Below are 114,532 nucleotides of genomic sequence, written 5' to 3' on the forward strand. Positions count from 1 at the left end.
AATGCTGGGCTACGATGTGACCTACAAAATCGGCGAGCAGCGAGGAAAAATCCGCATGGAACACGATCCCGGCACGCAAATTCCGCTGGACAGTAACGGCCAGCTGGTCCTCAACAACAAAGCGTAAAAAAGACATTGACTGTGATTTGCCCCTCCTGCGCTCAGGCTGAGGGGCTTTTTTATCAGAAACTGACGGCGTAGTTCAGGCCAAAGGTACGGCCACGACCTTTGTATTGATACAGTGAACTGCTACCGTAGGTCGGGCTATACAGCAGCGGGGCGCGCTGTCCCCAGATGGTGACATAGTCTTCGTTCAGCAGGTTTTCGATGCTGAAGGTTAGTTTACCTACCGGGAGCGCATAGCTGCCGATAAAGTCTACGGTATTATAGCCGTCGAGTTTTTTACCGCTGGCATCGCTCAGGTCGAACACCTGCTGGGTTTGCACGCGCAGCGACCACGGATCCGGCGCCCAGCCGACCCAGGCGGTGGCTTTTGATGGCGAAGCGAGAGTCACATCCCATTTCTGCCAGCTACCGGCACTCTTCACCTGAGATTTCAGCACGTTGAAGTTCGCACCGGTGCTCCAGTCGCTATCCGGGAAGAAGTAATCGACGGCCCCTTCCACACCGTAAATACGCCGCTTGTCGGATTGTACGTCGATAGTCATATCGCTGCGGTTAACGACAATGGTTTTGTCCGAGGTGGAGTAGTATGCCGCCAGCTGGGTGCGCAGGTTATCACCGGTGTAACGCCAGCCCAGTTCGTAGGAGTTGACTTTGATCCCCTGCAGCGGCGAATCACCGACGTTGACGCTCGACAGCAGGGGATAGTTGCCGTTGACCGCCGCGCCGTATTTGCCGATACCATAGTATTTACCCGGGTCCGGCAGCTCAACGCCCTGTGAGAAGTTAAACCAGGTCTGCTGACGGTTGGTGAGGTGGGCGACAATGCCGGCGTTAAACAGGAAGTTATCATAATCCGTTTTACCACCCGGGATGGCATCGGCCGATTTCACTTTGCCGCTGGCGACATCCTGCTGCTGAGCGTAGCCGACAAAATCATCAACCTGGTTTTCCGTCCACTGATAGCGCACGCCGCCGCTCAGGGTGAAAATGTCATTCAGGTCATAGCTGCTTTGCAGGAACGGCGCCAGGTTAGTGATGCTGTAGCCCGGGTAGCGTCCCGTCGTGTAGATAGCCTCGTTGTGCAGCCCGCCTGACGCCATCGAACGCGGCAGATCGAAGAACATCTGATTAGCGTTGAAGGTCTCGTGATCGGCATCCAGTCCCCAGGTCAGATCCCAGCCGTCAAGCGGTTGGCTGTTGAGGGTAATTTTCGCGCCGTACTGATCGGTATCCTGCTTTGACGAGGAGAAACTGCTGACCTTGCCTTTGCTGAGGGCCGGGAAGGGATAAAAGGTCAGCGACTCGTCGCGATAATAGATCTGGCTGACCAGGTTCTGGCCATAGAAGTCGGCATCGGAGTATTGCAGGCTAATCAGATGCCTTTCGGTACCAGGAAGGCGGTCGGAATTGAGTCCGTCGGTGGTATAGGCTTTGCCCTCACCGGTGACGGCTGACATGTTCTTGCCGAGATACAGGCCGTAATCATCGCCCTGGCTTTTATAATACTGCGTCACCAGCTGCAGTTGACGGTTATCGTCAATGTTGATGGTGCCTGTCCCCATCACGTCCAGGCGATCCGAGTGCTGCAGGCCGGTCTGGGTATTATCAAGGATCAGCGCATCGTTGTTGCCATCGTACCAGCCGCCAAAACGCTGATATGCCACCGATAACCGCCCGGATGCATGGTCTGTGCCGCCGCTGACCGCCGCCGCTACGCGTTCATCGCGATCGTTGCTGTTGGCAAATCCGCTTTTACCGCCCACTTCCAGATCGACCTGCCGTTCCTGCTGCCCTTTTTTAGTCACAATATTGATCAGGCCGCCGGTACTGCCACCGCCGTACAGCGAGGTCGCGCCGGAGATGACTTCAATATGCTCAATGTTGAACGGGTCGATAGCGTCGAGCTGACGACTGTCGGTACGGGAGGAGTTGAGGCGTACGCCGTCGATCAACACCACGATGGCCCGCCCACGCATGTTCATTCCGTAGTTGGTTCGTCCCTGGCTGCTGACATCAATGCCGGGAATCAACTGGGCCAGAACGTCTTTGAACTCTTTTCCGCCCTGCACCTGCTGTTCTATCTCCTGGCCTTCGATAACCCAGGTCGTTTGGGCCATTTCGGCGACGGTGCGGTGAGTCCGGTTGGCACTGACGATAATGTTTTCTTCATCCGCCTGCGCGGCAAAAGCGGGCAGGGCGGTGGCCAGCAGCAGTGGGTTCAGCACCCAGAGACGCTTGTTCATACGCATTCCTTTTATGAGTTAACTGGATTCATGTTGTTTTTAGTTTTCGATGCGGGCGCATCGATTGTTACAGATGGAAATAAGCAGAAAAACTTAAGAGCGGATTTTGCACGTAGTGATTATTGTTATCAATATCATTTACAACAAAAATGGCGCGTAACGATGTGAAAACATTAATAAAACAGGGGATAAATCAGAGCGGGGGGTGAAAACCCGGTGGCGAACGTCACCGGGGGAACGCAGATTAGTGCTGGAGGATTTGCGGCCACAGCCGCAGGGTGGTATCGGCGATTTGCATCAGCCTGGTGAAATCAGCCCCTTCGCGCGCGCTGATAGACATCCCTTGCAATACGCAGTTTAAGAACTGCGCCAGCTGTCGCACATCGCCATTTTCCGGCAGCTCGCCGCGCAGCTGCCGCTGCTGGAGGAACTGCGTCAGCGTTTGTTCCTGCATCGCGTGCCGCGACTTAATGGTATTGGCGATCGCAGTAGATGATGCCGCCAGCGCCGCGGAAGTATTGATCATAAAGCAGCCTGCCGGCGTGTCTTTGCTGGTAAAACAGGTGGCGATGGCGGTGAAATAGTCCCGCAGCGCCTGATCGACTGTTTTTTCTTCGGCAAACAACAGCGCTTCGTGTCTGGCGGCAAAACGTGAAATATAGCGATCCAGCACCGCGCGAAATAACCCTTCCTTGTTGACGAACTCGGCGTACAGCGTCGGTGCTTTTGCCCCGGTCGCCTCCACCAGATCGGCAAGAGAAGTTGCCTCGTAGCCGTGCTGCCAGAACAGTGCCATAGCCTTATCCAGCGCCGCTTCCTTGTCGAACACTTTGGGTCGGCCACGGCTTTTTTTTGTGCAACTTTGAACGTCAGTTGTCATGATGCCGCTGTACCTATGTTGGTTTGTTGAAGCGGGCATTATAAAAATAAATGTTACAACGTTCCAGCACTGAACCCACAAAAATAAATAATTCATATATGTATGAATTTTAAGTCGTTTATAAATAAATGAACGATCGTTATAAAAATAAATTGACGTGTGATTCAGGTCACATTATTATTTACCTATCGATCGTTAAGTTAATTATTGCGACCCGACTAAAAAACATCTGCATAGGTATAATAATCATGAAAAACATCAAAACGCTGACGCTTGCCGCCGTACTGAGTTCTCTTTCTTTCGCCAGCTTCGCGGCTGTTGAAGTGCAATCCACACCTGCTGGCCAACACAAAATCGGTACCGTTTCAGCCTCCGCCGGGACCAACCTGGGTTCGCTGGAAGACCAGCTGGCGCAGAAAGCGCAGGAAATGGGCGCGACTTCTTTCCGCATCACCTCAGTAACGGGTCCAAACACCCTGCACGGCACTGCGGTTATCTACAAATAAGTTTCGTTTTACCCCTGTCATGCCACTGACAAAACGCGGCCCCTGACCCCTTTATCAGGCCGCGAGCAGTAAGTTGTTCTCCGTTATGCCACTTACGTTTCGCGGTTTTCACCCCTTTATGAAACCGCGAAGCGTCGTCCTGGCGTTTTACCCTGCTTTTACCTCATAAAAAAACCGCCTTCAGCGGTTTTTTTATCTCTGTCATTAAGCACTTACAATGACTGTTCGCCAGCGGTGTGGTGGCGGGTCACGTCAACCGGCATACCTGAACGCAGCGTCATCGCGCGCTCCATCACCGTCTGGTCGGTCTGCGCGGCCTGCTTAAATGCTGTCATTTCACCATTCAGGACGATCGGTAGCGTCTGCGGATCGTCATCTAAGTGTTTGGACAGCGGCTGATGGATTTCCGCCAGACGCCTGCCGTCAGGCTCCACGGAGACTTTAACTGGCGTGTTGATGATATTGACTTTTGTCCCTGGGGTAACGAGGTTATACAGGGTTTTGATGTCATCATCGCGCAGGCGGATACAGCCGGAGCTCACGCGCATGCCGATGCCAAAATCGGCATTCGTGCCATGCAGCAGATAGACGCCGCCGTAGGCCGCAAGGCGGATAGCATGATGGCCCATCGGGTTATCCGGCCCGGCAGGTACCACGCCCGGCAGCTCTATTCCCATCGCTTTATACCGCGCGCGAATATTGGCCGTCGGCGTCCAGGTTGGATTGGCGCGCTTGTCGGAGACGGTGGTGACCATCGTCGGGGTAAGGGTATCGCCTCCCAACTGACCGATACCGATAGGGTAGACGGTGACCTCATTTTTCCCCGGCGGGTAATAGTAGAGGCGAAGCTCGGCGAGGTTAATCACCAGCCCTTCGCGCGGCGCTTCCGGCAGCAGCGTCTGGAGCGGAATGGTCAGTACGCTGCCGGCACGCGGAACGTAAGGATCGACGCCGGGATTTGCCTGAAGCAATGCCAGAAAGCCGACGTTGTATTTTTTGGCGATAGCCTCCAGAGAACCGCCGTTATTCTGGACGACGTGAAACTGATTTTGCCCGACGAGGCGGCTGCCGGAAGGCGGCAACGGCCAGGTATTGGCGCGGGCGGGGAGGGTCAGTACGGCCGCTACGGCCGCCAAGGCCAGCCACAGAGAGAAACGCGATATAAAAGTAGTCATAATAAATAAATGGTTATTTTTTTATGAGGAAACGGACGGGAATTATCACGCGGTTGTCTGTGGGGAAACCCAGGTGAATTGCAAAACATTTGTAAAGTTTACCGGGTGTCACTGCGAGGGAAGAAAACAGGCGCGAAGACGGCGACGGGCGCCGCCTCCGCGCTGCGATTATGCGGTCGCGTTCTCTTCTAACTGCCGCATAAACTGGCGAACCCACTCCATACGCGTTTTACGTTCGCCAAGTTCCTGCATGAACTTCAGCCGCGTCGGGCCATCCAGGCGGAAGTGCTGAGGCTGTTTTTGCAGCAGGCCAATCAGCCACACCGGGTTGACGTTGTTCTTTTCATTGAACTCAATCACGCCGCCTTTGTCATTGCTCTCCAGCTTACGGATCCCCAGCTTCTGCGCCTGTTGACGCAGACGGGCGATATCCAGCAGGTTTCTCGCCGCATCCGGTAGCGTGCCGAAGCGGTCGATCAGTTCGACTTTAATCTCTTCCAGACTGTGCTCATTCCTGGCGCTGGCAACCCGCTTGTAGAACGAGAGTCGGGTATTCACATCAGGAATAAAGTCGTCCGGCAACAGTGAAGGCATCCGCAGTTCAACCTCAGTCTGCTGGCTGGTCAGATCCTCAAGTGAAGGCTCACGTCCGGCTTTCAGCGCATCGACAGCGTTCTCCAGAAGCTCCATATACAGCGAAAAACCGATGGTGGTCATCTGCCCGCTCTGATCTTCGCCCAGCAGCTCGCCAGCGCCGCGGATCTCCAGGTCGTGCGTGGCCAGCGCGAAACCGGCGCCGAGATCCTCCAGCGAGGCGATGGCTTCCAGACGCTTTTGCGCATCGCTGGTCATCGCTTTCGGGTGCGGCGTCAGCAGCCAGGCATAGGCCTGATGATGCGAACGGCCGACGCGTCCGCGCAGCTGGTGCAATTGAGCCAGGCCGAAATGGTCCGCGCGTTCGATGATAATGGTATTGGCGGTCGGGATATCGATCCCGGTCTCAATAATAGTGGTGCAGACCAGCACGTTAAAACGCTGGTGGTGGAAATCATTCATCACCCGTTCCAGCTCGCGCTCGCGCATCTGCCCGTGACCGATGGCGATTCGCGCCTCCGGCACCAGCTCCGCGAGCCGATCCGCCGCTTTCTGGATATTCTCCACGTCGTTATAGAGGTAGTAGACCTGGCCGCCGCGCAGCACTTCACGCAGAATCGCCTCGCGAACCACCAGCGAGTCATATTCCCGGACGAAGGTTTTCACCGCCAGACGGCGGGCGGGCGGCGTGGCAATAATGGACAGATCCCGCATACCGCTCATGGCCATGTTCAGCGTTCGCGGAATCGGTGTGGCGGTCAGCGTCAGAATATCGACATCGGCACGCATCGCTTTGATTCGCTCTTTGTGGCGAACCCCGAAGCGGTGCTCTTCATCGACGATCAGCAGCCCAAGGTCGCGCAGCTTAACTTCGCTTTGCAGCAGCTTGTGCGTGCCGATAAGAATATCGATTTTACCTTCGGCAGCCTGTTCAAGAATCTGCGCCTGCTCTTTCGCGCTGCGAAAGCGCGACAGCATTTCAATGCGCACCGGCCAGTTGGCGAAGCGGTCGCAGAAGTTATCGAAGTGCTGCTGCGCGAGCAGAGTGGTCGGCACCAGCACCGCGACCTGCTTGTGGTTCTCCACCGCCAGGAAGGCGGCTCGCATCGCCACTTCAGTTTTACCGAAGCCGACGTCGCCACAGACCAGGCGGTCCATAGCCAGCGGTTGACACATGTCGCTGAGAACGGCGTTAATCGCCTGCGCCTGATCCGGGGTGGTTTCAAACGGGAAACCATCGCAGAACAGCTGATACTGCTCGCGGTCGTACTTAAAGGCGAAGCCCGCTTTCGCCGCGCGCTGGGCGTAAATATCGAGCAGTTCCGCCGCCACATCGCGCACTTTTTCCGCCGCTTTCTGCCGCGCGCGCGCCCAGGCATCGCCACCGAGTTTATGCAGCGGTGCGCTCTCTTCTGCCCCGCCGGCGTAGCGGCTGATCAGGTGCAATGATGACACCGGCACATACAGTCTGGCGTCATTGGCGTAGGTCAGCATCAGGTATTCCCCTTTGATGCCGCCTGCCTCCAGCGTGGTCATGCCGGCATAACGGCCAACGCCATGCTCCAGATGTACCACCGGCTGGCCGATATGCAGTTCCGCCAGGTTGCGGATTAAGGTATCGGGGTTAATGGTGCGTCGCGAATCCTGGCGACGACGCGCCACGCGCTCGCCCAACAGGTCGCTTTCGCAAATCAGCGCCAGATTCCGCGGGCTATCGATAAACCCGTGTTCGGCGGCGCCTATCATTAAATAGCGGCCGCTGCCGGTGGCCTCTTCCAGCCGCAGAATATGTTTCGGCGCGATTTTGATCCGCGCCAGCACTTCGCCCAGCGCTTCGCGACGACCTTCGCTCTCCACTGAGAAAATCACCGGGCCGCTAAAGGCTTCGAGGAAGCGGCGCAGATTATCCAGCGGCGCTTTGTTTTGCGCCTGAACAGAGAGGTCCGGCAGCTTCTGATAGCCGAGGTTAGTATTGGCGGCTTTATCGGCCAGACGCTCCGTTTTTAACTGGATACGCGGCCATTTTTTCAGCTCGCTGAACAGTTCGTCGCTCCGCAGCCAGAGCTGTTCCGGCGGCAGCAGGGGACGCATCGGGTCGACGCCGCGGCTTTCGAAGCGGGCGCGGGTTTCGTTTTGAAAACGCCCGGCGCTGGCTTCCAGATCGCCGGTATTGACGATCAGGGCGTTCGCCGGGAAGTAGCTGAACAGCGGCGGCAGAGGCTCATTGAAAAACAGCGGCTGCCAGTATTCGATGCCGGTCGGTAATGTCCCTTTGCTGACCTGCTGATAGATATGTTCGGCGTCGCGTTTGACTTCAAAGCGATCGCGCCACTGGCTACGGAACAGCTCAATCGCCGCCTGATCGGTCGGGAACTCATGAGCGGGCAGTAGATTAATGGCGGCCACCTCTTCCAGCGTACGCTGGCTGTCGACGTCGAACAGGCGCAGGCTGTCGATTTCATCATCGAAGAAGTCGAGGCGATAGGGTTGCTCGCTCCCCATCGGGAACAGGTCAAGCAGGGCGCCGCGGGTAGCATACTCCCCGTGCTCCATTACCTGATCCACATGGCGATAGCCGGCGCTATCTAACTGAGTGCGCAGGCCGTCGCGCGACAGACGCTGGCCTTTTTTCATCACCAGCGCGTGTCCGTGGAGGAAATTATGCGGACAGACGCGCTGCATTAACGTGCTGACCGGCACGATCAGCACGCCGCGCTGCATGGTGGGTAATTGATAAAGCGTGGCGAGACGGGAAGAGATAATGTCCTGATGCGGCGAGAAGCTATCGTAAGGTAGCGTTTCCCAGTCAGCCAGTCCTGTCACCATGCTGTCGGTAAACTGGCGAACTTCATCATTCAGACGCAGGGCATTTTGCATATCGGGGGCGACGAGTATGACCGGCCCGCCGTGGCGCTCGGCCATTTCCGCAACCAACGTGGCACAAGCCGCGCCGGTTAATTCACCGAGATGCCGCTGTTCGCCGGGCTTGACCGGCAGTGTGTATCGGTATTGTTGAGGCATAGCTGTTATCAGGATCCCTTCTTGATTCGCTCTATATGTGTACCCTAAATATTTCGAGTTGCGGCTCAAAAACACCTCAGGCGTTGTTGAACCGCGCTTGCACTGACCCCGAAGGGGCAAGGCCACAGGCCAGGTTACGCAGCAAGTGAGCGACAAATTCGTCAGGAGCGAACCTGAACAGTCGACGCTGCCTCAGGCGAGAGAGCAGGACATCTCTCAAATTTTCCGATTGCTTCCCGATGAGCTTATGCAGGTAAGCGATTCCGGTAAACCAGCGTCGTCAATGCACATGCAGCGTGCGGTATGACGGCTATATAAGGGCAAACCGCGCATATTCAATGTTGATGATTATCCGCGATTGACCCGTATTCGCCAACCTGATTGACGACATGCGGGCCCGCTACGGTGAAAGATTCTGATAGATAAGCGCTGACTAATCAAATATCCATTTGATTTATCTTTATTTTTTTCTTATTGCGCGACAAAAACTTACCGTTTCAGTGATTTACGCGTTGTGCTATGCCATATATACTCGTGCATCGGCTATCAGCAACCAGATGGATTACATGTACCAACCTGCCGCACTTTTTATCGGCCTTCGCTACATGCGCGGGCGCGCAGCCGACCGCTTCGGTCGTTTCGTCTCCTGGCTATCCACCATCGGCATTACGCTTGGCGTGATGGCGCTGGTGACCGTGCTTTCGGTCATGAACGGCTTCGAGCGAGAGCTGCAGAACAACATCCTGGGGCTGATGCCACAGGCCATAATTAGCGCGCAGCAGGGCTCGGTGAACCCTCAGCAGCTGCCGGAAAGCGCCATCAAATTACAGGGCGTCACGCGCATTGCGCCATTAACTACCGGCGATGTGGTGCTGCAAAGCGCCCGCAGCGTCGCGGTTGGCGTGATGCTGGGTATCGACCCGACGCAAAACGATCCGCTCACGCCGTATCTTGTCAACGTGAAGCAAAGCGATCTTCAGGCCGGGAAATATAACGTCATTCTTGGCGAACAGCTGGCCAGTCAGCTAGGGGTTAACCGCGGCGATCAGATTCGCGTCATGGTGCCCTCAGCCAGTCAGTTCACGCCTATGGGGCGGGTGCCGAGCCAACGACTGTTTAACGTTATCGGCACCTTTGCCGCCAACAGTGAAGTGGACGGCTATCAGATGTTGACCAATATCGACGATGCCTCGCGCCTGATGCGCTATCCGCTGGGTAACATCACCGGCTGGCGTCTGTGGCTGAGTCATCCTTTACAGGTGGATACCCTCAGTCAACAGGCGCTGCCGCAGGGGACGAAGTGGCAGGACTGGCGCGAGCGCAAAGGCGAGCTGTTCCAGGCCGTGCGCATGGAAAAAAATATGATGGGCCTGCTGCTGAGCCTGATCGTGGCCGTCGCGGCGTTTAATATTATTACTTCGCTGGGGATGATGGTCATGGAAAAACAGGGCGAAGTGGCGATTTTGCAAACCCTGGGGCTGACCCCGCGACAGATTATGCTGGTCTTTATGGTCCAGGGGGCCAGCGCCGGGATCGTCGGTGCGCTGCTTGGCGCCGCGCTTGGCGTGCTGCTCGCCAGCCAGTTGAACAATTTAATGCCGATTATCGGCGCATTCCTTGACGGCGCGGCGCTGCCGGTCGCAATCGAGCCGTTACAGGTGACGATTATCGTCCTGGTGGCCATGGTGCTGGCACTGTTATCGACGTTGTATCCTTCCTGGCGCGCTGCCGCCACTCAACCCGCTGAGGCTTTACGTTATGAATAAGATCCTGCTGCAATGCGACAATCTGTGCAAACGCTATCAGGAAGGCAGTGTGCAAACCGATGTGTTGCACAATGTCAGCTTCAGTATTGAGGAAGGGGAGATGATGGCGATTGTCGGTACCTCGGGTTCCGGGAAAAGTACACTGCTCCATCTGCTCGGCGGGCTGGATACGCCGACCTCCGGCGATGTGATTTTCTCCGGACAGTCGATGAACCGGCTCTCTGCCGCCGCACGCGCCGACCTGCGTAACCGTGAACTCGGCTTTATCTACCAGTTCCACCACCTGTTGCCGGATTTCACCGCCCTCGAAAACGTGGCAATGCCGCTGCTGATTGGCAAACAGAAAGCCGCGGATATTGAACGTCAGGCTAAGGCAATGCTGCATGCCGTGGGGCTGGAGCACCGTAGTAACCACCGCCCGTCAGAGCTTTCCGGCGGTGAACGCCAGCGGGTGGCGATTGCCCGCGCGCTGGTTAACAAGCCACGTCTGGTGCTGGCGGATGAACCGACCGGTAACCTCGATGCCCGCAATGCCGACAGCATTTTTCAGCTGCTGGGGGAACTGAATGTTGCCCAGCGCACCGCGTTTCTGGTGGTGACCCACGACCTGCAACTGGCCAAACGGATGGGCCGCCAGCTGGAAATGCGTGATGGTCATCTGGACGCGAAACTGACCCTGATGGGGGCCAGGTAATGACTTCTCCGTTATCGTTATTGATTGCCCTGCGTTTTAGCCGCGGGCGGCGGCGCGGCGGCATGGTGTCGCTGATTTCGGTGATTTCGACGATCGGGATTGCGCTCGGGGTGGCGGTCTTAATCGTCGGCCTCAGCGCGATGAACGGCTTTGAACGTGAGCTGAACAACCGCATTCTGGCGGTGGTTCCACATGGCGAAATCGAGCCGGTGAAGCAGCCGTGGACCAACTGGAGCGATGCGCTGGCGAAGGTGGAAAAGGTCAAAGGTATCGTTGCCGCGGCGCCCTACATTAACTTTACCGGGCTGGTGGAGAGTGGCAGCAACATGCGCGCCATTCAGGTAAAAGGGGTCGATCCGCAGCAGGAGAGCCGCCTGAGTTCGCTGCCTCAGTTTGTCCAGAATAACGCGTGGGCTAATTTTAAAGCTGGCGAACAGCAGGTTATTCTCGGTAAAGGGGTGGCGGATGCACTGCACGTGAAGCAGGGCGACTGGGTTTCCATCATGATCCCCAACTCTGACGCCGAACATCAGCTCCTGCAGCCGAAACGCGTCAGGCTGCATGTGACCGGGATTTTGCAGCTCAGCGGCCAGCTCGATCACAGTTTTGCCATGATCCCGATGGACGATGCCCAACAGTATCTGGATATGGCTGGCAGCGTGACCGGGATTGCGATTAAAGTCACCGATGTCTTCCACGCCAATACGCTGGTGCGCGATGCCGGCGAAGTGACGAACAGCTACGTTTACATCAAGAGCTGGATCGGGACTTACGGTTATATGTATCGCGATATCCAGATGATCCGCGCCATTATGTACCTCGCGATGGTGCTGGTGATAGGCGTAGCCTGCTTTAACATCGTTTCCACCCTGGTGATGGCGGTGAAAGATAAAAGCAGCGATATTGCGGTACTGCGCACGCTCGGGGCGAAAGATGGCCTGATCCGCGCCATTTTTGTCTGGTATGGTTTGCTTGCCGGTTCGGTCGGGAGCCTGATTGGCGTAGCGATCGGCGTCGTTTGCGCGCTGAATCTGACGTCCATTATTAACGGCCTCGAATACCTGATCGGGCATAAATTCTTGTCCGGCGACATCTATTTTATTGACTTCCTGCCGTCTGAACTGCACTGGCTGGATGTTATTTATGTGCTGGCGACGGCACTGTTGCTGAGTTTGCTGGCCAGCTGGTATCCCGCCCGCCGCGCCAGCCGCATTGACCCGGCGAGGGTGCTGAGTGGCCAGTAATTCAGTGGATTGCGGGGTATACACTCTGGTCGGATAAGGCGAAGCCGCCACCCGACCTTGCGCCCGGCGGCGCTCGCTACGCGGGCCGACAAGGTCCCCGGTAATCCACTCTTTACGTCGTCCTGACCTTTGCGGTCAGTAAAGAGGAATGGCTATGTACTACGGATTTGACATTGGCGGTAGCAAGATAGCGCTGGGCGTGTTTGATAAAACGCGGCGATTGCAGTGGGAAAAACGCGTTGCCACGCCGAAGGCGAGTTATGCCGACTTTTTGCAGGCGGTTGAGGCGCTGGTAGATGAAGCCGACAGCCGCTTTGACTGTCAGGGGAGTGTCGGGATCGGGATTCCGGGGATGCCGGAAACCGCAGACGGCACGCTGTATGCCGCCAACGTTCCCGCGGCCAGCGGTCAGCCGCTGCGCAGCGATCTGAGCGCCCGGCTCGGGCGTGAAGTTCGTCTGGATAACGATGCCAACTGTTTTGCGCTCTCTGAAGCCTGGGACGATGAGTTTACGCAATATCCGCTGGTCATGGGGCTGATTCTCGGTACCGGCGTCGGCGGTGGCCTGGTCCTCAACGGCAAATCGATTACCGGACATAGCTATATTACCGGTGAATTTGGCCATATCCGGCTGCCGGTGGATGCGCTGGCGGTGGTGGGGCGTGACTTCCCGCTCACCCGCTGCGGCTGCGGCCAGTTGGGCTGCATTGAAAACTATCTCTCCGGCCGCGGTTTTGCCTGGCTCTATGAACATTATTATCAACACGCCATAACCGCACCCGACATCGTGACGCTGTGGCAGCAAGGCGATGCGCGGGCGCGCGAGCACGTCGAACGCTATCTTGACCTGCTGGCGGTCTGTCTGGGTAATATTCTGACTATTGTTGATCCGGATCTGCTGGTGCTTGGCGGAGGATTGTCTAACTTTACTGCCATAAGCGAAGGGCTGGCGCAGCGCCTGCCGCGACATTTACTTCCCGTTGCCCGGGTGCCGCGTATCGAACGCGCGCGCCATGGCGATGCCGGAGGTATGCGCGGTGCGGCCTTCCTTCATTTGACTCATTAACCACAGGGGGAGCTATGTTGTCGCGCCGCTTACACCGATTGAGCCGTTTTCGACGCAATAAACGTCGCTTGCGTGAACGCCTGCGCCAGCGGATTTTTTTTAAAGAGGATAAGTCGGCTGTGGAAACAATAGCTAAGCCCAAAGTCGTGGTGCTGACCGGCGCGGGTATTTCGGCGGAGTCCGGGATTAAAACGTTTCGCGCTGCCGATGGTTTGTGGGAAGAGCACCGGGTGGAAGATGTGGCGACGCCGGAAGGCTTCGCCCGCGATCCGGCGCTGGTACAGGCGTTTTATAACGCCCGCCGTCGGCAACTGCAAAGCCCGGAGATAGTGCCGAATGCGGCGCATCAGGCACTGGCGCGACTGGAAGCGGAGCTGGGCGACCGCTTTGTGCTGGTCACTCAGAACATTGATAACCTGCACGAACGCGCGGGAAACCGCCGGGTGATTCATATGCACGGCGAACTGTTGAAGGTGCGCTGTTCGTGGAGCGGTCAGGTGCTGGAGTGGACTGGAGACGTCACGACGGAAGATAAGTGCCACTGCTGCCAGTTCCCGGCGCCGCTGCGCCCGCATGTGGTCTGGTTTGGCGAGATGCCGCTGGGGATGGATGATATTTACAGCGCGCTGGCCGATGCCGATATCTTTATCGCCATTGGCACTTCCGGGCACGTTTATCCGGCGGCAGGCTTCGTGCACGAAGCCCGTCTGCAGGGGGCGCATACCGTGGAACTCAATCTGGAACCCAGCCAGGTCGGCAGTGAGTTTGCCGAAAAACACTACGGTCTGGCGAGCGAGGTTGTACCGGCGTTCGTCGACCGGCTGTTGAAAGATCTCTGATTCCGTCGTGCGATGGCGTTGATTGCCGGGCGCGAAAGACACCAGGCCGCTCTATGTTTTTCATAGACGGCCTGTTTCATATCGGCCCGATCGTTCCCGCCGGGTATGACAGCAGAGCAGGCGGCAAACCGGAGCAACGGCCAGCGCTCCCCGGTTATGCAGGCCGCGCCACGCGCCACGTTTTATAACGCTTTGTGCATATTGATGACCGCGCGGGCGTTGGACGCGCTGGTGGCGAGGACATCGATGACGCCAGTGCGCAGGGCGCCGAGTATCGCCGTTGCTTTGGTACTTTCCGAGGCGATGGCAATGACGCAGGGGATGGACCGCAGTTGTTCAAGACTCAGGCCGATAACCCGATCGTTCATAACGGTATCGACCGGTTTCCCCTGGATATTGAAAAAACTGTATCCGGCGATATCTCCCACCACTCCCTGATCCTGCCGGGCTGTCGCAATCTCTTTGGGGGAAAACCAGCCGAGCTGAACCATAAAGCTGTTCTCATTCATATCGCCGAGACCAATTATCGCAACGTCAGCTTTGCTGGCCTGCTCAAGGGTCGCTTTGATGAGGCGGTTTTGCATAAATGCCGCTCGCAACTCCGGAGTTTCAACATATGCAGGAGCGTAGAGCGTTTCACTGAAGCCGTTAAACTTACGTGCCAGGTTACGGCTGATGTGATCGGCATCTATGAGCTGGTTGTCGCGTTTGGTTCCGCCGATTCCACAGATAAAACGGCAGTGCCGCTCCGGGAAGATCCCAACGTGGTTGGCGACGGCAGCCACATTGCGCCCTTGTCCGACGGTCACCGTCATATCATTCTTTAAGATGCCGGCAAGGTAGTTACTGACCAACGCCGCCACCTGCTGACGCTGTTCGTCTTCATCATGGTGGTCCAGGGCGATTAAGGCGCGTTTGATGCCGAAATGGGAAATAAACTGCTGCTCTATCTGCGAGCTAAAGACCGGGTGATATTTCACGCTGATCTCCACAATCCCTTCCTGTCGGGCTTTTTTCAGCAGCCGACCGACTTTAATCCGTGAAATGCCGAATCGCTGGGCAATCTCTTCCTGAGTTTGTTCCTGGTCATAATAGGCCACGGCAATTTCGGTCAGCAGTGCATAATCTGGGTCTTGTTCAGTCATCGTTTGGTGTTTCCATCTCTGATGTCCGCCTAATATTACTGCGACTTAAGAATAAATTCCTGTGTAACGCGTTGAACGATTTCACAATAGCCAGTGGCGTCCCAGGCCGCCCGGCCAATGAAGAGACCGTCGACATCCTGTTGTTGCAGTAATTCCACCGCATTTTGCTTGTTAACGCTGCCGCCGTAGAGCAGGGGGATTTGCAACCCGGTTTCCTGACCAAAAAGTTCACATAGCCCCTGGCGTAGCGCCCGATGGATCTCTCCTACTTGCTCCGGACGGGCCGGCGTACCCTGTTCGCCAATCGCCCAGATTGGTTCATAGGCAACAAGCGTGTCTACAACCTGCTGCCGGCTTAAGCCATGAAGGGCGATTTTCATCTGACGGACGACCGTTTCGCGCGAGACCTGCCAGCTTTTCTCTTCGGCGCTGTCGCCAATACATATCAGCGGACGCAAGCCATGACGCAACGCGCTATGGACCTTTCTGTTAATGGCGGCGTCGGTTTCGTTGAAGGCACCGCGTCGTTCGGAATGACCGAGCTCAACAAGCGTCGCCCCCGCTTCCAGCAGCATGTCTGCGGATATTTCACCTGTCCATGGACCGCTGTCGGCTTCATGCATATTTTGCGCGCCGGTCAGACAGCGAATATGTCGCTCCTGCAAATAGCGGCTGACCGGATGAATGGCCGTAAAAGGAGGGATGACAAAAGGCTGAATATCCGGATGAACAACCTGCCCCAGACGCTGCGCCAAAATCTCGCACCATTGCATCGCTTCGGAAAGCGGCTTGTTCATCTTCCAACTGGTGCCTAACCAAATTGTCTTCATCTTTCGTTCTCCATCGTAAGTAAATCAATGCGTTGTGAACATGGTTTATTCACCGCTGTGAAAGATTGAACTTTTTATCACTGTGTGAACATATGTTAGATCACATTTTTTTATTAAATAATTCGGTTGATTTTTTTATGTGACAAAGATCACCAATATCTTCTTAATCCTCAGGTAATGTTTTGCTCATATGATTAGAAGGTGAACATATGAACAAAATGACGTTCAACTACGAGAGGCCCACGATGTCACAAGAAAAAAAACCTGTTGTCGCAATCACTATCGGCGATCCTGCTGGGATCGGCCCGGAGATCACCGTTGCCACCATGATGGATAAAAGCGTGTATGACGAGTGCCAACCTTTTCTGATTGGATCGATCCCCATTGTCGCCCGGGCGATGAAGATCATGGGATGTGATTTTGCGTTGAACAAAATCACACACCCGGAGGAAGCGCTGTATCGCTGGGGAACCATCGATGTGATGGAAACCGGCGATTACGATTGCGACAGCATTGAATGGGGAAAAGTGCAGCAGTTGGCGGGAAAAATGTCGCTAGATTATGTGATGAAATCCATCGAATTAGGTAAAGCAGGCCTGATTGATGTGGTCTCGACGGCGCCGATTCATAAAGAAGCGATTAAGCTGGCAGGCTGTAAATTACCGGGTCATACCGAGATCTATCAGGTTGAAACGCAGTCAGATTATGGCCTGACGATGTTTCATGTTCAAAAATTGCGGGTGTTTTTCGTCAGTCGCCATATGGCGTTGAAAGCGGCGTGTGATTATGCCAACAAAGAACGCGTGCTGGCCTGCGTACAGCAAATTCACCATGAGTTCACCGCCCTCAAAATTGCCAATCCGCGTATCGCGGTTGCGGCGCTTAACCCGCACGCTTCTGATAACGGCCTGTTTGGTCACGAGGAAGCGGACAACCTGATTCCGGCGGTGAAGGCGGCGCAGGAGATGGGAATCAATGCGATTGGCCCGGTTCCGGCGGATTCGGTATTCCATCTTGGCAAGCAGGGACGTTATGACGCGATCCTTTCCCTGTACCACGACCAGGGGCATATCGCCTGCAAAACCCTCGACTTTGAACGCTCCATTACTATCACCTTCGGCCTGCCGTTTATGCGCAGCTCCGTTGACCACGGGACCGCTTTCGATATTGCCGGTACTGGCAAAGCAGGAACCGTCAGCATGCTGGAATCGACGCTGGTCGCGGCGCGTTACTGGAAAATGAAACATCAATAATCGCGGGTGTTAATGCGAATCAATGAGGACAAAGAGATGGAAAAGCATCTGTTGATTAGCAAAGGCAGTAAAGGCTGGGGTGGGCCGCTGACGATTGATATCCATCAGAGCAAAAAGATTGCTTATATCACCGGGGGATTGGTTCCCCCGGTTGTTGAACGACTGAGTGAGCTGACCGGCTGGCCTTCCGTTGACGTCTTTAAGAACGGCGAGCCACCGGAAGACGAAATTGGTTTGATGGTTATTGATTGCGGCGGTACGTTGCGCTGTGGGCTCTATCCGAAACGGGGTATTCCGACTATCAACCTGCATCCAACCGGTAAAAGCGGTCCGCTGGCGGAGTTTATTCATGAAGGCATCTATGTTTCCGGCGTGACGCCGGCCTGCATCGAAATGGTCTGGCCGCAAGGGGAAGGCGGTAAGCTGGGGATCGTCGCCGACGATCTGACCGGTGCGACCACCGTTGGGGTATTACTGGCGCGCAGCGGTTTAAAAACCGCCGCGTTCTTCGATACCGAATCCTTCGCTCGCAATGAGGTGGAGTATCCGGCGATGGTGGTCAGCAGCGACAGCCGTCCTCTGCCGAAAGCGGAAGCCCAGCAGCAGGTCAGCGCCGCGGTGAAACAGCTGCAGACCCGCGGCGCGCACTACTTTACCAAGCGTATCGATACCACCCTGCGCGGCGGCATAGGTTTTGAAATCGACGCCATGCTGGAGCAACTGCCGCTGGAAACGGTTGCCGTTGTGGTGCCGGCTATGCCGCAGTCGCGGCGTATTCTGGTTGGCGGCTACTCGGTGATTGACTCCGTCGCGCTTTCACGCACAGATGTGGCACGCGATGTACGCACTCCGGTTACCGAGTCCTGGGTGCCGGGGCTGCTGGCGGCGCAGACTCATCATCAGGTTGGACATATCGCGCTGGCCTCGGTGATGAAAGGCGAGGGGCAGTTGCAGGAGGATCTCCAGGAACAGCAGCAGCGCGGCATGCGGGTGATTGTGGTCGATGCCATTACCGTGGAAGATGTCGATGCGATTGCCGGGGCGGTGGTTGCGCTGAACTGGAACGTACTGGCGGTCGACCCGGGCCCCTTTACCGAACGACTGGCGGTGCGTCGTGGCCTGATGCGGGAGACGCGAAGTAGCGTATCAGCGACGACGGCAGCGGAAAGCCAGCGCGGATCGATTCTTGTGGTTGCCGGTAGCGCAACGCCGGTGACGAAAAAGCAGCTCCAGCATCTGATCGCCAATGATGAAAGGGTTTGCCACATCCCCGTTGACGCCGAACTGTTGGTCGACAGGAAAAACGCCGCTGAAATCGAAGTTAATCGCGTGGTACAGCATGCCCGGCAGTGCGTACCGGCGCAGCAGAACGCCATATTCGTTTTTGAATCAGCGTTAACCGGACGACTGCTGGATCTACAGGAAGAAGAACAGCGCTTTGGTCTGGCGCACGGTCAGGCTGCGAAAAATATTAACCAGGGATTGGGGAATATTGTCCGTGAAGTGCTTAGCTGCGCGTCGGGAGAAATTAAAGGTCTGTATATGACCGGTGGCGACACGATGGTGAATGTTCTTAAAGAACTCGGCGCCACGGGAATTGAAATGATTGACTATGTGATACCGCAAACCGATATGGTGCGTATTATCGGCGGCGATTATGCCGGCCTGATTTGCATTGGCAAAGGCGGTTTAACCGGGCCGGAGGATATTATTAGCACCATTGTCGAAAGAATTTATAAAGAAGCGCAGCAATAATTAATAATTCATATAAATAAAAATCGGCGTAATGGTCGTCTGGGTAGTATTGCGTCGTTATCTCTGTCAAATCATAATTTATGAGTTACCCTATGAACATAAATATACTTGAAAAGATGAACAAGGTGCCAGGCGGTTTAATTATTATCCCACTGCTTGCGGCGATTTTTATTAATACCCTGGCCCCCGAAGTGCTGGGCATCGGCGGCCCGACAACCGCATTATTCAAAGTCGGTTCCAGCGCGATGATGGGGATTTTCCTACTCATTTGCGGCACCTCGATTAATATCCGTCAGGCCGGGCTGCCGCTTTATAAAGGTGCGGTACTGCTATTCCTTAAATGTCTCGCCGGCGCGCTGGCAGTGTGGGCTGCGGGGGCGCTGTTCGGCCCTAACGGTTTCCTCGGGATTTCCACGCTGGCGCTGATTGCCTGTTTAACCAGCTCCAACAGCTCGCTGTATATCGCGCTGTGCAGCAACTACGGCGATGCCAGCGACGCCGGGGCGATCTCCGTCTTCTGCGTCAAGGACGGCCCGTTTGTTACTATGATGGTGCTGGGGGTCAGCGGCCTGGCCAATATTCCTTTCGCCGCGCTGCTGTCGATGCTGATCCCGCTGCTGATTGGGATGCTGTGGGGCAACCTTGATAAGCGTTTTAAACAGCTGTGCGCCGCCGCTCAGCCGCTAATCATTATTATTATGTCGTTTGCTATCGGCGCCAATTCCAGTATCAACACGGTATTTACCGCCGGTCTGTCGGGGATCCTGCTCGGCATTATCTCTGCGGTAACCGGCATTGTGTTCTATTTTATCTACAACCTGTTCCTGAAGAAGAAAACCGCGCTGGGAGCCGCGCTGGGTACGACGGCAGCCAGCTCGGCGCTGACGCCAGCAATGGTCGCTCAAGCCGACCCCTCGCTGGCGATGTACGTTGATGCCGCCACCGCACAGCTGGCGACGGCGAGCATCATCACGATGATTACCGCGCCGGTACTGGTGGCCTGGTTTGATAAACGTCTGAAAAAGCGCGCGCCGGCGGTTGAACCGGTGAAAGAAAAGAGCAGTGAAGAGAAGGTGGCATTATCTTCTCATGCCGCAAAAGGAAACAAATAATATGACTGTGCCGTTGTATTCATTACTTATCACGGCTGTCGGGGAGTATGTTGAAAACTATCTGCAGGAACAGAAGCTAATCTTATTCTCTGAGCCCGTTCCTGACGATATTGCGATGTATTGCGCGGTACACCGGGGCAGTGAGCTAACGGCTGAATTATCACCCGGGCAGATAATGAAAATAAATCAGGCTATTTATCGGGTGACGGCGGTAGGTAGTGTTGCAACGGCAAATTTAAAACAGCTTGGCCATATCACTTTAAATTTTGATGGTGCTGCAACGGCTGAATTACCGGGGATGGTACATCTGTGTGGTCAATCACCACATGATATCCAGCGTGGTGACCGAATATCTTTCTATCAGGATCTAAATTAAGACCTGGAGCTAAATTAAGGAAATTATCATGAAAACAATCGCTATTGGTGCGGATGATGCCGCCTATGCTTTCCGCGACGCTATCGTCGCTTATCTGAATGGGCTCGGGATGAAGGTCGCGGATTACAGCAGCGATAAACGCCAGGGCAGTACGGTCTATCCGGATGTTGCTCATGCGGTGGCGATGTCGATAAAGCAGGGCGAGCACGATCGCGGCATCCTGATTTGCGGCACCGGTATTGGGATGAGCATTGTGGCGAATAAAGTACCGGGAGTACGTGCCGCCCAATGCCACGATACTTTCTCCGCCGAGCGGGCGCGCAAAAGTAATAACGCGCAGATTATTACCCTTGGCGCGCGCGTGATTGGCCCGGAGCTGGGCAAAAAAATTATTCAGGCCTGGCTTGAATCCGAATATGAAGGCGGCGGCTCCGCGTCAAAAGTGGAGCGTATCGACTATTACGAACACCAGCACGCCAGAGATTAATATCCGCAGTCGTAATATAAGGAACAGACTATGAGCCAGTTAGACGAGCTGAAAAAATATACCACCGTGGTGGCCGATACCGGTGATATCGAATCGATTAAAAAGTTTGCCCCGCAGGATGCCACCACCAACCCTTCGCTGGTGCTGAAGGCCGCGCAGCTCCCGCAATATCAGGCGTTGATTGCCGACGCAATCGGCAAGGCGCGTCAGCAGGGCGGCAGCGCAGAAACCCAGCTGATTAACGCCAGTGATCAGGTCGCGGTGGATATCGGCACTGAGGTGCTACGTCACGTGCCGGGGCGTATTTCTACCGAAGTCGATGCCCGTTTTGCCTGGGATCGCGGGATGTGCGTGTCGAAAGCGCGCAAGCTTATCCAGATGTATGCAAAGAACGGCATTGGGCCGGAGCGCATCCTCATCAAACTCGCCGCCACCTGGGAGGGCATTCGCGCCGCAGAGGAGCTGGAGCAGAGCGGCATCAACTGTAATCTGACCCTGCTGTTCTCCTTCGCACAGGCGCGGGCCTGCGCCGAAGCGGGCGTCTTTTTAATCTCGCCGTTCGTCGGGCGTATTTATGACTGGTATCAGAAAAACCAGCCGCAGGCTGAGTATCAGGTCGACAGCGATCCGGGCGTGGTTTCCGTGCGCCAGATTTATCAGTACTACAAATCTCACGGCTACGACACCGTGGTGATGGGGGCTAGCTTCCGCCGCATTGAGCAGATCCAGGCGCTGGCGGGCTGTGACCGTCTGACCATCTCCCCGGCGCTGCTCGATGAGCTGGCCGCCAGTGCAGGGACGCTGAGTCGCCAGCTGGCGCCAGGCTGCGTCACGGAAACTCGCCCCAGCCCGATGACGCAGGCGGCGTTCCTCTGGCAGCATCATCAGGATCCGATGGCGGTGGAAAAACTGGCGGAAGGTATCCGGCTGTTCGCCGTCGATCAGGTCAAACTGGAAAACCAGATTCAGCAGATGCTGTAAGGGCAGGGAAAGAAGCTCATGAACACCACGAAAACCCCCCGCCGTCTGTGCGCCAACGCGCTGCGTGCGCTGAGCATGGATGCGGTACAGAAAGCCAAATCCGGCCACCCCGGTGCCCCGATGGGGATGGCTGACATTGCGGAGGTCCTGTGGCGGGACTTCCTGCGACATAACCCGAACAACCCGGCCTGGGCCGACCGCGACCGCTTTGTGCTGTCCAACGGCCACGGCTCCATGCTGATTTACAGCCTGCTGCACCTCACCGGTTATGATCTGCCGATCGAAGAGCTGAAAAACTTCCGTCAGCTGCACTCTAAGACGCCGGGCCACCCGGAAGTGGGCTACACCGCTGGCGTTGAAACCACCACCGGCCCGTTGGGCCAGGGGATTGCTAACGCCGTGGGCATGGCTATCGCGGAAAAAACGCTGGCTGCGCAGTTCAACCGTCCGGGCCACGATATCGTCGACCACTTCACCTACGCCTTTATGGGCGACGGCTGCATGATGGAAGGGATCTCTCACGAGGTCTGCTCCCTGGCCGGTACCCTGAAACTGGGTAAACTGGTGGCGTTCTATGATGATAACGGGATCTCCATCGACGGTCATGTAGAAGGCTGGTTCACCGATGACACCGCGAAGCGTTTCGAAGCCTACGGCTGGCACGTGGTGCGCGGCGTTGACGGTCACGACGCTGACGCCATCAAACGCGCGGTAGAAGAAGCGCGTGCGGTTACCGACAAACCGTCCCTGCTGATGTGCAAAACCATCATCGGTTTCGGTTCGCCGAACAAAGCCGGTACTCACGACTCTCACGGCGCCCCGCTGGGTGATGCAGAAATCGCGCTGACCCGCGAAGCGCTGGGCTGGAAACATCCGGCCTTCGACATCCCGTCTGACATCTATGCGCAGTGGGATGCCAAAGAAGCCGGTCAGGCGAAAGAGTCTGCCTGGAACGAAAAATTCGCGGCCTACGCCAAAGCCTTCCCGCAGGAAGCGGCTGAATTCACCCGTCGTATGAAGGGCGAAATGCCGGCTGACTTCGACGCCAAAGCCAGTGAATTTATCGCTAAGCTGCAGGCTAACCCGGCGAAAATCGCCAGCCGTAAAGCGTCGCAGAATGCGATTGAAGCGTTTGGTCCGCTGCTGCCGGAATTCCTCGGCGGTTCCGCTGACCTGGCACCGTCCAACCTGACTCTCTGGTCTGGTTCGAAAGCGATTAACGAAGACACCGCCGGTAACTATATCCATTACGGCGTGCGTGAATTCGGCATGACCGCGATCGCCAACGGGATCTCTCTGCACGGTGGTTTCCTGCCGTACACCTCCACCTTCCTGATGTTCGTGGAATATGCCCGTAACGCGGTGCGTATGGCGGCGCTGATGAAACAGCGTCAGGTGATGGTCTACACCCACGACTCCATCGGCCTGGGCGAAGATGGCCCGACTCACCAGCCGGTAGAGCAGGTGGCTTCCCTGCGCGTGACTCCGAACATGTCCACATGGCGTCCGTGTGACCAGGTGGAATCGGCGGTGGCGTGGAAATATGGCGTTGAGCGTCACGACGGCCCGACCGCGCTGATTCTCTCTCGTCAGAACCTGGCGCAGCAGGATCGTAGCGAACAGCAGTTGAAAGACATCGCTCGCGGTGGCTACGTGCTGAAAGAGTGCGCCGGTCAGCCGGAGCTGATCTTCATTGCCACCGGCTCTGAAGTGGAGCTGGCGGTTGCCGCGTGGGACAAACTGACTGCCGAAGGGGTGAAGGCGCGCGTGGTCTCCATGCCGTCTACCGACGCGTTCGACAAGCAGGATGCGGCGTACCGTGAATCCGTACTGCCGAAAGCGGTCTCTGCTCGCGTGGCCATCGAAGCCGGAATTGCTGACTACTGGTTCAAATACGTCGGCCTGAACGGCGCTATCGTTGGCATGACCACCTTCGGTGAGTCTGCGCCGGCAGAGCTGCTGTTCGAAGAGTTCGGCTTCACCGTTGACAACGTGGTCGCTAAAGCGAAAGCGCTGCTGTAGTCATAGCGTCGCAGAACGCGCGGGCTTTGGCTCCATGAAATGAAAAGGGGGTTACCTGACCAACCGGCAGGCACCCCCTTTGACCTCGTCGCCGGGCGGCGCGGTTATTGTTTACCCATCGCGTCTTTGCCCATTTTGTCTTTCGACATTGGATCTTTGGCCATACCGTCTTTGCTCATGGCGTCCTTGCCCATGCTATCCTTCGACATCCCATCTTTCGACATACACTCTTTTTTCATGCTATCTTTCGTGCAGTTGTAAGACATCTTACCCATATTATCTTTGGCCATGTTATTTTTCGCCATATTATCGGCAGCGTAGACGCTGGATATACCGAAAAATAAAGCAGAGCACATCAGTAAGGTATTCATTTTTTTCATTTGGTAATTCCTTCATGTTGTATAAATAATGGATGATGACGGCTATAAATTAACTACCCGCGAACCAGTTATAACCCTGGTCTTCCCAGTAGCCGCCGGGGTAACGATTGGTCACTTCAATCGCCATAATATGTTTCGGGTTTTTATAGCCGAGCTTGGTTGGAATTCTTAACTTCATCGGAAAACCATATTTACGCGGCAATAGCTGGCCATCGTAGGTTAATGCAATAATCGTCTGGGGATGGAGCGCAGTGGCCATGTCGATACTGGTATAATAATTATCAGCACAGCGAAAACTGACGTAGCTGGCGCGCAGATCGGCACCGATCCTTTTGAGGAAGAGGGCAAAAGGAACCCCGCCCCATTTACCAATGGCGCTCCATCCTTCCACGCAAATATGCCGTGTGACCTGGCTGACCTGCGCCATTGTATGGAGTTCGGCCAGTGTCCAGGGGCGTTTGTCCGTTACTAATCCCGTAATTTCAAGGCGATAATCGCTGGCATCGATCGTAGGCGCCTGATCCTCGCTATAAAATGCATTAAACGGGAAAGGGCGAGCGATCCTATTTTCGGGATAAACCGGCGCAAGGTTATCAGGATTGAATAACCAGTGTTGAATACGATCGTTAAATCGGGAGAGCTGGCTTAAGGTTTTTTCGACCTCGCTGTTATTGCTGATATCGCAACCGGTTAACAGCATCAGGCCGCCAAAGGTTAATCCCTGCCTGATAAAGCGGCGGCGGCCTTCCGATGAGAGCTGCTTGTTAATTTCCCGGCTCGCCTCCTGAACGACGATTGTCTTGTCGGCTGCGGAGAGTAAATTTTTATGATTGTTCACTGTATTTTCCTTATCGTCCGCGGAGCATCGCCAGTAACGTTTTCGGGACCAGCAGCACCATCAGCAGATGAATAACGACAAACCCCATCAGCGCGGACATCGCCAGGAAATGAATCACCCGTGCGTTGTCATATCCCCCGAGTAAGGTTCGTAGCAGCGGAAACTGCACAGACTTCCAGATAACCAGACCGGATAGCGCCAGAATAATGCTATCGAGCATGACGAAGAGATAGGCCAGTTTCTGGATGTAGTTATAATGGCCGGGATTGTCATGTGTCAGCCTGCCGCGTAATGCGGAAATAAAATCGTGAATGACCCCTCGTGGCGACAGCGGCCAGAATTGTTTTTTTAAGCGTCCGCTGACAACATTCATCAGCAGGTAAAATACACCGTTAAGAGCAAATAACCACATTGCTGAAAAATGCCATTGCAATGCGCCGGCCAGCCAACCGCCAAGAGTCAGTGCATCCGGAATATCAAAATTAAACAACGGTGATGCGTTATAAATACGCCAGCCGCTGGTCACCATAATTAATATCGAAAGCGCATTGACCCAGTGGCAAATTCTTAACCACAAAGGATGAACGATAGCGGGTTTCACCTGACCTGAGGGGCTGTTCATCATGATATTCCCGGTTATTGCGTTAATCACAGTGTGGCCTGAATCTGTTCGCCGATGTATCACGAAAAGTTAAATTAAATGTGATAACTCGCGATGCAAATGTCGTATAGACTTTCTCTGAAAGCGATCAATAAGGCGGCAGCGATGAAGCCCAAAAAAGTGTTAATTATTGAAGATGATGAAAATATCGCGGAGCTTCTGCAGCTACATTTATGCGAAGAGGGCTATGAAATCAGCCATGCTGCTGAAGGCGTCGGTGGGCTGGCGATGGTCAGGCAGGGCGGCTGGGACGCGCTGATCCTCGATCTGATGTTACCGGGCATCGACGGTCTGGAGATCTGCCGGCATGCCCGCACTATGGCAAGCTACATGCCGATAGTGATAATCAGCGCGCGCTCAAGTGAAGTCCATCGTGTCCTGGGGCTGGAGCTCGGGGCAGATGACTACCTCGCGAAACCCTTTTCAATGCTTGAACTGGTGGCGCGAGTGAAGGCGCTCTTCCGCCGTCAGGAGGCCATGACCCAGAATCTGATGCAGGACGCCGGCATGTTGCATATTGACCGGCTGGCCATCGACCCGCTTGCGCGCGAAGCGCGTCTGCGCGATCTCCCGCTTGACCTGACGCCGCGCGAGTTCGACCTGCTGTGGTTCTTTGCCAGGCATCCCGATAAGGTCTTTTCCCGCATCAGCTTGCTCAATCAGGTCTGGGGCTATCAGCATGAAGGGTATGAGCATACGGTCAACACGCACATTAATCGGCTGAGGATGAAAATAGAAGATAATCCGGCGGAGCCGGAGTTTATCCTGACGGTTTGGGGAAAAGGCTATAAATTTACGGCCCCGCACCCCGAGCCTGGCCGCTGAAACATTCCGCCGGCGCGAGTCGAATGCGGCGCGAGTACCACTCGTACTTTCTTCGCTGCGCGCCGCTGTCTCGCTCGCCGTTCACCGGCCTCTCTTCTGCCGATAGCGCGCGCTGTCGCGGCGGGTGAAAAGCCATCTCCCATCACATTCCCCGCCGCCAGACGAGAATTGTTGTGCGTGAACGCTAAATTTTGCTCATCTGTTTTGGTTGGCTGCCCGGGTTGTTGCCAGATTTAGTGAGAGTTCGCGTGCACACCGGACCGCATCACTTACACAACATATCAGCCAGTCGCGGAGTATCAGTCATGCATCCACCGATGATGTATCAGGATTTAACGACCCGGGCGCTCATTGAACATGCCGCGCGATATCATAGCGATACGGAAATTGTCTCGGTCGGGACGTTGGGGGGAAGGGAGTACAGTACCTGGGGAGAGGTGGCGGATAACGCCCGGCATCTGGCCTCCGCCATGCATCGGCTGGATCTCCCGGCAGGCGCCCGCTGCGGCACGCTGGCGTGGAATAATCGCCGTCATCTGGAAATCTATTTTGGCATCAGTTCTGGGGGATGGGTGACGCATACCATCAATCCACGCCTGTCCGCGGAACATCTCGCCTTTATCATCAGTGAAGCCGCGGACGAGATTCTGTTTTTCGACTACACCTTTCTGCCGCTTATCTGCGCGCTGCGGCCCCAATTGCCAACGGTAAAGCATTTTGTTCTGCTGGCGCCGCGGAATGACGAAGCGCTCGCCGCGCTGGATGCGCTGCTGTTTTTTGATGAGCTGGTCGCTGAAGCGGATCCGGCGTATCGCTGGCCCGAGGTGAGCGAAGATTCTCCAGCCTCGCTGTGCTATACCTCCGGGACCACGGGGAAGCCGAAAGGGGTGCTGAATACCCACCGCTCGCTGGTACTGCATACGCTGAGCGGCAATCAGCCGGATGCGGCCGGTATATCGGCACAGGACACGCTGCTGCCGGTGGTGCCGATGTTCCACGTCAATGCCTGGGGCACGCCTTTTATTGCCGCGATGGCGGGCGCTCGCCTGGTTCTGCCGGGGCCGAATCTGGACGGCGACAGCCTGCTGCGGCTGCTGAGCGAAGAGCAGGTCAGTGTCGCCTTCGGCGTTCCGGTCATCTGGGCCGGTTTGCTTGCCGCGCTGCGTAAATCGGATATTCGCCTGCCGCATTTTAAACGATCTTTTGTCGGCGGGTCGGCGCTGCCGCCGTCGATGATTGAAGTCTTCCGCCGCGATTATGATATTGCGCTGATTCATGCCTGGGGGATGACCGAGACTTCGCCCATCGGCACCATCAACACGCCGCTGAGCAAACATAAGGCCCTGACCCAGGAGACACAGGAAAAACGGGGGCACGGTCAGGGACGCGTCATTTTTGGCATCGATCTGCGGGTGGTGGATGCGCAGGGCCAGACGCTGGCCAACGATGGCGAAAGTCAGGGCTATCTGCAGGTGCGCGGCCATTGGGTGGCGGCAAATTACTATGGTCGTCCCGATACGGCGTTGACCGATGACGGCTGGTTCGATACCGGCGATATTGGCACTCTTGATGAGAATGGCTACCTGGTGATTCACGATCGGGCGAAAGATATCATTAAGTCCGGCGGAGAGTGGATCTCGACGGTGGAGCTGGAGAATATTGCGCTTGCCCATCCGGCGATTCGCAGCGCGGCGGCGATTGCGGCGCAGCATCCGCGCTGGGATGAGCGTCCGGTGCTGCTGTGCGTCAGGGCGGAAGGGGGCGAAATTGAAGAGCCGGAGCTGCTGGCCTGGTACCAGGCACGGGTGCCGAAATGGCAGCTGCCGGACCGGATTCTGTTCATCGATGCGCTCCCCGTCAGCGCCACCGGTAAAGTCCTGAAAAACCGACTGCGCGCCGAGTTCGGTCAGATTCTGATGGCGGATGGGCGCGAGGCGGGCTAAATCGGTTTCTGGCCGCCCTAAGGTTTATGCCCCGTGAGCCAGGGGCATAAGCATTTTGCTTTCTCTGTAAGCGGCGAACAGTAAAAAAATGATGATATAAAGACAACAGATCAACGCCATCGCGCTGATGTAAGCCGGCAGGTGGGTGACGTAAATCATGCTGCACGAGAGAATGACCAGAACGATGCCGGTATACATAGGGTGGGGAAGCCATCTAAAAATGCCGGTTCTGATAGCCGACACGCCGGGCAGATAGTAACCCGCCCAGGTATGGCACCGGCCTAAATCAAGTTTGCCTTTTATCATCAGGATATTACCGATCACGGCAATCGCCAGACATCCCCATTCAATCAGGCTAATGGTTGCCACCAGAGACAGGCTATAGCCAAAAATAAGGATCGGAACCAGCCACATGAACCTTAAGAGTTTGATCGCGGCGACAGGAAACAGAGGAGAGGCCTCGGCCGGCTGCTTGCGCGGAATGATAAAGGCGGTAAATACGACCAGATTGAGCAGTGCCAGAAACAGCCATACCGTCGCCATCATGATTAACCTCGAGCCGGATATTCAGCGGTGTCATGAGGAAAAGTGTAGCTGAGCCATGCAGAGAGAGGACAAAAAAACGGCGGAGCCGGGGCTCCGCCAGACGGGATTAACGGCCCGCTTTTAGCTTCTGATAATACTCTTCATACAGCGTGCTGGCGCTGCCGACATCGTTTTGCCATTCGCCTTTGGCGATGATGTCGGCGTCCGGGTAGAGCGACTTATCATTGGCGACGTCCGGGCTGAGCATCTTACGCGCGGCGAGGTTTGGCGTCGGGTAGCCGATGGTTTCCGCCACCTGTTTTGCCACTTCCGGGCGCAGCAGGAAGTTAATCAGCTTCAGCGCGCCGTCGACGTTTTTCGCATTCGCCGGAATCGCCAGGCTATCCATCCAGAAGATCCCGCCTTCTTTCGGCCACACGACCTCAAGCGGCGTGCCTGACTGGCGGGCAACCCACGCTGAACCGTTCCATACCATGCCGAGATTCACTTCGCCTTCCATATACGGGTTAGCCGGGTTATCGGAGTTAAACGCCGCCACGTTAGGCATCAGTTTTTTCAGCTCGTTGTAGGCGGTTTCAATCTCTTTCGGGTCGGTGGTATTGCCGGAATAGCCCAGCTTACGTAAGGCAATCTGGAATACTTCACGCGCATCGTCGGTCAGCAGCAGGCTGCTTTTGTATTCCGGCTTCCACAGGTCGGCCCAACTGGTGACGGTTTTCGGATCGATAGCATCGCTATTGACGCCAATGGCCGTCGCGCCCCAGATGTACGGAATGGAATAATCGTTGCCCGGATCGAACGGTTTATTCAGCATCTGCGGATCGAGGTTGCTGAAGTTAGTCAGCTTGCTCTTGTCTATCTTCTGCAGCATCCCCTCTTTACGCATCTTATCGACGAAATAGGTGGAGGGTACCACCAGGTCGTAAGCGCCGCTTTTGTAGGTTTTGAGCTTGGCGTACATGGTTTCATTCGACTCATACGTCGAATAGATAACCTTGATGCCGGTCTCTTTGGTGAACTGTTCCAGCAGACCCGGCGGCACATACTCGGTCCAGTTATAGAAATAGAGCGTTTTGCTGTCGTCCGCATGCGCGGCGCTGATACCCATGACCAGAGCGCTGGCAGCGAGCAGGTGGCGTGACCATTTTTTCATTTTAACGTCCCCTGAGTTTTATCACGTGCAATCAATTGGCTGGCGATGACCATCACCAGAGAGAGAACTAACAGAATCGTCGCCAGGGCGTTCACTTCCGGCGAGACGCCCACTTTGACCATCGAATAGATCTTCAGCGGCAGGATCTCGTAACCTGGACCGGTCACGAATGACGACACCACCACATCATCCATCGACAGCGTAAAGCTCAACAGCCATCCGGCGGCCACGGCAGGCAGCGCCAGCGGCAGAAGAATTTTACGCAGAATGGTCAACTCACTGGCGCCCAGATCTTTCGCCGCTTCCAGCATCCGCACATCAAAACCTTTGAGGCGCGAATAGACCGTCACCACCACGAAAGGCAGACAGAAGGTGATGTGGGAAAACAGCAGCGACCAGAACCCCAGCTGAATGCCGAGCAGCATAAACAGCACCAGCAGGGAGATGGCCATGACGATATCCGGTGACATCATCACCACGAACAGCATCCCGCTGACGAACGGTTTACCGCGAAAACGATAGCGATACAGGGCGACGGCGGTCAGCGACCCGATAAGCGTCGCAAAGGTGGCCGACAGCACCGCCATGGTCAGCGAGTGCCGCGCCGCCTGCAGCAGGCTATCGTTATTCATCAACAGGCTATACCACTGGGTGGTGAAGCCTTGCCAGTTGATACCAAAACGCGAACTGTTAAACGAGTTGACGATCAGAATAATGATCGGAATATAAAGGTAAGCATAAATGGCGGTCATAAAGCCGCCGCGCAGCAGGCGACCGATCATTCGAGTTCCACCTTCTTGTTCAACAGACGCGCCGCGCGCCAGTAAATCAACAGCATCAGGCCCATGACCAGCGTCAGAGTAATGCTGGTTGCGGCACCAAACGGCCAGTCACGGATATTCAGGAACTGACTCTTGATAACGTTACCGATCAGCAGGTTTTTGGCGCCGCCCATCAGATCCGAGACGTAGAACAGTCCCATCGCCGGGAGCATCACCAGCAGACAGCCGGCAATAATACCCGGCATCGTCAGTGGAATAATGATGCGGATAAAGGTTTGCAGCTTGCTGGCGCCCAGATCCCTTGCCGCTTCCAGCAGAGGACGATCCAGCTTCTCAATACTGGAGTAAAGCGGCATCACCATAAACGGCAGCAGAATATAGACCAGTCCGATGATGACCGCAGAGGGGGTGTACATGATGCGCAGCGGCGTATCAATCATCCCCAGCCACAGCAGAAACTCATTGAGATACCCTTTGGTGCTAAGGAAGATCTTCAGCCCGTAGATACGGATCAATGAGTTGGTCCAGAACGGCACGATCAGCAGAAACAGCAGCAGCGGGCGCACTTTTTCCGGCAGCCTGGCCAGAAACCAGGCGAAAGGGTAGCCGAGCGCCAGGCAGGCGAAGGTCGCCAGCAGCGCCATATTGAGCGAGTGCAGCAGCACGTCGTAATAGAGCGGATCCAGCAGGCGCGCGTAGTTATCCAGCGTGAAGACCATTTTGACGAAGCTGGCGTCGTCGCGGGTCAAAAAGCTGGTACCGATGATCATCAGGTTGGGCAGGAACACAAACAGCACAAGCCAACCGACGATAGTGGCGATCACCACATTCTGCAATTTACTGGTATTCTTCATCAGCCAGCACAACCTCCCAGCTTTCTACCCAGTTAATGGCCATTTTCTGGTCAAGCGGGTGGTCAAAGTCCGGATCGTCTTCGTTAAAGAATTCACTGACCATGACCATTTTGCCATTTTCCAGTTCGACGACCGACTCCAGCGTCATGCCTTTGTAGTTGCGCTCGCGGATGTAGCCGATCAGTCCGTCGGCGTCGCTGCCGGGGTGGACTTCATCGACGCGCAGATCTTCCGGGCGCAGCAGAACGTTTAGCCGCTGGCCCCGCTCGACGGGGAAATTGACGTAGATATTGCATTCGCGGCCTTCAACACTGGCGCGGACGCGCTGCTCGTCAAGGCGTTCAATGACCGTCGCATTAAAGAGGTTGATCTCGCCGATAAAACTGGCGACGAACAGGTTTTTCGGCTCTTCGTAGATTTCACGCGGCGTGCCGTCCTGCTCGATTTTCCCGTCGCGCATAACCACGATGCGGTCGGACATGGTCAGGGCCTCTTCCTGATCGTGGGTGACGAAGACGAAGGTGATGCCAAGCTTACGCTGCAGTGCCTTCAGCTCGTTTTGCATCTGCTTGCGCAGCTTATAATCCAGCGCCGACAGGGATTCATCGAGCAGCAGCAGGCGCGGTTTATTGACCACCGCCCTGGCGATAGCCACCCGCTGCTGCTGACCGCCGGAGAGCTGATGTGGTTTGCGTTGGGCAAACTCCTCCAGCTGGACCATGCGCAGCGCATCGAGGACGCGAGGGGTGATTTCCGCCGCCGGCGTTTTCTGCATCCGCAGACCGAAGGCGACGTTTTCGAATACGCTCATATGGGGAAACAGAGCATAGCTTTGAAAGACGGTGTTGACGTGGCGGTTTTCCGCCGGAACATGGGTGATGTCCTGACCTTCGAGATGAATCCGCCCGCTGTCGACGTTTTCAAGCCCGGCAATAAGACGAAGAACGGTGGTTTTACCGCAGCCAGAGGGGCCAAGCAGGGTGAGAAACTCACCGTTGTTGATGGTCAGATTCAGATCTGAGATAACCGTTTTGCCATCAAAGCCTTTGCGAATTCCCGCCAGTTGCACCAGCGGCGAAAGCGAACGCGGTTGTATATTCAATTTTTAACTCTGTCCCATGTAGACGCAGCGGACGATTGACCGTTGCGGGGTTTGTGGTTAACCACCTTTGCGGTTGCGCATAATAAACGAGGGCAGGCATTTTACGGCAAACGCTTACGAACGCCAATGCTTGTCTCATCCGGATGCACGACCTTTACATCAATACGCGGGTTCAGGTATTAAATTCTTATTTGCCGGGCTAAAAATGACCTGACGCAATATTTGTATATTCGCGCTTATGAATAATGTTGTCACAAAAGATGAGGGTGGCTACATGGATAAATTGCTTGAGCGTTTTTTACAGTACGTTTCTCTGGATACACAGTCGAAGCCTGGCGTGCGTCAGGTTCCAAGCACGGAAGGTCAGTGGAAACTGTTACGCCTGCTGCAAGCACAGCTGGAAGAAATGGGACTGGTTAATGTGACGCTAAGTGAGAAAGGGACGGTGACGGGAACCCTGCCGGCCAATGTTGCCGGCACTATTCCTCCCATTGGCTTTATTTCCCACGTCGACACGGCGCCGGATTTCAGCGGCAAAAACGTCAACCCGCAAATCGTTGAAAACTACCGTGGCGGTGATATCGCTCTCGGGATTGGTGACGAAGTGCTCTCGCCGGTGATGTTCCCGGTCCTGCACCAGCTGCTGGGGCAAACGCTGATTACCACCGATGGCAAAACGCTGCTTGGTGCCGATGATAAAGCCGGTATCGCCGAGATAATGACCGCACTGGCGACGCTGAAGGCGAAAAATATTCCCCATGGCGATATCCGCGTGGCCTTCACGCCGGACGAAGAGGTCGGGAAAGGGGCGAAGCATTTTGATGTCGCCGCGTTTGACGCCCGCTGGGCCTATACCGTCGACGGTGGCGGCGTGGGTGAGCTGGAGTTTGAAAACTTCAACGCCGCGTCGGTGACCATTAAGATCGTGGGCAACAATGTCCATCCGGGCACCGCAAAAGGGGTGATGGTGAATGCGCTGTCGCTGGCGGCACGGATTCATGCCGAAGTCCCTGCCGATGAGGCGCCGGAGACGACCGAAGGCTATGAAGGCTTTTATCATCTGGCGAGCATGAAAGGCAGCGTTGATCGGGCAGAAATGCACTATATCATTCGCGATTTTGACCGTAAGCAGTTCGAGGCCCGCAAGCGCAAAATGATGGAAATTGCCAAAAAGGTTGGCAAGGGGCTGCATCCGGATTGCTATATCGAGCTGGTGATTGAAGACAGCTATTACAATATGCATGAAAAAGTGATGTCGCACCCGCATGTCGTTGAGATTGCCCGCCAGGCGATGGTGGATTGTGATATTGAACCGCAAATGAAACCGATTCGCGGCGGCACCGACGGCGCGCAGCTCTCTTTCATGGGCTTACCCTGTCCGAATCTGTTTACCGGCGGCTACAACTACCACGGTAAGCATGAGTTTGTGACGCTGGAAGGGATGGAGAAGGCGGTGCAGGTGATTGTGCGCATCGCGGAGCTGACGGCAAAACGCAGCGCCTGATCCCGCTCCCGTCGCTCCCACAGGCCCGGTAAGGCGCGAGCCGTCACCGGGCAACCTCGGGGCTCAGTCCTCGAAGAACCAGTAGCCGCAGTTGACCAGCGCGGCAAGCATCGCGAGGAACGACGGGTCTTCCAGCGCATCGCCAAAATGTGCCGCGTTAAGCGACAGATGCGTTGCCAGCGCGTCCAGCGCCGGGCGGTGCGGCGAATTAATTTTCTCGCCGTTGACGAACACCTCGCCGTCAATACGCAATACGCGCAGCCCGCCCAGCCGCACCAGGCGATCGCCCTGTTGCAGCGCGTCGTAAATCTCATCAGGCTGATACGGTGGCTCAGCAGGAGCCACGTCCAGCTCGTGGCGGGACTGGGTAATAAACTCGCCAAACCACTGCTTAAAATGCTCGGGCTGGTTAATCAACCCCAGCATCATATCGCGCAGACGATCCAGTTCAGCCGGCAGAATATCCGCCGGATGATCGCGGGAAGGCACGTCCGGGTCGGCATAGCGCTGGCTGCCCAGTTCACGCTGCAGAATATAGTCGGCAAAACCGCTGAACAGCTCGCGGGCGTTCGGCGCGCGATAGCCCACCGAATAGTTCAGCGAGTTTTCCAGGGAGTAACCTTCATGCGGGAATCCCGGCGGAATATAGAGAATATCGCCGGGCTCCATCTCTTCATCAATGATGGCGTCGAAGGGATCCACCTGCAGCAGGTCCGGATGTGGACAGTGCTGCTTCATCGGGACTTTATCGCCCACGCGCCAACGACGTCGGCCGGTTCCCTGGATGATAAACACGTCATATTGATCGAGATGGGGGCCTACGCCGCCGCCGGGTACGGAGAAAGAGATCATCAGATCATCAATACGCCAGTCGGGGAGGGCGCGGAAGGGTTGCATCAGCGCGGCCGTCGGCTCATGCCAGTTATTCACCGCCTGCACCAGCAGTGACCAGTTGTTTTCGCTCAGGTGATCGTAGCTTTCGAAAGGACCATGGCTGACCTGCCACTTCCCGTCCTGATGGCTGACCAGGCGGCTATCGACTTCGCTTTCCATCGCCAGCCCGGCCAGTTCATCCGGGCTAATCGGGTCGACGAAATTAGCGAAGCCGCGCTTGAGGACTACCGGGCGTTTTTGCCAGTAGCGTTCGATAAAGTCAGGCCAGTTAAGCGTTAATTGATAATCCATTTTTTTATTCCACAGCAGGTGTCTGTCTGGGATTATACACGCCATGCTTCAAACTGCCTCTTTGTTGACGGCGATTGTGCTGCGCAGTCACAGAGTTTGCCCAACCGCGGCAAGCGGGGAGGTTCAGCTTTCCGTATCGTCGGGTAACTGGCGGCCAAAAACCACCTCCATGCAGGCTCCGCCGAGCAGGCTTTCACCGGTGAGGATGTCACCATCGTATTGCTCAACGATATCCCGGGCGACGGAAAGTCCCACGCCCTGGCCCGGCCGCAGCGTATCGGCGCGTTGCCCGCGATCGAATACCGCGGCCCGCTGGTTTAACGGGATGCCGGGGCCATCATCTTCCACCAGAATATGCAGGTGGTTGTCGTTGGTCTGACGCACGGAGACTTCGACAAATTCCAGACAATATTTACAGGCGTTATCCAGCACGTTGCCCATCACTTCCATAAAATCATTCTGTTCGCCGACGAAGCTTGTCTCCGGAGAGATATCGAGACTGATGTTGACCCCTTTACGCTGATAAACCTTGTTCAGCGCCGAGGTCAGCTTGTCGAGCAGCGGCGCAATCGGATGCAGTTCGCGGCTGAGCAACGTACCGCCGCTGCGCATGCTGGCGCGATGCAGATAGTAGCCGATTTGCTGTGAGATACGGCTGATCTGCTCCAGCATGATAGGCTCTGCTTCATTGAGGTCGATTTTTTCGCCGCGCAAAGAACGTAAAGTGCTTTGCAGCACGGCCAGCGGGGTTTTCAGACTGTGGGTCAGATCGGTCAGCGTGGTGCGATATTTGTCGTAACGCTCGCGCTCGCTTTTAAGTAGCCGATTAAGGTTGCTGACCAGCCGGGTCAGTTCGCGGGTGGTATTCGGGTTGAGCATCTCGCGGTGATGCTCTTCTAGCTCACGGACCTCTTTTGCCAGCGACTCGATAGGGCGCAGGCTCCACCAGGCCGCCACCCAAAGCAGCGGGATCACCAGCAGCAGATTGGCAACCAGCACGTAAACGAACCAGCTCCAGACCATATAGGAGCGTTTCAACTCGACGGGAATGGTGTCAATCACCACGATGCTCAGCTGCGGCATCTTATCGGTTGCCGGATAGATATTGATCGCCACCGAGTGGGTCATTTCTGAACCATCATCCTGCTGGCGAAGGGCGTCCAGCTCCTCCTGGAACTGATGATTGTCGCGCAGCAGCATGCTGCTGCTGTCAACGTCGGACTCGATTTCGTGGAAGCCGTTGCTTTTCAGCCATTCGGGCTGAATGCGTTTTGCCAGCCAGGCGACATCGCGCTGCATCCACAGCAGTTTGCCGTTGGCATCGTATATCAACGTAACCGTCGGGCTCTGCATGTTCAGCCTTTCGGGGATATCCACATCGATGCGATTATTTTCCCACCTTGCCAGCATGTAGAACAGGTTACTTTCGCCGCGCAGCAGGCGGAAGGTGGTTTTATCAAAGCTGACGCTGTAGCCCACTAGCGCAACCATGCCGTAGGCCAGCGACAGCACCAGCACCACAGCCGCCGTCGCCAGCAGAAAACGCACGCGTAATGAAAGCGGCAAAATATGCCTTAGCGGATTTTTCATTCGCGCAGTTCAAATAAATAGCCCTGGCCGCGCACGGTTGTAATGACGTCATGCGGGTGCTGAGTCTGAATTTTTTTCCGCAGCCGCCCCATCAGAACGTCGATGGTGTGGCTTTCGCGCAGTTCAGCATCGGGGTAGAGCTGGAGCATTAATGAATCTTTGCTGACGACTTTGCCACGGTTGCGAATCAGCGTTTCCATAATGGTGTATTCAAAGGCGGTCAGCTTGATGGGCTGTTCGTTAATCGACAGCTCGCGGCGTGACAGGTCGACCTGGAAAGGCGGAATGGAAATAACCTGTGACGCCAGGCCGCTATTACGACGCAAAAGCGCCTGCATCCGGGCTGCGACTTCTTCAATATGGAACGGCTTGGTGACGTAGTCGTCCGCCCCGGCGCTCAGCACCTCGACTTTGTCCTGCCAGCCTTCGCGGGCGGTCAATACCAGCACCGGAACCGACACGTCATGACTGCGCCAGCGGCGAATCAGCGAAAGACCGTCTTCATCGGGCAGGCCCAGATCGACAATGGCGATATCCGGCACGTGTTCACCCAGATAGTAATCGGCTTCCTTCGCATCTTCTGCTGCGTCCACCTGGTGGCCTAATTCCTGGAGCTGGACTTTCAGGTGATGGCGCAGTAAAGCGTTATCCTCAACGACGAGCACGCGCATGCCTTTTCTCCCGTTTATTTTGATTTTAAGTAGTGTAGCGCTGATTAGATATACTGAATTTAAACGGCTGTAAATGAAAGGCTTTTGTTGCAACCAGACCTGCCGTCCCATTTGCTGGCCTGCCACGTCGGTGGAGAGAGGGAGGTAGCGCCAGCGTCCGATATGTGTCCGGCAAGAGAAGGGGCATATCGTGGACATATATTGGCAAGTTTATCCTCATGTTTCCAGCCTGGCGAACACGGCGCGGATAAAACGACGCTTCAATGGGTGATGTGAGGAAAAAAGCGAACTCAGGCGTGTGGAGGGGGCATTTATCGCCCTGACGACGTTCTGGCGAATGAATGGCCGGAATGATTCCCGGCCATCTGTTTATCGGTATTCATGCACTCCTCGCTGATTCCGGCTGGAAGGCGAGGCCAGGCGCTTACTTCAGTTCATCAACCATGGTGGTGGCGCGGCCGATGTAGTTAGCCGGGGTCATGGCTTTCAGACGAACCTTCTCGTCTTCCGGCAGCGGCAGACTGTCGATAAACTGCTGCATCCCTTGCGCGTCCACGCGCTTGCCGCGGGTCAGCTCTTTGAGCTTCTCGTACGGTTTTTCGATGCCGTAGCGGCGCATCACGGTCTGGATCGGCTCAGCCAGCACTTCCCAGTTATGATCCAGCTCGTCCAGCAGGCGATCGCCGTTCAGCTCCAGCTTGCTGACGCCTTTAAGGGTCGACTGGTAAGCAATCAGCGCATAGCCGACGCCTACGCCGAGGTTACGCAGGACGGTGGAGTCCGTCAGGTCGCGCTGCCAGCGGGAAACCGGCAGTTTGCTCGCCAGATGCTGCATCATGGCGTTGGCCAGGCCGAGGTTACCTTCGGAGTTCTCAAAATCGATCGGGTTCACTTTATGCGGCATGGTGGAGGAACCGATTTCGCCGGCGATCGTTTTCTGCTTGAAATGGTTGAGGGCGATATAGCCCCACACGTCGCGATCGAAGTCGATCAGGATGGTGTTGAAGCGCGCGATGCAGTCGAACAGCTCGGCAATATAGTCATGCGGCTCAATCTGCGTGGTGTACGGGTTCCACTGGATGCCCAGCGAGGTGACGAACTCTTCGCTGAACTGGTGCCAGTCCACTTCCGGATAGGCTGCGATGTGGGCGTTATAGTTACCCACCGCGCCGTTGATTTTGCCCAGAATTTCCACCTGGTTCAGCTGACGATACTGACGCTCCATACGGTAAGCGACGTTAGCCATCTCTTTACCCATGGTGGACGGCGTGGCCGGCTGACCGTGAGTTCGGGACAGCAGCGGCACATCGCGATACTGAACCGCCAGGTCTTTCACCGCGTCGATAAGCTTGCGCCAGTACGGCAGAACCACCTCATCGCGCGCGGTTTTCAGCATCAGCGCGTGGGAGAGGTTATTAATATCTTCGGAGGTGCAGGCGAAGTGGATGAATTCGGATACCGCGTGCAGTTCAGCGATATTGGCCACTTTTTCCTTGAGGAAATACTCTACCGCTTTGACATCGTGGTTAGTGGTACGCTCGATGGTTTTGATGCGCTGCGCATCTTCAACGCTGAAGTCGGCAACGATTTTATCAAGGAAACCGTTTGCGTCGGCAGCAAAAGCAGGAACTTCCTTGATCGCTGCGTGCGCGGCTAACTTTTGCAGCCAACGTACTTCAACTTGTACACGGAATTTCAGCAAACCGAATTCGCTGAAGATACCGCGCAGCGCGCTGACTTTATCGCCGTAGCGTCCATCGACAGGGGAAACGGCGGTCAGTGAGGATAATTCCATAGATCACAACTCCGGGGTTAAATGAGCAAGAATTTGTTTGGCCTGGTTAACCAGACGATTACGAGAAAACATGAGCTGCATGCGCCCGCCGCCCACCTGGTGCCAGAGCACGGCGGCGCGAATGCCTGCCAGCAGGGAGGCGCGAACTTTGGCCTGAACCTGCGGGCTCTGCAACACGGCCGGTGAGCCGGTTACCTGAATACGCGGGCCCAGTGGGCTGATGACGTCAACATAGATGCCCGCCATGGCGCTGAGCAGGGTTTCCGATTGCAAATCGAAATGTTCCAGCTGACGGCGCAGGCCGGCAATACGGTTGCCGAGGGTATCCATCGCCCCTTTGCTCCCGTCAAGCTTACGCTCAAGCACCATCAGGCTTAACGTGTAGCGGGTCAGCTCGGCATTGAGGCCCTGACGACTGCCGCTGTTGAGTACGCCGAGCAGGGTTTCCAGCCCGAGGCGAAGATTGGCTTCACTGCCACCGAACACCGCCAGCGTTGAATCCGGGTTGAGATCGATGATGCTGTTCAGTGAAACGTGCAGGGCATCGCCGTCGCAATGGCCCTGGTGCGCCAGTTGCTGAACCAGACGGGCGGCCTGGCAGATACCCGCCAGCGCCAACGTGATGTCATAATAATTCTTCGCCACACCTACTCCTTGTAAACCGTCGGGGAGGATTTTGCCTCACCGGCGGTAAAAAACTGTCTGTCAGGACTGCAGCGGCAGACGCTGCTCGATCACGCCGCCGCCGAGGCACACTTCGCCAAGATAGAAGACCGCCGACTGGCCCGGCGTCACTGCCGCAACCGGTTCATCAAAAAGCACTTCGATGCGTTCGTCATCCAGCGCGTTTACGGTGCACGGAATATCGGTCTGGCGATAGCGGGTCTTCACCGTGCAGCGCAGAGTACCTTTGACCGGCTCGCGATCGACCCAGTGCAGCTGTTGGGCAATCAGCCCTCTGGACATCAGACGCGGGTGGTCGTGCCCTTGAGCCACAACCAGAATATTGCTTTCGACGTCTTTATCAACAACGTACCACGGGTCTTCGCTGCCTTCTTTGGTGCCGCCGATGCCGAGGCCTTTACGCTGGCCAAGGGTATGATACATCAGACCCTGATGTTCGCCGATTTCGTCGCCGTCAACGGTGACAATTTTGCCCGGCTGAGCAGGAAGGTAACGGCCAAGGAACTCGCGGAATTTACGTTCGCCGATAAAGCAGATCCCGGTAGAGTCTTTTTTCTTCGCGGTGATCAGGTCGAGATCTTCCGCTATCTTGCGCACCTGCGGCTTTTCCAGCTCGCCAACCGGGAACAGGCTCTGGGCGATCTGCTCATGGCCGAGGGTGTACAGGAAGTAGCTTTGATCTTTGTTGCCGTCGAGGCCGCGCAGCAGCTGGCTTTTACCATTGACATCGGCACGGCGCACGTAGTGGCCGGTGGCAATATAGTCGGCGCCCAGATCTTCTGCCGCGAACTCAAGGAAGGCTTTAAATTTGATCTCTTTGTTGCACAGAATGTCCGGGTTCGGCGTGCGCCCGGCTTTGTATTCGGCCAGGAACAGTTCAAACACGTTGTCCCAGTATTCTGCGGCAAAGTTAACGGTATGAAGCTCAATCCCGAGCTTATCGCAGACGGCTTGCGCGTCGGCGAGGTCGGCAGCGGCGGTGCAGTATTCCTCACCATCGTCTTCCTCCCAGTTCTTCATGAACAGGCCTTCTACCTTATAACCTTGCTGAAGCAGCAACCAGGCAGAAACAGAGGAGTCGACGCCGCCGGACATGCCGACGATCACTTTTTTTTGGCTTTCTGACATTGGAATATTCACCACATTGAACTTCAAGGCGGCATATTCTAGCACGCACGAGCGGCTCAGGCACCCCCCAGGAGCGGCCAGTTAAACGCGCCAATTAATGACAGCGGATAGCGCGGGTCCTGTTGATAGCTGCGGATGCTTTCGGCAACCAGTTGAGAGCGCAGATTTGGCGCCGTCAGGATCTGTTGCGCACTCAGCCACAGACAGCGGTCGATATCGCTGTCATGCGGTTGCGTGGCGCACGTATCGTTAAGTTCGATGGCGAACAGAAAGCGTAAAAACGGCGTATTGTCTGGCGCAATCCACTGGTGCATGCGAATAAAATGCTGGGGCGTGGCGCGAATGCCGGTCTCTTCCCACAGCTCTCGCTCGGCGGCCTGCGCCAGCGTTTCATCTGCTTCGAGGTGTCCTGCCGGCTGATTCCACAGCGCTTTGCCGTTGATGGTTTCCTCAACGATCAGAAATTTGTCTTTCGCGTGTACGACGCAGGCGACGGTGACGTGCGGTTTAAACATACTTCCCGTTCCTTGTGTGATTAGCCGACCTGGCGCCACTCGCCGTTGGCCAGTCCGTCGAGAGTATAGCCGCCCATGGCGTAACGAATAAGCCGCAGCGTGGGATAACCGACGTGGGCGGTCATGCGTCGCACCTGACGGTTGCGCCCTTCATAAAGGGTGATTTTTAGCCAGCTGGTGGGAATGGATTTGCGTTCGCGGATAGGCGGATTGCGCGGCCACAGCCAGGCAGGTTCTGCCACCCGTTCAATGCCGGCGGGCAGAGTAGGGCCATCGTTGAGCGTGACGCCAGTGCGTAGCGCGGTTAATGCGTCTTCTGTTGGCTGGCCTTCGACCTGAACATAGTAAATTTTACCGGTGCGCTTGCCGGGCTGGGTCAGCGTGGCCTGTAGTGCGCCATCGTTGGTCAGCACCAGTAATCCTTCGCTATCGCGGTCAAGACGACCCGCCGCGTAGACCCCGGAGATGGAAATAAAATCTTTCAGCGTGCTGCGTCCGGCTTCGTCCGTAAACTGCGGCAACACATCATAGGGTTTATTAAACAAGATCACGCGTTTTGGCGCGTGTTCTTTGCGTTGTCTGGCGTCTTGTTGTGAGCTGAATCGCTCAACGCGATGTTTTCTAAATGAAGTTTTCTGCATGGTATTTTCAGATCCTGACAATTGCCGCATTATAGCCTAATTACGAATGCCTTTCATGGACGCAAACATTCAGGTAGTATTGACATGCTCATCACAATTTTTTAACAAAAATATTGCTCAAACTGATTCGCGCTACAAGAAGGCGGCACGGACGCGAATCTCCGGTTAGCGGGATGACCCGGTGGCGGAGTGGGCGGATAAAGCCAACGCTCGGTTAGTGTGAAAAGGAAGAGCAGAACCAGAAGCGCTCGAAGGAGAGGTTAATGGAAAGCAAAGTAGTAGTTCCGGCGGAAGGTCAAAAAATCACCCTGCAAGATGGCAAACTGAATGTCCCTGACAACCCGATCATCCCGTTCATCGAGGGTGATGGTATCGGTGTTGACGTGACTCCGGCGATGCTGAAAGTGGTCGATGCCGCCGTTGAGAAAGCCTATAACGGCGAGCGTAAAATTTCCTGGATGGAAATTTACACCGGCGAAAAATCGACCCAGGTGTATGGCCAGGACGTCTGGCTGCCTGCCGAAACTCTTGATCTGATTCGTGACTATCGTGTTGCTATCAAAGGCCCTCTGACGACGCCAGTTGGCGGCGGTATTCGTTCCCTGAACGTTGCGCTGCGCCAGGAGCTGGACCTCTACGTCTGCCTGCGCCCGGTTCGTTATTACCAGGGTACTCCGAGCCCGGTTAAACACCCGGAGCTGACCGACATGGTTATCTTCCGTGAAAACTCCGAAGACATCTATGCGGGCATCGAGTGGAAAGCGGACTCTGCTGAAGCAGAAAAAGTGATCAAATTCCTGCGTGATGAGATGGGCGTGAAAAAAATTCGCTTCCCGGAACATTGCGGTATCGGTATCAAGCCGTGCTCTGAAGAAGGCACCAAGCGCCTGGTTCGCGCGGCTATGGAATACGTTATCACCAACGATCGCGATTCGCTGACCCTGGTACACAAAGGCAACATCATGAAGTTCACCGAAGGCGCGTTTAAAGACTGGGGCTACCAGCTGATCCGCGAAGAGTTCGGTGGCGAGCTGATTGACGGCGGCCCGTGGCAGAAAGTTAAAAACCCGAACACCGGTAAAGAAATCATCATTAAAGACGTGATCGCCGATGCCTTCCTGCAGCAGATCCTGCTGCGTCCGGCGGAGTATGACGTCATTGCCTGTATGAACCTGAACGGCGACTACATCTCTGATGCGCTGGCAGCCCAGGTTGGCGGTATCGGTATCGCGCCGGGTGCGAACATCGGTGACGAATGCGCGTTGTTCGAAGCGACCCACGGTACAGCGCCGAAATATGCTGGTCAGGATAAGGTGAACCCGGGTTCTATTATTCTGTCCGCTGAGATGATGCTGCGCCACATGCAGTGGTTCGAAGCCGCAGACCTGATCGTTAAAGGCACCGAAGGCGCCATCGCCGCCAAGACCGTGACCTATGACTTTGAACGTCTGATGGAAGGCGCTAAACTGCTGAAATGTAGCGAGTTTGGCGACGCAATTATCGCGAACATGTAATCCAGTCTCTGGGTTAAACAATAACGGGAGCTTAACAGTTCCCGTTTTTTATTAGTTTTTGAATGGTTATCAATATTTTATCAACTCAGGTTCTCAAAACCTCATTCCGAAAATCCTCATAAAGCCTCTCTTGTCCATCCCTTGCCGCGGGCATCAGGGCATGTAATGTCAGTGGGGGACGCCGGGGCTGTCGGCTTCTCTCGCCAGGGAAACCGACGTCGCTGGCGAATGGCTGACGCGATCGGAAGGCTCAATCCGCCGCAGACCGGTTCACTGAACATACCAGGGTGGCATGATCCCACCATGGGTTGCTGTTCACGCGGGTCGCAAGCACATCGAATTGCGCCTCCCTGAGCTCATTGATTAGGGCCGGGAGTGGTCTCAGCGTTCGCCAGGGCTGACCATTTTTGAGTAAATGCTGCTTCGCGGCATGATATGCCGCTCTGTCTTCCGCGTAACGAGGGGTTCCACACATCGAGCCGACGACAAATCGTCCTCCGGGTTTGAGCAATCTTCTCACCTCCGCAAAGCAGCGGCTGCGGGCATCATCAATCAGGCAATGCAAACAACTGCCATCAATAATGAGCTCAAACGCGGCATCCTGACATTGGTGGATATCACCGACATGACCGACAAGAAAGTGTGCTGAAAGACCGATGCGCTGAAAACGCTCTTCTGCCCATCTGATGGCGGTTTCTGATAAATCTATCCCCCACACAGCAAATCCCTGTTCGGCAAGATACTGCGCGGCCATGGCTCCGTTCCCACACCCCAATTCAAGTACCGGCGCGCCGGGACGAGGCAGGTGGTGATGTAAGTTGAGCCAGTGAAAGATCTGCTCCTGCTGTTTTTTAGCCCTGAGATAACCTTCTCCAGCCCAGGCGGTAGCGCCATTAGCCCGCAGTTGCCGATACGCTTGTTCATAGGGATTCATAGTGAAAATGCCTTTTTGCCAGCGACCATAGGCGCCAGTTTATACGCCATAGGGCTATGGGATGAAGCGTTTGTGTAGCGAAAATAGCCTGCGCAGCATGCAATAACAGGGCTGCATCCGGCACACCTGTATCATTTTCCGCTCGTAGCGTCCGCATGTTCCTTGCGCAAAAAACTGACCGGTATTCAATGATGGCGCAGAGGTAACATCCGGCCGGAGTGCGCGGGGTTAAGAACCGTCTTCAGCAGCAGGTGAGGCGATAGCGCCATCTTTCCTCAGAGCATGACCATACTGCCAGGTGGATACCAGGCAGATCAGTAAAACAGGTAACATCATCAGGCCCAGCGCCTTCCAGCCCACAACTGCCAGCATCACGCCGGCCCCTGAGGTAGCGATCGCGGAGAAAATAAAGCGGCTGGTTTCGGCCAGACCTTGTGCTTTTTTTCGCTCATGATCCCGATAAGAGAGACTGAGCAGCGTAGAGCCACCGACAAACATAAAGTTCCATCCGATCCCCACCAGCAGCAGACTTAAGCTGTATGCCAGCATCGTTTCCCCGCTCAGGTTAACCGCGATGGCTGATATGTTGAGTGCGATCCCGGTATATAACAGAGCGGTGATACCCACTTTTCGTATCAGCAGACCGGTAAACAGTGAAGGGACATACATCCCCAGCAGATGCAGCTGAATAACCAGCGCGCCCTCATTCATTGAATGGTGGTGCGTCACGGAGAGAGGGGCCGCCGTCATAAGAAAAAGCATCACGAAGGAGCCCACGACCAGGTGAAGCCAGGCCGTACGGTAATCCGCACGTTTCATTAACTGCCGACTGGTCGGTGACCCTGGCGGAGGCGCGGCGCTGTCCGGGGCAGGGGGATCTTTTTTTTCTCGATCGAGGAACAGGGCCAGATTAAGCGCAGACAGAATACCCAGTATTGCCACAACGAGATAAACACCGGCAAAGCGAGGTAGTCCGGGGACATCCCGCGCAATAATCGTCAACAGCGGCCCGAGGATTGCCGCCACAACGCCGCCAATCATGACCAGAGAGATAGACTGCCCCTTCACTTCCGGCGGAGAGTGATCGGCGGCAACCAGACGATAGTACTGGCTGAAAGCCTGATAGACGCCGACAAGAAAGCAGCCGGTGCAAAAAAGTAAAAAACTGCCCTTCAGCACGGCGAGAAAAGACAATAATCCGCCCGCTGTACCGCATACCGATCCCAGGATAAACGCGAGTTTTTCGTTTCCCCGGCCAATCATGCTGGCCGCAAACAGACTCGAGAACGCGCCGGCGACAGTGATGAGCGCAAATGGCACTGTCGCCAGTTCATCAGACGGCGCCAGCTGATAGCCCACCAGAGTGGCGATGGTCAGATCAACAGAGACAGCGCAGGTAAAAAACAGATTACTGACCGCAAGGATGACGGGGATGCGGCCCGGAATGTATCGCATGATGCCCCTCCTACAGGGATGAACTGAACGGAAGTAAAGCGCAAGGCGCAGCCGTTAAACGCTACTCTGACTATTCCTGGCTGATGCCGGGGCACCGGGTATTGTTTTTATCAACTGACAGTAAAACCCGCCGTAAGCAAGCGGCTGTTCCTGAGCAGAAGTCTCAGGGGATGGGCAGGGTAGAGCAAAGCGAAGCGGTTCAAATAACGGTTTTCGGCGGGCCGCTTTCTCATCGTGAAAGATTTTTGTGGTCATGATTTAAGCTTGCGTCCGTTATTCGCGTCGTCAGAACGCTGTATTTATGGCTTCTCGATTACCTGAGCAATAAATAAAGCAAGAAGGATGCCATAAAAAAAGCGGATTTAACCCGCTATTCATGGCGCGCCTGCACCGTCCGGGAGCAAATTTTCCCTGCCCTGGTGCAACAGATTTAATTATCTATTTTATTATTAATAATAAAATAGATAAATTATTCACTGACAGGGGTTTTAAATTAAACGGTTATTGAGAGCTTACGGTGGCCATAGCATAAAGTTCAACAGGAATAACATGAATCTGAAGCCAGCTCGTTTCCCGGTTATTCTCTTTCCCATGTCATCCAGCCTCCGTGCCTGCCTGCTCAGTATCAACCAGTATAGCCACACCGCTGGACGTCATCCGGACTCCAGCCCATTCAGCACCCAATATGGCGGATATTAACGGTCATCCTGACCTCATCGATGGCACGATCGCGAGCGTACAGGCTGAAGAGAGTAATTCAGAGTGTTTTTCTACTATGTTGCCATTTAAGGATTAAATTTAGTGATTTTTTCTTAATGTGTTAATTTTTATGGCATAAAATGCGATAGCAAAACTCCGGGTATATATCATTTCTGGTGTTAAAATAGACTTCATCGTCACTTTTGGTGATTAAAACTCCTGCAATTAGTTCAATGTGTGAATTAAATTTTATTTAATTCATTGATGTATAAGGTTTTGTTAAAACCTGGTGACAAGAATAAAACGTTACTATAAAGTAAATTTAAGTTTATTCATTGCCGTGTTTTTATCATGAATAGTTCTGAAAAAGATGACCTGGCGCCTGTGGGCCAGTTATTACGCGAATGAACGCCTGTCAGACCGTATCTTATTTGCCGACCAACGAGATCGCGATAATTTCCGCAGATCTTACCGGGGTGCAGCTGCGCCCCCTGTTCCTGACAGGATGTATTTTTATGCAGCAGATCGCTTTTTATATGCTTATCGCCAGCCTGACCATCGCCACCCCCGGGCCGGGCGTGTTGTTTACCCTGACGAACACACTGAACTATAGCTTGCGTCATGCCATGGCCGGGATCATCGGTGTGGCCGCCGGAATGGGGGTGATAGCGATCGTTGCGGCCAGCAGTGTCGGAGCGATCATCACCACCTCCCAGCTGGCGCTGCTGGCGGTGAAAGTTACCGGGGCCGCTTACCTGATCTACCTGGGGAGCAAATTATTCCGCTCGGTCCCCCCTGTGCTGAACAATCGCGCGGTCACCGCGGGAACCGATGTCGTACCGCCGGCGAGTCAACGTTTCCGCCAGGGACTGCTGGTTTCTCTGCTCAATCCCAAACCTATTGTCTTCTTTATGGCGCTGTTCCCGCAATTTATTCACCCGCAGCAGCCATTTGTTGCTCAGTTTTCGATACTGGCGGGTATTTTCTGTCTTTTAGTGATCGCCATCCACTCGCTTTACGGGCTTTTCGCCCACGCCGTAAAGATGAAGATGTCTGCCGGTAATCTCTTCAGTAAACTCAATAAAACCGGCGGGATAGTGTTCATGTGTTTTGCAGCTGGCCTTATCATTTCCGCCCTGCATCCTTATATCTGAACCTCTGCTGCCTTATTCCTTATGGCGTCGTTAACATGGACATTTTCGCTGATAACCCAGGGCGTAAATCCTTTTGACCACCACGAGGGGATATCCCGGCAGTGTGGGGCGGCGTATTGGACCATTTACCTGGAGAAATGACGGGCGATAGCGTTCCCGGCCCCATTCCCTGGAGTATGCCGTGACGCTGGAATTTATTAAAGCGGGTAAACCAACGTATAATGTAGCGCCGGAGGAGCGACGGTTGATGACCAGGAAAACGGCAATATCAAAAGCACGAAGAAAACAGGTGCGCTGACAATACCTGCTCAGGTATTTGCTATCATCCCCACATCCCCACATGGACACGTGAATGTTGTATATGACGTCAAAACAGCAGAAATGAAAATCCTGTCAAAAGGGAAATCCATTGAGAGTTGCGCTGGCTACGCAAGATAACTTTCCTGACGGAAAAGTGAAGGCAAGTTGCCAGGATCTTCTGTAATACAGGTGAAAAATGTTTCAAAAAAAACCGTTTCTCCTCCCCCTGCTTATTGCTCTCTCGTCAGGGGGGGTTATCCTGACAACTTTTCTGCTTCTTGGAGGGATCTATTTATTTCAAAAGAAAGAAATAGAAAACTCGCTCCTTGAGAGTAACCTGGCTTACGCGATGAAAATTGCTGATACGACAGACCGATATCTGGCCATGGCGCAACGTGAATTAGCCTGGACCGCGTCAGAGCTACATAGCACCGATACATCCCTGGCCAGGCATGAGATAGAGCGTCTGCAGCTGAGGTCAGAAGTCTTTAACTCTGTCGGAGTGGTTGACACTAAGGCTGTTATTATTGCCACTTCACCTTACTTGCCTGCGCTGACAGGCCTCAAAGTGCATTCTGACGCCAGCCAAAATGCTCTGGCCGTTCAACAACCGCTGATTTCTGGTCCATTCACGTCGGTTGCCGGGAATGAGATAATCATGCTCTCGCACCCACTCCGTTCGTCAGATGGTCACTATCTGGGGTATCTCGGTGGAAGCATTTATCTGAAAAAGCAAAGTATGCTAAGTGATATTATTAGTCTTCACTTTTATAAAGATAATGTCTCGGTAACTATTGTCGATCGCGATGGCATGGTGATATTCGCGACGACTCCCTCGAAGACAACCCCGCGTCTCAATCTATCTCCACAATTGAAAGCGTATATGAGCAACAACTTAAGCGGTTCTTTTGTCGGGCGAGATCGTTTGGTTGGCTATGCGGGTCTGAAGAAATCTGACTGGAATATTATTGTGTCAACGCCGTCAGAGGTTGTAACCAGTATGTTGTTGAATACTGCGAAGAAAATTTCCGGGCTGGTGCTGGCTATACTGTTCTTTATTGCTACGGGGGTGGCTTTCCTTTCATTACGGATAGCAAAACCACTGGCGCAGCTTGCCCGGCTGGTTCAGGCCACTGACAGTCTTACCTCCCCGGAGAAAATATCATCCATCAGGGCCTGGTATCAGGAAGCTTATCTACTCAGAGATGCGATGGAAAAACGCTTTCGTTTAGTCTCTGCACAATTTGCCGCACTCAGTGATGAGGCGATGACAGATCCTTTGACGGGTTTGTATAACCGACGGGGTTTCTATGAGCAATTAACGTATATCAAGAACCTCAAAAATCAGTGTGCGATTGCCGTCGATATCGATCATTTTAAAACGATTAACGATCGTTTCGGGCACAGTGCTGGCGATGCCGTGCTGGTTCATACCGCGGATCTATTAAAACTGACATGCCGCAAAGGGGACGTCATCAGCCGCTTTGGTGGCGAGGAGTTCGTGGTCCTGTTGTCGGAAACCACGCTCGCAGAGTCCGCTGCGATCGCTGAGCGGATCCGTCAGGTCATATCGGCTACAGAGTTCGCTGAGGCCGGACATCTTACGGTCTCGATCGGTGTTGCGGGGCTAAAAGATTATGCCAGCGACTACGAACGACTCCTTATGGAAGCGGATTCAGCGTTATACCAGGCCAAACGACAAGGACGAAACCGGGTCGTGGTCAGCGAGCATCGCCAATAGTCATTTGCCTGACGTTGCTGCGCTAAAGTTGCGAATATTTTTTTGCTTTATTAACGGTGGGGGACTGGTCAGGATTTTTACCGCCGCGGTTTTCAGACAGGAACAGGAGCCGGTTTGCGCAACGGCAGATGACTCTCGCCACCGGGTCGCCTGGGGAACGAAAACCAGATATCGGCATTCTCAATTTTCAGCGGCTCTGTCGACCGGGAGAGCCGCAGGGAAAGGCCGAACGGCGTGCTGAAAATAGTGAAGCTGTGGCTGCAACCATCTGGCGGCAAGACAATACATCAGGAAAGGGAACCCAGAATTAATTACCCCTAAAATAAGCGATGATTTGAACTTCCCTTCAAAATTAAATGAGGATTTAAGAACAAACAAAATAACGGTAAGCCCGCTAAAGCCAAAGAAGACGCGTAAAAAAGCAGTGTTAATCGCACCGAATTCAGGTGCGGCAATTCGCATGAACAAAAAACTTGCGCCCCAAATGGCGGCCTTCAGTATTTCGCGCATAGCCGGCATGGTGTCCTCTACCTGTAAGAGTGGCCGCTAATCTTGCGGTGATGCAATCCTGGTACAGCCGCCGACATTCCCGCTATAATCGCAGAAATTTCTCAACGGGGTTAGAGACGAAATGACAAAACTCACCTTACAAGAGCAGCTGCTGAAAGCCGGGTTAGTGACCAGCAAAAAGGTCGCTAAAGTGCAAAGAACGGCGAAAAAATCACGGGTTCAGGCGCGTGAAGCGCGAGAGGCGGTGGAAGAAAACAAAAAGGCGCAGCTCGAACGTGATAAGCAGCTCGGTGAACAGCAAAAGCAGGCTGTTTTAGCCAAAGAATATAAAGCTCAGGTGAAACAGCTTATTGAAATGAACCGAATTGTGCCGGCAAAAGGGGACATTGGCTTTAACTTTACCGACAACAACCTCATCAAAAAGATTTTTGTCGATAAGCTGGTTCAGTCCCAACTGATTAGCGGCCGTCTGGCGATCGCGCGTTTGGTGGCAGACAGCAGCGGCGAGAGCGTATACGCGATTATTCCGGCTAACGTCGCGGATAAAATTGCGCAGCGCGATGCGGACAGCATTGTGTTACACAGCGCGCTCAGCCAGGAAGAGCAGGACGAAGACGACCCGTATGCTGATTTTAAAGTGCCTGATGATTTAATGTGGTAGTTGATCTCGCCGTTGATCTTGTATTGCGTCGAATGGCCGCCTCAGTGAAGGGGATGAGCGCCTGGCCTCACGGCAAAAAATGCCGCCCCCTCAAAGGATGAATCAGTAAGGATGAATCAATGATGATGTTTCGCCCCATGCGCGAAGAAGAATATCCGGCCTATCTGCAATATTTTATTGCGGATTATGCGCGTGAAATCGCCGCCAACTATCGACTTAGCGCAGAGGATTCACTGGCAAAAGCGAAGCGCGAAATCGCCGGGGATCTTCCGGAGGGGGTGAATACGCCCGGGCAGGTTCTGCTGTGTCTCTTTATCCAGGCAGACAATCATGACAGACACGTCGGTTATCTCTGGTACAAACCCGATGCCGCCACGCGAAGCGTGTTCATCTATGATTTTTATATCTTCAGCGCCTGCCAGGGGCAGGGGCTGGGCACGCAGGCGCTACGCGCTTTTGAGCAGGAGATGCGTGAGCAGGGGGTTGAACAGATTCGACTTCGCGTTGCCGGGGATAATGAACGAGCCCGCCATGTCTACCAGTCCACCGGTTTTTGGGTGACGGGAATCAATATGAGTAAAACGTTGATCGGTTAACGCGCGACCGGCGCTACGCGGACGTCGACTAAAAGCCGTTTATAGCGCCGGGCTGCGGTCAACGGCTCCTCAGGGTCTCGCCGCTGTGCTTACCCTGAGTCTGGTTACCTTGCGCGCCGTTCGGTCCGGCGAGGATTCTGGATAGTGATTCCGAACGCCTGAGCCGGACCATTCCTTCAGCGCGCTTACTCCGCAGCTTATTTCGCCAGCAGCTCCCGACGAACAATCTCCGCGCCGGCACTTAACGCATTGAGCTTGCCTCTGGCGACCTGACGAGACAGAGGTGCCATACCGCAATTGGTCGAAGGATAAAGCTTATCGGCATCGACAAACTCAAGCGCTTTGCGTAGCGTACCGGCGACCTCTTCCGGGGTCTCAATGGTATTGGTGGCGACATCAATGGCTCCCACCATCACCTTTTTGCCGCGAATCAGCTCAAGCAGATCCATAGGGACATGCGAGTTATGGCACTCCAGCGAGATGATATCGATATTTGACGTTTGCAGCCTCGGGAACGCCTCTTCATACTGACGCCACTCTGACCCCAGCGTCTTTTTCCAGTCGGTATTGGCTTTGATGCCATATCCATAGCAGATATGCACGGCCGTTTCACATTTTAGTCCTTCAATGGCTCGTTCTAATGCGGCGATCCCCCAGTCATTCACCTCATCAAAAAAGACATTAAATGCCGGTTCATCAAACTGGATAATATCGACACCCGCCGCCTCTAATTCTTTAGCCTCTTGGTTGAGAATTTTGGCAAATTCCCAGGCCAGCTTTTCGCGGCTTTTATAGTGATTATCATAGAGGGTATCGATCATCGTCATCGGTCCTGGCAGGGCCCATTTAATCGGTTGTCTGGTCAACTGACGTAAAAACCGGGCATCTTCAACGAAAACAGGCTTCTGACGCGCCACTTCACCCACGACCGTCGGCACGCTTGCCTCATAGCGATTGCGAATTTTCACCACTTCGCGTTTCTCAAAATCCACGCCGCTGAGGTGCTCAATAAAGGTGGTGACAAAGTGTTGGCGCGTTTGTTCGCCATCGCTGACAATGTCAATTCCCGCACGCAGCTGATCGTACAGGGACAAACTCAGCGCATCTTTTTTCCCTTCAATTAATTCCTGGTCGTGTAATTTCCACGGGGACCACAGTTTCTCAGGCTCTGCCAGCCAGGAAGGTTTAGGTAAGCTGCCAGCCGTCGATGTGGGTAATAATTTCTTCATAATAGGGAGCCTTGTATGTTCGGTGAATTAAAGTGCGTAGCCAGCAGACCATTGCTCAAGAATATTCTGGTAAGGCTTAATGAAATGCTCTTCAGTAAATTTTCCTTGCTCAATCGCCAGCTGGCTTCGTTCTTCCCGATCATAAACAATTTTGGTTAATGAATGATCCTGGTGATTCAGGCTCGGTTGATAATATTGCCCTGCGGCAGCATTGGCATTGTAAATTTCAGGCCGGTAAATCTTCTGGAACGTCTCCATCGTACTGATGGTGCTGATAAGCTCAAGATTAGTGTAATCACTAAGCACATCACCAGCAAAATAAAATGCTAACGGCGCAACGCTATTCTGCGGCATAAAATAGCGAACCTTTAATCCCATTTTGGCGAAATATTGTTCGGTCAGCGACGAGCCATTTTGCTGATATTCAATACCCAATACCGGATGCTGATTTCCGGTCCGCTGATAGGTGTCTTTGCTTGATACGCTCAGGCAAATTACCGGCGGTTTGTTAAAGTTCTGCTGATACTCGTGTGAATTGACGAAATGTTTAAAAATATTCCCATGCAGATCGCCAAAACCATCCGGGATGCTAAATTGGGATTGCTGTTTGTTATGCTCTAACAGCCGCACGCTAAAATCATAATCACGTACATAAGAAGAAAAATTATTCCCGACGATGCCGTCAATACGTTCTTGCGTTTTTTTATCAAGAATATTCGTTTTTAATATCTCAATCACCGGGAAGCTGCCGCGGCGATCCTGGTCATGGAGTGTCATCTCAACTGAAATAATTTCCAGTTCGACAGAATAACGATCGCCTTTCGGGTTATCCCAGTACGCCAGCGAGTTAAAACGGTTGTCAATCATCGTCAGCGTGTTACGCAAGTTTTCCTCACGGTTGTCCCCTCTGGCCAGATTCGCGAAGTTGGTTGTAATTCGCGTATTTTCAGCGGGGTTATAATGCGTGTCAAAACAACTACGTTTAATAGCAAATGTAAAATTTTTATTCATCGCGATGCTGCACCCTAAGTTCTGATATGAAGACTGAATTTATTCCCTGAATCCCAGAATATCCTTTCTTTTTATCTGGTTTTATCGTTCAGTAATCATCATATTGTCTCTGATTAATAAACACATTTTATGCCAGAGTCCCCGGATGAGTGAAAGCGACATAATTTCATTACAACATGAGGTATCTTCATGGTCGCCGATCGGGCCACTTAAAAACCGCGACCGCTGCTCTCTGCCGTCTCTGCGCATGGCCGATGGTCGGCGCGCGACTCTCAGGCTAAGCGGATGAGTGGCAAGAGCGGGGCGACCCGCAGTGTAGAGTCTCAATCACAAATGTGTTTAGATATTTGCTTCTGAAATCCGGTGACCAACATGATGAATCCACAAGAAAATATTGTCAGTCAGTTCAGTACGCTTTCACCTGAGTTACAGCGGGCCGCAGAGTTTTGTCTGCAAAACGTGAATATACTGGTTGTGCAATCCATGCGCGCTTTCGCCGCGCAAGCCGGGGTGAAACCCGCTACGCTGCTGCGTCTGGCGCAGCGTCTCGGATTTAGCGGCTGGGGAGAGCTGAAGGATGCCTTTATTGACGATCTCGGCTTACGTAATGATACATATGTATCTAAAGCAAAAAAACTCGTTGCCAAAGATACGCAGTCGAAGCTGTATGAGGAAGTTTTTCAGGCGCATCAGGCCAATCTGGCCTTCACCGGGCGTGAAAATCAGCAGGCGATGCCGCGAGCCGTCACGCTGCTGGATGAGGCGGACAACGTCTATATCTGCGGGTTTCGCGCCAGCTTCCCGATTGCCTGGTCGTTGTATTATGTCTACCGTTTATTCAACCGTCAGGTGTCATTGATTGATGGTCTGGCAAGCAACATTGAACTGTTTACCCGCGAACTCACCGCTGGCGATTGTGTGCTGCTTACCAGTTTCGCCCCCTATTCACGAGAGTCGTTGGATGTCCTGCATGCGGCGCAGCGGGCCGGCGCCCGTATTATCGCCATCACCGACTCACCGGTCTCCCCGTTAGCTCAGGCGGCGGAGTGCACATTGCTGTTTTCAATCGACAGCCCCTCGTTTTTCCCGTCTGTCGTCTCCGGTATGGGGCTGGCGGAATGTCTGCTGGCGATGCTGGTGGCGCGTCACGGCAACGAGGCGGTCAGCAAAATCGAGAGCGCTGAGCGCTATCTGATCGACTCCGGCGCCTATGTGGTTCCCGGCAAATCCGGGTAAATGAAGCACTTCTCCCTGTAATAAGAAAATTAAATACATATGCATCATAATTGCGTTGACGTGATTCAAATGAATCCTGCAAGATAATCCTCATAGTACGCAATAGCGTTTTCAGGAGCAGGAACAGAGCATGAGTCAGATCATTCATCGCAGCTTACGCCACACCCCCGCCGTCGCGGCGAGCGCGCAAGGTGTTTACATCACCGATGCCAGCGGCAAACGTTATCTTGATGCCTGCGGCGGCGCCGCCGTCTCATGCCTTGGGCATGGGCATCCCGACGTGCTGGCAGCCCTGCATCGTCAAATCGACCAGCTGGCCTACGCGCATACCAGTTTCTTTACCAGCGATACCGTTGAGCAGTTGGCGGAGCAGTTGACTCGCCAGGCACCGGGCGACCTTAACTACGCCTATTTTGTCTCCGGGGGCTCCGAAGCGGTAGAAACCGCATTGAAACTGGCGCGCCAGTATTTTGTCGAAATCGGTCAGCCGGAGCGCACCAAATTTATGGCCCGCAAGCAGAGCTACCATGGCAATACGTTGGGGGCATTGGCCGTGGGAGGCAATGAGTGGCGTCGTCGTCAATTCGCGCCGCTGCTAATCGACGTGATTCGCGTCGCCGCCTGCAATGAATACCGCGACCGTCGCGAGAATGAGAGCCAGCAGCAGTATACCGATCGTCTGCTGCTGGAACTGGAGCAGGCAATGATCGAGGCCGGCCCGGAAACCATTATCGGTTTCTGCGCAGAAACGGTGGTCGGCGCGACAACCGGCGCGACCCCGCCGACCCCGGGTTACCTGCGCGGCGTGCGTCAACTGTGCGATAAATACGGCATTTTGTATATTGCCGATGAAGTGATGTGCGGCATGGGGCGTACCGGCACGCTGCACGCCTTCGAGCAGGATGAGGTTGTCCCGGATCTGGTGACCATCGCTAAAGGCCTGGGGGGCGGATATCAGCCGATCGGCGCGGTGCTGGCCAGCGAGAAGATTGTCGCCGCGCTTCAGGCCGGCAGCGGTCTGTTCCAGCATGGACATACCTACATCTGTCATGCCACTGCCGCCGCCGCCGCATTGGCGGTCCAGCAGGTTATCGAGCGCGATAACCTGCTGGATGCGGTGAAACAACAGGGTCATTACCTACAAAACGCGCTGCGTGATGTGCTGGGTGAGCTACCGCATGTCGGGGACACTCGTGGACGTGGCCTGTTTGCCGGCGTGGAGTTGGTTTATGACAAAGGGGACAAAACCCCGTTCGATCCCGCATTAAAGCTGCATGCGGCAATCAAGGCCAACTGTCTGTCCCGTGGCCTGATGGTCTACCCGATGGGAGGAACCATCGATGGACAATATGGCGATCATATTCTGATAGCCCCGCCGTTTATCATTACGCAACCGCAGCTTGATTTCGTGGTTGATACGCTGCATCAGGTCATTCGTGAAGAAACGCACAAGTTAGCGAGGCCAGTATGATGAATCGTTTACCGCCGCTGGCCGAACAGGAGTGGGATGAACATCAGCGCCCGCTGGCGGAGGAGATCATTAACGGCCCCCGCGGCGCACTGTTGCCGCCCTTTGAACCGCTGCTGCGCAGCCCCGAATTGATGGCCCATGCACAGCGCATGGGGGAGTACCTGCGCTATCGCAGCGCGCTCGGACAACGGTTGTCTGAACTGGCTATTCTCATGACCGCGCGCCATTGGTCCCAGCCGGTGGAATGGGCGATTCATGCGCCTATTGCCCGTGAGAAGGGCATTTCAGCCGCGGCGGTACAGGCGATTAATGAATGCCGTCTGCCGGTGGATTTGCAAGCGGATGAGTGGGTGGTTTATCACTTCTGCCAACAGCTGCACCGAGAGAAAAGAATCAGCGATGATACCTGGCAACACGCCATCGCGCTTTGGGGAGAAAAGGGCGTGGTCGATTTGATGGGCATTAATGGTTATTACAGTTTACTTTCTATGATTATGAACGGCGCGCAGACGCCAGTGCCCGATACCGGGGATGAGATTATTCCCGCTTAAATAATTGACCGGCAAACTGGAGGGTCTTTTTTCTTCACTCCAGGTTGCTTGCTTAATTTGTCATGGAATACACACACCGGTTGTTAGCCCTTCAGTGGGCGCAACATCTGTTCTGTTATATACTTTCTCATCGACGTTGAGGGTTATTATGTCTACTTTTATTAGCAAATTAAAAATTACACTGGCACTGGTCGCATGCTCCACCAGTTTTTTAGCCGCGGCGCAGGATAAAATAACGGTGGGTGTTGATACGGCATTTGTCCCCTTTGAATTTAAACAAGGTGATAAATACGTAGGCTTTGATATCGACCTGTGGGATGCTATTGCTAAAAAAATGAATATAAGCTACGAGTTACGCCCCATGGATTTTAGTGGGTTAATTCCTGGCTTGCAATCGCGTAATTTAGATGTGGCAATGGCGGGTATTACCATTACCGATGCACGAAAACAGGTTGTCGATTTTAGCGACGGATATTATAACGCTGATTTGTTAATAGCGGTGAAGAAAGGGGATAATAGCATCACCCGCTTCAGCGATCTGGCAGGCAAAAAAGTGGGGCTTAAACAAGGCACCGCCGCCGCGACCTTTATGAAATCGAAATACAAAGCTAACTATATTGAATTTCCGAATATCGACAATGCCTATCTCGATCTGCAGGCAGGGAACCTCGACGCCGTGGTACATGACTCGCCGAACGTGCTCTATTACGTGAAGACGGCCGGCGGTGGTAAAGTCAAATCCACCGGGGAAACCGATAGCATTTTGCCACAGCAGTATGGCTTCGCGATGCAGAAAAACAGCAGCCTGACGCCAAAGATTAACGCCGCGCTTGAGGCATTACGCGCAGATGGAACTTACGGCAAAATTTATGTGAAGTGGTTTGACAAACAGCCTAAATAACGTCTTCTGGCCGGAGCAATTCGGCCCATATTCCATCTGAGCCGGTTTTATTATGAATTTTGATAGTCATTATATATGGCAATCCCTGCCGCTGCTGCTGCAGGGATTGCAACTGACATTGATTATTTCGCTGTCAGGTCTGTTGGGTGGGTTTATTATTGGTTTGTGCGCCGGAACCTGCCGGGCGTTTGGCGGCCGGATCGCGAAAACGCTGTCGTTAGTGTTTGTTGAGTTAATTCGCGGCACGCCGATCATGGTACAGGTGATGTTTATTTATTTCGCTCTGCCGATGATATTGCCTGTGCGTATCGACCCGGTTACCGCCGCGATTGCGACGATTATGATTAACTCCGGTGCCTATATCGCCGAAATAACGCGTGGCGCAATCTTATCAATCAATAAAGGCTTTAAAGAAGCCAGTCTGGCAATGGGATTATCGCAACGTAGCACCATCTGGCATGTGATTATGCCTCTGGCATTGCGGCGTATGATCCCAGCGCTGGGTAACCAATGGATTATCAGCATTAAAGATACTTCGTTGTTCATTGTTATCGGTGTGGCTGAGTTAACGCGGCAAGGACAGGAAATTATTGCCGGAAACTTTCGCGCCCTGGAAGTGTGGACGGCAGTGGCGTTGATTTATCTGATGGTGACGTTATGCCTGAGTTTTCTGCTGAAGCAACTAGAGAAAAGGATCCACATTTTATGAGCATGGTTGAATTTAGCGCAGTATCTAAAAGCTTCGGCACGACGCCCGTGCTGCATGATATCAATTTGAAAATTGAAGCCGGAGAAGTGGTGGTGATTATCGGGCCATCGGGGTCGGGTAAATCGACGCTGCTGCGCTGTATCAATAAGCTGGAGGAGATTAGCTCTGGCACGCTGCTGGTGGCGGGGATGCATATTACCGATCCGCACGCCAACGAATGCGATATCCGCCGTGAAGCGGGCATGGTGTTCCAGCAGTTCCATCTCTTTCCGCATTTAACCGCGCTGGAGAATGTGATGTTTGGCCCCATTCGGGTGCGTAAACAGAGTAAAGCGGCGGCACGCGAACAGGCGCTGGCGTTGCTGGATCGCGTCGGTCTGAAGGAACGCGCTAACCACTATCCAGCGGAGTTATCCGGCGGCCAACAGCAGCGCGTGGCGATTGCGCGCGCGCTGGCGGTGAAGCCGAAAATGATGCTGTTCGATGAGCCCACTTCCGCGCTTGACCCTGAACTGCGCCATGAAGTGCTAAAGGTCATGCGCTCGCTGGCCGATGAAGGGATGACCATGGTCATTGTCACGCACGAAATTGGCTTTGCGCGTGACGTGGCATCGCGCTTGATCTTTATTGATGGCGGAACCATTGCCGAAGATGGCGCACCTGATATGCTGCTAAACGCGAGCACCAATCCGCGCCTGAAAGAATTCCTGCAACACGTATCCTGAACAGAAGTGGATAATAACCCTATGCAAAAAATAACAATTAGTGGCTCTCCGTTTGCCGTTGGTCAACGTTTGGGCGAGTTCGGCCGCCACGCCTGGCATCAAAAACTGGTACATATTCCGCTGTGGCAAACGGTCATCGCGATGAAAGACAGCGCTCAAACCCAGGCGATGCGAGCCCTGGTTGAAGAGCAGTTTCCGCTGATTTGGCAAGAGCTGGCCGGTATGGCGGCGGGGTTACAGGCGCCGGTTGACGAAGTTTTCGCCTGGAACTGCCGGGGCGATTTAGTGCGATCCACGTCGGATGGCTGTACCACGGTGGCGGGGGAGAGCCCCGAGGCGGAGAGCGTTATCGCCCACAACGAAGACGGTTTCCCGCAGTTACGCGACGATTGCGCGTGGGTCAGTATTTCCCCCACCGAGGGGATGGCCTTTTCCAGCTTTGCATATCCAGGTTCGCTTTGCGGTCATACCTTCGCAGTCAATGCCCGGGGGATCGTGAATACCGTAAACAACATTCGCGCGCTGCACCGGCCCGTCGGTATACCGCGGCAAATCCTCGCGCGCGCTGCGCTGAATGCCGGGACGCTGGATGAGGCCATTGCCGTTTTAACCTCAGCGCCGCGTTCAGGCGCGTTCCATCACACCCTGGGACAGTGCGGGGATAGTCGTCTGTTCAGCATTGAAGCGACCGGCTCCGGTTATTCCGTGCGTTTGCTGGATGGCGTATTTGGCCATGCTAACCATTTGATCCACGAATCGCTCGGGGATGTGCAGCAGGTGATCACCGACAGTTCCGCCTCGCGCCAGGCTCGCCTTATCGACGAGTTAACAACGTCATCGCAACTGGATGCCGCTGGCGCCCTGGCAATACTATCCGACAGGCAGGATGCGGAACTGCCGATATACCGTCTATCGCCGCAGGATCCGGATGAGGAGAATACCCTGGCTACGGCCCTGTTTGTGCTGAATGCCCGGCAGGTGGAGTGGCGCATTTTCACCCTGGATCGTCAGCAGGCCATCTTGCAAGGTGTGGTGAATGCATGACCTGCATGAAGTGAATGACGCGAATGCGCCGGGGTGATTCTGGCTCTCCGGCGCAGGCGGAGGGAGTCTGGTGAAGACGGGCACCGCACGCAGGGCCGCTATAGCGCCATACAATCGCGGGTTCGGGAGAGAGAAGGCGTATTGCGCGCGGTGTGCAGGGGCCGACAGGCTGCGCCACAAGGGGGCAGAATGTCGGCCCAGGGTCAGAGGCCATGCGCTCAGACTTTAAGCAGTTTCACCGTGGTATCGATGTCAATCTCATCTTCCGAGAAGATCAATGTCGTCCCCTGAAAAGTGGTGATCGCCAGTTTTTTCAGCGAGCGCATATCACCGGGCTTAACGTCGGATTTCGGCTTGATGCTGCTCATCAGGATCCCCACGGACAGCACCGCATTTTCTTTATCAATGCGGGTATCGGCAGGCACTTCTTCGCTGTAGACCAGGTAGGATTTGATCGACGTGAGCTTCAGACGCTCGCCGGCGATATAGATGTATTTGCTTTCCGGCACCACTTTCACCGCATAAGCTGACAAACCCTTGTTATTGGTGGTGGGTTCGAAGGTCACCGCCGCATCTTTCTTAATCAGATCAGGATTGGCGACCTTAATCACATGAAAATAGCGGTTATCGCCGTTTTCATCTTTGATAAATCCAAAACCTTTATCTTTAAACCAGGTTGTGATCGTTCCGTTCATCGCCATTACCACCTACTTAATCATGTATTAACTCAATTTTTGCAGCGCGCAGTGTAATGCACAATGCCTGCGCAGACCACGCCTTTGGTTTCAGTCTGGACGATAAATTTGGACTACGCGAGAGAATGGCGTGCAGCAGCATAACCACACGCCGGTTTACCCTGGTCAGAGAGCCAGGGGAGCTACTCATTGCCCCATTGATTGAGGAACATCGCAATCTCATCGATCCGATCCGGATGAAGACCGGCTTCACGCGCCATTTCGCCCTGGGCCTCTTCGCTGATCTCCTCGTTGTTCATGAGACGCGTGAGCAGCAGCTGAAAATAGCGCGCCAGAGGATCGCGTTCTGATTCACTGACCGGCTTTGCGCATTCCGTCGCGTACTCATCGGCGATGTCATAATATTTTAGCGGTATTTCATTATTCATTCAGTAGCCCCTCAGGTTAATGCCGGCATCATTTGCCGGCGATCATAGCATCCTTATTTCATTTTTTCTGCCACCCGCGCGGCAGCGGTCAGAAAGCGAGAAACGCCCGTGAGCAAGCACGGTCTCTTTGCGTTTTGCCGGGCGCTCTGAGCGTTAACGGGAAGCGTGTCAGGGGAGCGCTTTCTTTTTATTCTCTGCGGATGATAATGTTGCCCGATAACTTGTAACCCGATGCCGTCAATGAAGATATTGCTCGTAAGACATGGTGAAACCGAATGGAATGGCGTTAACCGCCTGCAGGGGCACCTTGATAGCCCGGTGACCGCGCGCGGGCATCGACAAATTGCGGCGCTGATCCGCGCGCTTGATGGCGAGAAGATCGATCGGGTGGTCTCTTCTCCAGCAGGTCGCGCCGTCGCGGCGGCCATGCCGATCGCGGCCCATTTTGCCTGTCCGATCCGCTTTGATTCGCGGCTTATGGAACGGGGGTTGGGGCCATTAGAGGGCACGGTCTACCCACAACTTGATGACGAGAGGCGCAGGCTGTTCGAGTCAATCTACTCCGGCGATCCGAATGTGAAACCGCCGCACGGCGAGTCGCTGACCGAGGCCGTCGACAGAACGACAGCGGCGCTGCTTGACGCCGCTGAGGCCGCGGATCGGTGCGTGTGCGTGGTTTCTCATGGTCAGGTGATTCAGGCGGTTGTCTCCAGACTTGACGGCCACGGCCTGGAGAACTTTCCCCGCTATGCGCATCCGAATGGCAGCTACTCGATCCTGGAGCGTGCTGAAGGCCGCTTATCGCTGGTGACATGGGGGATAGCCACCCATCTGCTGGTGCGGGGATAAGCGGCCAGCTTATCCCCTTATGGTCTTAGTCGGTTTTCAGCATGCCGAAACTGACGATTCTGGAGCGACCCTGCTCTTTGGCCCGGTAAAGCGCGGCATCCGCGGCGCGCAGCAGGCTGTCGCTCTGGGTATGCTGCGGGAAACTGGCAATGCCTATCGAGACATCCACCTGGCCAATATCGTTGAGGCCATCGCGCAGGGTCAGGCTGCGGACATTGTCGTAAATCTCCTGGGCGCAGGTCCGGGCCGACTCTTCACTGGCACCGGCAAGCAGCGCCAGAAACTCCTCGCCACCGTAGCGAAAAGCCATCCCTCTGTCATGTACCGCGCGTTGCACAATCGCCGCTACGCTCTTGATCACCAGATCGCCGGCTTCATGACCATACCGATCGTTAATCATTTTGAAGTGATCGATATCGATCATCAGGCAACTCAGCGGCGTATGGTTTTGCACCGCGAGATTGATTTGCGTATTCAGGGCATCATCCAGATGATGACGATTACGCAGCCCGGTGAGCGAATCGAACAGCGCTTTCTCCAGCAGCGCGCTGCGCAGACGCTGGTTTGCCAGCGCCAGGCCCAGCGCTTCGGCCATCAGTTCCAGATAGGCGCGAGAAGGGGCGGTGGCGGAGGTGACGTTCCTGAAGGAGAGCAGGCCGATCGCTTCCCCTTGCGCAACCAGCGGCACGCAAAGCGATTGGTGAATGCAGGCCTCGGGCAGGTGCGAACAGGCGATGTCTGGCTCACCATTGACCGGCGGATGGCTTAACCCCCGGCGCACGGCCCAGCAGTTGTCAGGATAGAAGACCTCGGGTTCATCCGGCGGCGAGAGCCATTGCGCCACGCAGCGCAACTGCCAGGGGTTGGTTTCGAGAACATACAGGCGTCCGGGAATCGCGGGGGCGATATTCGGAGCGAAGAGTTCGGCGACCTTGATGACATCCTCAAAAGATTCGCAGCCTTGCAGACGCTGGGTCATGCGCGCCAGCAGTTCGCGAATCGCCCAGTCAGCATCCCGCTCTTGCTCAAGACGCTGACGCGCGAGGCCATTTTCGCGGAAAATACGGATCGCCTGGGCCATATCGCCAATCTCATCGATCTGCGTGAAGCGGGGGGCTTCGACGGCATAATCCTGTGAGGCAAGGCGTTGTACCACATCGCTTAAACGGACAACCGGGTACAATACCCGCCGTTGAAGGATAAACCCGAGGACAAACAGGAACATCAGCGCCGTCAGGGCGACCATGATTTCTGATAAGGTACGCCAGGTGTGCGATTTTGCCGTGGCTTGCGCAATGGCGCTGGCGGCCCGGCCTTCCAGCATCAGGCGGAAGTGATCGATCTGCGTCTGTACCCGGTCCAGATCCTGTTCATAAGGCTTGCCGTAGAGCAGGGCGATCGCCTCGTTGTCTGCGCCACGTTCAATACTGGCAAGCGCGGTCTGCTGTTCATCCTGTAGCTCATCCGCTATCTGCAGCCCCTCGCGCAGCAACAGCAGCTCCTGGGAGGTCGCTCCCTGATCTTTCAGCTTTTCCAGCCGCTGCTCTATCGTCTTCAGCGAACGGGCCTGCTGGCGGTATTCCTGTAAGAGATCCGGATTTTTGTTAATGACGTAAGCGCGAGCGAGGTCGGATAATTCCCAGCTCTCGGTTTCAACCGATTCAGTTAATTGGTCGAAGATCTGCCGCTGCTGTACGGCCCGGCGTTCGGCCGTCTCCGCGCTGGACGCCATCAGCATGGCAATACCGGAAGTGATGGTCAGGCAAACGGTGATCCCGTAGGCCCAGTTGGTCATGGTGGCGATTCTCACCCGAATTTTCCTTGCATGCAGATGAACAAATGAGGTCAGGTCTAATTATAGAACCCGCTTCGGCCCATTTCCGGGCAGAGGGTTAGCGGCGTTTTTTGCAAATAATCGTGCTATGCAGCGTATCGGCATGCTGGCATAACGTACAAAAAACATCTTTATCCAGGGCGCCATTTATAACATCGTTCTCTATCAGCTGTAAGGCATCCTGATAACGCATGGCGACGCGATAGGGGCGATCTTCGGTCAGGGCGGTAAAGATATCGGCAATGGCGATGATCCGGTCAGGCAGCTGCAGATAATCCTGATTCAGATGCAGCGGATAGCCGCTGCCATCGAGTTTTTCATGATGGTTCGCCGCCCAGTTAATGATTTCCCCCAGTTCGCTAAAGGCGCTGAGAATTTCACCGGTCATATAACTATGTTCTCGCACATGACGTAGTTCATCAGGGGTGAGTTCACCCTGCTTTTCCAGGATATCCAGCGGGATATTAATTTTACCAATATCGTGCAAATAACCGGCAATCTCGATTTTTTTACACTCTTCTTCCGGCAGATGCATATAGGTTGCCAGCAGGCAGGATATTTCGCCGACCATAATACTGTGGCTGGCGGTAAAACTGCTGTAGGTATCGACAATTTTGGCGATTAACAAACAAATATCTTTTAGCCCGTCGATATCGATGGACAGTTCGTTTATCGGGCCGATGATTTCCAGCATCCTCTGGATATGTCCGGGGTGAAGATGCAGCCAGAAATGCTCTTTTTGCGCGAGCTGGCAGACGGTGTCACAGAGCATCGGATCGATCGCTTGATGCAAGGTGCGAAAGGTGTCGATGATCATGTCGGGGTAATGATCGGTGGTGATATTTCCGCCAGAGAGCAGACGTTCAAAAGCATCGGCAAAAAAAACGATATGCTCTTCGAGGTTGCCTTTACGCGCCGGGTTAAAATGGTGATGGCGAATAAGAGGCAAAACAGGCGCGAAGGTGGGTAAGCCGTCGAGCATCTCGGCGCCCCGCTGCTGGTGGGGGTCTTCGATATTATCGATGTCATTCAGCGACGTAACGATTCGTTTATCGCCGAGTACGCCAATATCGTGAAGCAGCGCGGCGCAAAATATAGTCTGCTGTTGCGCTCGCGGCAGCTTCAGGGCCAGCGAGAGTTCGAGGGCAATTAACGCCGTGCGCTGCATATGCAACTGAAGTTCCGGGTTGATTATCTGTATAACGCGCGTGGTTAGCATCAATGCTGATTTTAAGGTGAGACGCATCGTTTTTCTCCATCCGCGTGATCGGGATAATATCGGCTCATTCTGGTCATCTGTGTCCAGATAACGCCAGCAGGGGGAAAGAGACGCCAGTACGCAGCGAAATGATCGGTAAGTAAATTCCGGGATAATTTCATTTATAGCAATACTCAAGCCCATAATGCGTGGCGACAAAGGCACATAAAGCGTGAAAAAAGTCTTTAACAGTCGTCAGTTAATCATTTTGCTCATAAAAAGAAAATACATTGTCGTGAGCCGGTTGCGTTATTTCGCCACCGGGATGATAGCTGGCTATTTTGACCATTGGCAAAACGAATTTTAGAACCGGATAGATGATGGAGTGATGAACGCTTGCCGCCGCTAAAGGACGCGCGGTTTCTCGAAAGGCGTTGGCGGCGTGAAACCAGTACAGGGACTCAAGGCGCAAAGCCGCGCGCAAACGCCACCGTCACCGCCCATGCCGGGACGGTGACGGAACAGCAGCAGAAGGTGTTCCGTCACCGCTGCATCATCAGAAAGTCATGGCGCCTTGCAGATACAAGGTACGCGGCTGACCGGCATAAATACCTTTGTTGTTATCATCATAGGAGCGGGTGTAGTACGCGTGGTCGAAAATGTTTTTCACGCCGAATGCCAGGTTGAGGTTGGCCATTTGCGGGCCAAAATCATAGGCGACGCGGGCGCCCCACAGCATATAGCCCGGAATGCGGCCGGTGCTGCCGTCAGCGCTCTCTTCCACGGTGTTGGCGTTGTCAGCGAACTGGCTGGACTGAAAATCGCTGTTGAGGTTGAACGTCCAGTTGCCCGGTTTGTAGTCCACTCCGATCGTGCCTTTATGCCTGGGCGAGAAAGGCACCTGGTTGCCGTAGGTGTCGCCTTTCTCACGAATGATGGCGTTGACATAGGCATAGCTGGCATAGACCGACAGGTTGTCCAGCTGCGAATTGAGATCGCCAAGGTCGTAACGCGTCCGGGTCTCCAGCCCGCTGTGCCGCGTTTTGCCGCGAGCGGTCACGGTATCGTTGGTCTGGTTGGCGTCGTACTGATTGTTAAAGTTAATCAGGAACAGCCCCATCTCCGCGCTCAGCGCGCCGTTGTCGTAGCGGCTGCCGACTTCCCAGGTACGGGCTTTTTCCGGTTCCACATGGCCGCTTTGCACAGCCTTGCCAATTTGGCTGTACTGTACGGTACCGAACGATCCTTCTGTATTGGCATAAAGATTCCAGCTGTCTGTGAGGTGGTAAAGTACGTTAAGCGCCGGCAGCGGGGCGTTATAGCTCACCTGCTGGCGGGTATCTTTCAGGTTGTTGTCCTGGTAAGACTCAATATGTTCGAAACGCATGCCCGGCGTGACCGTCCAGTTGCCGATATCGATGCGATCGTCGATATACCAGGCGTGAGCCTCGGTCCCTGAGCGGGTATCGCGGTCGTACGGACTGTTGGTGTCGGGTAACTTGCCGCTGACGGTGGGGGTGGTGTAGCGCATCTCGTGCGTGGATTCATTCACGTAGCGATAGCCGACGCCGACTTCGTGAGCGGAGGCGCCGAGCATAAAGCTCTGGCTGTAACGCGGTTCGATGCCGCGAACCCAGTATTCACGCGGGGAAAGGGTTGTACGTTTTCCCTGCTCCAGATAGCCGCTGCGCAATGTCTGAGTATAGAAGCCCTGGATATTGAACTTGCGCTGCGCATCAGGCTGGAACTGGTAGCCGAGGCTGGCGAGCTGACGTCGTCCCCAGAAGCTATCTTTTAAGCGGGTGGACTGCCAGCGATCGGCAGCATAATCGGCGCGGGACAGACCGCCGGGCATATCGGCTTCGCCGTCATAGTACTGCAGCAAACTGTTGAACGTGTGCGTCGCGTTTGGCGCATATTTGCCTTTCAGCATCACGTCATCGATGCGCGTGGCGCTATGTTCACGCCAGTCGCTGCCGCGGGTGCCGGAATAGAGCAGGGCCGCCCCCAGTCCGTTATCGGCGCTACCGCCCAGTATCAGGTTGTGGGTCTCTTTGGGATTGTTCTGCGAGGAGTTCGGGCTGAGCTGTCCTTCCACCCCGCCCGCGATGGCGAAATCCTGCGGGATGGCGCGAGTGACAAAGTTCACGACCCCACCCACGTTTTGCGGCCCGTAACGCACGGCGCCCGCGCCGCGAACGACATCCACCGCCTCCATGTTGCCGAGCGATACCGGCGCCAGCGAGAGCTGAGGCTGACCGTAGGGGGCGAAGGGGACCGGGATACCGTCCATCAGCACCGTCGAACGGCTGGCGAGGCGTGGGTTCAGGCCCCGGATACCAAAGTTCATCGCCAGATCGTGGCTGCCGGTACCGGTATTTTCCGGCGCATTGACCCCGGGAATGCGATTCAGGACTTCGCGCATGGTGCTGGCGCCGGTTTTGGCGAAATCGTCGCGGCGGATAACATCGCGGGCGCCGGCGTGTTCAAAAACGTCGTTTTCTCGCGCCTCGCCAAGCCAGTCGCCGACCACCGTCAGCGTTGATTCCGTATCAACCGGCGCCGGTTCCAGCGTCCAGGCATGATTGCCCAGCGATTTCAGCCGCAGGCCGCTGCCGGTGAGCAGCGTTTGCAGACCGTCTTCCACCTCATAGCTGCCGCGCAGGCCAGCGCTGTGTTTGCCGCGGGTCAGGCTGGCATCCGCCGAGAGCGTGATCCCGCTACGGGCGGCATATTGGTGCAGAGCGCTGTCCAGATCCCCGGCGGCAATGTCAAACTGCGTGGCGGCATAAGCGGACGCTGCGGTCAGCCCCGCGAGCGGCAGCATACTTAAACGGATTGCCATCACCAGAGGCATAGGTTTGCGTAATACGCGTAAAGGCGTCATGTGTTCTCCACGATCGTTTTTGGTTGTCATCACCTGTTAAGTCGAACGAGCAGGTGAAAAGGGACAATCGAGAAGGCGAATTTTTTGTTTTTTTCTCAGGCCGCGACAACAGTGACCCAGTAGCGGGTGGCAAACTGCAGTTTTACCGGCAGCGTCTGCGCGATGATGTGCAAAATCGCATCGCTATCGCCCAGCGCAAAGGTGCCGCTCAGGCGTAAACCGGCGACGGCGGGATCGCAGCGTAAGACCCCGGGGCGATAGCGGGACAGGGTGGCGATCACCTCGCGCAGAGGCCGATCGCGGAAGCTGAGAACGCCCTGTGTCCAGCTGGCATCGCTGCTGTTCAGCGGCTGAAGGCGGGAGAAGGCATCGCGGGTAAACCACAGGCTCTCGCCCGCGTGGATAATCGTCCGCTGGCCGTCTGGCAGCGCCACCTCCACGGCGTGCTGTTGTACCGCCAGGCGCGTCTCACGGGCCAACTGACGGACGGTAAATTCGGTGCCCAGCGCGGTGAGTAAACCGTCGCGGGTCTGGACGCGAAACGGTCGCCGCTGGCGGTCACGGGCAGTGGTAATGGCAATTTCGCCGTAGCGCAGGCGTATCAGGCGCTGGCGGTCATCAAAACGCACATCGGCGGCGCTGTCGGTATTGAGCGTCAGCAGAGTACCGTCGTTGAGCGTTTGCCGCAGCGGCAGGCCTTTTGCCGTCCGGTAATCGGCGCGCAATCCTTCCGCCAGTTCACTGTTCCACATCTGCCAGCCGCCGCCAGCGGCGAGCAGCAGCAGCACGCCTTTGAGCACCTGGCGGCGGGTCAGGCGGCTGTCATTGAGCGTCCGGCTGGCAAGAGGGCCGGGAAGTTGTCCCATCTGCCGGCGCAGGTTTTCGACCTGCTGCCACGCCCATTGGTGATCGCGGTGTTGTTGATACCACTGTTGCCAGCGGGCCTCCTGCTGCGGGTTGGCGCGACCATCGCTTAATACCGCGTACCAGTGCGAGGCGGAACGCAGGGCCTGCCGACGGGATTCGGATAACGCTGAACTCACAGGCCATTCTCGAGGCGAAAGAGCAGGCAGTGCTCGGTTGCCCTGGCGACATATTTTTTCACCGAGCTTACCGAGACCGTCAGACGTTCGGCTATCTCGGCATAGGTCAGCCCCTCCAGCTGCGAAAGTAAAAAGGCCGCGCGGGTTTTCCGGCTCAGACCATCAAGCATGGTATCGACCTGCTGCAGCGTCTCCAGTTGAAGGTGCAGTTGTTCCGGCGAAGGGACCTGGGTTTGCGGGAGGCGGGCAAGCATCTCCAGCCACGCACGTTCCAGCGCATGACGACGAAACCTGTCGATCATCACCCGTTTGGCGATGACGCACAGGAAGGATTTAGGATCGCGGATAGCGCTGAGGGATTCGCTGCCCATGATGCGCAGAAAGGTATCCTGAGTCACATCATCGGCGTCAAAGGCGGATTGCAGCTTAACGGTTAACCAGTGTGTCAGCCAGCCGTGATGGGCTTGATACAGCGAGGCGAGCGTGGGCGGTGCGACGGCGGAAAGCTGAGACATGATCGGCTTCAAAACAGGTTATCAATAGCGACATGTTAATATGAGAATGGTTATCATTACAATTAAAAGGGGCGCAAAAATGCGCAGCGGCAAGACTAATTTCAATAAGTGATTGTTGCGATTATAAAATGTTGTCGATTTTACGCTATCAGGTCTTAGACCTGTTTCACCGACGGGTTAGCGCTGAAGAGTGGGGATAAAAAATGATAATTGTTCGTTATATACGAATAATATGCGATTTATTTGCCGCAAGCGCCAGACATTCAGCAGATTTATAAAATAAGGTGATTCTTATTTTATATATAGAGAATGAATGAAAAGATACGTTACATGCTATTTATAGATCCTGGTTCTGAAGTATGGAAAATAGTTATATTGACTCGCGTGGATTCTTTAGCAACGTTTATACTTTTACCCCTGCGCCGTCGTCAGCGGGTTGGCCGGTTGGCAAGGTGTCGCCGACCAGTGATGACAGGGGTTGCGCAGCGATATGCGGTGGATGAGTACAAACTGATTTAATTATGTGCAATCAGCAAATCGAAATAATTAGCGAGAAAAGGGTTGCCTCAGTAAATATTTGTCATCAGATCTGCTATTTTATTTTACATTCTGTTACAATTGTGAGGGTATTATGCTTTTTTCTGCTCAGGGATGTTTTTTACTTGCCGGAGTGAATTTAGCCGGATTACTATTGTCACAGTTGCCATACGTACCGCCTAACGACTGATGAATGGACTTCGTTTTTTCCTTAAGCGCTACTCATTTATTGATGTTTACAGGAAAAATCATGTCTTGCGCTTTTAATAAAAGTCTTCTGCACCCTCGCAACTGGGGGACCTGGTTTGGCCTGGCCATCCTCTGGTTAATCGTGCAACTACCCTATCCTCTGTTACACATCATCGGCACCAGCGCAGGGAAGGCGTCACGCCGTTTCCTTAAGCGTCGTGAACATATTGCCCGACGCAATCTCGAACTCTGTTTTCCGGACATGTCGCTGCAAGCGCGGGACAAGATGATTGAGCAGAATTTTATGTCGCTGGGCATGGGGCTTATCGAAACCGGGATGGCCTGGTTCTGGAGCGATGAGCGGGTGAAAAAATGGTTCGCCGTTGAAGGCTTTGAAAATCTGAACAAAGCGTTAGGCGCCGGGCAGGGCGTGATGGTCGTTGGCGTGCACTTTATGTCGCTGGAACTCGGCGGTCGTACCATGGGCCTGTGTCGGCCAATGATGGCGACCTATCGCCCGCATAACAGCCCGCTGATGGAGTGGGTGCAAACCCGCGGACGTCTGCGTTCGAATAAAGCGATGATCGATCGGCGTAATTTATCGGGTCTGGTGCACGCGCTGAAAGCCGGCGAAGCGGTATGGTTCGCCCCGGATCAGGACTACGGCCCGAAAGGCAGCGTGTTTGCGCCGTTCTTCTCCGTCCCTCAGGCGGCGACGACAAACGGTACCTATGTCCTGTCGCGTCTCTCCGGTGCGAAGATGCTGAGCATCAGCATGGTACGTAAGATGGACCGTAAAGGTTACACCTTGCACATCAGCGATGTGCTCAATGACTATCCTGGCGAAGATAAACAGGATGCGGCCAGCTACATCAACCGGGTGATTGAAAAAGAGATTCTGCGCGCGCCGGAGCAATACCTGTGGGTCCATCGGCGCTTTAAAACCCGCCCGCTGGGCGAAGGCTCGTTGTACTAAGCTAACCCGCACCGTAAGCGCTTTCAAAATCGCGGCAGTTGCGTTAACGTGAGCGCGATCGTGTTTTTATGTTGAAAGCGAAGGAGTGCAGCGTGTTCGCTGAGTTTGGTGTGTTGAATTATCTGACCTATCTGGTTGGGGCCATTTTTATCATCCTGGTGCCCGGCCCTAATACCTTTTTTGTACTGAAAACCGGTATCGCACACGGCGTTAAGAAGGGCTACCTGGCGGCAGCTGGCGTGTTTATCGGTGACGCGGTGCTGATGCTGTTGGCCTTTGCCGGTGTCGCGACCCTGATTAAGACCACGCCGGTGCTGTTTAATATCGTGCGCTATCTGGGGGCGATTTACCTGCTGTGGCTGGGAGGCAAAATGCTCTATTCCGTGCTGACTCATCGGGAAGGGCACGCGGATGCCGGGGCTGAACCGGGAAGCGCAATTCTGAAACGCTCGCTGACGCTGAGCCTGACGAATCCCAAAGCTATTCTTTTCTATGTCTCTTTTTTCGTGCAGTTCATCGACGTCAATGCCAGCACGCCCGGGCTGGCGTTCTTTATCCTTGCGCTGACGCTGGAGGTGATTAGCTTTATGTATATGAGCTTCCTGATCCTGTCCGGTTCGTTCGTGACGCGCTACGTCAAGACCAGAAAGAAACTGGCAAAAATTGGCAACAGTCTGATTGGTCTGGTGTTTGTCGGTTTTGCCGCCCGTCTGGCAACCCTGCAATCGTAAACCGCTGGCCGGTAGTGATCCCGGCCAGATCGCCATATCCTCTGGCTTGTAACAAAAACCTTTCAATTTTTATTGCATTAATGTTACATATACCGCCGATTATCGGTCGGAGAAAAGGGAACCCGGATGCTTGTGCAAAAACTCATCAGCAACAAAAACAGCAAGAAATTTTTCTTGTCGATAGGGATTGTGTTTGTCATCGCGCTCACCGTGGTGGGGCGAGCAACGTTTGGTGGGGTCGTTAGCGAATACAACATGCCGTACTCCGAATGGAGCACATCGATGTTTTTCCTGCAGGGGGCGATGGTGACCGTCTACAGCATCGTGTTCACGCTGCTGTTTTCGATTCCGCTGGGCTTCATCTTTTTAGGTTCTGACCGCCAGGACTAAAGCGACGGGGCGAACGGACGTTCGCCCTGCTTCATTTCTGCTACCAGCCGCGGCCATCATAATGATGATGGTGGTGCCTGTGGTGATAACCGTCGTCAACAATACATCCCGATAACAGCGTGCATAGCGCAAGAATCAACGGTAACACGATCGGTTTTTTCATTTCTCACTTCTCCGTTGTCCACCGTCCGTGGGCAAAGAGCTTGCGGGATCGGCTGATGAAGTGAGTGTATAGCGTTAACTTATTGAGTGGATAGGATAACTCCGCAATAACACGCTGACCAATGATCTCTTGTCGCAAACACTACCACCAGCCGAACTGAACGCCGGCCAGGGCAACGATGGCGATGATAATCATCAGAATGGTGCTTTTTTTCATTACGCGCCGCCCGGAGCCGCGTAGCCGCCGACAAAAAACCAACTGAGAAAAATAACGGCGACGATAAAAATGGCCACCGGGAAAAGAATACCCAATCTCATGATGTTACCCCTGAAGCTAAAAATACGACCTGTCCTGCCACAAAATCATTAAGCCGTTGCCTGCTATGCGAACAGCTTACCGGAAAACCTCGCTATCATACTGGATATCGCCAGCAGATTTTAATCAATATTCAGGAAGGCATTCCGCCGACGGGACTTTTTATCCTGATACATGGCGTCATCCGCAGCACGCAGCGCACTTTCGACATCCTGAACCTGCGGATTGACCTCAGCGACGCCAAAGCTGGCGCCGGGATAGTTAATCCGCTGTTCGCCAACACAGTAAATCCCACGCAGGGCCTCTCGCAGGGTCGCAATAAAGGTCTGTTGCTGCCCCCTGTCCAGCCCGTGGCCGACGACCAAAAACTCATCGCCGCCGAGACGTCCCACCAGGTCTCCCGGGCGAATATGCGCATTCAGGCGTTCGCCGATTTGAATCAAAAAGTGATCACCGCATTGATGACCGAAGCGATCGTTTATCGTTTTAAAATCGTCAAGGTCGATAAAGATCAGCAGAATATTACGCTGCTGTTCGCGCTCGCGGGGAAACATGGCCGACAGATGCTTAAACAGCGCCCGGCGATTGGCTAAACCGGTCAGTTCGTCGGTACAGGAGTGCATTTCCAGCGCCACGTTGGCGGCGCGAAGCCGGGCAACCAGCGTCTCTTTCTCGACGTAGTGAGAAATTAAGTTGGCGAACAGCTCCATGACCTGCGTAGCTTCAAGGTTATAGGGCTGCTTATGGCGGCTGGTTGCACACAGCGTGCCGTACAGCGAGCCATCGGCGAGGCGCACGGGAATGCTGAAGAAGGTGATGATACCAAGCTCCTGAGCGGCAATGCACGACTGCCAGCGGCTGTTGACATCGTTACTGAACCGGCAGTTTTCGTCGATTGCACGCTTACACAGCGACTCATTCCACGGCACCGAAAACCCTTCCGGGATCTGCATTTCGCTGCTGTTATGCGCATACAGAACCTGCTGGTGCTGCGCGGCTAAATCAATACGAGTCAGGTAGGTCGACTCCATTCTGGTCACCAGCTCCAGCATCTCAAGCAGCTGCCTGACTAACATTTCGAGGGAATGTTCAGTGGCGAGCGTTTGCGAGACGCGAGCAAGAATAAAATCTGACATGAATGTACGGCTCCCGATCGCGGGTGGGGCCGTCCGTCATTTATGCTGGAAAACGGCTACCAACGAAGAGTAAACATAGATACAGGAAATTTAACACATTTGTTAAGGGAATACCTGCGATCGCAGCAGGAAAAAAGCCCCGTCGGGGGCGACGGGGAAAACTCATTGATTATGGAATGATCTGTTCTCTGGTTCGTTCGAGAACAAGCGCTACTCTAAGAAGCAAAAGTGCAGTTAAAATGGAGAAACCATGAAGAATCAGGGCAAATACGTGCTCTGTGCAAAGAAGGAGCAGAAATGAAGTGGATGATAATGATGCTGCCGCTGGCCCTCGCCGGCTGCGTGAAGCAACAGGATGCCCCGCCGCCGCCGCAGTCTATCGGCATGGCCAACCCGGCTTCCGTCTACTGTACTCAGAAAGGCGGTAGCCTGATTCCGGTTCAGACGCCGCAAGGCGTACGTACGGACTGCAAACTTCCCGGCGGAGAGACCGTGGATGAATGGACGCTATGGCGCCGGGACCATCCTGCTAAGCCTTAACCGGCAGGTTTTCCAGCCACTCAGCCAGTACCCGCGCATGGTTTTGCCGGGTATCTTTGGCGGCATACAGCAGGGTTAATGGCTGTTGATGAGCCAGCGTGGCGAGGCGTAATCCTTCGTCATGCCGGGCATCCAGCTCTTCGCGATACTGTTGACTGAAGCTGGCGAAATCGATCGCCTCGCCGTGCAGCGCTTTACGTAGCGCCGAAGAGGGCGAGAGCGATTTGCACCACTCATCGTAGCGCAACGCCTCTTTTTTCATACCGCGCGGCCAGAGCCGGTCAACCAGGACGCGGTAACCGTCGCCGGGCTGTGGCTGGTCATAAACGCGTTTACAGTGAATCATCGCTATTCTCTCTCTGTTGCATCCAGGCGAGGAGCTGGGGAAGCTGTCGCTCGGAAAAAACCGTGATTCCGTGTTCACGCAGCAGCGCTGCCGCCACGCCTGAACCCGGCTTTCGCTGCCCGCTAAACGTCCCGTCGTAAATGAACTGACTGCCGCAGGTTGGGCTGCCGTCGGTTAACAAGGCGGCCTCGCAACCGGCTTCCTGCGCCGCGCGCAGGGCCAGCCAGGCGGCCAGCTGATAGTGCGGAGTGACGTCCTGACCGTCGCTCTCAACGATACGCGCGCGGTCCTGCATAACATCCGTACCCTGGGCGTGAAGGATTTCGGCCGGGAGTCGGGGGACCGGCAGCCCGGCGGCGAGCTCCGGGCAATGAATCACCAGCCGACCGTCGCGCTGCCAGCGTGCCAGTACGTCGGCGAGCCGCGCTTTTTCGCTGCCATTATAGCGAACCTGAAAACCCATCAGACAGGCGCTGACCAAAATTTTGCTTTTCATAGGCGGTCCATTATGATTTCTCTGCGCTATACAATAGCGCCTGCGCGTGGAAATTACCCGCGCGTAAAGCAAGCAGAAAGCGCGAAAGGCTCTGTGTTGCGATGAAAACAGGGGTTGTGTTCCGCGAAGGAGATCGCTAATCTGAGCTTCCTTGTGTTGCCCGAAAATCGCTCTGACATAAGGATCCTGCTATGAACACCCCCCTGCGTATTGCCCTGGTTGGCGACTACAATCCTGACGTGATTGCCCATAAAGCTATCCCCCTCGCTATCGATGACGCTGCCGCCGTGCTGGAACTGCCCGTGCGCTATGACTGGCTGGCAACTCGCGATATTCACCATGCCGACGCGCTGGTGGATTACGATGCTATCTGGGTGGTGCCCGCCAGCCCGTACGAAAATGCCGAGGGCGCGTTTACCGCCATTCGCTATGCGCGCGAAAACAGCGTGCCTTTCCTCGGAACCTGCGGTGGTTTTCAGCACGCAATAATCGAATATGCGCGTAACGTGATGGGCTGGCAGGATGCGGCCCATGCTGAAACCGATAGCGCAGGACGGATGGTGATAGCGCCGCTAAGCTGTTCGCTGGTTGAAAAGTCGGACACTATTGAACTGCGTGCTCATACCCTGATTGCCCGTGCGTATGGTCGCGATACTATCGCAGAGGGCTACCACTGTAACTACGGTATTGCCGACAGCTTTGCCCGTGAACTGGAACAGGGGGAGCTGCGGGTAACCGGGTGGGATGAGGAGGGCGAGATTCGCGCGGTGGAGCTGATCACGCACCCGTTTTTTGTGGCGACCTTGTTCCAGCATGAACGTCATGCCCTGGAAGGGCGTCCTTCACCGCTGGTGCAGGCGTTTTTACATGCCGCGAGTCAATAATCTCACCGCCGGTTAATTTCACAGGATTCAGGTCGCATCGCCGCCATCGCCATGGCGGCTTAGCGGACGGTTATCCGTTTATCTCCCGGTCGCGTCCGGCCAGCGCGCCGAACAGCGCCATCACGACTGAAATCAGCGCCACGGCGATAAGCGGGATCTGCCAGTCGCCGTTGGCATCATGAATTTTCCCCATGAGCGGTGGTCCACAGGCGGCCAGCAGATATCCGATGGTCTGCGCCATCCCTGACAATGCCGCCGCCTGGTGCGCGGAGTTCGCGCGCAGGCCGATAAACGTCAACCCCAGAATCATGGTCGCCCCCGAACCGAAACCAAAGATAAGCGTCCAGACTACCGCCTGTCCCGGCCAGAACCACAGCCCACAGGCGCTGATGGCGCACATCAGCGCCACACTGACCGCGATGGCGCGCTGGTCTTTTAGACGATGAAGAATCAGCGGAATCGCCAGACCAGGGGCGGCGGTGGCCAGCTGGAGCAAACCATGCAGGGAGCCCGCCTGCGCTTCGCTGTAGCCAAGGCTCTGTAAAATGGCCGGCAGCCAGCCGATAATCACGTAATAGACCAGCGAGTTGATGCCAAGGAACAGCGTGACCTGCCAGGCGAGCGCGGAGCGCCAGATGCCGCGATTATGCATGGCGCCGGAACCGGTGAGCGGCGCGGTCGCGCTCTTGCGCGTTTGCGGTAACCACACCAGCAGCGCCAGCAGCGGAAAGACCATTAACATCAAGAGGGCGCCGTGCCAGGCGAAACCCGCCAGCGCCAGCGGTACCACCATGGCTGAACCCAGCGCGGCCGCTCCGCCCATGGTTATCGAGTAGGCCCCGGTCATCCTGGCAACGTGCTGTGAGAAGTCGCGTTTGATCAGACCCGGCAGCAGAACGTTACCGAGCGCAATTCCGCAGCCGATGATCGCCGTGCCGCTAAAGAGCAGGGCGGTGGACGGGAGCGAACGCAATCCGATGCCCAGACAAATCAGGATTAACGCCGCCAGCAGGCTACGTTCAATGCCCAGCCAGCGCCCGACGCCTGCCGCCAGCGGGGAGACCAGGCCAAAGGCCAGCAGCGGCAATGTGGTGAGCATCCCGGTTTGCGCGGTGGAGAGACCATAGTCAGCGCGAATGGCGTCCAGCAGCGGGGCTGCGCCGGTAAACGTCACGCGTAGCGTAGAGGCAATCAATAAAATCCCGATAATCAGCAGCAGATGACGGCGGCCGGTAGAAGGAAAAACAGAACTCATGGCAATCTCTGACGAGTAAACAGGGCGGCTACAATAGCGCGTTTGCCGGTGCTTTAAATCAAGCTAAAATGACAGATTATCGCTAATATCGGACAAAATCATGACAGGACTTGGCCTTGATGGCTACGATCCGGACAGCGGTCATCAATCGGCGCTCGCTTTTCGCATTCAGGTGGTGGAGAACGAGCAGTTTATCCCTCGCCATCAACACCGCAAAGGCCAGTTGATCCTCGCTTTGCATGGGGCGCTCACCTGCGAAGTGGAGAACGCCATGTGGATGGTGCCGCCGCAGTACGCGGTGTGGGTCCCGGGCCAGATGCCGCACAGCAACCGCGCTACGTCGGGGGCGCAAATCTGTTTTTTGTTTATTGAACCGGATGCCGCGCCAATGCCATCGCACTGCTGCACCTTAAAAATTTCCCCCCTCGTTCGCGAGCTTATCCTGACCCTCGCCGGACGTCACGGCGAGGCGTTTGCCCATCCGACAACGCAACGGCTGGTACTGGTGCTGTTCGATGAGCTCCCGCGGCAGCCGCAGGAACATCTGCAACTGCCGGTTTCCCCGCATCCGAAGATTCGTCAGATGGCGGATTTGATGGCGGTTGATCCGGCCCGCTGGCAGACGCTGGGGCAGTGGGCGACCGAATTCGCGATGAGCGAACGGAATCTGGCGCGGCTGGTGGTGCGCGAGACCGGGCTGAGTTTTCGCCGCTGGCGTCATCAGCTGCAGTTGATTCTTGCCCTGCGGCTGTTGATTGGCGGGAAAACGGTTCAGCAGACCGCGCAAACGCTGGGATATGACTCGACGACCGCGTTTATTACGATGTTTAAAAAGGGGCTGGGCCAGACGCCAGGGCGCTACCTGGCGAGTCTGGTTACGACTTCCCGATAAACAGGGAAATGATGCCGGCGGCGATCAGCGGGCCAACCGGTACGCCGCGGAACAGCGCCACGCCGAGGACCGTGCCGACCAGCAGTCCAGCCACCAGGTGCGGTTGCGAGCCCATCAGCGCCACGCCGCGCCCGCCCAGCCATGAGACGAAGACGCCCACGGCAATCGCCAGCAGCGACTTCCAGTTGACGAACGAGTGCAGCAGCGTCGATGGCGGCAACGTGCCGCTGGCAATGGGGGCCATGACGCCAATCGTCAGAATAATAATGCCGATCGTCAGCCCCTGCTTTTCAATCCATGGGAAAAAGACGTTAAGCGGTGTGACGCGAACGATGATTAAAACGAGGATAGAAATGGCCACGGTGGTGTTATGGCTGATAAAACCCAGCGCGGCCAGCCCCAGCAGAATAAACAGGGTTGTATCGAACATGAACGGGGATCCTTGCCCAAATTATAAGCCTGTCTACTTTACGCGTAATAGCGTGAACAGACAGGCATTTTTTGACGAACGACCTCGTTTTCAGGCATCTGCACAATGTTGCCTGACGGCAGACTATCGCGCTCTCAGCTTTCGCGGCGAAAGGCGACCAGCTCCGGGCGGGCAATGCGCAGATAATCCTCGCTGTTGAGGACGATCGATTTATCCAGCCGCCCGGCGTTAAAAGCAATTTCGGGGTAGCGATCGAACAGCAGCGGATCGGCAATCAGCCGCAAATCCGCATGAAAGCTGAACGGAGGAATGGCGCCGAAAACGCAGGCGGTGAGCGTATCGACTTCCGCCGGGCTGGCCAGCGATGCTTTGCTGCCGCCGATATGCTGCGCCAGGCGTGACAGGTCCGCCTGTTGGTCGGCGGCGAGGATCGCCAGCACATGCTGGCTAACACCGTTGCCTTTGACTTTACAGACCAGCGCTTTTGCGCCCTGACCCAACGCGGTACCGCGGATTTCCGACACGGCCTCGCATTTCCCCACGGCCTCATGGTCGACGACGCGATAGCGCGCCTGGTGCTGTTCAAGCAGTTCGAGCAACTGACGGTGAGTGTTTCGTTTTTCCGGCATGTTCATCGCAATCTTTCCATCATGACAAAGCCGTCAGCATAATCTTCTTCCTGCCAGATGAGAACCGCTGCTGCCCGAAGGGGCATATCCTGTCGCGCTTTCATCATGCCTGCTGTTCCATTGCGCCCCAGATTGGGGGTACTATCTAACCCATTATCTCTTTGCAACAGGTAACATCCCCGATGGCTCTGATCCCCAAAAACTACGCCCGGCTGGAAAGCGGCTACCGTGAAAAAGCATTAAAAATCTATCCGTGGATATGCGGGCGCTGCTCGCGGGAGTTTGTGTACTCCAACTTACGCGAATTAACGGTTCACCATATCGATCACGACCATACCAATAATCCAGAAGATGGCAGCAACTGGGAGCTATTGTGTCTGTACTGCCACGATCATGAGCACTCCAAATACACGGAGGCTGACCAGTACGGCACGCGGGTCGTGGCGGGGGAGGATGCGCAAAAAGAGGTGGCCGCCGCAACCTACAACCCCTTTGCGGATTTAAAATCGATGCTCAATAAGAAGTCCTGAGACCGGCGGTCTTGTCGCCGATCAGGTCTGCCTGGCAGCCCTGATCGGCTTATCTTCCCGGAGAGTGCGGTCTCGTGTCTCCACGACTTTGCTACTGTAGCGTTCATTCAGACGCAATCCTTCACCGCGTTGCCCGCTGCGGGCGGCTTACGCCAGTGGTTCCCGGTGGACCGTCCCGTTAGCTCAGCAGACCTGCGCCGATGTTCACCGACAGACCCAGTATCGCGAGATTGAACACGAAGGAGATAACCGATTGTAGCAGCGTGATTCTACGGATCCCGGTTGTCCCTGTGGCCACATCGGCGGTTTGCGAGGCCACCGCAATCGTAAACGCGTAGTACAGAAAGTCCCAATATCCCGGGTCCTCCGGCTTTTCCGGAAACATCATCGGGGTAACGTCTTGCGTCCGATGCAGATAGTGCTGATGGGCATAGTGCATAGCGAAGGAGCTGGGCAGCAGGGCCCAGGAGACAATGAGCGTTGCCACCGTCAGCAGGAGATGCACCGCGCGCGGCGTGCCGGAGAGCGCTTTCAACGCAGGGAGTTCGCTTAAAATGGTGACGATGCTGGCCGCACAGGCCACAATCACTATCGTTAGCACGAGCATCGCGCTCTGGTCCTGTAAGCGGGCAATGCGCTGAATGCCCGATACGTCAGTCATCAACATGCGGATCCAGATAAAAACCAGATACGGCCACGCCAGCGCATTCCAGCCGATCAACAGTCTTTGCAGCGTCCCCAGGTTTGTCGGAAGCAAGAAAAAACAGACCACGCCCAGCGCGATTGAAATCAACAGGGGCAGACGAATGTAGAGGTGGTCGGTAAGACGCATAGTGGCAGTCGCATCCAGTCAGGCACTGATTCAGGCGGATAAAAAATCATTATTTGAATTGAAGCGTGAAATTCAACAGCCAGAGCGCAAAAAACAGTCAGGATCTTAATGTAACTGACTGTTTTTATTAGTTAGCTTCTGGCCTCGGAACCCTGCTTGTGGAACAGTTCGCGGAACACCGGATAGATATCTTCCTGGTCGCGAATGTGCTGCATCGCAAAGTTCTCAAAGGTTTCCTGCAGATGTTCATATTCGCGCCACAGCGTCTGGTGCGCGCGACGGGTTATCTCTATGTAGCTGTAGTAACGTACCACCGGCAGGATATTTTTTGCCAGCAGCTCATGGCACAGCGGCGAATCATCCGCCCAGTTATCGCCGTCCGAGGCCTGCGCGGCATAGATATTCCACTGCGACGGATCGTATCGGGCTTTAACAACTTCATCCATGAGCTTCAGGGCGCTTGAGACGATAGTGCCGCCGGTTTCCTGAGAATAGAAAAACTCGTGCTCGTCCACCTCTTTGGCCTGCGTATGGTGACGAATATAGACCACCTCAACGTTCTTATAGGTCCGGCTGAGGAACAGATACAGCAGGATATAAAAACGCTTCGCCATATCCTTGGTGACCTGATCCATCGAGCCCGAGACATCCATAAGACAGAACATCACCGCCTGACTGGACGGCTCCGGGCGTTTTTCGTAATTTTTGTAGCGCAGGTCAAAGGTATCGATAAAGGGCACGCGTTCAATTTTTGCCCGCAGCTCGGCTATCTCCCGACGTAACCGCTCCTCTTCCAGCAGTTGCGCCGGTTCACTTTTGCCTATGGTGTCCAGATCCTCCTCAAGCGCCCGCAGCTCGCGACGCTTACCCGCCGTCATCGCGGTACGTCGCGCCAGCGAGTTTTGCAGGGATCGCACCACGCTGATATTGGCCGGCACGCCGTTAGCGGTGAAGCCTGCCCGATGCGTTTTAAATTCGGTGAGCTGGCGCTGCTGGTTTTTCTTCAGATTCGGCAGGGCGAGATCCTCAAACAGCAGATCCAGATACTCATCTTTCGATATTTGAAAGACAAAACCATCCTGACCTTCGCCGTCGGCGCTGGCTTGCCCCTGACCGCTCCCGCCACCGCCGCCGCCTCCCTGAGGGCGCTCGATGCGGTCATTTTGCACAAAGTGGTCGTTTCCCGGATGGACGCGGTTACGCAACCCACCGCGCCCCTGATGAAACATCGGTTCGTTGATATCGTCCGTCGGGATCGAAACGGATTCTCCGCTGTCAATATCCGTCACTGAGCGCTTATTGATAGCCTCGGAGATGGACTGTTTAATCTGCGCCTTATAACGGCGCAAAAAGCGCTGGCGATTCACCGCACTTTTATTCTTTCCGTTCAGGCGCCGGTCTATGAACCAGGTCATATGCCCTCCTGTGCTGCAATTGCCAACCTTATGCTGCGACGGAAATGCCGGATGGCGCTAAGCTTACCCGGCCTACAGGTCGCTGTTATTGTAGGCCCGGCCGCCGGGCAATTTCCGCTATCAGGATGATTTACGTACGCGCAGGTACCATTCGCACAGCAGACGCACCTGCTTACGGGTATAGCCTTTCTCCATCATACGATCGACAAAATCGTCGTGTTTTTTCTGCTCGTCGGTTGAGGTTTTGGCGTTAAACGAAATCACCGGCAGCAGCTCTTCGGTATTGGAGAACATTTTCTTTTCGATAACCGTGCGCAGTTTTTCGTAGCTGGTCCAGTTCGGGTTCCGTCCGTTGATATTAGCCCTGGCGCGCAGGACGAAGTTGACTATCTCGTTACGGAAGTCTTTCGGGTTGCTGATCCCGGCTGGCTTCTCAATTTTCTCCAGCTCGGCATTCAACGACTCGCGATCAAACAGTTGGCCGGTGTCCGGATCGCGGTATTCCTGATCCTGAATCCAGAAATCCGCATAGGTGACATAACGGTCAAAGATGTTCTGCCCGTATTCGGAGTAGGACTCAAGATAGGCGGTCTGAATCTCTTTACCGATAAACTCGGCGTATTTCGGGATCAGATAGCCTTTGAGAAACTCCAGATAACGTTCCGACTGCTCTTGCGGGAACTGCTCGCGCTCGATTTGCTGTTCCAGAACGTAGAACAGATGGACCGGGTTCGCGGCGACCTCGGCGTGGTCAAAGTTAAACACCCGCGACAATATTTTGAAGGCGAAGCGGGTGGAGAGGCCGTTCATCCCTTCGTCGACGCCAGCGTAATCGCGATACTCCTGATAGGATTTCGCTTTCGGGTCGGTGTCTTTCAGACTTTCGCCATCGTAGACGCGCATTTTGGAGTAAATGCTTGAGTTTTCCGGCTCTTTCAGTCGCGACAGGATTGAGAAGCGCGACAGCGTCTCCAGGGTCCCCGGGGCGCACGGCGCGTGGGTCAGCTCACTGTTGTTAAGCAGTTTTTCGTAGATACGCATCTCTTCGGAAATGCGCAGGCAATAAGGCACCTTGACGATATACACGCGGTCGAGGAAGGCCTCATTGTTTTTGTTATTACGGAAGGTCACCCATTCGGATTCGTTGGAGTGGGCGAGAATAATGCCGTTGAACGGCAGGGCCGAAATTCCCTCGGTCCCGTTGTAGTTGCCTTCCTGGGTCGCGGTCAGCAGCGGATGCAGCACCTTAATTGGCGCTTTAAACATCTCGACGAACTCCATAATCCCCTGGTTGGCGCGGCACAGGGCGCCGGAATAGCCGTAGGCGTCCGGATCGTTCTGGGCATAATGCTCCAGTTTACGAATATCCACTTTACCGACCAGCGCGGAGATATCCTGGTTATTCTCATCCCCCGGTTCCGTCTTGGCGATCGCAATTTGTTCAAGGATGGAGGGCCACACTTTGATCACGCGGAATTTGGTGATATCGCCGCCGAACTCGTGCAGGCGTTTTGCCGCCCACGGCGACATAATGGTGCCAAGATAACGGGTAGGCACGCCATACTCTTTATCCAGAATCTGCGCGTCTTCCTGCGGGTTAAACAGGCACAGCGGATGATCGTTAACCGGGCTACGCTCGCCGTTGGCGCTCAGGATATAGATAGGTACACGCTGCATTAAGGATTTCAGACGTTCAGCCAGCGACGATTTCCCCCCGCCTACCGGGCCCAGCAGATACAGAATCTGTTTCTTCTCTTCCAGACCTTGTGCGGCGTGTTTCAGGTAAGAGACGATCTGCTCGATAGCATCCTCCATACCGTAAAACTCTTCAAATGCCGGGTAGCGCGCGACAACCCGGTTTGAAAAGAGACGGGACAGCCGGGGCTCCAGGGCCGTGTCGACCATAACTGGCTCACCAATGGCCATCAGCAGCCGTTCCGCCGCGTTGGCATAAGCACTGCGATCTTGCCGGCAGATGGTAAGAAACTCCTGCAGTGTGAACTCTTCGTCCTTGGCAGCTTCATAGCGCTGGCGATAGTGATCGAATATATTCATGGCATGCCGTCCTTTCGTTTTAAGCACAAGTTGAGAGCCGTTCATATGAATAGTGGGAGCTCCCGGAAGAGGTAAACTGCGCGACGTTCATCGATTCTCCAGCAACCCTTATGCCAGGTTGTCGAAGCGATAAAGACAACGTGCGCTAAAATCACTTCTTCTAAATTAAAGCGTAGATGCATTTAGAAAACTTGCATGCCGTCAAAAATCAATTTCAATGACATATCAATAACTCATCCGGAAAAAAGCGCCTTTTTCGCACGTCTTGCCAGCTCGCGTCATGGTGCTGTCATTCCGCTGCAAGTTTATGGTCATCTGTAGATGAGAAATTGAATGATTTATGTAATGACGGGTAAAGAATTTGAGGCATGGGGTCTACGACGTTAAACTGCCCCGGTGTATTAATTGACAAACGGGAAGATGGATTGTGAATAAGATCAAACCTCTGGCACTCAGCGTGTGCCTTGCGGCCTCTGTTTCGGCTGCCCACGCGGAAGGGAAATTTACGTTAGGGGCCGGCGTGGGTATCGTCGAGAACCCTTATAAACAATACGATGCCGATGTTTACCCGGTCCCGGCAATAAGTTATGAGAGCGACAGCTTTTGGTTTCACGGCCTCGGCGGCGGCTACTATTTGTGGAATGACGACACCGATAAGCTGTCCGTAACCGCCTACTGGTCACCGATGTACTTCAAGCCGGGCAACAGCGATAGTGAGCAAATGCGCAAACTGGATCGCCGTAAATCAACCATGATGGCCGGGCTCTCTTATATCCACAACACGCCGTACGGCTTCTTGCGTACGACGCTGGCAGGCGACACGCTGGATAACAGCAACGGTATCACCTGGGATACCGCCTGGCTCTATCGCTATACCAACGGCAACCTGACCTTGACGCCGGGGATCGGGGTAGAGTGGAACAGCGATAACCAGAACGAATACTACTATGGCGTTTCTCAGCATGAGTCGAATCGCAGCGGCATGCGTAGCTACGACCCGGATAGCAGCTGGAACCCCTATCTTGAGCTGTCGGCCAACTATCGTTTCCTCGGCGACTGGAGCGTGTATGGCGTGGCGCGTTACACCCGCCTGTCAAATGAAATCACCGACAGCCCGATGGTGGACAAATCCTGGAGCGGCCTGATCTCCACCGGGATTACCTACACCTTCTGATCGAACACGATAACGATCGTAGCGCAGACGGCTGTGCGTCATGTTGTGCGTCATGCTGTGCACCATAACGAAGAAATTTGTGCAGCAAAACAGGGCACCAGGCCCTATTTTGCACTGTAGTGGTGCGGTGGCATTAGCGGAGGAGTCGATGATGGAAAAAACGCTATCTTTTGGCGATCGCGCGGCGGTTCCTGCTATCGGGCAGGGCACCTGGTTCATGGGTGAAAACCGCTCCCGACGTGCGCAGGAGATTACTGCACTACGAGCGGGCGTGGAACAAGGGCTGACGGTCATCGACACCGCTGAAATGTACGCTCATGGTGGGGCGGAAGAGGTAGTCGGAGAGGCGATTCGTGGCCTGCGGGACCGCGTCGTGCTGGTCTCCAAAGTCTATCCGTGGCATGCGGGTGGACAGAAGCTCATGGATGCCTGTGAGGCCAGCCTGCGCCGTCTGGGCACCGATTACCTCGATATGTACCTGCTGCACTGGGCTGGCGAGTTTTCTTTTGCCGAGACCGTGGCGGGTATGGAGACGCTGGTGGCGCAGGGAAAAATTCGCCGCTGGGGGGTATCGAATCTCGATACTGCCGCGATGCAGGCGCTGTGGCAGGTTGCCGGTGGCGATCAGTGCGCGACCAATCAGGTACTTTACCACCTGGCGTCGCGGGGAATTGAACATGACCTGCTGAAGTGGTGTCAGCAACGGGCGCTACCGGTGATGGCCTACAGCCCGTTGGCCCAGGCCGGACGTCTGCGCGATGGACTTTTAAATCATCGCGTTGTGACCCATATTGCTAAAGAGCGAGGGGTTAGCGCGGCACAAATTCTGCTGGCCTGGGTCATCAGTCATCCGGGCGTCATGGCTATCCCGAAAGCCGCAAGTGTAGAACATGTGGCCCAGAATGCCGCAGCGCTGACGCTGATTCTCACGGCTCAGGAGCGGTCGCAGCTCGATAATGCGTTTCCCGCGCCGGGCAACAAAGTCCCGCTCGATATGGTGTAAAGCGCGACGCGTCAGAAAACATTAGTGATTCGTTGATGAAAATCAAGGTTCACTGGTGAGTATCTCCTTAAAGATAAAAGAAAAAGGAGATTAACATGACTGAACTTAACAAACCTCTGGATGTGAAGCTGGCTTTCCCGTTGTGGAAAGCGGTGCTCACGATACTCTTCGGCGTTATTATCTGGTTTATCCCACCGCCGGAGGGGCTCACCCTCCACGCGTGGCAAATGTTCGCTATTTTTGCCGCCACTATCTTCGCCATCATTCTTAAGGTGCTCCCGATGGGGGCGGTAACGATGATTGCGCTGATTGTCTCCGCATTTTTGGGCGTGACGCCTCTCTCTCCGGGTAAAAGCGACAAAGTTGCGGCGTTATCCGGGTTTGCCAACGGTACTATCTGGCTGATTGGTATCGCCATGTTTATCTCCCGGGCGGTGATCAAGACCGGTCTGGGCAAGCGGGTGGCGCTGTGGTTTATTTCTAAATGCGGTTCCAGCATGTTGGGGGTTGCCTATGGTCTGGCGCTGTCGGATGTTGTCCTTGGACCGGGGATCCCTTCGGCATCAGCGAGGGGCGGCGGAATTATGTACCCGATTACCCAGTCCATTGCCACTGCCTACCAGTCAGAACCTGGCGTGACGGCGAGAAAAGCCGGCGCCTTTTTAATGATTTGCGTTTCGCAGATCGATGCCATCGTCTGTACGATGTTTTTAACGGCAATGGCGGGTAACCCGCTGGTGGCCGAACTGGCGAGAAGCCAGGGAATAGAGATAACCTGGACGACCTGGTTTGTCGGGGCTATCGTACCGGGGATTGCCTCTCTGATCCTGCTGCCGCTGGTGATTTACGCGATTTACCCGCCGCAGCTGAAAAAAACGCCGGAGATTCCAGCGATCGCCCGAGAAGAACTGCGCAAAATGGGGCCGATGTCGCTGGCAGAAAAAATTCTGGCCCTCGATTTTGTCCTGCTGATATTGCTATGGACTATCGGTGATATTTTCTTTTCGATTCCGGCTACGCTTTCGGCGTTTATTGGGCTGATGGTGCTGCTGATCAGCAACATCATGTCGTGGAAGAATATTATTGAAGAAAAAACGGCCTGGGACACCATGTTCTGGTTTGCCGTGTTGGTGATGATGGCAAATGCGCTTAATAAGTACGGCATGATTAGCTGGATATCTGAGCGAATTGTCGGCTATGTCGGTCACTTCGAATGGATAACGGTTTTTTTACTGCTGGTCATGGTTTATTTCTATACCCGCTACTTTTTCGCGTCGGCGATGGCGCATATTTCCGCGATGTATCTGGCGTTTCTTGCCGTAGCCGTTTCAGTCGGCGTACCGCCGCTTTTTGCCGCGCTGGTGCTGGGTTATACCTCTAACTTGTCGATGGGGCTTACGCAATACTCGGGGGGCCCGGGGCCCGCACTGTTTGGTTCGGGATATAACACGACGGGGCAGTGGTGGGGCGTCAGTTTCGTGGTTTCGCTGGCGTCTATTGCTATCTGGCTGGTACTGGGCGGCGCGTGGATGAAGCTGGTGGGATTCTGGTAACGGAAAAACGTCACGAGTGCCGGTCAATAAAACAGGGCGTTTCGCCCTGTTTTTAATTATCTCCCGTTTATCGGCAGCAGAAGGCGTTAGCCGCGTTTCGCGATGCGGATAGTTTGCGCCAGCCGAGAGGGGTTCTCTTCGCTGGTTTTCTGCGCTTCGGTAACGCAACAGGTCTCGACGCAAACAAAGGTTTTATAACCGTCATCCGGCATATCGCCCATGCTGATGGACAGCGCCGGGCCTGGGTTCCAGCCAACTACGTTGCTGTGGTGATGGTGGACGACGTCGATGTTGCGATTCAGCGCAGCGTCGTGAATCACGCTACAGGCTTCGGCATTCAGATAGACACGGTCGGTACGATCCGGGAAGGTCTGTACGCCGTTGCTCAACACGCCTTCTTCGGCGTTGTTCACTTTATCGATATAGCGGTCGCCGAGGCCACTGACTTTTACCGCGGCGATGTCGCCGACGTTGAAGTAGGTATGCAGCGCGGAGGTGGTTTCAAATTCGCCGTGCGCTTCCAGCTCGATCTCGCAGGTTTTACCCAGTCTGAAACGCGCATACAGCGTAAATTCGTGCGGCCAGTACCTGCGGGTTTCATCGCTACTTTTTAGTTCGAAGGTCAGCATCACGCCGCTTTCATCTTCGTCATGGCCTTTCAGCGCCCACGACAGGTTACGGGCGAAGCCGTGAGACGGGAAGCCCTGCTGCGCCGCCGGGCCAAACCACGGCCAGCAAACCGGCACGCCGCCGCGCAGCGCCACGCCGTTTTTGAACGGCGTATTGTTGCTGAGCCACAGTACTTCTTGTTCGCCAGCCGGTTGCCAGGAGAGCAGGTGCGCGCCCTGGAAAGCAACGGAGGCTTTAACCTGCGGATGGTCGACAACGATCAGCTCCAGCTCATCAAGCTGGCGGCGCGAGAGGACAGGGGTAAGTTGTTCAACTACCGGGAGAGCAAAAATTTTGTTAATCATGGTGCAATCCTAAAGGTTAGCCGTAAACATGAAGCCATAAAAAAAGGCGACCGAAGTCGCCTTTTTGGATCAATGTCTCATCTCAACTTATTTGGAGATGTGAGCGATCAGGTCCAGAACTTTGTTGGAGTAACCTGTTTCGTTGTCGTACCAGGAAACCAGTTTCACGAAGTTGTCGTTGAGTGCGATACCCGCTTTAGCATCGAACACGGAAGTGCAAACTTCGCCGTTGAAATCGGTAGAAACAACGTCGTCTTCGGTGTAACCCAGAACGCCTTTCATTGCGCCTTCAGAAGCCGCTTTGATTGCTTTCTTGATTTCTTCGTAAGACGCTGCTTTTTCCAGACGAACGGTCAGGTCAACAACGGATACGTTCGGAGTCGGAACGCGGAACGCCATACCGGTCAGTTTGCCGTTCAGTTCTGGCAGTACTTTACCGACTGCTTTAGCAGCACCGGTAGAGGACGGGATGATGTTCTGTGCTGCGCCGCGGCCGCCGCGCCAGTCTTTGTGAGACGGGCCGTCAACGGTTTTCTGCGTTGCGGTGGTCGCGTGAACGGTGGTCATCAGGCCTTCGATGATACCGAAGTTGTCGTTGATGACTTTAGCCAGCGGAGCCAGGCAGTTGGTGGTGCAGGATGCGTTAGAAACGATGTCCTGGCCTTCGTATTTGTCAAAGTTAGCGCCTTTAACAAACATCGGAGTGTTGTCTTTGGACGGGCCAGTCAGAACGACTTTTTTCGCGCCAGCGGTGATGTGTTTACGAGCGGTTTCGTCAGTCAGGAACAGACCGGTTGCTTCAGCAACAATGTCAACGCCTGCTTCGTTCCACTTCAGGTTAGCCGGATCACGTTCAGCGGTAACACGGATTTTTTTACCGTTAACGATCAGATGACCGTCTTTCACTTCAACGGTACCGTTAAAACGGCCGTGAGTGGAGTCATACTTCAGCATGTATGCCATGTAGTCAGCGTCTAACAGGTCGTTGATTGCAACGATCTCGATGTCAGAACGTTCCTGAGCAGCACGGAAAACAATGCGACCGATACGGCCAAAACCGTTGATACCTACTTTGATAGTCATATATTCCACCAGCTATTTGTTAGTGAATAAAAGGTTGCCTGTAAAATTACAAAAACCTTACGCAGCGTCAAGCGGAATCGTGTCAATCATTGCGACAAATCAATCCTGAGCACACCTTTTGCACGATTGATTTGCCTCACTCTCCCTTTGAGCCCAATTCCATATTGGGGCTGCGCCTGGAATTTTAAAGGCCATTAAAGATAAAAATGAGATGTCTGTCACAATTATCTGGCTGTCTTTTGGCTCCGGATAAGTTTAGAACAAAAGTCCACGCTTCATTGTTAATGTTTTGTTAGAATCGGGGCGTAAAGTTGTCCTTTCACAGTGAGAAGCAAGCACATGGCGAATAAACCCTCCTCGGACGAGCTCAAAAAAAATTTGAGCGAGATGCAGTTTTACGTGACGCAGAATCACGGTACTGAGCCGCCGTTCACCGGGCGACTGCTCCACAACAAACGGGACGGCGTCTACCACTGCCTGGTGTGCGATGCGCCGCTGTTTCACTCGCAAACGAAGTATGATTCAGGCTGCGGCTGGCCGAGCTTTTACGAGCCGGTGAGCGAGGAGGCGATTCGCTATCTGAACGATGACTCCCACGGGATGCAACGCACTGAAATTCGCTGCGGAAATTGCGATGCGCATCTGGGGCATGTGTTTCCGGATGGACCGCAGCCGACCGGGGAGCGTTTTTGCGTCAATTCGGCCTCATTAAGCTTCAATGACGACGATAATGGCGAGCAGATTAAAGGCTAAAGAAACGATTCAGCAAATTATTCCAGTGCGGAGTTGAACGGATCATGGAAATCGAGCAAATAATAGACAGTATGACGCCGGAAGTGTACCAGCGACTGGCAACGGCGGTGGAGCTGGGAAAATGGCCGGATGGCGTGGCCTTAACGCCCGAGCAAAAAGAGAACAGCCTGCAGCTGGTGATGCTTTACCAGGCGCGGCATAACAGCGACGCGCAGCATATGACCATCGATACGAACGGCCAGATGGTGATGAAGAGCAAGCAGCAGTTGAAAGAGGATTTTGGCATCGCCCCCCGACCGATTGCGACGCTGAAAATGCACTAGCCAGCGGCCTGATGCCCGGCGCAGGGCCTGGGGCAGGATTGCGCAGGCCCGTTAAGACCCCGCTCCGTCGGGCCTGAGCCAGGATTGCGCAGGCCCGTTAAGCCCCCACTGCCGGGCCTGAGGCAGGATTACGTAGGCCCGGTAAGGCAACGCCGCCACCGGGCAAGGTTGTGACAACTGACAACTCGGGTAAAACGCCGCTCACACCACCCAGCGGCCGATCGCCGCATAAGGTTTAATCCCAGGCGACGCCGCGAGCTGCTTCGCCTGCTGATTATGGTCATCGGCGCCATACTCCCAGAACATGACCCCCGCCAGACCTTTTCGCTGAATGTAATCAGCCTTTATCGCCACCGAGCGACAGGGCGTTGAATCTGCGAGTCAGCTCAATTTGTAGTCAAAGCGATGCGGGGAAATGGCCCGAAGCGGACGCTTCGGGCACAAGGATTACGCCTGCGTTTCCAGCCAGTCGTCGAGGATGTACAGCGTAGCGCCGGCGGCGGCCATCGCCATAAAGGCGTGCGCGCTATCCTGCGCCTGGAGGTTGACCCCGCGGCAGCCGTCGGTAATGACGTTGACGGTATAGCCGAGATCCAGCGCATCCAGCACGGTAAATTTGACGCAGTAATCGGTCGCCAGCCCAACAATGATCAGATCGGTGATGCCGCGTTGGCGCAGCCACTCGTCAAGCGCGGTTTTTTGCCGGTGACCGTTGTCAAAAAAAGCGCTGTAGCTGTCGATAGCCGGGTTTTCCCCTTTATGAAACACCGCGGTAATCGCCTGTTGCTGCAGCAGCGGATGCAGCGCCGCGCCTTCGCTGTTCTGCACGCAGTGATCGGGCCAGAACGTTTGCGCCAGGCCATCGAGATGGCCCTGAGTGTACGGTTCGACCTCGTGCTGGCTGGCGAAGCTGCCATGGTTCGCCGGGTGCCAGTCCTGGCTGGCGACGACGGTTTCGCCGCGGGCAAGGCAATGGTCGATAAGTCGGTTGGCGACATCTATGGTGCTATCGCCATCCGGAACGGCCAGTGCGCCGCCGGCGCAAAAATCGTTTTGTAAATCGACCAGCAGTAGTGCGCGGTTCGTCATCGGTTCTCCTTACTCATCGGGGGTCAGTTCGCCACGCAGGTTTTTCTGCATCAGGTTGCGAATCTCATCGACGCTCAGGTTCTGGCTCAGCAGATAATGTAGTTTGGTCAGCGTGGCCTCAACGGTCATATCAAAACCGCTAATGACGCCCGCCTGGGCGAGGGCGTTACCGGTGGCATACCCGCCCATATTGACCTTCCCGGACATGCACTGGGTCAGGTTGATGACCACGATCCCGCGCTGGCTGGCTTCTGCCAGAACCTGGATAAACTCGCCGTTTTGCGGGGCGTTGCCGACGCCATAGGAGCGCAGGATCAACGCTTTCACCGGCTGGCGCAGGAAATTACGCACCACGTCGGCGGAAATGCCCGGATAGATAGTGACGACGCCAATCGGCTGCGGCGTGATGGGATGGACAATCAGCTCGCCGGTACCCTGTGGCGCAGGTGGCGTGCCGAGGCGACGAATGTGGATCCCGGCTTCCAGTAAAGGCGCCAGATTGGGGGAGGCGAAGGCGTCGAAACCATCGGCATGGGCTTTGGTTGTGCGGTTGCCGCGATACAGACGATTATTGAAGAACAGCGCCACTTCATTAATCGGGTAATTCGCGGCAACGTACAGGGCATTGAGCAAATTGATCTGCCCGTCGGAGCGCAGCTCGGCCAACGGGATTTGTGACCCTGTCACAATAACCGGTTTGCCCAGATGCTCCAGCATGAACGACAGCGCTGAGGCGGTAAAGGCCATGGTGTCCGTCCCGTGCAGGATAACAAAGCCGTCGTACTCGTCGTAATGCGCGCGGATGTCGTCGGCGATGTGCTGCCAGTCTTCCGGCGTCATATCGGAAGAGTCCATCAGCGGCTCATACTCATGGATCGTAAAGTCCGGCATCTCCGGACGGTGGAACTCAGGCATCAGCGCCAGCTGACGCTGCAGGTGGCCGGAAACGGGGATATAGCCGTGTTCTGAGCGCTGCATACCGATGGTCCCACCGGTGTAGGCAACGTAAATCGATTTCTTTTGCATATCATCGCTTAGGTTGGACGTAGACAGGCGCAGTATAAAGTGACCGCTAAAAAAATACAGCGCAATCCCCGTTATACTTCGCGGTACGGGGGCGTGGCGCGCGCATTCCCCCCGACAACACTGACGTTGTCGGGGGGAACGGGTCAAACGAGGGGGACTAGCGGATATTGGCGCAGGTTAAGCAGAACGCGTAGCGGTTCTGCGGATCGTTGAACGCGGCGAGCTTATCGCTTTCGGCCTTGACGGCATTGGCTGCGGCGGCAACCGGTGCCGGCAGCCAGGCCTGCAGCGCCGCAGGCAGCGACGCGCGTACCGAACCGGTCAGGCTGTCGAGAACCATCGAGAAGAACGTCGGCTCTTCCTGATAGTAGCTGATATGCCACTGTTTCAGCTTCGCCAGCTCCGCGGCTTTCGCCACCGCGTCGTCAAAGTCGCCCAGGCTATCGACCAGCCCGTTGGCTTTCGCATCTTCACCGGTCCAGACATGGCCCTGGGCAATCTGGTCGATTTTCTCCGGCGTGCTGTTACGCGCGTTGGCGACCAGAGTGATAAAGCGTTTGTAGCCGTTTTCAATGCTCAACTGCATCAATTGCTGAACTTCAGGCGGCAGCGATTTGGTGGTTGAAACATCGGCCAGCGCCGATGTCGCCACGCCATCGGTATGAACGCCGATCGAGGCCAGCGTATTTTCGACGGTGTTAATGACGCCGAAGATGCCAATCGAGCCTGTGAGAGTGCTAGGGTTGGCGACGATATAGTTGGCCGGCGTGGAGATCCAGTAGCCGCCGGAAGCCGCCATGCCGCCCATGGAGACCACCACCGGTTTACCCGCCGCTTTCGCCGCCGCCAGCTCTTCACGAATCACTTCCGAGGCGCTGACGCTGCCGCCCGGGCTGTTGACGCGCAGGACAATCGCTTTCACCTTCGGATCGAGGCGAGCATCGCGAATCTGCGCGGCGGTCGTGTCTCCTCCGACATTACCCGGCGTCTCTTCACCGTCCATAATCGCGCCGTTAGCGAAGATAACCGCAATGGCGGCACCCTGGTCGGACGGCGTTTTCACGCTGTAATCGTAATAGCTGATCGCGCGATAGTGATTATCCTCTTTGCTCCAGCCGAACTGTTTAGTCAGCGCCTTCTCCACGTCGGTGGCGGTGCCCAGTTCATCAACCAGCTTGTTGTTCAGCGCGTATTGCGCCGTATCGCCGTCCACTTTACGCAGACCGTCAATCAGGCCCTGAGCGCCAGGGAACAGCTGCTGCGCGGTGATTTGGCGGTTAGCGGCGATGGTATTGAGATAGTTTTGCCACAGCTCGCCAATCCAGCGACTGTCGGCTTCACGCGCGGCAGGCGACATATCGTCGCGGATAAACGGCTCGACCGCCGATTTATAGGTCCCGACGCGGAAAACGTGCGTCGAGACTTTCAGCTTGTCGAGCAGCGATTTGTAATACAGGCCGTTGGTGGCAAAGCCGTGCAGGTCGACGTCACCCTGCGGCGAGAGCCAGATTTTATTGGCGAAGCTCGCCAGATAATACTGCCCCTGGCTGTAGTTGCTCCCCACGGCATACACCGGTTTTCCGCTATCGCGGAATTCACGCAGCGCCTTACCGATATACTGCATCGAAGGCTGATCGCCGCCGGCAAAATTTTTCAGATCCAGTACGATGCCGGTGATATTGCGGTCATCTTTCGCCTGGCGAATGGTCTGTACGATATCAAACAGCGAGTTTTCCTGGAGACGGTCGGAACTGGCCCCAAAGAGCTGACGACCGATCACGCCGAGTTTGCTGCTGGCGGACGGTTTATCGACCACCACGCCGGTGATATCCATCAGCAGCGCACCGCGAGCGGGATGTTCCGTTGTGGTGCTGCTGAACTGTGCCCAGATACCGACACACACCAGGACCAGCAACAGGAAAACCACGTTCAGTGCGAGCTGGCGAATAAAGTTGAGTACCCGCCATGTCCATTTAAAAAATCCGGCGAGCAGCCGCCAAAGAGTTCGCATGTATTCTCCCTAACATTGTTAAAAATGGGCCAACCGCATGGGTTGCCGCGTCTGGTTATCCTAAAGAGACGGCTGACGGTTGTCAGCAGGAATCACCGGTCGTGCTGTAACAAAATTCTTGCGCATGTTAATTTTATGCAAAATGACAGCACAGGAGTCACATCGATGGATGCTCTCGAACTACTGATAAACCGCCGTAGCGCCTCGCGCCTCGCAGAGCCGGCACCGGCCGGCGAACAACTGGAAAACATTCTTCGCGCCGGATTGCGCGCCCCGGATCACGGGACGCTGCAGCCCTGGCGTTTCTTTATTATTTCCGATGATGGCCGCGAACGCTTCAGTCAACTGCTGGAGAAAGGGGCGATTGCGGCCGGGCAGGATGACAAAGGCATTGAAAAGGCCCGCAGCGCGCCGTTCCGCGCGCCGCTGATTATTACCGTCGTCGCCCGCTGCGAAGATCACCCGAAGGTGCCGAAATGGGAGCAGGAAATGTCTGCCGGCTGCGCGGTGATGGCCATGCAGATGGCGGCGGTTGCGCAGGGCTTTAACGGCATCTGGCGCAGCGGCGCATTGACCGAAAGCCCGATCGTCCGTGAAGGATTCGCCTGCCGCGAGCAGGATAAAATCGTCGGTTTTCTCTATCTGGGAACGCCGCAGCTTAAAGCTTCAACCACCGTTTCTCTGCCGGACACCGCGCCGTTTGTGGTCCGTTTCTGAACCAATGCTGAGTAAGAACAGCCCGGCAGGCATACCGCGCCGGGCTGTCGCGCCGACAATCCGCTCGGCGTCAACATCGCTCTGCCAGGGTGTTTAGCGATAAACGGAACGAGCGATGCGGGTGTAGGTATGCCTGACTCCGCGAATCGCAATACTGTAGGCCAGAATATTCTCCGGTAATGCCACTCCCATATAGCCCGTATCGCCAATATGGTGCAGGTCGGCGCCCGCCATTTTACTCATCAAGGCTATCTGACGAAGGGTGCCGACATCAGCGCCTTCCTGGGAAGTCCCAATCGCCGTCATCGCCAGCGCGCCATGCGCATGCGCAGTCTCAATAAGCGATGCCACTCGTTGCTGACTCATTCCTGGTATCGTGCCTGGGGCCGGGAGCAACACAATATCCGCCCCCTGGGCGGCGAAGGCGATGACATCCTGCTCGCTGATAATGCTGCTGCCGCTTTCACCTACGACTCCCGCGCCGTGCATTTTCCCGGTGATAATCACTGCGCTGTCGCCCACCGCCTGGCGAATCTCCCCGGCGGCTATCGCCAGCGCCCGGTTGCTGACCCCGTTATTCGGGTTGCCCGTTAACAGCAGAATTTTCGCCCCCATCGCGACCAGCTTACGGGCATTGTCAGCCGTAGCCGAGCGCCCCGGCCTCATTTTCCAGATATCGTCATGGGCAACCGCAAATTCCGGGTCTACCGCCTCCAGATTGACGCCAATAATACGCCCGGTCAGGCGCTGCAGTTCATGCAGCGTTTTGTCCGCCGCGATACCGGCAGGCAACCCCTCAATATGCGGATTTTCACTGTCAAACATATTAATCAGCAAGATATCCGCACCTTGCGATGCGGCAAGCTCGGCATTGGTGACATTGTTCAGCAATGGCTGAGTGATGGCGATAGATTCACTGACCATTACCCGACCTTCGCTGGCGCGAATGGCATACAGCAGTTGCTCTTTATCCATTGACACAAAATCGGAAGCGCAGCAGTCCAGCAGGCGTTTAGTTTTCATCGGGATATTCCTCGTCGCTGAGCCAGTGTTGCTGTTTCGCCTGCCGCCGCTGGCTGGCGAAACAGCAACACTGGCATCCATTTACCGCAATTGTTTCAGCCATCTTTGCTCGAATTAAAGATAAATCACTTAGGTCCCACGAGTGAACCGTTTTAGTGAAATGGCGGCACAGCGCAAAGCGAGCTGGTGGGAGATCAGCGGCGTTTAGCAATCCAGGAGGAGCGCCACGCGCTGCAACTGACCAAATAGTGAAGATGGCGAGGTCATGCGGCTTGTCCATCGCAAAATCGTCTATTTGTCTGCTTAATGAGCAACCACTCGCGATTTCAGACTGTCATACTTACCACCCCGGCGTTTGAGCGCTACCATAGCGGGATTGCAATGACAGGAGATGTCCATGAGCGAGCAAGCTATTCGTTTAACGCAATACAGCCACGGAGCCGGTTGTGGTTGTAAAATTTCCCCTAAAGTACTGGAAACGATCCTGAAGAGCGATCGGGCGAAGTTTATCGATCCGCACCTGCTGGTGGGGAATGAGACCAGCGATGATGCGGCGGTTTATGACCTGGGCAACGGGACGTCGATCATCAGCACTACCGACTTTTTTATGCCGATAGTCGACAGCCCGTTCGACTTTGGCCGTATCGCCGCCACCAACGCCATCAGCGACATTTTCGCGATGGGTGGAAAACCGATTATGGCGATTGCCATCCTTGGCTGGCCGATTAATACCCTGGCGCCGGAAATTGCCCGCGAAGTAGTGGACGGCGGGCGTTTTGCCTGCCAGCAGGCGGGCATCTCCCTGGCGGGCGGCCACTCGATTGACGCGCCGGAGCCGATTTTCGGTCTGGCGGTCACCGGCGTGGTGCCGACCGAGCGAATCAAGAGAAACAGCACCGCCGGGGCGGGCTGCAAACTCTATCTCACCAAGCCGTTAGGCATTGGCGTGCTGACCACCGCCGAGAAAAAATCGCTGCTCAAACCGGAGCACCAGGGGCTGGCGACGGAAACCATGTGCCAGATGAACCTCGCCGGTGCGGCCTTTGCCACCCTCGGCGGCGTAAAAGCGATGACCGACGTCACCGGCTTCGGCCTGCTGGGCCACCTGAGCGAAGTGTGCCGTGGCGCGGGTGTTCAGGCGCTGCTCAACTACGCGGATATCCCGAAACTGCCGGGCGTTGAAGAGTACATTGCGGCGGGCGCCGTTCCCGGTGGCACCGGGCGCAACTTTGCCAGCTACGGCCATCTGATGGGCGACATGCCAGCGGCGTGGCGCGATCTGCTGTGTGACCCGCAAACCTCCGGCGGTCTGCTGCTGGCGGTGACGCCGGAAGCCGAAGGCGAAGCGCGGGCCGTAGCCGAAGAGTTCGGGATTAAGCTTGCCGCCATCGGCGAGTTGGTGACCGCACGCGGCGGACGTCCTATGATCGAGATCCGTTGATTACATGCGGTTGTTTATTGCGGAAAAACCCAGTCTCGGCCGCGCCATCGCCGATGTGCTCCCTAAGCCGCATCGCAAAGGCGATGGTTATATTGAGTGCGGTAACGGGCAGGTGGTCACCTGGTGTATCGGCCATCTGCTCGAGCAGGCTCAGCCCGACGTCTATGACGGGCGCTATGCGCGCTGGAATCTGCTCGACCTGCCGATTGTGCCGGAGAAGTGGCAGCTGCAGCCCAAACCGTCGGTCACCAAACAGCTCAACGTCATCAAGCGTCTGCTGGGCGATGCGCAGGAGGTGATTCACGCCGGTGACCCGGACAGAGAGGGGCAGCTGCTGGTCGACGAAGTTCTCGACTACCTGCAGCTGGCGCCGGAAAAGCGCCAGCAGGTCCAGCGCTGCCTGATTAACGATCTCAACCCGCAGGCGGTGGAGCGGGCGATTTCTCGCCTGCGCGCCAACAGCGAGTTTATTCCGCTCTGCGTTTCGGCTCTGGCCCGCGCCCGCGCTGACTGGCTGTACGGGATTAACATGACCCGCGCCTATACGCTGCTCGGCCGCAATGCCGGCTACCAGGGCGTGCTGTCGGTCGGTCGGGTGCAGACGCCGGTGCTGGGGCTGGTGGTGCGGCGTGACGAAGAGATTGAGAACTTCGTCGCTAAAGATTTCTTTGACGTCAAGGCGCATATCGTGACGCCGAAGGATGAGCGTTTCGTCGCCACCTGGGTGCCGAGCGATGCCTGCGAGCCGTATCAGGATGAAGAGGGGCGTCTGCTGCATCGTCCGCTGGCTGAACATGTGGTGGCGCGTATTGAGGGCCAGCCGGCGCGGGTGACCGCCTACAACGATAAGCGGGATTCAGAACCGGCGCCGCTGCCGTTTTCGCTTTCGACGTTGCAGATTGAGGCGGCGAAGCGCTTTGGCTTTAGCGCGCAAAACGTGCTGGATATCTGTCAGAAACTGTATGAAACCCACAAACTGATTACCTATCCGCGTTCGGACAGCCGCTATCTGCCGGAAGAGCATTTTGCCGGTCGGCATGCGGTTCTTAATGCCATCGCGGTGCATGCGGCGGATCTGCTGCCGCAGCCGGCGGTGGATCTGGAAATCCGTAACCGCTGCTGGGACGATAAAAAAGTGGATGCGCACCATGCGATCATCCCGACCGCCCGCAGCAGCCAGGTGAAACTGTCCGATAACGAAGAGAAGGTGTATGGCCTGATTGCCCGTCAGTATCTGATGCAGTTCTGCCCGGATGCGGTCTTCCGCAAGTGTCAGATCGATCTTGATATTGCCAATGGCAAATTTGTCGCCAAAGCGCGTTTCCTCGCCGAAGCCGGCTGGCGCGCGCTGCTGGGCAACAAAGAGCGGGACGAAGAGAACGACGGTACTCCGCTGCCGGTGGTGGCAAAAGACGACGAGCTGCTGTGTGAAAAGGGCGAAGTGGTGGAGCGGCAAACTCAGCCGCCGCGCTATTTTACCGATGCAACGCTGCTGTCGGCGATGACCGGGATTGCCCGCTTTGTGCAGGATAAAGATCTGAAAAAGATTCTGCGTGCGACCGACGGCCTGGGGACGGAAGCGACCCGCGCCGGGATTATCGAGCTGCTGTTTAAGCGGGGCTTTTTAGTCAAAAAGGGCCGTTATATTCACTCCTCCGATGCCGGGCGCGCGCTGATTCACTCCCTGCCGGAGATGGCGGCCCGCCCGGACATGACCGCTCACTGGGAGTCGGTACTGACGCAAATTAGCGAGAAGCAGTGCCGCTATCAGGACTTTATGCAGCCGCTGGTCGGCACGCTTTACCAGCTGATTGAGCAGGCCAGGAGTACGCCGGTGCGTCAGTTCCGCGGCATTGTCGCGCCGGGCGGCGGTAAAAAGAGTTTCAGTAAAGGTAAAACCAAAGCGAAAGCGAAAGACAAAAAGCCTGCGGCGGACTCCGTTGCGGAAAAACCATAAAAAAACCCCGGATTTCCGGGGTTTTTTTATGGTTGCCGCTCATCCCCGTCTTAAGGGACGGCGGCAGGGAACCGCGACGTCTTAAATGACGCCCTGCGCCAGCATGGCATCGGCCACTTTGACGAAACCGGCGATATTGGCGCCGCGGACGTAGTTGGTCTGCCGCGCTTCGCCGCCGTATTCAACGCAGGCGTGGTGAATGTCCAGCATGATGTGATGCAGACGGGCGTCGACCTTCTCCGCCTTCCAGCTCAGGCGGGCGGCGTTCTGCGCCATTTCGAGGCCGGAAGTGGCGACGCCGCCGGCGTTCGCCGCCTTGCCAGGCGCGAACAGCACGCCCGCATCAAGGAACAGATCGGTGGCGGCGATGGTGGTCGGCATGTTAGCGCCTTCGGCAACGGCCTTCACGCCGTTAGCGATCAGCAGACGCGCCGCATCGGCGTCCAGTTCGTTTTGCGTGGCGCAAGGCAGTGCGATATCCACAGGAACGGACCACGGCTGTTTGCCTTCGAGGTAGGTCAGACCATACTCGCGGGCGTAGTCGGCAACGCGGCCATCGCGGCTGGCTTTGATTTCGCACAGACGGGCCAGTTTTTCCGGGGTAAAGCCGCCTTCATCGACAACGGTGCCGCTGGAGTCGGAGGCGGTGATCACGCGGGCGCCGAGGGTCATCGCTTTTTCGATAGCATATTGCGCCACGTTACCGGAACCGGAAACCGCCACCCGCATCCCTTCGAAGCCTAGACCGTGACGCTTGAGCATCGCGTCGGTAAAGTACACCAGACCATAGCCGGTCGCTTCCGGACGAATCAGGCTGCCGCCGAAGGAGAGCCCTTTACCGGTGAATACGCAGGCGCTGTTGTTGGCGAGTTTACGCATCATCCCGGCCATAAAGCCGACTTCACGACCGCCAACGCCAATATCGCCTGCCGGAACGTCGGTGTCCGGGCCCAAATGGCGATACAGTTCGGTCATCAGTGCCTGACAGAAGCGCATCACTTCGCCATCGCTCTTTCCTTTCGGATCGAAGTCGCTGCCGCCTTTTCCGCCGCCCATTGGCAGCGTGGTGAGGGCGTTTTTAAAGGTCTGTTCAAAGCCGAGGAACTTCAGGATCGACAGGTTGACCGACGGGTGGAAACGCATGCCGCCCTTGTACGGGCCAATTGCCGAGTTGAACTGCACGCGCCAGGCGCGGTTAACCTGAACCTGATTGCGGTCGTCGACCCAGACGACGCGGAACTGAATAGCGCGCTCTGGTTCAACCAGACGTTCCAGCAAAGAGAGCTGGCGATAGCGCGGGTTTTCTTCAAGGAAGGGCCACAGCGTGGTCATCACTTCGCGGACAGCCTGAGCAAATTCGGTTTGTTGCGGGTCGCGCTGTTGAACGCGGGTAAGAAAGCTTTCCAGAGTACACATCTGATCCATAGATATAATTTCCCCTTATGGTTGTGGTTGCATGTATACGCGTCACGTGCAGATTGCTTCGCTGTCCGCTTCGAAGCGCCTGGGCGGCCGCCTGAGGCAATCTGAATGATTTTGTATCTCTTTTTTTATTATTCGGCCCTTGAAAAGACCGATTTTCCGACTATAACACCGGGAATCGTTAGGCAAGCAAGGAAAAATTATCCAGACAGGAAAATTTATAATCTGGCGTCAGTCATAACTAAAAACGATGACGCCAGTGGCAGGGAATTAGCGGGGAAGCCCGGCGGCGCGTTGGGCAATAAACGCGTTCAGCAGCGGAATATCCGCCGGAGCAAGGTCGAAGGTGAGCGCCTCTTGCGGCGTGCACCAGCGCAGCTGGCGATGATAGTGGGCGCTGGGAAGGCCGCTAAAGCGCGCCACCCACCAGGCGTGCAGGTGAATCAGGCGGCCGGAGACCTCCCGTTGATGACTGGCGATATAACGCTCAACTTGCGCCGTAATGCCGAGCTCCTCCTGCAGTTCGCGGATAAGCGCCTGCGGCTGGCTCTCGCCAGCTTCCACTTTGCCGCCGGCAAATTCCCATAGGCCGGGCTGATCGGCGTGGGACGGGCGCTGCGCCAGCAGAATTTTGCCATCCTGTTCAATAATGGCGGCTACAACATCAAGCGTTTTTTGCATCTGAATCATCGTTCCGGGCAGGATAATGGCCTATTATCACCACCTTTGTCTGTGCCAGACAACCTTTAGCCCATCGGAGATATGTCGTGCTCGATAGTCATCTGCATCCCCGCCTGAAACCCTTGCTCAATATTTGCGCCGCGCGACTGGACCGCCTCGGCGTCTGCGCCGACGGTGTGACCCTGACGGGATTCGTCATCGGCGTTCTGGCGCTGCCGTTTCTCGGGCTGCGTTGGTACGGGGCGGCGCTGGTGGCGATTGTCGTGAACCGGCTTCTCGACGGATTAGATGGCGCGCTGGCGCGTCGCCGCGGGTTGACCGATGCGGGGGGATTTCTCGATATTGCTCTCGACTTTCTGTTTTATGCCCTGGTGCCGTTCGGGTTTATTCTCGCCGATCCGGCGCAGAACGCCGTGGCCGGAGGCTGGCTGTTGTTTTCTTTTATCGGCACCGGCAGCAGCTTTCTCGCCTTTGCCGCGCTGGCGGCAAAGCATCAGCTAACCAATCCGGGCTACGCCCATAAGTCGTTTTACTATCTCGGGGGATTGACGGAGGGGAGTGAAACCATCCTGCTGTTCGTGCTGTGCTGCCTGTTTCCCGCGCAGTTCGCCTGGCTGGCGTGGCTGTTCGGCGCGCTCTGCTGGCTGACCACCGCCACTCGAATTTACAGCGGCTACCTGACGCTGAAGCAGCTTCAGCTTCAGCGTCAGGCGTAAGGCGGTTACTGACTACTCTCCGGTCCGCGTACGCCGGTCTGCACCGGATTTTTCGGGTCGCTGCTCCATTCGTACCAGCCGCCATCGTACACCGAGATATTTTTCCAGCCCATGGCGCGGGCGTACATAAAGGTCTCTGAGGCGCGCCAGCCGGTGCCGCAGTAGAACGAGACCTGCTGATCGGGACGGATATTCCACTGTCGCCACATGGCGGCGATATCCTCCGCGCTGCGCATGGTGCCGTCCGGGTTGTGGAAGTCCTGCATATGGGTGGAGTCGCTCCCGGCGTGTCCCCAGCGGGCGCCGGCAATCTCGCCTTTTGGCTTGATATAGCTATAGCCGCTGGTGGTGCCGATAAACTCCGGCCAGGAACGGATACTGACCAGCGACGCATCCTGACGATGCAGCAGCGCGCGCGCCTGCGCCATATTCAGCATCAGCTGCGGCTGACCGGGAATCGGCGCGCCGAAGTCGGGGGCCGGTTTGGGTTCCGGCGGCATCCCGCGTTCGACCGGCAGACCGGCATCGGACCAGGTTTTCCAGCCGCCGTCGAGCAGACGCACATCTTTTACCCCGGCGTACAGCAGAATCTGCGCCACGCGGGCGGCGGCGTAGACGTCGCGGCCGTAGAGAATCACCGTCGTGTCATGACGAATACCCTGTTTCGCCAGCAGCGCTTTCAGCTGGGCATCGGAGACCTTATTCCACAGCGGTTCGCTCTCCACCTCGTTGGTATCGATATAGCCGGCGCCGGGAATATGATTCAGCAGATAGAATTTGGGCGCCCCCCAGGCCGCTTCAATCACTTTCCACTCTCCGGCCGGTGCGGCGGTCACCGCTTTACCCTGCTGGAGGTCATGCAGCCACTGCGGGTAAACCAGCTGCTCAAAGTGCGGCAGTTTTTGCAGGCGCTCGGGTTGACTCAGCGCATCGCTAAGGGTGCTGAGACGGGTAAACCCTGCGGCCTGCAGGCGCGCGGCCACTTTCGCGTTGTCTGCATCGCTGCCGTACAGCGCGACGGGGGTATCGGCCCGCAGCTGATGCTGTCTGGCCCATGCGCTAAGCTGTTCATCGTTCATGGCACTGAGCCAACTGGCGGAGAGATTCAGCGCCTGCGGTTCGTGACCCTGCGGGCCGTTAGCCCGTTGGGGCCAGCCGTTGTAGAACGCGCTCAGACGTGTATCAATTGCGATACCGTGCTGCTGTTGTAGGGTGGAGAGCGTCAGCGTTGGCATGGTTTCAGCGGCGAAGGAGGTGGAAGCAGCAAGCCCGATCAGCAGGGCGAGTGCGGTCAATTGAGAAACACGTTTCATCGAAGTGCCCGACAAGAAAAAATTGAGCGCACATTTTCCGCCGCCCCCGTGGGGAATTCTTTGCGATAACGCAGGTTAGCAGAGTTTTCATTGCCAGTTGCGCATATTCAGACAGCGGCCGCGGGCCGGAACATCGTCACTGTCGTGAGTCACCAGCACCGCCGGGATGGCGAGGCGCGCCAGCTCATCAAAAACCCAGCGGCGAAAATCGGCGCGTAGTTCGGCGTCAAGGCGGTTAAACGGCTCATCGAGCAGTAGCGCCAGCGGACGGGCCAGCAGGGCGCGGAGCAGGCTGACGCGGGCGCGCTGACCGCCGGACAGCGTCGCCGGATCGCGGGAACAGAACCCGGCCAGCCCGGCCCGTTCCAGCGCCTGCTGGACCTGAATTTTACGCGCCGCGCCGCGGATGTCTGCCGGTAGCGCCAGCAGCAGGTTTTGCCCGACGCTGAAATGGTCGAACAGCAGCGCATCCTGAAACAAAATCCCGATCCGCCGCCGCTCGGTGGGGCGTTCATCGCAGCGTTCATTGTTGAGCCACAGTTCGCCGCTGGCGCGAAAAGGGGCCTCCAGCGCGCCAATCATCCAGGCGAACAGTGTGGACTTACCGCTGCCGGATGGCCCCATCAGCGTCAGCACTTCGCCCGGCGAGACGGAAAATGCGATTTCCCGCAGCAGAGGACGATGGTGCAGCGTCAGGGTCAGGTTGTTTACGGTAAGCACTAGCGTAATCCTCGTCGATAGCGGCCTGCCAGCCAGGCCAGCAGGGCGGTCAGGGAAAAGACCATCGCCGGCAGCAGTAGCTGCCATAACGCCTGCGCGGCAAGCGTTGGCGTATCGCCGCCGCTGCTGAGCGCTACGGCTTCGCTGGTTAACGTCGGCGTCCGCCCGGCACCCAGCCACAGGGTGGGCAGATACTGGGCAATGCTTACCGAGAAGCCGACGGCCAGCGCCATCAGCAGCGGGCGTATCAGCATCGGCAGTTTTACCCGCCAGAATTGCTGCCAGCGCCCCCAGCCAAGGGTTCGCGCCACCAGCGTCAGCCGCGGGTCGCGGTGACGCCACGCCGGGCGCAGAACAAACAGCATCCACGGCACCACCCACAGCAGGTGGCCCCACAAGACGGTGGCGAATTGCCCATCCAGCCAGGCAGACAGCGCCAGTTGATACTGAGCGTCGGCCAGCGGTAGTGCAGGCAGGACCAGCGGTAGCCAGACCCAGCTATCGCCGCGGGAGGGGCCGCACTCCAGCCACAGCAGGCAGATAAGCGCCCCCGCCAGGCAGGCGAGAAGCGCCAGCCCGAGGCTGTTCGCCAGGCTATCGCTTAGCGCAGAGGCGCTGTGTGCCAGTGCCGCCAGCAGCAGCGCGCAAAGCAGACCGCTCAACGGCAGGCCGATTGCCAGCAGCCGCCCGGCGAGCGCGCGCGGCTGCGCACGACGAATGCCTCGCAGGTCAGGGACCCGTCGTTGCCAGAGGCGCCATCCGCCCCAGGCGCAAACAAGCAACCCTCCCAGGATGAGCAGCAACAGCAGGCTGGCGAGGGCGCCTTTCGCCTGCTGCCTATCATCGCCGTGGTTTAACCATTGCCAGGCGAGTACCGCAAGCGTTGGCGGGTTGCCCGGACCGATCACCAGCGCGACATCCACCGTCGACAGGCTCCAGGCGGTGGTCGCCACCAGCACGACCGCAAGCGCGGGCGCCAGCGTCGGCAGTATCAGCCAGTTCAGACACTGCCAGCGGCCGTATCCCTGGCTTTTGAGAATCGTGGCCTGCTCCGCCAGGCGCTTTTCGCTCAGCAGACCGTAGATAACCCACAGCAAAAAACCACTCTCTTTGATGGCCATCGTCAGCCCCAGACCGATGCCGTAGCGATCGGCCAGCGGGGAGCAAACGGAACAGATGCGATACAGCCAGCCGCCTTCGGCGAAAAGCAGCAGCGCGGCGGTGGCAAAGGCGACATGAGGTACGGCTAACAGCAGCGGCAGGCGTCCCGCCAGCTGCCGCCAGCCGCGGGAGGGCCAGAGCGCGGCGACGACGCTCAGGCTTATCAGCAGCGCGCCGCCGACCGCGAGGAGCGTGGAGATAAGCGTCGCCGCCAGCGCCTGCCAAATCTGCGGATCGACGAACAGCGTCTGCCAGCAGGCGAGGCGGAACGCCGGCGCGAGCATGAGCGCAATGGCCGGGAAGACGGGCAGATAAATCAGCGCCATGCTTCCCCAGGCCAGCAGAATCAGTGGGTACCGTAACGGCGCAGCCATTCCTGCTCCAGGGCATCAACCCAGGCTGCGTGGGGTTCCGCCAGTACCGGCGGTCGGTTTTGCGGAGTCAGCGCCTGTAGCGCCTGGCGCTGGTCGTTGGGTAAGCTCTGCGGGTTCAACACGCTGGGGTCGCCCCACACCGCCGGGTCAGCCTTACGCAATTGCGCCGCCGGGGAGAGCAGGAAGTTGGCTACCACTCTGGCGCCCGCCGGGGCGCGCGCATTGGCCGGAATGGTCACGAAGTGCACATTACCGAGCATCCCGTGCGTAAAACCAAAGCCATAGCTGTCTTTCGGCAGCTCACCGCTAACCGCTTTTTGCCGGGCATGCAGCGGGTTAAACGTCAGCGACAGCCGGAGCGTGCCGTTCGCCAGCATGGCATCCATGCGGGCTGGTGAGGCCGGGAAATCGCGCCCCTCCCGCCACAGCAGAGGATGAAGCCGGTCGAGATAGCGCCACAGCGGCGCGGTGACGGCGGCAAACGTCTGTGGGTCCGGGGGGAGGCGCAGCGCCTCCGGGCGTTCCGTCAGACTCATCAGCAACTGCTCAATAAAGGCGGTGCCGGTAAAGTCCGGCGGACGCGGATAGGTGACCTCGCCGCGATGCGCGGCGGCAAAGGTCAGCAGCGCCTCAGGACTGTCTGGCGGCGTCGGCGTCTGTGTGCCTCGGGCGATAAAGGTGAGCTGCGCGCTGCCCCACGGGGACTCTGCACCTTCGGTCGGCAGGGAGAAATCCTCACGCACCGGCTGGCGGGTATCAACATAGCGCCAGTTTGGCAGCGTCTGGGCCCACCCGGTTTGCAGCAGGTTGGCGGTTTTCAGGGTACGGAAGTTCTCACCGTTAACCCACAGCAGATCGACGGAGCCGTTTTGCTTGCGCCCGGCACGGGCTTCCGTTTGCAGGCGCTTTACCGTATCCGCGGCATCGGCGATATGCACGATGCGCAGGTCGATGGCATAGTCGCGCTTCACTTCGGCGCTGACCCAGTCGAGATAGCGATTTACCGCCGGGTCGCCGCCCCAGGCATTAAACCAGACCGTCTGTCCGCGGGCCTGGCGAGCTATCTGTTGCCAGCTATCGTCGGCGTGAGCGGCAAGCGGGGCGCACAGCAGCGCCGCGAGCCAGAGTAAACAGTAGCGCATCATCCGCTCCTTATTATTGGGGGTCTTTTGCCGAGTCCGCCGGGGGGATCTGGCACAGGCCCTGCGCCGGGATCGCCATGGCGGAATTAAAGCGTGCCGACAGATTTTGTAAGCCGATCAGCGCCGTGAGTTCGGTCAGGGCCTGGGCATCAAATCGCGCCATCAGCTTGCCGCGCAGAGCATCGTCGACGGTTGGCGGCGTCAGGCTGGCGGCTTCGGCATACTCTAGCGCCAGACGTTCGTTTTCGCTGAACAATGGGCTCTGGCGCCAGCTGGCGACGGCGAGGAGTTTATCGTGGTTGCCGGTGCGTTCAGCCAGCTTCATGCTGGTGATGTCCACGCAAAATTCGCACCGACACATCTGGGCGACGCGGGCGCTGACCAGCGCGCGCAGCACCGGATCAAGGGGCGAACGCTTGCGTTCAAGATAGCCGACAAACATCGACAGCAGATAAAAGAGCCACGGAATACGTCCCCACCAGCGAACAGGGCTAAGCACTTCGCCGTAATGGCGACGATGCAGCCAGGTCTGCGGGCGCAGGATCAGGGGGATGGTGCGCAGCGGCGACAACCTCATCAGGACTTCCTCTTATGACGTTCGAGATAGCGGGCTTTAGCTATAAAGATAATCAGCGTCAGCGCAAACAGAACGGATAATGCGCTAATAAACCAGAATGTCCCGCCGGTTAACTGGCTGCCCACCCACGAGTACACCAGCGTGGCAGGCAACTGGCCGATACCGGTGGCGAACATAAACTGGCGAAAGCGAATCGAGGTCAGACCCGCCGCATAGCTGATAGGATCAAAGGGGACAAACGGCAGCAGCCGACAGATCAATACCGTCTGTTGACCGTAGCGGTCGAAGAAGGCGTCCATACTGCGCAGCACCGTTTTGCCGGTCAGCTTTTCAACCGCTTCGCGGCCCAGCACTCTGGCGATAAAAAAACACAGCGCGGCGCCGGCCATGGCGCTGGTCCAGGAAAGTGCAGCGCCCCAGAAAGCGCCAAACAAAGAAGCGTTAGCGAAGGTGATCAGAAAGGCGGGGAGCGGCGCCACGACGGCCTGCAGGATCATTAAGGCGAAGGAAACCAGTGCCGCCTGCGGCCCGTAGGCGTGAATAAAGCGCTCAATGGCGTGCTGATCTAAGGCGGAAAAGGCCGCCAGACTGTGCTGAATAAACGCATTCACGGCGGGGATACGCCACCAGGCGACGAGCGCGGCCACGACAATGAGGACTAGCGCCGCGCGAGCGCGCCAGATGAGACGCGCGTTATTTTTCTTCATGGCTAGCCTGCAGCTTGTCGGGATCGATCTGTCGCCGCCGGGCAAAGATTTTGGCGCCCTGAATGATGCCAAATAAGGCGAGGCCGGCGAGGCTCAGTTTCAGTATAAACCCCAACGTAATGCCCTCTCTGGCGAGTTCGCTCGCCATCAGAGTATAGATAAACAGCCCCGGCAGGGTCGTCAGGAGCGATATCAGCATAAATGAGCCGAATGGAATGGCGGTCAGGCCATAGGCATAGTTTTGAATGTTGTACGGAAACAGCGGCACCAGGCGGGTAAAAATCAGGAAATCTGTACCGCTGCGGGCAATTCCGCGTTCAATAGCCTGAAAGGTGGCGGTATGTCCGGCATATTTCAGCAGCAGATCGCGACCCAGCCAGCGGGCCAGCAAGAAAGAGAGCGCCGAGGCCACCGTGGCCGCACACAGCGATAGCAGGGTGCCCCATACCGGGCCAAAGACCACGCCGCCGACCATCACCAGGATACTGCCCGGAATCAGGCACAGGGTGGCGACGATAAATAAGGCAACATAGAGCGTCCAGCCGAGCGGGCCGCTGTGTTGGATCAGCGCCTGCAGTTGACGGAAGTGGGTCAGCAGGTCGGCAAAGCCAGAGAAGGAGACAATCGCCGCCGTGGCGCAGAGCAGGGCGAGAATCAGCAGCAGCTGAGAGTCTGCTTTATGACGGCTTCTTTTGCATGGGGATCTCCTGTTTTTACCGCGTTCCGTGAACCTGCGCCCCGGTCGCCAGGGCGTGCGCGACAGTATAATAAATGGCAAGCCGCAACAATGTCTTACCGCGGATTTATTGATTTTGCTCAGGATAAGCGCACTCTCCGCGGCCGTCAGGCCGGGAGAGTCGAGGGAGAAAGCGCGTTACGGTTTGAAGGTGGCCCAGACCGGCGCATGGTCGGACGGTTTTTCCATACCGCGAATGTCGTAATCAATACCGGTTTCTACGCAGCGCTGCGCCAGTGGAGAGCTTGCCAGCAGCAGGTCGATACGCAGCCCGCGGTTATCGTCAAAGCCTTTGGAACGGTAGTCAAACCATGAGAAGCGATCCTGGCTATCGGGATTGGCCTGACGCCAGGTGTCAACCAGGCCCCAGTCCAGCAGGCGCGCCATCCACTCACGCTCTTCCGGCAGGAATGAGCACTTACCGGTGCGCAGCCAGCGCTTACGGTTCTCTTCGCCAATGCCGATGTCAAGGTCGGTTGGGCTGATGTTCATATCACCCATGATCAGCAGCGGATTATCTTTGTTCAGCTCACTATCGAGATAGTTTTGCAGATTCTGGTAAAACGCCGCTTTTGCCGGGAACTTAGTTGCGTGGTCGCGGCTTTCGCCCTGCGGGAAATAGCCGTTGATCACCGTCACATTGCCGAATGCGGACGGAATTTCCGCCATGATGATGCGCCGCTGGGCCTCTTCGCCGTCGTCCGGGAAACCGCGGCGCACTGAGACCGGCGTCTCTTTGGTCAGCAGCGCCACGCCGTAGTGCCCTTTTTGACCGTGGTAGAACACGTTGTACCCGAGTTTTGCCACCTCTTCGAGCGGAAACATGTCGTCGTGTACTTTGGTTTCCTGTAAGCCAATAACGTCAGGCTGATGTTTGTCGACGATGGCGGCCAGCTGGTGGGGTCGGGCACGCAGGCCGTTGATATTAAAAGAGAGAAATTTCATAGTCGCTGCCACTGTGCAAGGTGAATAGTGCAGGGATGGTAGCAGAAATTCGTCGGGCTGGCTGCCGGAAGGTATTTTATTGTGCCTGTTGTTCCGATTGGCAGTGCTGGCATAACCCGCGTGCACCATTCCGGCGCAGCCTGCGCTAAAAAAGGGCGAATATCTACGATAAATTTCGTAGAGGATCACAAATACAGAATTATATCTTACTGATGCATAAACTATCTGATTTATTCACTGCTGTTGCCGAGGGGTAAGATATTTATTCACTATTTATGCATTTGATGTGCATAAATTGAAATCGTAACTTATTGATATTCCTTGCCTGACTCCGATTTATGCATTTTTTCCTCTGGCTGGCACGATGTGTGCAATCTACATTTACAGCGTGACAACCTACAATTTTTAACATTATTCATACTTTTTATTTACCGGAAGAGGTCGATATGTCTCAGTCAATTACGCGTAACAATTTTGATGAATGGATGATGCCGGTCTACGCGCCAGCGGCTTTTATTCCGGTACGCGGTGAAGGTTCACGCCTGTGGGATCAGCAGGGGAAAGAGTATATCGATTTTGCCGGCGGCATTGCGGTGAATGCCCTGGGACACGCTCATCCGCAGCTGATTCGGGCGTTGACGGAACAAGCCGGAAAGTTCTGGCACACCGGCAACGGATACACCAATGAGCCGGTCCTGCGTCTGGCGAAACAGCTGATCGACGCGACTTTTGCCGACCGCGTTTTCTTCTGTAACTCAGGCGCAGAGGCTAACGAAGCGGCGCTGAAGCTGGCGCGCAAATATGCTCACGACCGTTTCGGCAGCCACAAAAGCGGCATCGTCGCGTTCAAAAATGCCTTCCACGGTCGCACCTTGTTTACTGTTTCTGCGGGCGGCCAGCCGGCCTACTCTCAGGATTTTGCCCCGCTGCCGCCGCAGATCCAGCATGCGGTTTATAACGATCTCGAATCGGCGCGGGCGCTTATCGATGACAACACCTGCGCGGTGATTGTTGAGCCGATGCAGGGCGAAGGGGGCGTGGTGCCAGCCGATGCGGCCTTCCTGCGTGGTCTGCGCGAGTTGTGCGACGCCCATCATGCGCTGTTGATTTTTGATGAAGTCCAGACCGGGGTGGGCCGTACTGGTGAGCTGTATGCCTATATGCACTATGGCGTCACGCCGGATGTCCTGTCGACGGCGAAAGCGCTGGGCGGCGGTTTCCCGATTGGCGCGCTGCTGGCAACGCAAGACTGCGCCAGCGTCATGACCGTCGGGACGCACGGCACCACCTACGGCGGTAACCCGCTGGCCAGCGCGGTGGCCGGCGAAGTGCTGTCAATAGTCAATACGCCGGCGGTACTGAACGGCGTGAAGCAGCGCCACCAGTGGTTTACCGAGCGGCTGAACGCCATTAACGCGCGCTACGGCCTGTTCAAGGAGATCCGTGGACTGGGACTGCTGATCGGCTGCGTCCTCAATGATGCCTGGGCCGGAAAGGCGAAAGCCATCAGTACCCAGGCGGCGGAAGAGGGGCTGATGATTCTGATTGCCGGCGCGAACGTGGTGCGTTTCGCTCCAGCGCTCATTGTGAGTGAGGAAGAGGTGAAAACCGGGCTGGATCGTTTTGAACGGGCCTGCCAACACTTCCTCGCGGGAGCGTCATCATGATGGTGATTCGTCCTGTAGCCGCCGAAGATCTGGCCGGTCTGGTGACCCTGGCCGGTGAAACCGGCGGCGGCCTGACATCGCTGCCTGCCGATGAAAAGACGCTGGCGGCGCGGATTGAACGTTCGCAGAAAACCTGGCGCGGGGAGCTGCCAAAAAGCGAACAGGGCTATGTTTTTGTCCTTGAAGAGACCAGCAGCGGCGCGGTGGTGGGGATTTGCGCTATCGAAGTCGCGGTAGGGTTGAACGATCCCTGGTACAACTACCGCGTGGGGACACAGGTTCATGCCTCAAAAGAGCTGAATGTCTACAACGCGCTGCCGACGCTGTTTCTCAGCAACGATCACACCGGCAGCAGCGAGCTGTGCACGCTGTTTCTCGATCCGGCCTGGCGTAAAGAGGGCAACGGCTATCTGTTGTCGAAATCGCGCTTCCTGTTTATGGCCGCGTTCCGCGAGCACTTTAATGAAAAAGTGGTGGCGGAGATGCGCGGCGTGATTGATGAACATGGCTATTCGCCGTTCTGGGAAAGCCTCGGCAAACGCTTTTTCGCCATGGAGTTCTCGCGTGCCGACTACCTGTGCGGGACCGGGCAAAAAGCTTTTATTGCCGCCTTGATGCCGAAGCATCCGCTGTATATCGACTTTTTATCCGATGAGGCGCGCGCGGCGATCGGCGAAGTTCATCCGCAAACGGCGCCGGCG

Annotated in this window: 109 protein-coding genes and 2 pseudogenes (2 of these 111 running past the window's edge); 48 read left to right on the forward strand and 63 right to left on the reverse strand. The window is 55.7% G+C overall.

The genetic code is table 11. From position 1 onward, the window contains the following. On the forward strand, positions 1-127 hold the final stretch of the coding sequence (locus FNY10_RS04860) for a glycine zipper 2TM domain-containing protein (RefSeq protein WP_100685113.1). 413 nt of this gene lie to the left of the window's left edge; 127 of the gene's 540 nt are visible here — the last part of the coding sequence; the start codon falls outside the window, past its left edge; it ends in the stop codon at positions 125-127. A 55-nt stretch (positions 128-182) separates the two neighbouring features. On the opposite strand, the gene FNY10_RS04865 is transcribed toward FNY10_RS04860, so the two are convergent. Next, on the reverse strand, positions 183-2,369 hold the full coding sequence (locus tag FNY10_RS04865; protein WP_160703800.1) for a TonB-dependent siderophore receptor: 2,187 nt from the start codon (positions 2,367-2,369) through the stop codon (positions 183-185). A 244-nt stretch (positions 2,370-2,613) separates the two neighbouring features. Beyond that, positions 2,614-3,249 carry a TetR/AcrR family transcriptional regulator gene (locus tag FNY10_RS04870; RefSeq protein WP_100685111.1) on the reverse strand — a complete coding sequence of 212 codons (636 nt, stop codon included), beginning with the start codon at positions 3,247-3,249 and terminating at the stop codon, positions 2,614-2,616. 248 nt (positions 3,250-3,497) lie between these two features. Between FNY10_RS04870 and bhsA the strand changes: the two genes are divergently transcribed. Then, on the forward strand, positions 3,498-3,755 hold the full coding sequence (gene bhsA / locus FNY10_RS04875; RefSeq protein ID WP_100685110.1) for a multiple stress resistance protein BhsA: 258 nt from the start codon (positions 3,498-3,500) through the stop codon (positions 3,753-3,755). Positions 3,756-3,967: 212 nt separating this feature from the next. On the opposite strand, the gene ldtC is transcribed toward bhsA, so the two are convergent. Then, on the reverse strand, positions 3,968-4,930 hold the full coding sequence (gene ldtC / locus FNY10_RS04880) for a L,D-transpeptidase LdtC (protein ID WP_160703798.1): 963 nt from the start codon (positions 4,928-4,930) through the stop codon (positions 3,968-3,970). Positions 4,931-5,098: 168 nt separating this feature from the next. Next, the gene (gene mfd / locus FNY10_RS04885; RefSeq protein ID WP_141964914.1) at positions 5,099-8,545 is read right to left on the reverse strand and encodes a transcription-repair coupling factor; all 3,447 of its coding nucleotides are present in this window, start codon (positions 8,543-8,545) and stop codon (positions 5,099-5,101) included. 566 nt (positions 8,546-9,111) lie between these two features. Between mfd and lolC the strand changes: the two genes are divergently transcribed. The 5 genes from lolC to cobB all read left to right on the forward strand — a co-directional run bounded on the left by lolC (position 9,112) and on the right by cobB (position 14,154). Continuing rightward, positions 9,112-10,311, forward strand: coding sequence for a lipoprotein-releasing ABC transporter permease subunit LolC (gene lolC, locus FNY10_RS04890; protein ID WP_131049969.1), 1,200 nt, complete (start codon positions 9,112-9,114; stop codon positions 10,309-10,311). After that, positions 10,304-11,005 carry a lipoprotein-releasing ABC transporter ATP-binding protein LolD gene (gene lolD, locus FNY10_RS04895; RefSeq protein ID WP_100685107.1) on the forward strand — a complete coding sequence of 234 codons (702 nt, stop codon included), beginning with the start codon at positions 10,304-10,306 and terminating at the stop codon, positions 11,003-11,005. The genes lolC and lolD overlap by 8 nt, the downstream gene beginning before the upstream one ends. Next, on the forward strand, positions 11,005-12,249 hold the full coding sequence (gene lolE, locus FNY10_RS04900; RefSeq protein ID WP_100685106.1) for a lipoprotein-releasing ABC transporter permease subunit LolE: 1,245 nt from the start codon (positions 11,005-11,007) through the stop codon (positions 12,247-12,249). Before lolD ends, lolE begins: the two co-directional genes overlap by 1 nt. A gap of 154 nt (positions 12,250-12,403) precedes the next feature. Beyond that, positions 12,404-13,315: an N-acetylglucosamine kinase gene (nagK, locus tag FNY10_RS04905; RefSeq protein WP_141964913.1), complete on the forward strand. Its 912-nt coding sequence runs from the start codon at positions 12,404-12,406 to the stop codon at positions 13,313-13,315. Positions 13,316-13,329: 14 nt separating this feature from the next. Next, positions 13,330-14,154, forward strand: coding sequence for a Sir2 family NAD+-dependent deacetylase (gene cobB, locus FNY10_RS04910; protein WP_160703796.1), 825 nt, complete (start codon positions 13,330-13,332; stop codon positions 14,152-14,154). Between the two features lie 182 nt (positions 14,155-14,336). On the opposite strand, the gene FNY10_RS04915 is transcribed toward cobB, so the two are convergent. Next, complete coding sequence (locus FNY10_RS04915) at positions 14,337-15,299, reverse strand: sugar-binding transcriptional regulator (RefSeq protein ID WP_004860563.1); 963 nt, start codon at positions 15,297-15,299, stop codon at positions 14,337-14,339. 35 nt (positions 15,300-15,334) lie between these two features. Beyond that, positions 15,335-16,129: a triose-phosphate isomerase gene (locus FNY10_RS04920; protein WP_160703794.1), complete on the reverse strand. Its 795-nt coding sequence runs from the start codon at positions 16,127-16,129 to the stop codon at positions 15,335-15,337. A gap of 245 nt (positions 16,130-16,374) precedes the next feature. On the opposite strand from FNY10_RS04920, the gene pdxA reads away from it, so the two are divergent. From pdxA to tkt, 7 genes are all read left to right on the forward strand, one after another. After that, entirely contained in the window at positions 16,375-17,382 is a 1,008-nt protein-coding gene (gene pdxA, locus FNY10_RS04925) for a 4-hydroxythreonine-4-phosphate dehydrogenase PdxA (protein ID WP_004860567.1), read from the forward strand. A gap of 36 nt (positions 17,383-17,418) precedes the next feature. After that, positions 17,419-19,137: a four-carbon acid sugar kinase family protein gene (locus FNY10_RS04930; protein WP_141964911.1), complete on the forward strand. Its 1,719-nt coding sequence runs from the start codon at positions 17,419-17,421 to the stop codon at positions 19,135-19,137. Positions 19,138-19,229: 92 nt separating this feature from the next. After that, entirely contained in the window at positions 19,230-20,249 is a 1,020-nt protein-coding gene (locus tag FNY10_RS04935; protein ID WP_141964910.1) for a 2-keto-3-deoxygluconate permease, read from the forward strand. 1 nt (position 20,250) lies between these two features. Further along, positions 20,251-20,625 (forward strand): PTS glucitol/sorbitol transporter subunit IIA, encoded by a 375-nt coding sequence (locus FNY10_RS04940; RefSeq protein ID WP_032717213.1) that lies wholly within the window; start codon positions 20,251-20,253, stop codon positions 20,623-20,625. Between the two features lie 28 nt (positions 20,626-20,653). Next, on the forward strand, positions 20,654-21,112 hold the full coding sequence (gene rpiB, locus FNY10_RS04945) for a ribose 5-phosphate isomerase B (protein ID WP_004860583.1): 459 nt from the start codon (positions 20,654-20,656) through the stop codon (positions 21,110-21,112). A gap of 30 nt (positions 21,113-21,142) precedes the next feature. Further along, a complete protein-coding gene (gene tal, locus FNY10_RS04950) occupies positions 21,143-22,093 on the forward strand; it encodes a transaldolase (protein WP_131049964.1) in 951 nt (316 codons plus the stop codon). An 18-nt stretch (positions 22,094-22,111) separates the two neighbouring features. Beyond that, entirely contained in the window at positions 22,112-24,115 is a 2,004-nt protein-coding gene (tkt, locus tag FNY10_RS04955) for a transketolase (RefSeq protein ID WP_141964908.1), read from the forward strand. A gap of 104 nt (positions 24,116-24,219) precedes the next feature. On the opposite strand, the gene FNY10_RS04960 is transcribed toward tkt, so the two are convergent. Genes FNY10_RS04960 through FNY10_RS04970 form a run of 3 tightly spaced genes read right to left on the reverse strand, consistent with a single transcriptional unit; the run spans position 24,220 to position 25,955 of the window. Beyond that, positions 24,220-24,495, reverse strand: coding sequence for a pentapeptide MXKDX repeat protein (locus FNY10_RS04960; protein ID WP_160703790.1), 276 nt, complete (start codon positions 24,493-24,495; stop codon positions 24,220-24,222). A 49-nt stretch (positions 24,496-24,544) separates the two neighbouring features. Next, a complete protein-coding gene (locus tag FNY10_RS04965; RefSeq protein WP_407081499.1) occupies positions 24,545-25,291 on the reverse strand; it encodes a molybdopterin-dependent oxidoreductase in 747 nt (248 codons plus the stop codon). Between the two features lie 52 nt (positions 25,292-25,343). Further along, positions 25,344-25,955, reverse strand: a complete 612-nt coding sequence (locus FNY10_RS04970) for a cytochrome b/b6 domain-containing protein (protein ID WP_131050565.1) — start codon at positions 25,953-25,955, stop codon at positions 25,344-25,346. 144 nt (positions 25,956-26,099) lie between these two features. Between FNY10_RS04970 and FNY10_RS04975 the strand changes: the two genes are divergently transcribed. Next, positions 26,100-26,819 (forward strand): response regulator transcription factor, encoded by a 720-nt coding sequence (locus tag FNY10_RS04975; protein WP_048024997.1) that lies wholly within the window; start codon positions 26,100-26,102, stop codon positions 26,817-26,819. Between the two features lie 305 nt (positions 26,820-27,124). Further along, positions 27,125-28,762 carry a long-chain fatty acid--CoA ligase gene (locus FNY10_RS04980; protein ID WP_160703788.1) on the forward strand — a complete coding sequence of 546 codons (1,638 nt, stop codon included), beginning with the start codon at positions 27,125-27,127 and terminating at the stop codon, positions 28,760-28,762. Positions 28,763-28,786: 24 nt separating this feature from the next. Here FNY10_RS04980 and FNY10_RS04985 read toward each other — a convergent pair whose 3' ends face one another. The 5 genes from FNY10_RS04985 to potA form a co-directional block, all read right to left on the reverse strand. Continuing rightward, complete coding sequence (locus tag FNY10_RS04985; protein ID WP_088884055.1) at positions 28,787-29,308, reverse strand: isoprenylcysteine carboxylmethyltransferase family protein; 522 nt, start codon at positions 29,306-29,308, stop codon at positions 28,787-28,789. Positions 29,309-29,414: 106 nt separating this feature from the next. Continuing rightward, positions 29,415-30,461 (reverse strand): spermidine/putrescine ABC transporter substrate-binding protein PotD, encoded by a 1,047-nt coding sequence (gene potD, locus FNY10_RS04990; protein ID WP_160703786.1) that lies wholly within the window; start codon positions 30,459-30,461, stop codon positions 29,415-29,417. Continuing rightward, positions 30,458-31,243 carry a spermidine/putrescine ABC transporter permease PotC gene (potC, locus tag FNY10_RS04995; RefSeq protein ID WP_131050556.1) on the reverse strand — a complete coding sequence of 262 codons (786 nt, stop codon included), beginning with the start codon at positions 31,241-31,243 and terminating at the stop codon, positions 30,458-30,460. Before potC ends, potD begins: the two co-directional genes overlap by 4 nt. Then, complete coding sequence (potB, locus tag FNY10_RS05000) at positions 31,240-32,097, reverse strand: spermidine/putrescine ABC transporter permease PotB (protein ID WP_160703784.1); 858 nt, start codon at positions 32,095-32,097, stop codon at positions 31,240-31,242. The genes potC and potB overlap by 4 nt, the downstream gene beginning before the upstream one ends. Then, positions 32,081-33,199 carry a spermidine/putrescine ABC transporter ATP-binding protein PotA gene (potA, locus tag FNY10_RS05005; protein ID WP_131050554.1) on the reverse strand — a complete coding sequence of 373 codons (1,119 nt, stop codon included), beginning with the start codon at positions 33,197-33,199 and terminating at the stop codon, positions 32,081-32,083. Before potA ends, potB begins: the two co-directional genes overlap by 17 nt. 274 nt (positions 33,200-33,473) lie before the next feature. On the opposite strand from potA, the gene pepT reads away from it, so the two are divergent. After that, positions 33,474-34,703, forward strand: coding sequence for a peptidase T (pepT, locus tag FNY10_RS05010; protein ID WP_131050553.1), 1,230 nt, complete (start codon positions 33,474-33,476; stop codon positions 34,701-34,703). A gap of 63 nt (positions 34,704-34,766) precedes the next feature. Here pepT and FNY10_RS05015 read toward each other — a convergent pair whose 3' ends face one another. From FNY10_RS05015 to rluE, 8 genes are all read right to left on the reverse strand, one after another. Then, a complete protein-coding gene (locus tag FNY10_RS05015) occupies positions 34,767-35,888 on the reverse strand; it encodes a cupin domain-containing protein (protein ID WP_131050551.1) in 1,122 nt (373 codons plus the stop codon). Between the two features lie 123 nt (positions 35,889-36,011). Beyond that, positions 36,012-37,478 (reverse strand): two-component system sensor histidine kinase PhoQ, encoded by a 1,467-nt coding sequence (gene phoQ / locus FNY10_RS05020; protein WP_100684897.1) that lies wholly within the window; start codon positions 37,476-37,478, stop codon positions 36,012-36,014. Beyond that, positions 37,475-38,149: a two-component system response regulator PhoP gene (gene phoP / locus FNY10_RS05025; protein ID WP_032688316.1), complete on the reverse strand. Its 675-nt coding sequence runs from the start codon at positions 38,147-38,149 to the stop codon at positions 37,475-37,477. Before phoP ends, phoQ begins: the two co-directional genes overlap by 4 nt. 424 nt (positions 38,150-38,573) lie before the next feature. After that, positions 38,574-39,944 carry an adenylosuccinate lyase gene (purB, locus tag FNY10_RS05030; RefSeq protein WP_160703782.1) on the reverse strand — a complete coding sequence of 457 codons (1,371 nt, stop codon included), beginning with the start codon at positions 39,942-39,944 and terminating at the stop codon, positions 38,574-38,576. 3 nt (positions 39,945-39,947) lie between these two features. Then, on the reverse strand, positions 39,948-40,589 hold the full coding sequence (gene hflD, locus FNY10_RS05035) for a high frequency lysogenization protein HflD (RefSeq protein ID WP_100684899.1): 642 nt from the start codon (positions 40,587-40,589) through the stop codon (positions 39,948-39,950). 60 nt (positions 40,590-40,649) lie between these two features. Next, positions 40,650-41,756 carry a tRNA 2-thiouridine(34) synthase MnmA gene (gene mnmA / locus FNY10_RS05040; protein WP_141964882.1) on the reverse strand — a complete coding sequence of 369 codons (1,107 nt, stop codon included), beginning with the start codon at positions 41,754-41,756 and terminating at the stop codon, positions 40,650-40,652. A 56-nt stretch (positions 41,757-41,812) separates the two neighbouring features. After that, positions 41,813-42,271: an NUDIX hydrolase gene (locus tag FNY10_RS05045; protein ID WP_100684901.1), complete on the reverse strand. Its 459-nt coding sequence runs from the start codon at positions 42,269-42,271 to the stop codon at positions 41,813-41,815. A 20-nt stretch (positions 42,272-42,291) separates the two neighbouring features. After that, positions 42,292-42,942, reverse strand: coding sequence for a 23S rRNA pseudouridine(2457) synthase RluE (rluE, locus tag FNY10_RS05050; protein WP_131050549.1), 651 nt, complete (start codon positions 42,940-42,942; stop codon positions 42,292-42,294). A gap of 233 nt (positions 42,943-43,175) precedes the next feature. Here rluE and icd point away from each other — a divergent pair, with 233 nt between their 5' ends. Then, a complete protein-coding gene (gene icd / locus FNY10_RS05055; protein ID WP_100684903.1) occupies positions 43,176-44,426 on the forward strand; it encodes an NADP-dependent isocitrate dehydrogenase in 1,251 nt (416 codons plus the stop codon). A gap of 250 nt (positions 44,427-44,676) precedes the next feature. Here the strand turns inward: icd and FNY10_RS05060 are convergent, their stop codons facing one another. Together FNY10_RS05060 and FNY10_RS05065 are read right to left on the reverse strand one after the other, a co-directional pair. Then, a complete protein-coding gene (locus FNY10_RS05060; protein ID WP_160703780.1) occupies positions 44,677-45,360 on the reverse strand; it encodes a class I SAM-dependent methyltransferase in 684 nt (227 codons plus the stop codon). Positions 45,361-45,588: 228 nt separating this feature from the next. Next, positions 45,589-46,815: an MFS transporter gene (locus FNY10_RS05065; protein ID WP_131049727.1), complete on the reverse strand. Its 1,227-nt coding sequence runs from the start codon at positions 46,813-46,815 to the stop codon at positions 45,589-45,591. A 1,214-nt stretch (positions 46,816-48,029) separates the two neighbouring features. Here FNY10_RS05065 and FNY10_RS05070 point away from each other — a divergent pair. After that, positions 48,030-48,668 carry a LysE family translocator gene (locus FNY10_RS05070; RefSeq protein WP_141964880.1) on the forward strand — a complete coding sequence of 213 codons (639 nt, stop codon included), beginning with the start codon at positions 48,030-48,032 and terminating at the stop codon, positions 48,666-48,668. Between the two features lie 496 nt (positions 48,669-49,164). Beyond that, positions 49,165-50,709, forward strand: coding sequence for a diguanylate cyclase (locus FNY10_RS05075; protein WP_160703778.1), 1,545 nt, complete (start codon positions 49,165-49,167; stop codon positions 50,707-50,709). A gap of 207 nt (positions 50,710-50,916) precedes the next feature. Here FNY10_RS05075 and FNY10_RS05080 read toward each other — a convergent pair. Then, a pseudogene (locus FNY10_RS05080) lies at positions 50,917-51,228 on the reverse strand (EamA family transporter); the annotation flags it as partial. 112 nt (positions 51,229-51,340) lie between these two features. Here FNY10_RS05080 and FNY10_RS05085 point away from each other — a divergent pair. Both FNY10_RS05085 and FNY10_RS05090 read left to right on the forward strand, forming a co-directional pair. Beyond that, entirely contained in the window at positions 51,341-51,880 is a 540-nt protein-coding gene (locus FNY10_RS05085; RefSeq protein WP_131049722.1) for a DUF2058 domain-containing protein, read from the forward strand. A 119-nt stretch (positions 51,881-51,999) separates the two neighbouring features. Then, complete coding sequence (locus FNY10_RS05090; protein WP_160703776.1) at positions 52,000-52,476, forward strand: GNAT family N-acetyltransferase; 477 nt, start codon at positions 52,000-52,002, stop codon at positions 52,474-52,476. A 197-nt stretch (positions 52,477-52,673) separates the two neighbouring features. Here the strand turns inward: FNY10_RS05090 and FNY10_RS05095 are convergent, their stop codons facing one another. Together FNY10_RS05095 and FNY10_RS05100 are read right to left on the reverse strand one after the other, a co-directional pair. Then, positions 52,674-53,705, reverse strand: coding sequence for a methionine synthase (locus FNY10_RS05095; RefSeq protein WP_131049721.1), 1,032 nt, complete (start codon positions 53,703-53,705; stop codon positions 52,674-52,676). A 27-nt stretch (positions 53,706-53,732) separates the two neighbouring features. After that, the gene (locus FNY10_RS05100) at positions 53,733-54,716 is read right to left on the reverse strand and encodes a DUF1852 domain-containing protein (protein ID WP_131049720.1); all 984 of its coding nucleotides are present in this window, start codon (positions 54,714-54,716) and stop codon (positions 53,733-53,735) included. Between the two features lie 375 nt (positions 54,717-55,091). Between FNY10_RS05100 and FNY10_RS05105 the strand changes: the two genes are divergently transcribed. The 7 genes from FNY10_RS05105 to FNY10_RS05135 all read left to right on the forward strand — a co-directional run bounded on the left by FNY10_RS05105 (position 55,092) and on the right by FNY10_RS05135 (position 61,353). Further along, positions 55,092-55,952 (forward strand): MurR/RpiR family transcriptional regulator, encoded by an 861-nt coding sequence (locus FNY10_RS05105; protein WP_100684960.1) that lies wholly within the window; start codon positions 55,092-55,094, stop codon positions 55,950-55,952. Between the two features lie 130 nt (positions 55,953-56,082). Then, positions 56,083-57,423 carry an aspartate aminotransferase family protein gene (locus FNY10_RS05110; protein WP_160703774.1) on the forward strand — a complete coding sequence of 447 codons (1,341 nt, stop codon included), beginning with the start codon at positions 56,083-56,085 and terminating at the stop codon, positions 57,421-57,423. Beyond that, positions 57,423-57,974: a carboxymuconolactone decarboxylase family protein gene (locus FNY10_RS05115; protein ID WP_160704051.1), complete on the forward strand. Its 552-nt coding sequence runs from the start codon at positions 57,423-57,425 to the stop codon at positions 57,972-57,974. The genes FNY10_RS05110 and FNY10_RS05115 overlap by 1 nt, the downstream gene beginning before the upstream one ends. Before the next feature lie 148 nt (positions 57,975-58,122). Then, positions 58,123-58,875: a glutamine ABC transporter substrate-binding protein GlnH gene (gene glnH, locus FNY10_RS05120; RefSeq protein ID WP_131049718.1), complete on the forward strand. Its 753-nt coding sequence runs from the start codon at positions 58,123-58,125 to the stop codon at positions 58,873-58,875. 52 nt (positions 58,876-58,927) lie between these two features. Continuing rightward, on the forward strand, positions 58,928-59,584 hold the full coding sequence (gene glnP / locus FNY10_RS05125; RefSeq protein ID WP_131049717.1) for a glutamine ABC transporter permease GlnP: 657 nt from the start codon (positions 58,928-58,930) through the stop codon (positions 59,582-59,584). Between the two features lie 2 nt (positions 59,585-59,586). Continuing rightward, positions 59,587-60,309: a glutamine ABC transporter ATP-binding protein GlnQ gene (gene glnQ / locus FNY10_RS05130; RefSeq protein ID WP_100684961.1), complete on the forward strand. Its 723-nt coding sequence runs from the start codon at positions 59,587-59,589 to the stop codon at positions 60,307-60,309. Between the two features lie 21 nt (positions 60,310-60,330). Next, positions 60,331-61,353 (forward strand): C45 family peptidase, encoded by a 1,023-nt coding sequence (locus tag FNY10_RS05135; protein ID WP_160703772.1) that lies wholly within the window; start codon positions 60,331-60,333, stop codon positions 61,351-61,353. Between the two features lie 218 nt (positions 61,354-61,571). On the opposite strand, the gene FNY10_RS05140 is transcribed toward FNY10_RS05135, so the two are convergent. Together FNY10_RS05140 and FNY10_RS05145 are read right to left on the reverse strand one after the other, a co-directional pair. Further along, entirely contained in the window at positions 61,572-62,054 is a 483-nt protein-coding gene (locus FNY10_RS05140; protein ID WP_131049715.1) for a cold-shock protein, read from the reverse strand. Positions 62,055-62,230: 176 nt separating this feature from the next. Next, positions 62,231-62,476 (reverse strand): YmjA family protein, encoded by a 246-nt coding sequence (locus FNY10_RS05145; protein ID WP_100684921.1) that lies wholly within the window; start codon positions 62,474-62,476, stop codon positions 62,231-62,233. 240 nt (positions 62,477-62,716) lie between these two features. On the opposite strand from FNY10_RS05145, the gene FNY10_RS05150 reads away from it, so the two are divergent. Further along, entirely contained in the window at positions 62,717-63,325 is a 609-nt protein-coding gene (locus tag FNY10_RS05150) for a histidine phosphatase family protein (protein ID WP_227699346.1), read from the forward strand. A 25-nt stretch (positions 63,326-63,350) separates the two neighbouring features. On the opposite strand, the gene FNY10_RS05155 is transcribed toward FNY10_RS05150, so the two are convergent. The 5 genes from FNY10_RS05155 to fecI form a co-directional block, all read right to left on the reverse strand. After that, a complete protein-coding gene (locus FNY10_RS05155) occupies positions 63,351-65,135 on the reverse strand; it encodes a diguanylate cyclase (protein ID WP_160703768.1) in 1,785 nt (594 codons plus the stop codon). 82 nt (positions 65,136-65,217) lie between these two features. Continuing rightward, positions 65,218-66,405 carry an HD-GYP domain-containing protein gene (locus FNY10_RS05160; protein ID WP_141964871.1) on the reverse strand — a complete coding sequence of 396 codons (1,188 nt, stop codon included), beginning with the start codon at positions 66,403-66,405 and terminating at the stop codon, positions 65,218-65,220. A gap of 508 nt (positions 66,406-66,913) precedes the next feature. Continuing rightward, positions 66,914-69,244: a TonB-dependent Fe(3+) dicitrate receptor FecA gene (fecA, locus tag FNY10_RS05165; protein ID WP_160703766.1), complete on the reverse strand. Its 2,331-nt coding sequence runs from the start codon at positions 69,242-69,244 to the stop codon at positions 66,914-66,916. A 95-nt stretch (positions 69,245-69,339) separates the two neighbouring features. Beyond that, positions 69,340-70,287 (reverse strand): ferric citrate uptake sigma factor regulator FecR, encoded by a 948-nt coding sequence (gene fecR, locus FNY10_RS05170; RefSeq protein ID WP_160703764.1) that lies wholly within the window; start codon positions 70,285-70,287, stop codon positions 69,340-69,342. Next, complete coding sequence (fecI, locus tag FNY10_RS05175) at positions 70,284-70,802, reverse strand: ferric citrate uptake sigma factor FecI (protein WP_160703762.1); 519 nt, start codon at positions 70,800-70,802, stop codon at positions 70,284-70,286. The genes fecR and fecI overlap by 4 nt, the downstream gene beginning before the upstream one ends. Before the next feature lie 787 nt (positions 70,803-71,589). Here fecI and lpxP point away from each other — a divergent pair. The 3 genes from lpxP (at position 71,590) to FNY10_RS05190 (ending at position 73,625) form a co-directional block, all read left to right on the forward strand. Continuing rightward, positions 71,590-72,504, forward strand: a complete 915-nt coding sequence (lpxP, locus tag FNY10_RS05180; RefSeq protein WP_100684927.1) for a kdo(2)-lipid IV(A) palmitoleoyltransferase — start codon at positions 71,590-71,592, stop codon at positions 72,502-72,504. Positions 72,505-72,596: 92 nt separating this feature from the next. Then, on the forward strand, positions 72,597-73,235 hold the full coding sequence (leuE, locus tag FNY10_RS05185; protein WP_131049708.1) for a leucine efflux protein LeuE: 639 nt from the start codon (positions 72,597-72,599) through the stop codon (positions 73,233-73,235). A gap of 126 nt (positions 73,236-73,361) precedes the next feature. Beyond that, a complete protein-coding gene (locus FNY10_RS05190; protein ID WP_100684929.1) occupies positions 73,362-73,625 on the forward strand; it encodes a DUF2534 family protein in 264 nt (87 codons plus the stop codon). A gap of 40 nt (positions 73,626-73,665) precedes the next feature. Here the strand turns inward: FNY10_RS05190 and FNY10_RS05195 are convergent, their stop codons facing one another. The 3 genes from FNY10_RS05195 to FNY10_RS05205 form a co-directional block, all read right to left on the reverse strand. Beyond that, the gene (locus tag FNY10_RS05195) at positions 73,666-73,788 is read right to left on the reverse strand and encodes a hypothetical protein (RefSeq protein WP_100684930.1); all 123 of its coding nucleotides are present in this window, start codon (positions 73,786-73,788) and stop codon (positions 73,666-73,668) included. Positions 73,789-74,003: 215 nt separating this feature from the next. Continuing rightward, entirely contained in the window at positions 74,004-74,105 is a 102-nt protein-coding gene (locus tag FNY10_RS05200; protein WP_100684931.1) for a YoaK family small membrane protein, read from the reverse strand. Between the two features lie 120 nt (positions 74,106-74,225). Further along, positions 74,226-75,239: a sensor domain-containing diguanylate cyclase gene (locus FNY10_RS05205; RefSeq protein WP_160703760.1), complete on the reverse strand. Its 1,014-nt coding sequence runs from the start codon at positions 75,237-75,239 to the stop codon at positions 74,226-74,228. 297 nt (positions 75,240-75,536) lie between these two features. On the opposite strand from FNY10_RS05205, the gene FNY10_RS05210 reads away from it, so the two are divergent. Then, entirely contained in the window at positions 75,537-75,779 is a 243-nt protein-coding gene (locus FNY10_RS05210) for a DUF333 domain-containing protein (RefSeq protein ID WP_100684933.1), read from the forward strand. Here FNY10_RS05210 and FNY10_RS05215 read toward each other — a convergent pair. Then, on the reverse strand, positions 75,769-76,125 hold the full coding sequence (locus FNY10_RS05215; protein WP_131049705.1) for a DUF488 domain-containing protein: 357 nt from the start codon (positions 76,123-76,125) through the stop codon (positions 75,769-75,771). The two genes, FNY10_RS05210 and FNY10_RS05215, sit on opposite strands and share 11 nt — an antisense overlap. Then, positions 76,112-76,621, reverse strand: coding sequence for a DUF523 domain-containing protein (locus FNY10_RS05220; RefSeq protein ID WP_141964863.1), 510 nt, complete (start codon positions 76,619-76,621; stop codon positions 76,112-76,114). The genes FNY10_RS05215 and FNY10_RS05220 overlap by 14 nt, the downstream gene beginning before the upstream one ends. A gap of 191 nt (positions 76,622-76,812) precedes the next feature. On the opposite strand from FNY10_RS05220, the gene FNY10_RS05225 reads away from it, so the two are divergent. Then, positions 76,813-77,505 carry a CTP synthase gene (locus tag FNY10_RS05225; protein WP_141964862.1) on the forward strand — a complete coding sequence of 231 codons (693 nt, stop codon included), beginning with the start codon at positions 76,813-76,815 and terminating at the stop codon, positions 77,503-77,505. 70 nt (positions 77,506-77,575) lie between these two features. Here FNY10_RS05225 and FNY10_RS05230 read toward each other — a convergent pair whose 3' ends face one another. Beyond that, positions 77,576-78,760: a CynX/NimT family MFS transporter gene (locus FNY10_RS05230; RefSeq protein WP_160703758.1), complete on the reverse strand. Its 1,185-nt coding sequence runs from the start codon at positions 78,758-78,760 to the stop codon at positions 77,576-77,578. A 97-nt stretch (positions 78,761-78,857) separates the two neighbouring features. On the opposite strand from FNY10_RS05230, the gene FNY10_RS05235 reads away from it, so the two are divergent. Then, positions 78,858-79,652 carry an AraC family transcriptional regulator gene (locus tag FNY10_RS05235; protein WP_160704049.1) on the forward strand — a complete coding sequence of 265 codons (795 nt, stop codon included), beginning with the start codon at positions 78,858-78,860 and terminating at the stop codon, positions 79,650-79,652. Here the strand turns inward: FNY10_RS05235 and FNY10_RS05240 are convergent. Continuing rightward, positions 79,636-80,082, reverse strand: coding sequence for a DUF441 domain-containing protein (locus FNY10_RS05240; protein WP_100684939.1), 447 nt, complete (start codon positions 80,080-80,082; stop codon positions 79,636-79,638). The two genes, FNY10_RS05235 and FNY10_RS05240, sit on opposite strands and share 17 nt — an antisense overlap. A gap of 134 nt (positions 80,083-80,216) precedes the next feature. Beyond that, positions 80,217-80,717 carry a YbaK/prolyl-tRNA synthetase associated domain-containing protein gene (locus FNY10_RS05245; protein ID WP_100684940.1) on the reverse strand — a complete coding sequence of 167 codons (501 nt, stop codon included), beginning with the start codon at positions 80,715-80,717 and terminating at the stop codon, positions 80,217-80,219. A 176-nt stretch (positions 80,718-80,893) separates the two neighbouring features. Here FNY10_RS05245 and yajD point away from each other — a divergent pair, with 176 nt between their 5' ends. Beyond that, positions 80,894-81,241, forward strand: coding sequence for an HNH nuclease YajD (gene yajD / locus FNY10_RS05250; protein ID WP_100684941.1), 348 nt, complete (start codon positions 80,894-80,896; stop codon positions 81,239-81,241). A 178-nt stretch (positions 81,242-81,419) separates the two neighbouring features. Here yajD and FNY10_RS05255 read toward each other — a convergent pair whose 3' ends face one another. The 3 genes from FNY10_RS05255 to yeaG form a co-directional block, all read right to left on the reverse strand. Then, positions 81,420-82,073 (reverse strand): DUF1345 domain-containing protein, encoded by a 654-nt coding sequence (locus tag FNY10_RS05255; RefSeq protein WP_160703756.1) that lies wholly within the window; start codon positions 82,071-82,073, stop codon positions 81,420-81,422. A 131-nt stretch (positions 82,074-82,204) separates the two neighbouring features. Next, on the reverse strand, positions 82,205-83,488 hold the full coding sequence (locus FNY10_RS05260) for a YeaH/YhbH family protein (RefSeq protein ID WP_100684943.1): 1,284 nt from the start codon (positions 83,486-83,488) through the stop codon (positions 82,205-82,207). Between the two features lie 120 nt (positions 83,489-83,608). Beyond that, positions 83,609-85,543, reverse strand: coding sequence for a protein kinase YeaG (gene yeaG / locus FNY10_RS05265; RefSeq protein ID WP_004860792.1), 1,935 nt, complete (start codon positions 85,541-85,543; stop codon positions 83,609-83,611). A 427-nt stretch (positions 85,544-85,970) separates the two neighbouring features. Here yeaG and FNY10_RS05270 point away from each other — a divergent pair, with 427 nt between their 5' ends. The 3 genes from FNY10_RS05270 to FNY10_RS05280 all read left to right on the forward strand — a co-directional run bounded on the left by FNY10_RS05270 (position 85,971) and on the right by FNY10_RS05280 (position 89,273). After that, positions 85,971-86,717 (forward strand): MipA/OmpV family protein, encoded by a 747-nt coding sequence (locus tag FNY10_RS05270; protein WP_131049699.1) that lies wholly within the window; start codon positions 85,971-85,973, stop codon positions 86,715-86,717. A 148-nt stretch (positions 86,718-86,865) separates the two neighbouring features. Then, on the forward strand, positions 86,866-87,720 hold the full coding sequence (locus tag FNY10_RS05275; RefSeq protein WP_160703754.1) for an aldo/keto reductase: 855 nt from the start codon (positions 86,866-86,868) through the stop codon (positions 87,718-87,720). A 95-nt stretch (positions 87,721-87,815) separates the two neighbouring features. Then, positions 87,816-89,273, forward strand: a complete 1,458-nt coding sequence (locus FNY10_RS05280; RefSeq protein WP_160703752.1) for a DASS family sodium-coupled anion symporter — start codon at positions 87,816-87,818, stop codon at positions 89,271-89,273. Positions 89,274-89,359: 86 nt separating this feature from the next. Here the strand turns inward: FNY10_RS05280 and FNY10_RS05285 are convergent, their stop codons facing one another. Together FNY10_RS05285 and gapA are read right to left on the reverse strand one after the other, a co-directional pair. Continuing rightward, positions 89,360-90,247 carry a D-hexose-6-phosphate mutarotase gene (locus FNY10_RS05285; protein ID WP_160703750.1) on the reverse strand — a complete coding sequence of 296 codons (888 nt, stop codon included), beginning with the start codon at positions 90,245-90,247 and terminating at the stop codon, positions 89,360-89,362. 87 nt (positions 90,248-90,334) lie between these two features. Further along, positions 90,335-91,330: a glyceraldehyde-3-phosphate dehydrogenase gene (gene gapA / locus FNY10_RS05290; RefSeq protein ID WP_100684948.1), complete on the reverse strand. Its 996-nt coding sequence runs from the start codon at positions 91,328-91,330 to the stop codon at positions 90,335-90,337. Positions 91,331-91,669: 339 nt separating this feature from the next. Between gapA and msrB the strand changes: the two genes are divergently transcribed. Further along, a complete protein-coding gene (gene msrB, locus FNY10_RS05295; RefSeq protein WP_100684949.1) occupies positions 91,670-92,083 on the forward strand; it encodes a peptide-methionine (R)-S-oxide reductase MsrB in 414 nt (137 codons plus the stop codon). Positions 92,084-92,127: 44 nt separating this feature from the next. Beyond that, positions 92,128-92,406, forward strand: a complete 279-nt coding sequence (locus FNY10_RS05300) for a YeaC family protein (protein ID WP_100684950.1) — start codon at positions 92,128-92,130, stop codon at positions 92,404-92,406. Between the two features lie 201 nt (positions 92,407-92,607). Here the strand turns inward: FNY10_RS05300 and FNY10_RS26775 are convergent. The 4 genes and pseudogenes from FNY10_RS26775 to sppA all read right to left on the reverse strand — a co-directional run. Then, positions 92,608-92,766, reverse strand: a pseudogene (locus FNY10_RS26775) (hypothetical protein); the annotation flags it as partial. Positions 92,767-92,853: 87 nt separating this feature from the next. Then, entirely contained in the window at positions 92,854-93,495 is a 642-nt protein-coding gene (gene pncA / locus FNY10_RS05305) for a bifunctional nicotinamidase/pyrazinamidase (RefSeq protein WP_160703748.1), read from the reverse strand. A gap of 9 nt (positions 93,496-93,504) precedes the next feature. Further along, complete coding sequence (ansA, locus tag FNY10_RS05310) at positions 93,505-94,521, reverse strand: asparaginase (RefSeq protein WP_160703746.1); 1,017 nt, start codon at positions 94,519-94,521, stop codon at positions 93,505-93,507. 157 nt (positions 94,522-94,678) lie between these two features. Then, positions 94,679-96,532: a signal peptide peptidase SppA gene (gene sppA, locus FNY10_RS05315; RefSeq protein WP_100684953.1), complete on the reverse strand. Its 1,854-nt coding sequence runs from the start codon at positions 96,530-96,532 to the stop codon at positions 94,679-94,681. A 165-nt stretch (positions 96,533-96,697) separates the two neighbouring features. Here sppA and FNY10_RS05320 point away from each other — a divergent pair, with 165 nt between their 5' ends. Further along, positions 96,698-97,249, forward strand: a complete 552-nt coding sequence (locus FNY10_RS05320; RefSeq protein ID WP_160703744.1) for an NAD(P)H nitroreductase — start codon at positions 96,698-96,700, stop codon at positions 97,247-97,249. A 93-nt stretch (positions 97,250-97,342) separates the two neighbouring features. Here the strand turns inward: FNY10_RS05320 and FNY10_RS05325 are convergent, their stop codons facing one another. Together FNY10_RS05325 and FNY10_RS05330 are read right to left on the reverse strand one after the other, a co-directional pair. After that, positions 97,343-98,272, reverse strand: a complete 930-nt coding sequence (locus FNY10_RS05325) for a haloacid dehalogenase-like hydrolase (protein ID WP_160703742.1) — start codon at positions 98,270-98,272, stop codon at positions 97,343-97,345. Further along, a complete protein-coding gene (locus FNY10_RS05330) occupies positions 98,262-98,552 on the reverse strand; it encodes a hypothetical protein (RefSeq protein ID WP_160703740.1) in 291 nt (96 codons plus the stop codon). Before FNY10_RS05330 ends, FNY10_RS05325 begins: the two co-directional genes overlap by 11 nt. A 117-nt stretch (positions 98,553-98,669) precedes the next feature. Between FNY10_RS05330 and selD the strand changes: the two genes are divergently transcribed. Both selD and FNY10_RS05340 read left to right on the forward strand, forming a co-directional pair. Continuing rightward, on the forward strand, positions 98,670-99,713 hold the full coding sequence (selD, locus tag FNY10_RS05335) for a selenide, water dikinase SelD (RefSeq protein WP_160703738.1): 1,044 nt from the start codon (positions 98,670-98,672) through the stop codon (positions 99,711-99,713). A gap of 4 nt (positions 99,714-99,717) precedes the next feature. Next, positions 99,718-101,670 carry a DNA topoisomerase III gene (locus FNY10_RS05340; protein WP_160703736.1) on the forward strand — a complete coding sequence of 651 codons (1,953 nt, stop codon included), beginning with the start codon at positions 99,718-99,720 and terminating at the stop codon, positions 101,668-101,670. Between the two features lie 81 nt (positions 101,671-101,751). Here FNY10_RS05340 and gdhA read toward each other — a convergent pair whose 3' ends face one another. Together gdhA and FNY10_RS05350 are read right to left on the reverse strand one after the other, a co-directional pair. Next, complete coding sequence (gdhA, locus tag FNY10_RS05345; protein WP_160703734.1) at positions 101,752-103,095, reverse strand: NADP-specific glutamate dehydrogenase; 1,344 nt, start codon at positions 103,093-103,095, stop codon at positions 101,752-101,754. 267 nt (positions 103,096-103,362) lie between these two features. Continuing rightward, complete coding sequence (locus FNY10_RS05350; protein ID WP_131049688.1) at positions 103,363-103,773, reverse strand: pyrimidine (deoxy)nucleoside triphosphate diphosphatase; 411 nt, start codon at positions 103,771-103,773, stop codon at positions 103,363-103,365. A gap of 86 nt (positions 103,774-103,859) precedes the next feature. Between FNY10_RS05350 and FNY10_RS05355 the strand changes: the two genes are divergently transcribed. Next, a complete protein-coding gene (locus tag FNY10_RS05355) occupies positions 103,860-104,489 on the forward strand; it encodes a CDP-alcohol phosphatidyltransferase family protein (protein ID WP_160703732.1) in 630 nt (209 codons plus the stop codon). A 5-nt stretch (positions 104,490-104,494) separates the two neighbouring features. On the opposite strand, the gene FNY10_RS05360 is transcribed toward FNY10_RS05355, so the two are convergent. The 8 genes from FNY10_RS05360 to xthA form a co-directional block, all read right to left on the reverse strand. After that, on the reverse strand, positions 104,495-105,802 hold the full coding sequence (locus FNY10_RS05360; protein WP_160703730.1) for a rhodanese-like domain-containing protein: 1,308 nt from the start codon (positions 105,800-105,802) through the stop codon (positions 104,495-104,497). A gap of 87 nt (positions 105,803-105,889) precedes the next feature. Then, positions 105,890-106,522, reverse strand: a complete 633-nt coding sequence (locus FNY10_RS05365) for an ATP-binding cassette domain-containing protein (protein ID WP_131049685.1) — start codon at positions 106,520-106,522, stop codon at positions 105,890-105,892. Continuing rightward, positions 106,522-108,057, reverse strand: coding sequence for an ABC transporter permease subunit (locus FNY10_RS05370; protein WP_160703728.1), 1,536 nt, complete (start codon positions 108,055-108,057; stop codon positions 106,522-106,524). The genes FNY10_RS05365 and FNY10_RS05370 overlap by 1 nt, the downstream gene beginning before the upstream one ends. Then, positions 108,030-109,199: an ABC transporter substrate-binding protein gene (locus FNY10_RS05375; RefSeq protein ID WP_160704047.1), complete on the reverse strand. Its 1,170-nt coding sequence runs from the start codon at positions 109,197-109,199 to the stop codon at positions 108,030-108,032. The genes FNY10_RS05370 and FNY10_RS05375 overlap by 28 nt, the downstream gene beginning before the upstream one ends. Positions 109,200-109,212: 13 nt before the next feature. Next, the gene (locus FNY10_RS05380) at positions 109,213-109,776 is read right to left on the reverse strand and encodes a carboxymuconolactone decarboxylase family protein (protein ID WP_131049682.1); all 564 of its coding nucleotides are present in this window, start codon (positions 109,774-109,776) and stop codon (positions 109,213-109,215) included. Next, complete coding sequence (locus FNY10_RS05385) at positions 109,776-110,483, reverse strand: TVP38/TMEM64 family protein (protein WP_131049681.1); 708 nt, start codon at positions 110,481-110,483, stop codon at positions 109,776-109,778. The genes FNY10_RS05380 and FNY10_RS05385 overlap by 1 nt, the downstream gene beginning before the upstream one ends. Further along, on the reverse strand, positions 110,470-111,108 hold the full coding sequence (locus tag FNY10_RS05390; RefSeq protein WP_131049748.1) for a TVP38/TMEM64 family protein: 639 nt from the start codon (positions 111,106-111,108) through the stop codon (positions 110,470-110,472). Before FNY10_RS05390 ends, FNY10_RS05385 begins: the two co-directional genes overlap by 14 nt. Positions 111,109-111,357: 249 nt before the next feature. Next, positions 111,358-112,164, reverse strand: a complete 807-nt coding sequence (xthA, locus tag FNY10_RS05395; protein WP_100686071.1) for an exodeoxyribonuclease III — start codon at positions 112,162-112,164, stop codon at positions 111,358-111,360. Positions 112,165-112,610: 446 nt separating this feature from the next. Here xthA and FNY10_RS05400 point away from each other — a divergent pair, with 446 nt between their 5' ends. Next, positions 112,611-113,831, forward strand: a complete 1,221-nt coding sequence (locus FNY10_RS05400) for an aspartate aminotransferase family protein (protein ID WP_131049679.1) — start codon at positions 112,611-112,613, stop codon at positions 113,829-113,831. Then, positions 113,828-114,532, forward strand: the 5' portion of a protein-coding gene (gene astA, locus FNY10_RS05405; protein ID WP_100686073.1) for an arginine N-succinyltransferase. Its footprint extends 330 nt past the window's final position; the window shows 705 of its 1,035 coding nt (coding positions 1-705); it begins with the start codon at positions 113,828-113,830; the stop codon falls past the right edge of the window. Before FNY10_RS05400 ends, astA begins: the two co-directional genes overlap by 4 nt.

Origin of the sequence: Klebsiella sp. Lac1, assembly GCF_009825425.1 — a bacterium.
Taxonomy (GTDB): Bacteria; Pseudomonadota; Gammaproteobacteria; order Enterobacterales; family Enterobacteriaceae; genus Klebsiella; species Klebsiella electrica.

Coding starts and splice junctions, on each gene's coding strand:
- FNY10_RS04865 (WP_160703800.1), bottom strand. CDS start 2,369: ATGAACAAGCGTCTCTGGGTGCTGAACCCACTGCTGCTGGCCACCGCC.
- FNY10_RS04870 (WP_100685111.1), bottom strand. CDS start 3,249: ATGACAACTGACGTTCAAAGTTGCACAAAAAAAAGCCGTGGCCGACCC.
- bhsA (WP_100685110.1), top strand. CDS start 3,498: ATGAAAAACATCAAAACGCTGACGCTTGCCGCCGTACTGAGTTCTCTT.
- ldtC (WP_160703798.1), bottom strand. CDS start 4,930: ATGACTACTTTTATATCGCGTTTCTCTCTGTGGCTGGCCTTGGCGGCC.
- mfd (WP_141964914.1), bottom strand. CDS start 8,545: ATGCCTCAACAATACCGATACACACTGCCGGTCAAGCCCGGCGAACAG.
- lolC (WP_131049969.1), top strand. CDS start 9,112: ATGTACCAACCTGCCGCACTTTTTATCGGCCTTCGCTACATGCGCGGG.
- lolD (WP_100685107.1), top strand. CDS start 10,304: ATGAATAAGATCCTGCTGCAATGCGACAATCTGTGCAAACGCTATCAG.
- lolE (WP_100685106.1), top strand. CDS start 11,005: ATGACTTCTCCGTTATCGTTATTGATTGCCCTGCGTTTTAGCCGCGGG.
- nagK (WP_141964913.1), top strand. CDS start 12,404: ATGTACTACGGATTTGACATTGGCGGTAGCAAGATAGCGCTGGGCGTG.
- cobB (WP_160703796.1), top strand. CDS start 13,330: ATGTTGTCGCGCCGCTTACACCGATTGAGCCGTTTTCGACGCAATAAA.
- FNY10_RS04915 (WP_004860563.1), bottom strand. CDS start 15,299: ATGACTGAACAAGACCCAGATTATGCACTGCTGACCGAAATTGCCGTG.
- FNY10_RS04920 (WP_160703794.1), bottom strand. CDS start 16,129: ATGAAGACAATTTGGTTAGGCACCAGTTGGAAGATGAACAAGCCGCTT.
- pdxA (WP_004860567.1), top strand. CDS start 16,375: ATGTCACAAGAAAAAAAACCTGTTGTCGCAATCACTATCGGCGATCCT.
- FNY10_RS04930 (WP_141964911.1), top strand. CDS start 17,419: ATGGAAAAGCATCTGTTGATTAGCAAAGGCAGTAAAGGCTGGGGTGGG.
- FNY10_RS04935 (WP_141964910.1), top strand. CDS start 19,230: ATGAACATAAATATACTTGAAAAGATGAACAAGGTGCCAGGCGGTTTA.
- FNY10_RS04940 (WP_032717213.1), top strand. CDS start 20,251: ATGACTGTGCCGTTGTATTCATTACTTATCACGGCTGTCGGGGAGTAT.
- rpiB (WP_004860583.1), top strand. CDS start 20,654: ATGAAAACAATCGCTATTGGTGCGGATGATGCCGCCTATGCTTTCCGC.
- tal (WP_131049964.1), top strand. CDS start 21,143: ATGAGCCAGTTAGACGAGCTGAAAAAATATACCACCGTGGTGGCCGAT.
- tkt (WP_141964908.1), top strand. CDS start 22,112: ATGAACACCACGAAAACCCCCCGCCGTCTGTGCGCCAACGCGCTGCGT.
- FNY10_RS04960 (WP_160703790.1), bottom strand. CDS start 24,495: ATGAAAAAAATGAATACCTTACTGATGTGCTCTGCTTTATTTTTCGGT.
- FNY10_RS04970 (WP_131050565.1), bottom strand. CDS start 25,955: ATGAACAGCCCCTCAGGTCAGGTGAAACCCGCTATCGTTCATCCTTTG.
- FNY10_RS04975 (WP_048024997.1), top strand. CDS start 26,100: ATGAAGCCCAAAAAAGTGTTAATTATTGAAGATGATGAAAATATCGCG.
- FNY10_RS04980 (WP_160703788.1), top strand. CDS start 27,125: ATGCATCCACCGATGATGTATCAGGATTTAACGACCCGGGCGCTCATT.
- FNY10_RS04985 (WP_088884055.1), bottom strand. CDS start 29,308: ATGATGGCGACGGTATGGCTGTTTCTGGCACTGCTCAATCTGGTCGTA.
- potD (WP_160703786.1), bottom strand. CDS start 30,461: ATGAAAAAATGGTCACGCCACCTGCTCGCTGCCAGCGCTCTGGTCATG.
- potC (WP_131050556.1), bottom strand. CDS start 31,243: ATGATCGGTCGCCTGCTGCGCGGCGGCTTTATGACCGCCATTTATGCT.
- potB (WP_160703784.1), bottom strand. CDS start 32,097: ATGAAGAATACCAGTAAATTGCAGAATGTGGTGATCGCCACTATCGTC.
- pepT (WP_131050553.1), top strand. CDS start 33,474: ATGGATAAATTGCTTGAGCGTTTTTTACAGTACGTTTCTCTGGATACA.
- FNY10_RS05015 (WP_131050551.1), bottom strand. CDS start 35,888: ATGGATTATCAATTAACGCTTAACTGGCCTGACTTTATCGAACGCTAC.
- phoQ (WP_100684897.1), bottom strand. CDS start 37,478: ATGAAAAATCCGCTAAGGCATATTTTGCCGCTTTCATTACGCGTGCGT.
- phoP (WP_032688316.1), bottom strand. CDS start 38,149: ATGCGCGTGCTCGTCGTTGAGGATAACGCTTTACTGCGCCATCACCTG.
- purB (WP_160703782.1), bottom strand. CDS start 39,944: ATGGAATTATCCTCACTGACCGCCGTTTCCCCTGTCGATGGACGCTAC.
- mnmA (WP_141964882.1), bottom strand. CDS start 41,756: ATGTCAGAAAGCCAAAAAAAAGTGATCGTCGGCATGTCCGGCGGCGTC.
- FNY10_RS05045 (WP_100684901.1), bottom strand. CDS start 42,271: ATGTTTAAACCGCACGTCACCGTCGCCTGCGTCGTACACGCGAAAGAC.
- rluE (WP_131050549.1), bottom strand. CDS start 42,942: ATGCGGCAATTGTCAGGATCTGAAAATACCATGCAGAAAACTTCATTT.
- icd (WP_100684903.1), top strand. CDS start 43,176: ATGGAAAGCAAAGTAGTAGTTCCGGCGGAAGGTCAAAAAATCACCCTG.
- FNY10_RS05060 (WP_160703780.1), bottom strand. CDS start 45,360: ATGAATCCCTATGAACAAGCGTATCGGCAACTGCGGGCTAATGGCGCT.
- FNY10_RS05065 (WP_131049727.1), bottom strand. CDS start 46,815: ATGCGATACATTCCGGGCCGCATCCCCGTCATCCTTGCGGTCAGTAAT.
- FNY10_RS05070 (WP_141964880.1), top strand. CDS start 48,030: ATGCAGCAGATCGCTTTTTATATGCTTATCGCCAGCCTGACCATCGCC.
- FNY10_RS05075 (WP_160703778.1), top strand. CDS start 49,165: ATGTTTCAAAAAAAACCGTTTCTCCTCCCCCTGCTTATTGCTCTCTCG.
- FNY10_RS05085 (WP_131049722.1), top strand. CDS start 51,341: ATGACAAAACTCACCTTACAAGAGCAGCTGCTGAAAGCCGGGTTAGTG.
- FNY10_RS05090 (WP_160703776.1), top strand. CDS start 52,000: ATGATGATGTTTCGCCCCATGCGCGAAGAAGAATATCCGGCCTATCTG.
- FNY10_RS05095 (WP_131049721.1), bottom strand. CDS start 53,705: ATGAAGAAATTATTACCCACATCGACGGCTGGCAGCTTACCTAAACCT.
- FNY10_RS05100 (WP_131049720.1), bottom strand. CDS start 54,716: ATGAATAAAAATTTTACATTTGCTATTAAACGTAGTTGTTTTGACACG.
- FNY10_RS05105 (WP_100684960.1), top strand. CDS start 55,092: ATGAATCCACAAGAAAATATTGTCAGTCAGTTCAGTACGCTTTCACCT.
- FNY10_RS05110 (WP_160703774.1), top strand. CDS start 56,083: ATGAGTCAGATCATTCATCGCAGCTTACGCCACACCCCCGCCGTCGCG.
- FNY10_RS05115 (WP_160704051.1), top strand. CDS start 57,423: ATGAATCGTTTACCGCCGCTGGCCGAACAGGAGTGGGATGAACATCAG.
- glnH (WP_131049718.1), top strand. CDS start 58,123: ATGTCTACTTTTATTAGCAAATTAAAAATTACACTGGCACTGGTCGCA.
- glnP (WP_131049717.1), top strand. CDS start 58,928: ATGAATTTTGATAGTCATTATATATGGCAATCCCTGCCGCTGCTGCTG.
- glnQ (WP_100684961.1), top strand. CDS start 59,587: ATGGTTGAATTTAGCGCAGTATCTAAAAGCTTCGGCACGACGCCCGTG.
- FNY10_RS05135 (WP_160703772.1), top strand. CDS start 60,331: ATGCAAAAAATAACAATTAGTGGCTCTCCGTTTGCCGTTGGTCAACGT.
- FNY10_RS05140 (WP_131049715.1), bottom strand. CDS start 62,054: ATGGCGATGAACGGAACGATCACAACCTGGTTTAAAGATAAAGGTTTT.
- FNY10_RS05145 (WP_100684921.1), bottom strand. CDS start 62,476: ATGAATAATGAAATACCGCTAAAATATTATGACATCGCCGATGAGTAC.
- FNY10_RS05150 (WP_227699346.1), top strand. CDS start 62,717: ATGAAGATATTGCTCGTAAGACATGGTGAAACCGAATGGAATGGCGTT.
- FNY10_RS05160 (WP_141964871.1), bottom strand. CDS start 66,405: ATGCGTCTCACCTTAAAATCAGCATTGATGCTAACCACGCGCGTTATA.
- fecA (WP_160703766.1), bottom strand. CDS start 69,244: ATGACGCCTTTACGCGTATTACGCAAACCTATGCCTCTGGTGATGGCA.
- fecI (WP_160703762.1), bottom strand. CDS start 70,802: ATGTCTCAGCTTTCCGCCGTCGCACCGCCCACGCTCGCCTCGCTGTAT.
- lpxP (WP_100684927.1), top strand. CDS start 71,590: ATGTCTTGCGCTTTTAATAAAAGTCTTCTGCACCCTCGCAACTGGGGG.
- FNY10_RS05190 (WP_100684929.1), top strand. CDS start 73,362: ATGCTTGTGCAAAAACTCATCAGCAACAAAAACAGCAAGAAATTTTTC.
- FNY10_RS05195 (WP_100684930.1), bottom strand. CDS start 73,788: ATGAAAAAACCGATCGTGTTACCGTTGATTCTTGCGCTATGCACGCTG.
- FNY10_RS05200 (WP_100684931.1), bottom strand. CDS start 74,105: ATGAGATTGGGTATTCTTTTCCCGGTGGCCATTTTTATCGTCGCCGTT.
- FNY10_RS05205 (WP_160703760.1), bottom strand. CDS start 75,239: ATGTCAGATTTTATTCTTGCTCGCGTCTCGCAAACGCTCGCCACTGAA.
- FNY10_RS05210 (WP_100684933.1), top strand. CDS start 75,537: ATGAAGTGGATGATAATGATGCTGCCGCTGGCCCTCGCCGGCTGCGTG.
- FNY10_RS05215 (WP_131049705.1), bottom strand. CDS start 76,125: ATGATTCACTGTAAACGCGTTTATGACCAGCCACAGCCCGGCGACGGT.
- FNY10_RS05220 (WP_141964863.1), bottom strand. CDS start 76,621: ATGAAAAGCAAAATTTTGGTCAGCGCCTGTCTGATGGGTTTTCAGGTT.
- FNY10_RS05225 (WP_141964862.1), top strand. CDS start 76,813: ATGAACACCCCCCTGCGTATTGCCCTGGTTGGCGACTACAATCCTGAC.
- FNY10_RS05230 (WP_160703758.1), bottom strand. CDS start 78,760: ATGAGTTCTGTTTTTCCTTCTACCGGCCGCCGTCATCTGCTGCTGATT.
- FNY10_RS05240 (WP_100684939.1), bottom strand. CDS start 80,082: ATGTTCGATACAACCCTGTTTATTCTGCTGGGGCTGGCCGCGCTGGGT.
- FNY10_RS05245 (WP_100684940.1), bottom strand. CDS start 80,717: ATGAACATGCCGGAAAAACGAAACACTCACCGTCAGTTGCTCGAACTG.
- yajD (WP_100684941.1), top strand. CDS start 80,894: ATGGCTCTGATCCCCAAAAACTACGCCCGGCTGGAAAGCGGCTACCGT.
- FNY10_RS05255 (WP_160703756.1), bottom strand. CDS start 82,073: ATGCGTCTTACCGACCACCTCTACATTCGTCTGCCCCTGTTGATTTCA.
- FNY10_RS05260 (WP_100684943.1), bottom strand. CDS start 83,488: ATGACCTGGTTCATAGACCGGCGCCTGAACGGAAAGAATAAAAGTGCG.
- yeaG (WP_004860792.1), bottom strand. CDS start 85,543: ATGAATATATTCGATCACTATCGCCAGCGCTATGAAGCTGCCAAGGAC.
- FNY10_RS05275 (WP_160703754.1), top strand. CDS start 86,866: ATGATGGAAAAAACGCTATCTTTTGGCGATCGCGCGGCGGTTCCTGCT.
- FNY10_RS05280 (WP_160703752.1), top strand. CDS start 87,816: ATGACTGAACTTAACAAACCTCTGGATGTGAAGCTGGCTTTCCCGTTG.
- FNY10_RS05285 (WP_160703750.1), bottom strand. CDS start 90,247: ATGATTAACAAAATTTTTGCTCTCCCGGTAGTTGAACAACTTACCCCT.
- gapA (WP_100684948.1), bottom strand. CDS start 91,330: ATGACTATCAAAGTAGGTATCAACGGTTTTGGCCGTATCGGTCGCATT.
- msrB (WP_100684949.1), top strand. CDS start 91,670: ATGGCGAATAAACCCTCCTCGGACGAGCTCAAAAAAAATTTGAGCGAG.
- FNY10_RS05300 (WP_100684950.1), top strand. CDS start 92,128: ATGGAAATCGAGCAAATAATAGACAGTATGACGCCGGAAGTGTACCAG.
- pncA (WP_160703748.1), bottom strand. CDS start 93,495: ATGACGAACCGCGCACTACTGCTGGTCGATTTACAAAACGATTTTTGC.
- ansA (WP_160703746.1), bottom strand. CDS start 94,521: ATGCAAAAGAAATCGATTTACGTTGCCTACACCGGTGGGACCATCGGT.
- sppA (WP_100684953.1), bottom strand. CDS start 96,532: ATGCGAACTCTTTGGCGGCTGCTCGCCGGATTTTTTAAATGGACATGG.
- FNY10_RS05320 (WP_160703744.1), top strand. CDS start 96,698: ATGGATGCTCTCGAACTACTGATAAACCGCCGTAGCGCCTCGCGCCTC.
- FNY10_RS05325 (WP_160703742.1), bottom strand. CDS start 98,272: ATGAAAACTAAACGCCTGCTGGACTGCTGCGCTTCCGATTTTGTGTCA.
- FNY10_RS05330 (WP_160703740.1), bottom strand. CDS start 98,552: ATGGACAAGCCGCATGACCTCGCCATCTTCACTATTTGGTCAGTTGCA.
- selD (WP_160703738.1), top strand. CDS start 98,670: ATGAGCGAGCAAGCTATTCGTTTAACGCAATACAGCCACGGAGCCGGT.
- FNY10_RS05340 (WP_160703736.1), top strand. CDS start 99,718: ATGCGGTTGTTTATTGCGGAAAAACCCAGTCTCGGCCGCGCCATCGCC.
- gdhA (WP_160703734.1), bottom strand. CDS start 103,095: ATGGATCAGATGTGTACTCTGGAAAGCTTTCTTACCCGCGTTCAACAG.
- FNY10_RS05350 (WP_131049688.1), bottom strand. CDS start 103,773: ATGCAAAAAACGCTTGATGTTGTAGCCGCCATTATTGAACAGGATGGC.
- FNY10_RS05360 (WP_160703730.1), bottom strand. CDS start 105,802: ATGAAACGTGTTTCTCAATTGACCGCACTCGCCCTGCTGATCGGGCTT.
- FNY10_RS05370 (WP_160703728.1), bottom strand. CDS start 108,057: ATGGCTGCGCCGTTACGGTACCCACTGATTCTGCTGGCCTGGGGAAGC.
- FNY10_RS05375 (WP_160704047.1), bottom strand. CDS start 109,199: ATGCGCTACTGTTTACTCTGGCTCGCGGCGCTGCTGTGCGCCCCGCTT.
- FNY10_RS05380 (WP_131049682.1), bottom strand. CDS start 109,776: ATGAGGTTGTCGCCGCTGCGCACCATCCCCCTGATCCTGCGCCCGCAG.
- FNY10_RS05385 (WP_131049681.1), bottom strand. CDS start 110,483: ATGAAGAAAAATAACGCGCGTCTCATCTGGCGCGCTCGCGCGGCGCTA.
- xthA (WP_100686071.1), bottom strand. CDS start 112,164: ATGAAATTTCTCTCTTTTAATATCAACGGCCTGCGTGCCCGACCCCAC.
- FNY10_RS05400 (WP_131049679.1), top strand. CDS start 112,611: ATGTCTCAGTCAATTACGCGTAACAATTTTGATGAATGGATGATGCCG.